This is a genomic window from Streptomyces sp. NPDC047917 (assembly GCF_043204345.1).
GTDB lineage: Bacteria > Actinomycetota > Actinomycetes > Streptomycetales > Streptomycetaceae > Streptomyces > Streptomyces sanglieri.
In genome coordinates, this window is the sequence record NZ_JBIDCA010000015.1 from 114206 (window position 1) to 227394 (window position 113189).

A 113189-nucleotide genomic window follows, 5' to 3' on the forward strand; every position below is an offset into this window, starting at 1 on the left:
CGACGGGAAGCGCCGCGACGGGCGTGGGGCCGCGCCCGCACCGCCGTCGCCCGCCCCTTCAGCAACGTCACCTTCACGGGCGTCACCTTCACGAGCATCGCCGTCGCGGGTGTCGCCGCCACCGGCGTCGGCATCGCTGGCGCCGGCATCACGTGCGTCGCCGTCGCCGTCGCCCGCGCCGCCGTCGCCCGCGCCGCCGTCACGGTTCGCGGTCCGATCCGGTGCGGTCGCGTCCGCCGCCTTCTCACCCGTACCGGGCTCGTCCGCCCGGGACGACGCCGCAGGCGTGCCGTCCGCATCGGCGGACGGGTCGGCCGGACTCGTACCAGCACCCATGGGGTTCCCTCCGGATCGGGTCGGCCGGCTCAGACGGCCGCGGCCGCGTTGCGCTCGGCCGCCTCGACCACGTTGACGAGGAGCTGGGCTCGGGTCATCGGGCCGACACCGCCCGGGTTCGGGGAGAGCCAGGCGGCGACCTCGGCCACGCCCGGGTGGACGTCCCCGACGATCTTGCCGTTCTCGTCCCGGCTGACGCCGACGTCGAGCACGGCGGCGCCCGGCTTCACGTCCTCGGGCTTGATGATGTGGGGCACCCCGGCCGCGGCGACGATGATGTCGGCCTGCTTGAGCTGGGCGGAGAGGTCACGCGTACCGGTGTGGCACTGCGTGACGGTGGCGTTCTCGGACTTACGTGTCAGCAGCAGCGGGATGGAGCGGCCGATGGTGACACCGCGGCCGACGACGACGACGTGCGCCCCGTTGATCTCCACGCCGTGGTGGCGGAGCAGCTGGACGACACCCTGCGGGGTGCAGGGCAGCGGCCCGGTCTCGTTCAGCACGAGGCGGCCGAGGTTCATCGGGTGGAGGCCGTCGGCGTCCTTGGCCGGGTCCATCAGCTCCAGGACGCGGTTGGTGTCGATCCCCTTGGGCAGGGGCAGCTGCACGATGTAACCCGTGCACTCGGGGTTGGCGTTGAGCTCCCGTACGACGTCCTCGATCTCCTCCTGGGTGGCGGTGTCGGGGAGTTCGCGCTGGATGGAGGCGATGCCCACCTGCGCGCAGTCGCGGTGCTTGCCGTTCACGTACCACCGGCTGCCCGGGTCGTCCCCGACGAGCAGGGTTCCCAGGCCAGGGGTGATGCCCTGTGCCTTGAGGGCCGCCACGCGGACGGTGAGATCGGACTTGATCGCGGCTGCGGTGGCCTTGCCATCGAGAATCTGGGCAGTCATGTCTCCATACTCGCGGATGACCCCGCCCGCATACCAATTCAGGCCGTGGGCGATGGCGCGATGTTGCACTTGCGCAACAACCAACGTCACGGCTGGACAAACTTACATTCCGCTTATAACGATTATGGCCGCAGTGCCGCAGAAGTACCGGGGGGCGGACCACTGACTCTTCTTTCCTCCGTGCGGCCGCATCGTCCCCGCACGCACGTTGGAGGAACGCCCAGATGAGTTTCGGCGACCCGAACCCCAATCCGAACAACCCGTACGGCCAGCAGCCGGGCCAGCCGCCGCAGGGCCAGCCCGGTTACGGCTACCCGCAGCAGGGCCAGCCCCCGCAGGGCCAGCCGGGCTACGGCTACCCGCAGCAGGGTCAGCCGGCGCCGGGTCAGCCGGGTTACGGCTACCCGCCCCAGCAGCCGGGCGGCACCCTCCAGGCCAACAACGGCTACATAAACGTGGCGGGTCTCGGCACCGTCGAACTCGCCACGATGGGGCGTCGCCTGGGCGCGCGTGCGCTGGACGGCGTCGCGTACGGCATCCTCTACGCGATCTTCTCGGCGATCGGCGTCGCGAGCCTGGTGGGCGCCTCGAAGTCCATCGACGACTGCAGCGGCAGCACGTACGGCACCGAGGCCTACAACCAGTGCATGAACGACGCGGCCAACGCCAGCGTCGGCATCCTCGCGGGCTTCTTCGGCTTCATCGCCGTGTTCGCGCTGATCGCGCTGCTCTACGAGTGGCTGATGGTCTCCATCTGGGGCGCCACGCTCGGCAAGATGGTCCTCAACGTCAAGGTCGTCAAGGAGAGCACCGGTCAGGCCCCCGGTCTGGGTGCGGGCTTCATCCGCTGGATCATCCCGATGGTCGGCTCGCTCTTCTGCGGTCTCGGCACGCTGCTGGTCTACCTCTCCCCCTTCTTCGACAACTCGGGCAAGCTCCAGGGCTGGCACGACCGCGCGGGCAGCACCATCGTCATCAAGACGAAGTGAGCACGCTGACGGTGTAACCACCCTCACCGCATCGCGAAGGCCGCCAATCCCCTGCTCATTCCAGGGAGTTGGCGGCCTTCCGTCCTACCCGGGCGGCCCGGGTGCGACTCGTATCAGTGGAAGAAGTGGCGCGTACCCGTGAGGTACATCGTCACGCCCGCCTTCTTCGCGGCCTCGACGACCAGCTCGTCACGGACCGAACCGCCGGGCTGGGCCACGGCCCTGATGCCCGCGGCGGTCAGGATCTCCAGCCCGTCCGGGAACGGGAAGAACGCGTCGGAGGCGGCGTACGCGCCGCGTGCCCGCTCCTCGCCCGCCCGCTCGACGGCCAGCTTCGCGGAGTCGACGCGGTTGACCTGGCCCATGCCGACGCCGACCGAGGCGCCGCCCTTGGCGAGCAGGATCGCGTTGGACTTGACCGCGCGGCAGGCCTTCCACGCGAAGGCGAGCTCCTTCAGCTCGTCCTCGGACAGGGCCTCGCCGGTGGCGAGGGTCCAGTTGGCCGGGTCGTCGCCGTCGGCCTGGAGGCGGTCGGTGACCTGGAGCAGCGCGCCGCCGTCGATCGGCTTGACCTCGACCTCGGCGGACGGGGCGTCGGGGCAGCGCAGCACCCGGATGTTCTTCTTGCGGGCCAGGACCTCGACCGCGCCGTCCTCGTACGCCGGGGCGACGATGACCTCGGTGAAGATCTCCGCGACCTGCTCGGCCATCTCGACGGTCACCGGGCGGTTGACGGCGATGACGCCGCCGAAGGCCGAGAGCGGGTCGCAGGCGTGCGCGTTGCGGTGCGCCTCGGCGACGTCGTCGGCGATCGCGATGCCGCACGGGTTGGCGTGCTTGATGATCGCGACGCACGGCTCGGCATGGTCGTACGCGGCCCGGCGCGCGGCGTCGGTGTCCGTGTAGTTGTTGTACGACATCTCCTTGCCGTGCAGCTGCTCCGCCTCGGCCAGGCCACCGGTGCCGGAGGTGTAGAGCGCGGCGGGCTGGTGCGGGTTCTCGCCGTACCGGAGCACGTTCTCGCGCTCGTACGTCGCGCCGAAGAAGTCGGGGAAGCCCGAGTCGTCGGCGGCGGCGTAGTCGTCGGCGAACCAGGAGGCGACGGCCACGTCGTACGCGGCGGTGTGCTGGAACGCCTCGGCGGCCAGCCGCTTGCGGGCGGTCAGGTCGAAGCCGCCTGCCTTGACCGCGGCGAGGACGTCGGCGTACCGCTCGGGGCTGGTGACCACGGCCACGGACGGGTGGTTCTTGGCGGCGGCGCGGACCATGGACGGGCCGCCGATGTCGATCTGCTCCACGCACTCGTCGGCCGAGGCGCCGGAGGCGACGGTCTCCTTGAACGGGTAGAGGTTCACGACCACCAGGTCGAACGGCTCCACGCCGAGCTCGGCGAGCTGCTCGCGGTGGGCGTCCAGACGGAGGTCGGCGAGGATGCCGGCGTGGACGCGGGGGTGCAGCGTCTTGACGCGGCCGTCGAGGCACTCGGGGAAGCCGGTGAGCTCCTCGACCTTGGTGACCGGCACCCCGGCGGCGGCGATCCTCCCGGCGGTGGAGCCGGTGGAGACCAGCTCCACACCGGCCTCGTGCAGACCGCGCGCGAGGTCTTCGAGCCCCGTCTTGTCGTAGACACTGACCAGGGCGCGGCGGATGGGCTTATTCACCGACATGACCGAGATGAACCTTTCGTCCCTCAATGCGATAGCCGTCACGGGCGAGCCGCCCCACGGCCTCGACGAGCAGCTTGCGCTCGACTTCCTTGATGCGTTCGTGGAGGGCCGCTTCGCCCTCCGCCGTGTCCTCTTCGGTCACCTCGACCACGCCCTGCGCGATGATCGGACCGGTGTCGACGCCGTCGTCGACGAAGTGGACGGTGCACCCGGTGACCTTCACGCCGTACGCGAGCGCGTCGCGCACTCCGTGGGCACCGGGAAAGCTGGGAAGCAGGGCGGGGTGGGTGTTGATGAACCGGCCGCCGAACCGGGCGAGGAACTCCTTGCCCACGATCTTCATGAATCCGGCGGACACCACGAGGTCGGGGTGGTGCCCGGCCGTCGCGGCGGCGAGTGCCGCGTCCCACTCCTCGCGGGTGGCGTGGTCCTTGACCCGGCACACGAAGGTCGGCAGCCCAGCACGCTCCGCCCGTTCCAGACCGACGATGCCGGGGCGGTCGGCGCCGACCGCGACGATCCGCGCGCCGAAGCCCTCGGGATCGTCACCGATGGCGTCGAGCAGGGCTTGAAGGTTCGTGCCCGAACCGGAGACCAGTACGACCAGGCGTGCGGGGGCGGCGGAAGGGGGCGGGGAGGCCACGGCTGGGCCCTTTCTCGCGGGGTGGTTCTCGCGTGGTGGAGCAGAGCGACGCTGATTTGTATGGTCGTACGAAAGAACTGAGCCCCTCGATACGGGGAACTCTACGAACCAGCCGACCGTCAGCAACGATACCGGCACCTCGGAGGGCCCCCACGGGACGGGGGTGGACGGCGGCCGGTCCGGCGCCGGGGAGCGACAGCGGGCCCGGGGGGCGGATATCGGCGGCCCCGGCCCCGCTCCCAGCTTTCGGCCGCTCCTGGCCGGGAGGTAGCGTCAGGGGACAGCGAACCGTCCGCAGGGCGGAAATGACGAGATGGGGAAGACGTTCACCACATGCCGGACCGACGCCACCGCACCGCCTTCCGCCAGCCGCTGCCCGAGCGGACCTCACTGCTGATGCGGGAACGCCAGTCCCCCACGGGCTCCTCTTCCTCCTCTTCTTCCTCCGGAGGTTCGTCCTCACCCGGAGGTTCTCCCTCTTCCTCTTCCGGGGGTTCTTCTTCCTCCTCCGGAGACTCCGGCACGTCCGGGTCGTCCGGCCGGACGGACGAGAACCCCTTCGCCGCTCCCCCCGAGAACCGGCCGGACCAGCCCTGGCAGCCCCGCCGCCCCTCGAACACCGGAAACGGCAACGGGAACGGCGACGGGAACGGCTCCTCCGAGGGCGGCTCCTCCGACGACCGGCCCGCCTGGGGCGGCCAGTGGAGCAGCCGGCAGCCCGGGCGCCAGAGCGGCGGCTTCGGCGGCCGCCCCGGGAGCCAGGGCGGTTCGAACGGCCAGGGCGGGCCCGAGGGCAGCCCCGGCGGGCTGCGCTGGGACCCGACCGACCCCGCCCAGCGCCGTGCGCGCTACGCGCTGCTCGGCGGCATGTGGGCCTTCTTCTTCGCCCTCTTCGACTTCCCCGAGATCGCCCTGCTGCTCGGCGCGCTCTCCGCGTACTGGGCGATCAGCGCGCTGCGGTCGAAGCCGAAGAGCGCGTCCGCCGCGGCGGACGGCGGCTCCGACCAGGCGGCTGCCGCTGCCCGGACGACCGGCGCCGCCGCTCCCGGGCGGGCTCCGGCGGCCGGCTCCGCAACGGGCGCGCCCGCCGCTCCGACCGGTGGCCGTCAGCAGACCACGGCCGCGGTGAGCGGCCTGGTGACGGCCCTGCTCGCGCTCTCGATCGTCGCGACGACGTACACGGTGCAGCTGGTCTACCGCGACTACTACACCTGCGTGAACGACGCCCTGACCAAGACCGGGCAGCTGTCCTGCAACGACCTGCTGCCGAAGCCGCTGGAGCCCTTCTTCGGGGTCAAGAACTAGAGCGGCCGCGCGCCTCGGGCGTTCAGCTGTTTCCGGACGGCCCGGCCCCCTCGGGCCGGGCCGTCCGCTCGTGCCAGGGGTCGGCCGGCAGGAAGTCGTACGGCTCGTAGTCCTCGTCCCGGTCCGGAACGGACGGCCGGGCGGCGGGCGGCGCCACGGGCTTCGATGCCGCTGCGGCGGAAGCGGGACGGGCGGCGGGAGCGCCTTCGGACACGGCGTCGGACTCGCTCCCCGGTACCGCCCCTGCCTCGTCGCCGCCGTCCGGGCGCCCGGACCACTGCCACCACCGCCGGTCACCGCCGTGCGACTCGCGCACCGGCTCCTCACGGGCGGCGGCCCGGCCCCGGGCGGCAGCGGAGGCGGGTGCGGAGACAGGTGCGGAGGCGGGAGCGGAGGCGGGAGCAGAGACGGGTGCGGAGGCGGAGACGGCCATCGATGCCGGGACCGGCTCCGGCCGCGGGTTCCCGGCCGCCTCCCCCGCGGTCTCCCCGTCCGTGGGGACGCCGGGCTCCCGCAGCCGCCAGGCCCTCAGCAGCAGCGCGCCGGGGACGCCGAGCAGCGCCGTCCACGCCAGGGCCGCCACACCCGTGAGCCACCACACCGGCCCGAACTCCGCCAGCGCCCGGGTGCCGAGCGGTCCCCCGGCGGCCGCCGCCAGCACCGCCGTACCGGCCCCGCACCCCACCGCCGCCAGCGCCGCCGCCAGCGCGGTCTCCCGCAGGCTCCAGGCGTCCTCCCGCGCGACGCCCGGCGGCGCGGCCCGCCGCACGGTGAACCAGGCGACCGTCGCCCCGGCCGCGACCGGCACCGCGGTGGCCGACCAGTTCAGGACCGTCCCCGGGCCCTCGGCGGGCATCGCGGCGAGCAGCGGGAAGCCGGGCAGCGCCGGGCGCCCCGAGAAGGCGAGCGGGGTGACGGTGGACGCCGTACCGAGGGCGAAGCCCGGCCCGAGCCCGTACGCCGCGCCCCACACCGCCGCGTTCGGCACCAGCGCCAGCGCGAGCAGGAAGACCGATACCCGGCCGGCCCAGTCGCCCGCGAGCCGGACGAACGACTCCTGGGCGGGGTGCGCGTGCCACATCAGCGCCACCGCGACGAGCAGCGCTCCGCCGCCGAGCAGCACCGCCACCCCGGCCGCCGCCGTCCGGCACACCGTCCCCGCGTGCTCCCTGAACCGGCCGCGCGCCAGCGCCTCGTGCAGGCCCACCGGCGCCCAGGACGGCGGCGGCCCGACCGGTCGCCCGGCCGCCGTCCAGACCCCGGCGGCTGCCGCGCCCACCACCACGAGGGCGGCCGGGAAGAGCAGCGACAGGGGGTTCGCGGACAGCGGACCGCCCCGCCCGTAGTACGCGACGACCGCCCCGACCAGCAGATATCCGGTGACGACCATGGCGAACGCCCCCGCCGCCGAGGGGGCCGGGCGCCCCTCCTCGGGCACCAGGGCGCCCCGCGCCGCACGGTGCACCAGCCACACCGGCACCACGGCGAGCAGCAGCGGAACGAGGCCCACCGGGGCGGGGGCCCCGCTGAGCGTGTCGGCCCTGATCAGCTCCGCGCCGTGGGCGAGCAGCCAGAGCCCGGCCGCCGCGTGGAGCGCGTCGCCGGGGCTGCTGTCGGAGGCGGGGGAGCTGATCCACAGCGCCAGGACGAGGACGGCGATCGAGCCCACTCCCAGCCCGGCCGCAACCGCTCCACGCAGAAGGGCGAACGCCGGCACGGCGGGCCGGCTCTGCTCGGCCGACAACAACGGGCTGCTTCCGGTCACTTGGGTCACCCGGCCATGCTCCCAACGACACGCTCCTATTCCGCGTAACAGGCGAATGGTCGCTGTGTCGCTCAATATACGTTTATGTACTTTTTCACCCGGTGCAGCCCCGTCGGGGGTCCTTCATGACGCAGAGTTCGACCGATACAGCCTCTGCGCACCCGCTCCCCTCCCCCAAGGAGCGACGCAGACTGCGTGAGGCGAAGTCACTGAGTGAAGAGCAGGTCGCGGCGGCGATGGGCGTCACGCGCGCCACGGTGCGGTCCTGGGAGACCGGTCGCACCACGCCCCGCGGGCGGAAACGCGAGGCGTACGCCAGGCTGATCAGCGGTGGCCGGCCCAGCCCGCAGGCCACTTCACCGAGCGCCCGGACCAAACCGGGCGCCCCGAACACCAGGCCGAAGGCCGCCGTCAAACGTGCGGCCCGACCGGCGGCGCCGAAGACGGTCGCGAGGCTCTCCAGGCCCGTGACGTCCACGAAGCCGCCGGCGCGTCCGCCGACCCCCGTCGAAGCCACCGGGAGCACCGCCATGGCCCCGAGCGAGCCCGGCACCACCCCCGATCCGCCCAGCACCTCCGCGACGCCCGAACGGACCGTCGCGGCAACCGCGGCCACCGCGGCCGAAACCGCCGGAATCACCGGAACCACCGGAACCACCGGAACGGCCGGAACCACCGGAACCGCTGGAACGGCCCCCGGCGGGCTCTCCCCCGACGAGGCATTCGATGCCTTGTACAAGCACTCCGCCGCCGCCCTGTTCCGCCAGACGTTCCTGCTGACCGGGCGCCGGGGCCTCTCCCGGGAGTCCGTCGCACGGGCCTTCGCGCTGGCCTGGGAGCGCTGGCCCGAGGTCGCGGTCGACCGGGATCCGGTGGGGTGGGTGCGGGCCGCCGCGTACGAGTACGCCATGTCGCCGTGGCACCGGCTGCGCCGCACCCACCGCCCGCTCGACCCGCCACCCGCCGATCCGGGACCGCGGGCGCTGCTCGACGCGCTGCTGGAGCTGCCGCCCTCGTACCGCCGCACCCTGCTGCTCTACGACGGCGTGGGCCTGGATCTGCCGGAGACCGCGGCGGAGACCGAGGCGAGCACCCCGGCGGCGGCGGGCAGGCTGACGAACGCGCGTGCCGCGGTCACCGAGCGGCTGCCCGAACTGGCGGAGGTCTCGTCGCCCGCCGAGCAGTCGGCGTTGCTGCACGAACGGCTCGGGGCGCTGGCTCTGGCCCAGCCGTCCGACTCGCTGCCCCCGCCCGACTCGATCCGCGCGGACAGCGAGCGCAGGGCCCAGCTGTGGACCCGGGCGGCCGTCTCGTTCACGGTGCTGATCATCGGGCTGACGCTGTTCACGCTGGGCACCGCCCCGACCCGGTACGAGACCCCGGAGTCACCCGCCCAGCAGGTCGACGGGGTGCCGCCGCGGGGCGGTCCGCAGAAGCTGACGCCGCAGGACCTCAAGTTGCAGAAGGAGCTCGACGGCGAGCTCGTACGGGGCCCGGCGCGGCTGGTCCCCGGCGTCGGCTGAGCCGCTCCGGAGCGGCGGCGGAGAAACCGGAACGGCGCGGGTCCGTACCCCTTGATCGGGTACGGACCCGCGCCGTCTGTGCGGTGCCGCGACACTGCGCACGGCGACAGTGCGCCGGCGTGGTGGAGCGATCAGGCGCCGAGGATCTCGCGGGCGAGCTTGGCGGTCTCGGTCGGCGTCTTGCCGACCTTGACGCCGGCGGCCTCAAGGGCCTCCTTCTTCGCCTGGGCGGTGCCGGAGGAGCCGGAGACGATGGCGCCGGCGTGGCCCATGGTCTTGCCCTCGGGGGCGGTGAAGCCCGCGACGTAACCGACGACCGGCTTGGTGACGTTGGCCTTGATGAAGTCGGCCGCACGCTCCTCGGCGTCGCCGCCGATCTCGCCGATCATCACGATCAGGTCGGTCTCGGGGTCGGCCTCGAACGCCGCGAGGGCGTCGATGTGCGTCGTACCGATGACCGGGTCGCCACCGATGCCGACGGCGGACGAGAAGCCGATGTCACGGAGCTCGTACATCATCTGGTAGGTCAGCGTGCCGGACTTGGACACGAGACCGATGCGGCCGGGCTTGGTGATGTCGCCCGGGATGATGCCGGCGTTGGACTGACCGGGGGTGATCAGGCCGGGGCAGTTCGGGCCGATGATCCGGGTCTTGTTGCCCTTCGAACCGGCGTACGCCCAGAAGGCGGCCGAGTCGTGGACGGCGATGCCCTCGGTGATGACGACCGCGAGGGGGATCTCGGCGTCGATCGCCTCGACGACGGCGGCCTTCGAGAAGGCCGGCGGCACGAAGAGGACGGACACGTTCGCGCCGGTCTTCTCCATCGCCTCGGCGACGGAGCCGAAGACCGGTACCTCGGTGCCGTCGAAGTCGACGGAGGTGCCGGCCTTGCGCGGGTTCACGCCGCCGACGATGTTGGTGCCGTCGGCGAGCATGAGCTTGGTGTGCTTCATGCCGGTGGCACCGGTCATCCCCTGGACGATGACCTTGCTGTCCTTGGTGAGGAAGATAGCCATGCTGTTGGAGTCCCTCGTCCCTTACTTCGCAGCCGCGGCGAGCTCGGCAGCCTTGTCGGCCGCGCCGTCCATGGTGTCCACACGCTGAACCAGCGGGTGGTTGGCGTCGGAAAGGATCTTGCGACCCAGCTCCGCGTTGTTGCCGTCGAGGCGCACGACCAGCGGCTTGTTGACTTCCTCGCCCTTGGACTTGAGCAGCGCGAGGGCCTGGACGATGCCGTTGGCGACCTCGTCGCACGCGGTGATGCCACCGAAGACGTTGACGAAGACGGACTTGACGTCCGGGTCGCCGAGGATGATCTCCAGGCCGTTCGCCATGACCTCGGCGGAGGCGCCGCCACCGATGTCGAGGAAGTTGGCGGGCTTCACGTTGCCGTGGTTCTCACCGGCGTACGCGACGACGTCCAGCGTCGACATGACCAGACCGGCACCGTTTCCGATGATGCCGACCTCGCCGTCGAGCTTGACGTAGTTGAGGTTCTTGGCCTTGGCGGCAGCCTCCAGCGGGTTGGCCGCGGCCTTGTCCTCAAGGGCCTCGTGCTCGGGCTGACGGAAGTCGGCGTTCTCGTCGAGAGACACCTTTCCGTCCAGCGCCAGGATGCGGCCGTCCTTGGTCTTCACCAGCGGGTTGACCTCGACGAGGAGGGCGTCCTCGGCGACGAAGGTGTCCCACAGGGTCACCAGGGCCTCGGCCACACCCTCGGCCACGTCGGCCGGGAACTTCGCCTGGGCCACGATCTCGCGGGCCTTGGCGATGTCGACCCCGTCGACGGCGTTGACCGGGACCTTCGCGAGGGCCTCGGGGGTCTTCTCCGCGACCTCCTCGATGTCCATGCCGCCCTGTACCGAGGCCATGGCCAGGAAGGTGCGGTTGGTGCGGTCGAGGAGGTACGAGACGTAGTACTCCGCCTCGATCTCCGGGGAGAGCTCGGCGATCATCACCTTGTGGACCGTGTGGCCCTTGATGTCCATGCCGAGGATGTCGGTCGCGCGGGCGACCGCCTCGTCGGGGGTGGCGGCCAGCTTGACGCCGCCGGCCTTGCCGCGGCCACCGACCTTCACCTGCGCCTTGACGACAGACTTGCCGCCCAGCCGCTCGGTCGCCTCGCGGGCTGCCTCAGGCGTGTCGATGACTTCACCGGCCAGCACCGGTACACCGTGCTTGGCGAAGAGGTCCCTCGCCTGGTACTCGAACAGGTCCACGCGCGTCCGTCCCTTAATCAATGGTCTCGCGGTTCGTTTTCTGCGTGGGCGTGCCGCGAGGGGCAACGTGACTGCTCTGTCACCAGGAAGGCGCACACGGTGACCCGGGGTACGCGGCATGTCCATCTCGCAGGTTATCCCCGAGCTCCGCAGGACCCTAAATCACAGATGTCACCTGAGCGGTGATTACGGTCACAGATCACGCCGGTGGCGGGTCGTGACGCCCCGAACGGGGCTGCGTGGTGCTGTGGCAGCAGGCCCGCGCCGCACCGCGCACCCCCGGATCACCGATGGGTCTCCACGTCCGGTACGGGCAGCGGCCGCTTCTCGACGGCCGCCGCCATCACCTCCGGGAAGAGGTCCGGGGTGCACGCGAAGGCCGGTGCGCCCAGGGCCGAAAGCGCCGCCGCGTGGTCGCGGTCGTAGGCGGGCGCCCCCTCGTCGGACAGTGCGAGCAGCGCCACGAACTGCACGCCGGAGGCCTTCATCGCGGCGACCCGCTTCAGCATCTCGTTGCGTATGCCGCCCTCGTAGAGGTCGCTGATGAGCACGACCACGGTGTCGGCGGGGCGGGTGATCCTCGACTGGCAGTAGGAGAGCGCGCGGTTGATGTCGGTGCCGCCGCCGAGCTGGGTGCCGAAGAGCACGTCCACGGGGTCGTCGAGCTGGTCGGTGAGGTCGACCACCGCCGTGTCGAAGACGACGAGCCTCGTCCGCAGGGTGCGCATGGACGCGAGCACCGCGCCGAAGACGGCGGCGTGGACGACGGAGGCGGCCATCGAACCCGACTGGTCGATGCAGAGGATGACGTCCTTCTTCACGGACCGGGCGGCCCGCCCGTAGCCGATGAGCCGCTCGGGGACGACGGTGCCGTACTCGGGGAGGTAGTTCTTGAGGTTGGCCCGGATGGTGCGGTCCCAGTCGATGTCGTGGTGACGGGGCCGGTCGATCTTCGCCGAGCGGTCCAGCGCGCCGGTGAGCGTGGCCCGGGTGCGGGCGGCGAGCCGCTTCTCCAGGTCGTCGACGACCTTGCGCACGACCGCTCTCGCGGTCTCCTTCGTCGTCTCGGGCATGGCCTTGTTGAGCGAGAGGAGCGTGCCCACGAGATGGACGTCGGCCTCGACCGCCTCCAGCATCTCCGGTTCGAGGAGGAGCGCGGAGAGCCCCAGCCGGTCGATCGCGTCGCGCTGCATGACCTGGACGACGGAACTGGGGAAGTACCTGCGGATGTCGCCGAGCCAGCGGGCCACGGAGGGGGCGGAGGCCCCGAGTCCGGCCGCTCGGCTGTTCCTGCCCAGGCCACCCTGCTTGCCTCCGTCGCCGTACAGCGCGGTCAGTGCGCCGTCCATCGCGGCGTCCCGGCCGGTGAGGGTGCGGCCGGTGCTCTCGGCGCTGTCCCCGCCCAGTACCAGCCGCCACCGCCGCAGCCGCTCGTCGTCCGCCGGGCCGGACGGAGGCGTGGTGCCGGTCGTTTTCGTGGTCATCGCGTTGCCCCCAGCGGTTCCTCGACGTTCGCGGCTCTTGCGGCCCGCCCGGACCGGGCGTCGCCGACCGGGCCCGGATCGTCGTGCAGTCCGAGCAGCAGGCGCAGCACCGGCTCGACCGCGTCGGCCCGGGCCTCGTCCAGCCCCGGGCCGAATCCGGGGGCCGGCGCCGCGGCCCCGGCGCCCGTACCGGTGGCGGCCGGTCCGCCGGCGGACGGGCCTCGCCGCACCAGCTCGCCCAGGGTGCGTCGTACGCCCGCCTCGAATGCGGAGAACGTGCGCCGCAGCAGTGGCAGCACATCGGTGAACTGGTCGGCGGGCACTCCGGTGAGCCAGGCGTCGACCAGGCCGAGGAGCCGCTCGTCGTGGACGAGCAGCATGCCGCCGCCGGCGGCTCCGCCGACGAATCCCTCGATCCACTCCGCGGCGTCGGCCGGGGGTGTGCCGGGCGAGAGGGCCAGGCCCATCAGCCGTGCCGCATCGTCCTCCGCCAGCTGTCCTTCGTCGAGCAGCAGGCGGGTCGCGCGCCCCCGGATGACTCCGGCGACCGTGTCCCGGGCGGCGAGCTTGTGCAGTACGGCCGCCCAGCGCCCGCGCAGCCCGTCCGTGTCCGTGTCTGTGCTCGTGCTCGTGCTCGTGTCCGTGCTCGTGCTCGTGCTCGTGCTCGTGTCTGTGCTCGTGTCCGTGCTCGTGTCCGTGTTCACGTTCGTGCTGGTGCCCGTGTTCGTGCCTGTACCCGCGTCCGCGTTCGTGCCTGTGCCTGTGACAGCGTCGGCGTCGGCGTTCGTATCCCTGCCCGCGTCGGCATCGGTGTCAGCATCGGTGTCGGTGTTCGCATCCCTGCCGGTGCCGGTGTTCGTATCCGTGTCCGTGTCGGTGTTCGCCGGTGCGGCACCGGCGAGGAGTCCGATCGCGGTGTGGACCCGGTCCACCCGGCCGCGCAGTTCGGCGGCGCCGTCGGCGTCGAGCCCGGTGCAGGCGGGCGGCAGTCCGACGCAGATCCGCTCGGCGAGCCCGGCCGCGACCCCGGCCAGCGCGGCGGTGTCCGTGGAGCGCACGTCGCCGTAGCGCAGGGTGCGGGCCAGCGCGGGCAGCGCGTCGGCGAGATGGCCGACGTCGGAGTCGAGCGCGGCGCGGTCGGCGAGGGCCCGCATCACCACGGGGAGCGCGTCGGGCAGTTCGGCCAGCAGACACTGCTCGGCGAGGGCCGTGACCTCGGCGAGCGCGGTCGCCGAGTCCGCCTGCGCCCCGGCCCTGGCGGTCGCCGCGGAGAGCACGGTGGTGCCCCAGGTCCCGGCCTCCGCGACCTGTACGTACAGCTCGGGCTCCCAGCGCAGCCGCCAGCTCTCCCGGAAGGTGCCGGTGCTCGCCCGCCCGGCGGCGGGCTCGCCCCAGCCGACGGCGAGGACACGCAGCCGGTGCAACAGCCTGCTGCGGGCCGCGTCGTTGTCCTTGCGCAGGTCGAGCTCCAGCTCCCGTTCCTGCGCCTCCGGTTTGAGCCGGAGCGTGCGCTGCTGACGGGTGAGATCGCGTTGCAGGGGTACGGCAGGGGCGGTGTCCGGGACCTCGCCGAGGGCATCGCCGACGATCAGCCGGTCCTGGACGAGCGCGAGTGGCACATCGGAGCCCTCGCACATCACGGCACGGATCGCGTCCGTCGTCTCGCCCAGCCCGGCGAGCGGGCGGCCGCGCATGGCGGCCAGGGTCCCGGCGAGCCGGACGGCCTCGATGACGTGGGCGGACGACACGAACCGGTCCTCGTCTCGCATGAGTCCGGCGACCTTGGTCATCCACCGCTCGATGGGGCGGTCCGGGGCGTCGAAGAGGTGTCCGTACCAGCCGGGCGAGTCGATGCCCGCGCCGTAACCACTGTGCCGGGCGAGCCGCCGGTGCGACCAGGGCACCCACGTCAGCTCGGCCTTGACCTTGGGCAGTCCCTTGAGCAGGGCGCGGTCGGCGGTGAGTGTGGTCCTCGTACCGAGCGCGGGCACGTGCCAGGCACCGCAGACGACCGCGATGTCGTCGCCGAACTCCTTTCCTGCCTTGCGCAGTTGGATGCGCATGTGGGCCTCGCGGACGGCGTCCCGGGGATGGCCACCGTCCCCGTACGCCTCGCGCAGGGCGGCCATGGCCTCGGCGAGGGCGGCGAACGGTGCCCGTGGGTCGACGACCTCGCCGTCCCGGGTGCGGTGTTCGACGACGTCCTCCCACCAGCGCTCCGGGTCGTCGTGGCCCGCCGTCCGGGCGAGCACACCGATGGGATCGACCGGGGCCCGCGCGAGCGAGCCCTCCGCCCCCTCCTCACCATCCGCTCCCCCGTCCCGGTCCCCGTCACTTTCCGCGCCCCCGTCGGCGTCCCCTTGTCCCATGGCCAGGGAGTTGGCTGCGGGCAGGTCGATGAACCGGACCGGAACACCGTGTTCGAGGGCCCAGCGGATCGCGATCCACTCGGGCGAGAACGCGGCCAGCGGCCAGAACGCCGCCTGTCCGGGGTCGTCGACGGCATGGGCGAGCAGCGCGACCGGGGGCCGCATCCGCTCGTCGGCCGCCAGCGGCAGCAGTGCGTCGGCCTCCGGCGGCCCTTCCACGAGCACGGCCCGCGGGCGGGCGGCGTCCAGCGCGGCGCGGACGGCGCGGGCCGAACCCGGGCCATGGTGCCGCACCCCCAGCAGCAGCGGCCCCGCAGGGCGTTCGGTCCGGGTCATGCGGATACCTCGCGGCAGGCGCGGTAGAAGTCCTTCCACCCGTCCCGCTCCCGGACCACCGTCTCCAGGTACTCCTGCCAGACCACCCGGTCGGCGGCGGGATCGCGGACGACCGCGCCGAGGATCCCCGCAGCCACGTCGCCGGGGCGCAGCACTCCGTCGCCGAAGTGGGCGGCCAGGGCCAGGCCGTTGGTGACGACGGAGATCGCCTCGGCCGTCGACAGCGTCCCCGAGGGGGACTTGAGCTTGGTGCGGCCGTCGGTGGTGACTCCGTCGCGCAGTTCACGGAAGACCGTGACGACGCGCCGGATCTCGGTCATGCCGTCCGGTGCGGCCGGGAGGTCGAGCGAGCGTCCGATCTGGTCGACGCGCCGGGACACGATGTCGACCTCGGCGTCGGGAGTGGCCGGGAGCGGGAGGACGACGGTGTTGAACCGGCGGCGCAGGGCGCTGGACAGCTCGTTGACCCCGCGGTCGCGGTCGTTGGCGGTGGCGATGACGTTGAATCCGCGGACCGCCTGGACCTCCTGCCCCAGCTCGGGAATGGGGAGCGTCTTCTCGGACAGGATCGTGATGAGCGAGTCCTGCACATCGGCGGGGATGCGCGTGAGCTCCTCGATCCGCGCCGTCGTGCCGTCGGACATGGCGCGCATGAGCGGGCTGGGCACCAGCGCGTCGCGGCTGGGCCCGTGCGCGAGCAGCTGCGCGTAGTTCCAGCCGTAGCGGACCGCCTCCTCCGGGGTGCCGGCCGTGCCCTGGACGAGCAGTGTCGAGTCGCCGCTGACGGCGGCCGCGAGGTGTTCCGACACCCAGGTCTTGGCGGTACCCGGAACGCCGAGGAGCAGCAGGGCCCGGTCGGTGGCGAGGGTGGTCACGGCGACCTCGACGAGTCGGCGCGGGCCCACGTACTTCGGTGTGATCACAGTGCCGTCCGGCAGGGCGCCACCGAGCAGGTAGGTGGCGACGGCCCACGGCGAGAGCTTCCAACGCGCGGGGCGCGGGCGGTCGTCGGCCGCGGCGAGGGCCTTCAGCTCATCGGCGAAGGCGTCCTCGGCATGCGGTCGCAGGGCCTGTACGTCGACGGCGGCAGTGGTTTCGGACACGGTCATGGATCCCCCTCCGGATCGGTCGACCCGATGTGGTTCCCACCGTGCACCACGCCACTGACAATCGGCTGCGGGGAGCGGGGCGGCGAGCCGGGCCGAGGCGGGTGCGTGACGACGAATCAGCAGGTCGGAGCGATTGTCAGTGGGGCGCCCTACCGTCGTTGCCATGCTGCTATCTCACGGGGGAGAACCCTTGCGCACCGCCGCTCCGGTGGCGCGCTGGACGGTGGAGCAGGTGCTGGCCCTCGCTCCCGACGACGCGTCACGCAGGGCGGGGAGCAGGCTCGGTTCGCCCGGTGAGTGGTCGGGTGGCGGGAGCGACGGGTCGGGTGCGGTGTGGGGACAGTGCAAGGGGAGCGGGAGCAAGCCGTACGTGACGGTGGTCGACATCACCGGACCCGCGTACAAGTGCAGTTGCCCGAGCCGGAAGTTCCCGTGCAAGCACGCGCTGGGACTGCTGCTGGTCTGGGCGTCGGGCGAATCGGCCCTGCCCGCGGGCGAGGTGCCCGACTGGGCCGGTGAGTGGCTGGAGGGCCGCCGCAGGCGTTCGGTGGAGCAGACGGAGAAGTACGCGGGGGCCGGCGGCGCCCCGTCCGCGGGCCCGGCCGACCCGGAGGCCGCCCGGCGGCGGGCCGAGCGCCGCGCCGGGCGGATCACCGGCGGCGCGCAGGAATTGGAGGAGCGACTGGCCGATCTGCTGCGCGGGGGGCTGGCAGCGGCCGATCAGCCGGGATACGGGCTCTGGGAGGAGACGGCGGCCCGCATGGTCGATGCCCAGGCACCCGGACTGGCGTCCCGGGTGCGGGAGTTGGGCTCCATACCGTCGTCCGGTCCGGGCTGGCCGGCCCGGCTGCTGGAGGAGTGCGCGCTGCTGCATCTGCTGGACAGCGCATGGCTGGGGATCGACCGGCTGCCGGAGCCACTGGCGACCACGGTCCGTACCCGGGTCGGGCTGACCTCCCCCGCCGAGGGCCCGCCGGTCCGTGACCACTGGCTGGTCCTCGCCCGGTACGACACCCCGGACGGCAAGATCGTCGCGCGCCGCATCTGGCTGTACGGGAGGGAGACGGGCCGCACGGCGCTGCTGCTCTCCTTCGGAGCGGCCGGGCGCTCCCCCGGCCCGGTACTGCCGGTCGGCATCACGATCGACGCCGAGATCACGGCCCATCCGGGCTCCGGCCGGCTGCGGGCGGAGCTGGGCCGGCAGTTCGGTGCGCCGCTGCCGACCGGTACGCCGCCACCGGGCGGCACGGCGGCGGAGGCGATCGGCGGTTACGGGGACGCCCTGCGGGAGGACCCCTGGCTGGACGCCTGGCCGGTGACCCTGCGCGACGTCATACCCGTGCCGTCCGGGGACGGCTGGCAGCTGGTGGACGCGGCGGGCGATGCGGCGCTGCCGGTCGCCCCGGCGGCTCTGTCCCGGCCCGGACTGTGGAAGCTCGTCGCGCTGTCCGGCGGCTCCCCGGTCACGGTCTTCGGCGAATGCGGCCACCGCGGCTTCGACCCGTTCGCGGCCTGGTCCACCGGGTCCGACGACGGCTCCGGAGCCGTGGGCTACTCCCGGGACGGGGACGACTCCCGGGACGGGGACGGGGGCAGGACGGGGGCCGAAGCCGGACGCGTCACCGCAACCGGGACCGGAGCCGGGACCGCAGCCACAGCCGACACCAGGGGCTTCGCCGCAGTCGGAACCGGAGCCGGAGCCGGAGCCGGATTCGCAGCCCGGAGCGACACCGGCTCCGGGCGGGCCGATGCGGTGTCCGGGATCGTGCCGCTCATCTGACGTTGACCCGAAGCCTGAAGGGGGATTCATGCAAGGGGGACCGATGCCTCGCACCATCACACCCGCGCCGTGGGAGGAGCTCGTCACCACGGCGCTGCTCGGCACCGACCGCCGCCCGACGGCGAGAGACGGCGGCGCCGCCGGACTGCTGGACGCGGCGGCGCTCCACACCGTACGGCGCAGGGCGGGGCTCCGGCCCGCCGCGCCCGCCACCCGGCCCGAACCGGCGCCCGCCGACCAACGGCCGCCGCTGCCCCCGGCCGCACGGCGCAGGCTCGCCCAACTACTGGCGGACCGGTCGGCATCGGCCGGCTCGGGCGGCCGTCGGGGCACGGCGCCCGATCTCACGGAGCTGATCCCGCAGTGGCTGGCCACCGCAAACCAGCAGGGCTTCCGGGCCCCGGCCGCGCTGCTGCCCGCCCTGCTCGACGCGGCCAGGGCCCGTACGGATCTGCGGCCGCAGGCCCTGGCCTTCGCCGGACCGCGCGGATTGTGGCTGGCGGGGCTGAACCCCGAGTGGAAGTTCGCGCTGCGCGGTTCGTCCGGCGGCTCGTCGCTGCCCGACCCGACGGATCCGGCAGCGGTCACCCTGCTGTGGGAGGAGGGATTGTTCGCCGAGCGGGTCGCCCTGCTCGGCGCGGTGCGGGCCCACGATCCCGTAGCGGCGCTCGCGCTGCTCGCGACCACCTGGACCACCGAGCGGGCCGAGGACCGGCTGATGTTCCTCGACTCGCTGCGCACCGGGCTGTCCTCGCTGGACGAACCCTTCCTGGAACAGGCGCTCTCCGACCGCAGCCGCAACGTCCGCTCGACCGCGGCCGAACTGCTCTCCGCGCTGCCGGAGTCGGCGCTCGCCGCCCGGATGGCGTCCCGCGCGCTGTCCTGCGTGAGCCCGGACCTCACCGGCGACGAAGCCTCGGTCGCCGTGGAGGCACCGCACGAATGCGATGCCGCGATGGAGCGGGACGGTGTGGCGGCGGTGCCGCCGTCGGGGCGGGGGGAACGGTCCTGGTGGCTCGGCCAGTTGGTGGAGGCTGCGCCGCTCGCCACCTGGCCGGCCCGGTTCGGCGGCCGCTCCGCACCGGAGATCGTCGGCCTTCCTGTCGCGGACGGCTGGGCCGAGGAGCTGCACGCGGCATGGTGCCGGGCGACGGTGCGGCAGCGTGACCCCGAGTGGGCCCGCGCGCTGCTCGGCACCCCCTCCCTGCCTCCGTCGAACGGCCCGGGTACGGCATCGCTCGCCGAACGCTCGAAGCTCCTCGGCATACTCCCGTCGGCCGAACGGGCCGGATGGGTGGCCGACTTCATAGCCGCGCACGGGCTGTCGGAGGCCTTCCAGCTCCTCGGGGTCTGCCCGACCCCCTGGGCCGGGCCGCTGGGCCGCGCGGTCGTCGACGCCCTGGACATCGCCCGGGACGCGGGCAGCTACCCCTGGAGCTTCAGCGGCGTGATGGGCCTCGCCGAGCGCTGTCTGAATCCGGCCGAGGCGGACCACCTGGAGGTCCTCACCACCACCCCGGACGAACCGGAGGACGCCTCACCGGGTGCGAACGGCTACTGGTCAGAGGCCTTCCAGCGGCTGGTCTCCACGTTGCGGTTGCGCGCGGCGATGGACTCGGAGCTGGCCCCCGGCAGCCCCGAAGAACCCTGACGGGACGGACGGCGGACACGAAGCCGACCACGGACGGGCCGGTACGGAGCGGGACGGAGCAGCTCGGAACAGGGCAGAAAGGGTCGGAACGGGCCAGGAAGGAGCAGGGCAGGACATGACAAGGCACTGCACCGCACTGCACTGCACGGGAGGGACAGCGCCCCGTCCCTCCCGGCGGGGTGGCGCGGGCAGGACGGGGACAGGGTCCGACAGGCGCGGGTCAGGCTTCCGCAGGGTGGCGGACGTTCGCGTTGACCCAGTCGACGATCGATGTCGTCGTGGCGCCCGGGGTGAAGATCTCCGCGACGCCCTGGTCCTTCAGCGGCGCGATGTCCGCCTCCGGGATGATGCCGCCGCCGAAGACCTTGATGTCCTCCGCCTCGCGCTCCTTCAGCAGCTCGATCACCTTGGCGAAGAGCGTGTTGTGAGCACCGGAGAGGATCGAGAGGCCGATCGCGTCGGCGTCCTCCTGGATCGCGGTGTCCACGATCTGCTCGGGCGTCTGGTGGAGCCCGGTGTAGATGACCTCCATGCCCGCGTCACGCAGTGCCCTGGCGATCACCTTGGCCCCGCGATCATGGCCGTCCAGGCCCGGCTTCGCCACCACCACACGGATCGGACCGGTCACACCCATCACTGCCTCCACATGCCTCTCCCGCGCCTGAAGGGCCGGGGATGTGAACGAACGTTATCTACAGCATCCCGCAAGCCGTCGTTTCGCGGTGGACGGGGAGGGGGAAATCACACGTGGGACATGTTCACCGGGCGACGTTCCCGTAATCACGCGGCACAGCTGCCGTGCGGGACCGGCCGCCAGGGGAGCTGCTACGAGGTCGCCGTACCACCGCGCCGCCAGCCGCGCGGCACGGTGGTACGGGCCACCCGGCCGAGCGGCCGGCCGCGCCTCCGTGACGGCACCCCATGAAAGGGCATCCGGGGCCGGAGCCGCCTTCCCCGCCTGCCGGAGCAGGAGGTCGGCCATGAAGGACCTGCCTTTTCTTCCCCCGCTGCTGCGCCGGCCCTGCCCGCGCCCTGCCGCGCTGCTGCCGACCGCCCTACTGCCGTCCGCCCTACTGCCGTCCGCACTGCTGCCGTCCGCACTGCTGCCGTCCGCACTGCTGCCGTCCGCCCTACTGCCGTCCGCACTGCTGAAGGCCACCGCACTGGAGCTGGCGGTGCTCGCCGGGCATGTGCTCCTGTATCCCACCGGCATGTACCCCACCAGCGCCTGCCCCACCGGCGTCACGGGGGAACGACGGGCCGCGCCCCGCCCGTCCGGCCGGACGTCCACCCCGCCCACCGCGCCACCCCCGCCCGCCGGCGCCACCGCCCCGGCCGGGATCCCCGCTTTCCCCGCCGAGGGCGGCGAACACCCCCCGGTCGTCCTGCTGCACGGCTTCATCGACAACCGTTCGGTCTTCGTCCTGCTGCGCCGTTCCCTCGCCCGGCACGGCTGGCACCATCTGGAATCGCTCAACTACTCACCGCTGACCTGCGACATCCGGACGGCGGCCGAGCTGCTGGGGCGGCATGTCGAGGAGATCTGCGCCCGCACCGGACACCGCGAGGTCGACATCGTCGGGCACAGCCTGGGCGGTCTGATCGCCCGCTACTACGTGCAGCGCCTCGGCGGTGACCAGCGGGTGCGCACTCTGATCACCCTCGGCACGCCCCACGGGGGCACGGCCGTCGCGCCGCTGGCGAGCGCGCACCCCATCGTGCGGCAGATGCGTACGGGATCCGCACCGATCGAGGAGCTGCGCAGGCCGGCGCCGGGCTGCCGAACCCGGTTCGTGAGCTTCTGGAGCGAGCTCGACCGGGTGATCGTCCCGGCCGAGGCGGCCTGCATCGACCATCCGGATCTCGACGCGCAGAACGTACGCGTCACCGGGATCGGCCATCTCGCGCTGCCGGTGCACCCGGCCGTCGCCGCCGCCGTCCGGCAGGCTCTGGAGTCCCGCGAGCCGACGGCCGAGGAGAGCGGAGCGGCAGGAGCCGCGTGAATCAGCGGGGCCGAGCGGACGGGCGGGGCCAAGCAAACCGGAGAGGCCGAACGGACCGCAGTGGCCAAGCAGACCAGTGAGGCCACACAGACCGGAGGGACCAAGCGGACCTGTGAGACCGAACGGACCGGTGGGGCCGAGCAAACCGGTGGGACCGAACGGACCGGTGGGCCTCCGGAGACCCCACAAATAGAACGGGTTTCGAACATAAGGCCAAGGCTGTGTGAGCAGTCCGTCGAAAGACGGCCGATTGCCCGTTTCCTGAGCCGCCCGTGCCCGCCGAAGATTGTCGGCGTCACGTACCGCCGGGTACAGTCGCGGCCACTGCTCCCCCTGGGATCCCCACGCCGGACCCCAGAGCACAGGTCCTGCTGCCGAGGCGAGAGAGAAGTTGGTGAACGACCAGCACCCCCACGCCGGGTACGCCGGATACGACAGTGATGCGACCGGCAGCTTCGACAGCGACCCGCTCTTCGGATCGCTCCCCGGTGGTCAAGACGGCGCATACGGCAGCGGCTACGGCGCCGGGCAGTCCGGGTACAGCGGCCAGTACGACTCCACCCAGTGGGACACCGGCGCACACCCGACCGCCTCGTACGACGCCTACGCCCCGTACACCGCACCGCCCCAGCAGCAGTACGAGGCGGCGCAGACGTACGAGACCACGGCCACCTGGACGCCCGTCGCCGACTACGGCACGGAAACGACCGCCACCGCCACGTTCGCCGGCATCCCTGCGCAGGGCGGCGCCCCGGACACCACGGGCCAGTGGGACACCGGCAACTGGCACACGAACGGCCAGTGGGCCGCCGGCGAATCGGCCGTCTACGACTCCGGCGCGTACGACGCCACCGCGTGGAACACCGGCGCCACGCCCGAGCACGACCAGCAAATCGCGCAAACCACGGAAACCGCACAGCTGTCCTACGAGGCACCGTCGGCACCCGAGGCGCACCAGGCACCCGACGCACATGAGTCCTACGCCGACCCGGCCACCTCGTACGACCCCTACGAGCCCTACCTCGCCAACAGCGCGGACGGCGCAGCGGACGACGCGCACGGCGCCACCGCCGCAGTCGCCGCCGATGCCATGGACATCGCGGACGCCGCACCCGGCCCGCACCGTCCTCTCGGCCGCTCCGCCACCCGCGGCGGTGGCGCCGGCCGCAGTCGGCGGCGTTCCCCCGCGAAGCGTTCCGCGCTCCTCACCGTGGCGATTCCCTCCGCCTGCGTGATGAGCGTGGCCGGCATCGCGGCGGCCTCTGTCGGCGGGCTGGGCGGCGAGGACAAGAAGGACGACGGCAAGACCACGATGGCGGCGTCCGACCCCGGCTCCGTCAAGGCGGGGGTGGCCAACAACAAGCTGGACACCCAGCTCGCCAACCTCAGCGCCGACGCGGAGAACTTCGCCGACCGCGCCAGCCGTACCCAGGAGCGGATCGATCTGCGGGAGCGGCAGGCCGCCGAGAAGAAGAAGCGCCTGGAAGAGGCCGCCCGCAAGGAGGCCCTGCGCCCCAAGTTCGTCATGCCGGTCAAGCAGCACGGCCTCAGCGCGTACTTCGGCCAGGCGGGCGTCAACTGGATGTCCGTGCACACGGGCATCGACTTCCCGGTCTTCGAGGGCACGCCCGTGATGGCCGCGACGGACGGCACCGTGCGCACCCAGCTGAACAGCGCCTACGGGAACATGGCCATCGTCACCATGGCCGACGGGACCGAGACCTGGTACTGCCACCTCAGCGGCACCAAGATCCGCTCGGGCCCGGTCAAGGCCGGTGACGTCATCGCGTACTCCGGAGACACCGGGAACTCGACCGGTCCGCACCTGCACTTCGAGGTCCGGCCCGGGGGCGGAGCGGCGATCAACCCGCTGCCCTGGCTCCGCAGCCACGGCGTCAACCCGACCTGACCCGAGCCCGGCCGATCCGACCCGGGACGGCCCGGAACAGGGGTCGGCGCGGAACAGGGGTCGGCCCGGAACGCGAGACAGCCTGGAACGGGAGACGGGCGGGGGCCGCGGCCTCCGCCCGTCTCCCCGTCCCTGCTACAGCTTCTCGACCGGCGCGTACCGCAGCAGCAGCTTCTTCGGGCGCTCGTCCCCGAAGTCGACCGTGGCCTTCGCCTGATCGCCGACGCCCTCGACCGCCGTGACCGTGCCGAGCCCGAACTGGTCGTGCGTGACCCGGTCCCCCACGACCAGCGTGATCGTCGGCTTGTCCGAGGTCCGCCGGGTCGCGAAGCCCGAGGGCCCGGAGCGCGCACGCGAGGCGGACAGCGACGAGGTGATCCCCGACGTCGGTCCGGCCGGTGCCGCCATCGGCCCCTTCCGCTTCCACTCCAGGTGCTGGTCCGGGATCTCCTCCAGGAACCGCGACGGCGGGTTGTACGAGGGCTGCCCCCACGCGCTGCGCATCGCCGCCCGGGTCAGGTAGAGCCGCTCGCGGGCCCGGGTGATACCGACGTAGGCGAGCCGCCGCTCCTCCTCCAGCTCCTTCACCTGTCCCAGCGCCCGCATGTGCGGGAAGACGCCGTCCTCCATGCCGGTCAGGAAGACGACCGGGAATTCGAGGCCCTTCGCGGTGTGCAGCGTCATCAGCGTGATGACGCCGGAGCCGTCCTCGTCCTCGTCGGGGATCTGGTCGGAGTCGGCGACGAGCGCGACCTTCTCCAGGAACTCCGCGAGCGTCCCCGTGCCCGTCCCCGCGCCGGTCCCGGCGGCCGCGTCCTCGCCGGTGCCGGCGGCCGCGTCCGCGCCGTCCTCGCCGGTGCCGGCGGCCGCGTCCGCGCCGTCCTCGCCGGCCGCGCCCTGCTCCTGCTCGAATTCGAGGGCCACGGCGGCCAGTTCCTGGAGGTTCTCGATCCGGGTCTCGTCCTGCGGGTCGGTGGACGCCTGGAGTTCGGCGAGGTAGCCGGTGCGCTCCAGGACGGCCTCCAGGACCACCGCGGGGCCCGCGCCCGACTCGACGATCGTGCGCAGCTCCTCCATCAGCGTGTTGAACCGCTTGACGGCGTTGGCCGACCGGGCCGCCATGCCGTACGCCTCGTCGACCCGGCGCAGCGCCTGCGGGAAGGTGATCTTCTCGCGCATGGACAGCGCGTCGATCATCGCCTCGGCGCGGTCGCCGATGCCGCGCTTGGGCACGTTGAGGATGCGGCGCAGCGGGACGGTGTCCTCGGGATTGGCGAGGACACGCAGGTAGGCCAGGATGTCCCGGACCTCCTTGCGCTCGTAGAAGCGCACGCCGCCGACGACCTTGTAGGGCAGGCCGACGCGGATGAAGATCTCCTCGAAGACGCGGGACTGCGCGTTCGTACGGTAGAAGATCGCGACGTCACCGGCCTTGGCGTCGCCCGCGTCGGTGAGCCGGTCGATCTCGTCGGCGACGAACTGCGCCTCGTCGTGCTCGGTGTCGGCGACATAGCCGGTGATCCGGGCGCCCGTGCCCGCGTTGGTCCAGAGGTTCTTGGGGCGGCGGCTCTCGTTGCGCTCGATGACCGCGTTGGCGGCGGACAGGATCGTCTGCGTGGAGCGGTAGTTCTGCTCCAGCAGGATCGTGGTCGCGTCGGGGTAGTCCTCCTCGAACTGGAGGATGTTGCGGATGGTCGCGCCGCGGAAGGCGTAGATCGACTGGTCCGCGTCACCCACGACGCACAGCTCGGCCGGGGCGTCGCCCTCGCCCGCCGGTCCGACCAGCTCGCGCACCAGGGTGTACTGGGCGTGGTTGGTGTCCTGGTACTCGTCGACCAGGACGTGCCGGAAGCGGCGGCGGTAGTGCTCGGCGACGTCCGGGAACGCCTGGAGCAGGTGGACCGTCGTCATGATGATGTCGTCGAAGTCCAGCGCGTTGGCCTCGCGCAGCCGGGACTGGTACATCGCGTAGGCCTGGGCGAGGGTCTTCTCGAAGCCGTCCGCGGCCTGGCCGGCGAAGGTCTCCTCGTCGATCAGCTCGTTCTTCAGATTGGAGACCTTGGCGGTGAACGACTTCGGCGGGAAGCGCTTCGGGTCCAGGTCGAGATCGCGGCAGACCAGGGCCATCAGCCGCTTGGAGTCGGCGGCGTCGTAGATCGAGAACGACGAGGTGAAGCCGAGCCGCTTCGACTCACGGCGCAGGATGCGTACGCACGCGCTGTGGAAGGTCATGACCCACATGGCGTTGGCGCGCGGGCCGACGAGCTGCTCGACGCGCTCCTTCATCTCGCCCGCGGCCTTGTTGGTGAAGGTGATCGCCAGGATCTGGCCGGGGTGCACCCCGCGCTCCGCCAGGAGGTGGGCGATCCGGTGGGTCAGCACCCGGGTCTTGCCCGAGCCGGCCCCGGCGACGATGAGCAGCGGGGAGCCCGCGTGGACGACGGCGGCGCGCTGCTCGGTGTTCAGCCCGTCGAGGAGCGCCGCCGAGTCGATGACGGGGCGGTGCGCGCCGTCGCGGTAGTAGGCGTCCCTGGGCGGCGGGGGCCCGTCGAACACGCCCGCGAAGAGGTCCTCCGGCACCGCTTCGGGTGCGGAGTCCTCGGGGGGCGGCGGGGGCTCTTCCTCCGAGTGCTGGAGGCCGGCCAGGAAGCTGTCGTCAAAGAGGCTGCTCATCGCTTGCCGAGTCTAGGCCGCCGCACCGACACCCGGAGGCCGCATGACCAACCGCACACGGCCGACGGCACACAGAGAGAGCGGACACCCACTCCGCGTAAGAGAATCCGGCCGCCGGGCCCCCGCCCCGGCAAGGTCACGAAAATGTATCGGGCATATCGAACATCAACCTTCACAGCGGCACCACGGGTTGGCTAGCGTGCTCGACCGGGCGGCCCGTACCCCCTTGAGGCGAACCACGCCGAGCGGGCGCCCCCGCCGAATCCGGCTGCCCCCGCGGGAGTTCGGAACCGGGGACCCAGACGCAGTACCGGGGTGAATCGATCCTTATCCCCCACTCGGACCGTAGGGCAGCCTTCCGTTCCGCCCGAACCCGACAGCTAACCCGGTAGGCGGTCCACGGAAGGAGATGCCGGCCTTGGCATCCCATCGCAAGCCGCGCACCCGGGTGCGCGCCACCGCACCGGCCGTCGGTCTCACCACGGCGGCCCTGGCGTCGGTGACCCTGCTCTCCACACAGAGCGCGGTGGCCGCGCCCGACCCGAAGCCCGGCGTCGAGGACGTACAGAAGAAGGTCGACGACCTCTACCGGCAGGCGGGCACCGCGACCCAGCGGTACAACCGGGCGAAGGAGGCCTCCACCGCCCAGCGCGCCAAGGTCGACGCCCTGCTGGACGATGTCGCCGAGCGTGCCGACAAGCTCAACGACGCCCGCAGGACGCTCGGCACCTATGCGGCCGCGCAGTACCGCAGCGGCTCCATAGCGCCGAGCGCCACGTTCTTCCTGGCCGACGACCCGCAGTCGTACTTCGACCAGAGCCAGCTGATGGACCGGATGACCAGCCGGCAGCAGCGGGCCATCACGGACTTCCGGACGCAGCAGGCCAAGGCGGCGAAGAAGCGTTCCGAGGCGGTGCGGAGCCTGGAGACGCTGACGACGACGCAGGCCACGCTGCGCACCAGCAAGCAGGACGTGCAGAAGAAGCTGGGTGAGGCGCGCACGCTGCTGTCGAAGCTGACCGCCGAGGAGAAGGCGCGGCTCGCGGAGATCGAGCGCAAGAAGGAGGCGGAGGCGAAGCGCAAGGCCCGGGAGCTGGCGAAGCAGCAGGCCGCCGCGAAGGCCGAGGCGGACCGCAAGGCCGAGGAGGCCGCGAAGGAGTCGGGGGGCGGCAGCGGTACGGGCACCGGGCCCGGGACCGGCTCGGACAGCGGCGCCACCACCAAGGCGGCGAAGGTTCTCGACTTCGCCAGGGCCCAGATCGGCAAGCCCTATGTCTGGGGCGCGACGGGCCCGGCGTCGTACGACTGCTCCGGGCTCACCCAGGCCGCGTGGAAGGCGGCGGGGGTCGACATCCCGCGCACCACGTGGGACCAGGTCAAGATCGGCACCCGGGTGGCCACGGCCGATCTGAAGCCGGGGGACCTCGTCTTCTTCTACGACGACATCAGCCACGTGGGCATCTACAAGGGCGACGGGATGATGATCCACGCCCCGAAGCCCGGGGCGAACGTCCGCGAGGAGTCGATCTACTACATGCCGATCTACGGCAGCGTGCGCCCGGCGTAGCGGGCGCCGACGCGTCGCGCCGCCGCACCGGGCGGCGCGGCGCGGTCGGGATCAGGTCCAGAGCGTGGCGATGAAGATGTTGAGGAGCGTCAGTCCGCCCACCGCCGCGAAGGCGCCCTTGCCGGCCTTCTCCTCGTCCCGCTTGATGTAGACCAGTGCGAGGACGACCACCAGGACCAGCAGCTTGACGCCGATCTTGATGTTGTTGACGTGGTTGCCGTCGGCCTGGTTGAGCCCGACCAGGGCGACACCGGTGACCAGCATGGTCAGCGCGCCGTGCAGCATCGCGGGGACGAACCGGGCCGTGCCCGCGCCCATCGCCTTCATCTGGGTCAGGAAACCGCCCAGCAGGGAGGCGATCCCGATGATGTGCAGGGCGACGAAGACATGAATGAGTACGTCCATGAGGCCGCAGCCTAGCCCCGGCCATATCACCCCTCGGCAGGCAGGTGTGCCTTCCTGGTCACTTCACTCGTGTCTGTACCAATTGCCTGACTCTGGTGCAATTTTTCCGATCGCTCGACGACAATGCCACGCCAAATTCAGGCAATAAGCGTCATTACGACTCCTGCCCGTGCCCCGGGATTAGCGTCGCTGGCAGTCGACCGGCTCACCTCCGCTCCGAAGCGGACGGCGCACCGGCCGCCCCGCCGAGAGTTCCGGCGGGCCCGCCGGTAGCCCCCGGCGGGCAGTCGTCAGGAAGGACGCACGCCCTCGTGGCAGCGCATCGAAAACCCAAGCAGCGCTTGTACACCGGCCCTGCTGCCCGCACCGCGGCGACCCTCGCCCTCACCGGGGCCGCCACCGCCGCCGTACTGCCCGGCCCGGCGCACGCCGATCCGCAGCGCACCCCCGCCCAGGTCAAGGCCGAGGTCGACCGGCTGTACCACGACGCGGAGGTCGCCACCGAGCGGTACAACGGCGCGAAGGAGAAGGCGGACGCCGCCGAGGACGCCCTCGACGACCTGCGCGACGAGGCAGCCCGCAGGACCGAGCGCCTCAACACCGCGCGCGACGCCCTGGGTTCGTTCGCCGCGGCGCAGTACCGCGCCGGCGGCCTCTCCACCTCCGTTCAGCTGGCGCTCTCCTCCGACCCGGACCAGTACCTGGAGCGGGCGTCGTACGCGGACCGGATCGGCGACCGCCAGGCCGCCGCGCTGGGCAAGGTCCGGCGGCAGGTCGCCCAGATCGCCACACTGCGCTCGCAGGCCAAGGACGAGCTGGCCGCGCTGACCTCCCGCCGGGCCGAGCTGAAGAAGCACCGGGCGACGATCACCGCCAAGCTCGCCGACGCGCGGCGGCTGCTCGACCGGCTGACCCCGCCCGAGCGCACCGCCTACGAGAACACCGATCACGGTTCGGCCACCGGCACGCCCCCGGCCGCCCGTGCCGGCCGGAGCACCGCGCGCGGCGCCGTCCGGGCACCGAACGCCCGCGCCGCCGACGCCGTCGCCTTCGCGTACGGGGCGCTCGGCAAGCCGTACGTCTGGGGCGCCACCGGCCCCTCCTCGTTCGACTGCTCCGGGCTCACCCAGGCCGCCTGGCGGGCCGCCGGAGTATCGCTCCCCCGGACCACGTACACCCAGATCAACGCCGGCCGGCGCGTCTCGCGCTCCGAACTCGCGCCGGGCGACCTGGTGTTCTTCTACTCCGGCATCAGCCATGTCGGGCTGTACATCGGCAACGGACAGATGATCCACGCCCCGCGCACCGGGTCACCGGTCCGGATCGCGCCGATCGACCAAATGCCCTTCGCCGGGGCCGCCCGGGTGGCATAGGCTCCCGTCTCCGATCCGGTGCGACCCGTCGGACAGACCCTTCGGATCAGCCCGTCGTCGGGATCAGCCCGTCGTCGGAACCCGCCATCGGAGCAACCGCCTTCGGGCCGGACCGTCCTCGGCCCGGCCCACCGTCGCCCAACCGGCCGGAGGACAACCCCGTATGCCCATGGACACCGATGTCCAGACCCATGCCCGTACGCTCGCCCTGCGTTCCCCGGACCACCTCCGGGTCGGGCCCTTCACGGTGCGCTACAACCCCGACTGGTCCATCAAGTACGCCAATTACGCGATACCCGACCAGGACGCGGAGCCGACGCCGGCCGATCTCGACGCGCTGGTCGCGGCGTTCCGCGAGCACGACCGGCTGCCCCGGCTGGAGTTCCTGCCCGGCTCGGCGCCCGCGGTCGAACCCGCGCTGCTCGCCGCCGGGTTCACCGTGGAGAACCGGGCCCCGGTCATGGCCTGTTCACCGGACGACCTGCTGACGCCGAAGCAGGTGGAGTCCCTCACGATCGCCGAACCGGCCACCGACGCGGAGTTCGACGCCGCCGCGCTCGTCCAGCACCACGGCTACGGCGGGACCGGTGAGCCCGAGGGCGGTGAGGCGGTCTGGCTGCGGACCGCGGCCGAGGGCGGCGGGGTCGCGGCCCTCGCCACCGTCGACGGCGTACCGGCGGGCGCGGGCGGCTGCTCGGTCCCCGTCGACGGCCTCACCGAACTGGCCGGTCTCGCCGTCGCCGACGCCTACCGCCGCCGCGGCATCGGCGCCGCGCTCTCCGCCCACCTCACCGCGACCGCCTTCGGGCGCGGCTGCCGGGTGGTGTGGCTGGAGCCGGGCGACGCCGATGTGGAGCGGATCTACGCGGGCATCGGCTACCGCAGGATCGGCGAGAAGCTGAACATCTCGCTCGACCCCGCCTGAGAGCGCCGGCCCGTCGGCTCGGAGCAGCCGCCGGCTCAGACCAGCCGTCGCGCGGTGGCCCACCGGGTCAGCTCGTGGCGGTTGGAGAGCTGGAGCTTGCGCAGCACCGCCGAGACGTGCGACTCGACGGTCTTCACCGAGATGAACAGCTGCTTGGCGATCTCCTTGTAGGCGTAGCCGCGGGCGATCAGCCGCAGCACCTCGCGCTCGCGCTGGGTGAGGCGGTCCAGGTCCTCGTCGACCGGCGGCGCGTCCGTGGAGGCGAAGGCGTCGAGGACGAAGCCGGCCAGCCGGGGCGAGAACACCGCGTCGCCGTCCTGGACCCGGAAGACCGAATCGACCAGGTCGGCGCCCGTGATGGTCTTGGTGACATAGCCGCGGGCGCCGCCGCGGATGACGCCGATGACGTCCTCGGCGGCGTCCGACACGGACAGCGCCAGGAACCGCACCGGGTTCTCGACGGCCCCCATCAGCGGGGCGCAGCGGCGCAGCACCTCGACGCCGCCGCCGACGGGCAGGTGCACGTCGAGCAGGACGACCTCGGGGCGGGTCGCCGTGATGACGGTGACCGCCTGGTCGACGTCGGCGGCCTCGCCGACCACCTCGACGCCGGTCTCCTCGGTGCGGCCGATCTCGGCCTGGACGCCGGTGCGGAACATCCGGTGGTCGTCGACGAGCACGACCCGTACCCGGCGCTCCGGGCCCCCGGTCGCCTCAGTGGTCTTGGTCATCGCTCGCCCTCTCCATCTCCAGCTCGACTTCCGTGCCCCCGCCGGGCACCGAACGCAGCCGCGCCGTGCCGCCGTTGCGCTGCATCCGGCCGATGATCGATTCTCGTACGCCCATTCTGTCCCCCGGTACGGAGTCCAGGTCGAATCCCGGACCCCGGTCGCGCACCGAGACGAAGACCGTGCGGCCCTCGACCTCGGCGTAGACCTGCACGGCGCCGCCCTCGCCACCGTACTTGGCGGCGTTGACCATCGCCTCGCGTGCGGCCTGCATCTGCGCGGCCAGCTTCTCGTCCAGCGGGCAGTCGCCCACGACGACCACCTCCAGCGGGACGCCGTGCTTGTCCTCGACCTCTGCGGCGGCGCGCTTGACCGCTTCGGCGAGGGTCGCGGGCTCGTCGTCCTCGTCCTTGCCGGTGCCCTCGGGGTTGTACAGCCAGTTGCGCAGTTCGCGTTCCTGGGCCCGGGCGAGCCTGCGGACCTCGCCGGAGTCCTCCGCGTTGCGCTGGATCAGGGTGAGGGTGTGCAGCACCGAGTCGTGGACGTGGGCGGCCACCTCGGCGCGCTCCTGGGCGCGGATGCGCATCAGGCGTTCCTCGGAGAGGTCCTGGGTCATGCGTACGAGGTAGGGGCCCGCCAGCAGCGCGATGCCGGTGAGGACGGCTATGGCCGCGGTCAGTACGTTCCCGAGCTGGGCGGCGGAGCCGCGTACCACCATGAAGACGGCCAGGCCCAGGCCGACCAGGGCGACCCCGGCGAGCCCCCGGACCAGGTGCAGGACCCGGCGGCGGCTGCCGACCTCCATCCAGCGGGCGCGCCGGGCGTTGTCGGCCTGCCGCCACACCAGTACGGAACCGGCACCGATCAGCAGGGTGGGCCAGATGTAGCGGTTGGCCCCGCTGCCCATGTCGACGTTGCCGACGAAGATCATGGCGCCGAAGACCAGCGCGATCAGGGCGAAGATCTGGCCCCGGTCGGGTTTGCGGAGCCGGCGGCTGCCGTCCGGGGCGGTCTCGAAGACCGAGCGGGGCGGCTCGACGCCGCCGACGCCGAGCGGGACGACGATCCAGAACACGGCGTAGAGCAGCGCGCCGAGGCCGTCCGCGAAGAACAGTCCGAGGAAGACGAACCGCACCCAGACGACGGGCAGCCCGAGATGTCCGGCGAGCCCGCGCGCGACGCCGCCCAGCAGCCGTCCGTCGGCGCTGCGGTAGAGCCTGCGCAGCGGCGGCTCCTCCGGGGCGGGGTTGCGGGAGCTGGCGGCTCGGGTCGTGGCGGCTGGCATGCCCCGATCGTCACATGTCCGTACGGGTGACGGCATCAGGGTCGGCCCCCGAATCGACCCTGAGAGCCCGGTACCGGGGTGGGCCCCAGGGGTGCGGCCGGCCAATATCAGGGATCGGCCAGGGTCGGCGCGGGTCCCGGACGGGCTCCGGGGCAGTCACCATGGAGCCATGACCGTTCCCCAGGACGCCTCCCCCGGTGTCGCTCCGCCCCCCGAACCGGCGCCGCTGCTGCGGCGCAGTCCGCAGCACAAGGTCGTGGCCGGGGTGTGCGGCGGGCTCGGGCGGTACTGCGACGTCGATCCGGTGATCTTCCGGATCGTGCTCGGTGTGCTGTCCGTGACCGGTGGCATCGGGCTGATCTTCTACGGCTTCGCCTGGCTGCTGGTTCCCGTGGACGGCGAGGAGGAGAACGAGGCGCGCAGGCTGCTGTCCGGCCGGGTGGAGGGGGCGTCGCTGATCGCGGTGCTGCTCGCGCTGATCGGCTGTGGTCTCTTCCTGTCGATGCTCGGCAACGGCGGCACGCTGGCGTTCTCCGCGATGCTGTCGCTCGCGGTCGTCGGCTTCGCCGTGTGGACGCAAGCCCGCAGGACCGCGGCGCCCGAGGACCCGCTGCATCCGGCGACCGCCCAGGCGGTGGCGGACGCGCCCCCCGAGGTGAAGGCGCCGCCGACGCCGGGCAGCCCGTCGTGGTGGCGGGACCCGATCGTCAAGGACGGCACCTCCGGTCCGGTGGGCGCCGGCTATCTGTGGGGTCCGGTCGATGCCGTGCTCCCGGGCCGGACGGAGCGCCCGGCGGGAGCGGCCCCGAACCCGCTGCGCCGCCCGCCCCGACGGGAGCCCGGCACCAGGGGCCCGACCTCGATCGGCGGTGTCGTCTTCCTGTTCGCGCTGATCGCGGGCGGTCTGGGGACCGGGTTGAGCTGGGAGTCGCAGCCGCTCGGTACGAGTCTGCAGTACGGCCTGGCCGGTGCACTCGCGGTGTTCGGCCTGGGCATGCTGGTCAGCGCGTTCCTGGGGCGGACCGGGTTCGGCACGGTCATGCTGTCGATGGTCACGGCCGTCCTGCTGGCGTGCGCCTCCGCGCTGCCCAAGGACATCTCCACGCAGTGGGTGCGCGAGGGGTGGCGCCCCGCATCGGTGGCCGCCGTCCAGCCGCACTACCAGCTGGGCACCGGGGTCGCCAGGCTGGACCTCACCGGGATCAGGGTCCCCCGGGGCGACACCCTCAGGACCGGGGTGGGTGTCGGGGCCGGCCGTGTGGTGGTGGTCGTGCCGAAGGAGGTGACGGTGAAGGTGGACGCGAGGTCGGGGTTCGGCGACATCACGCTGCCGGTCAGCCGGCCCGGCGAGGCCCCGGCCGCCGAGGAGCCGGCCGAGGTGGACATCAGAGCGTCGCAGAACGAGCACCGGACGCTGCCGCCGTCCCCGGGCAGCAGACCGGCGGGCACGGTCGAGCTCACTCTCGAAGTCGGTGTCGGACAGGTGGAGGTCACCCGTGCTGCGTCATGAGATCCGTCCGGGACGTGCGGTGGCGGGAGTCGTCATGCTCGCGCTGGCGGCGGGATACGCGGCGGACGCCGCGGGGGTCTGGGACGCCCCGTGGGTCTTCTTCTTCCCGCTGTTCTTCGGCGGCCTCTGGCTGGCCGCCACCGCGACCTGGGTGAACTACCGGATCCGTCGCCGCCGGGACGCCAGGAGGGCGTCCGCGGAGAATGCCGCGGCCCCGCCGAGCAGCAGCGGCAGCCAGGCCATGAGGTAGATCAGGTCGTTGCCGAAGTAGTACGGGGAGACCTGCCAGCTCACGGTCAGCCACAGGCTCAGCGAGATCAGTGCCCCGCCGAGCGCGGCGAGCCGTGCCCACAGCCCGACGAGGGTGCCGAGGCCGACGAGGAGTTCGCCGATGGCGATGGCGTACCCGAAGGCGCCGGGGCTCTTCAGCGCGAGGTCGACGAGGGCCGGGATCGCGGACGAGTCGCGGACCGCGTGCATGGTCTCGCCGATGGAACCGGCGCCGCTCGCCCTGAAGAAGCCGCTGTCCGTGAGCTTGTCGAGCCCGGCGTAGACGAACGTGACGCCGAGGAAGATCCGCAGGGGCAACAGGGCGTGCTCCCGCGCCAGGTCCCCGAGCCCCTTCGACTCCCCGAGACCGCGTACGTTCATCCCGTATCCCTGCATGTGGCTGCCCCACCTTCCGTAGACCCGTCACCTGACGATACGTAGGCGGGTGCCGGGCTGCTCAACCGGTGGGTCCTCCGGCCGGATTCCGCCGCCCGCCCGCGGGTCGCGGGGCCGGGGTTCGCAGGGGGCGTGGAGGTCGCAGGGGGGCCTGAGGGTCGCAGGGGGCCTGGGGGTCGCAGGGGGCGTGGAGGTCGCAGGGGGGCCTGAGGGGCGCAGGGGGCCTGGGGGTCGCAGGGGGCGTGGAGGTCGCAGGGGGGCCTGAGGGTCGCAGGGGGCCTGGGGTCAGTCCGTCACATCGATCTCGAAGCGGTTCGTCTCCACTCCGGCGGCGGTCACCACCTGCACCTGCACCAGCCCCGGTTCGACCTCCACCGGCACCGGCACGGTCAGCACGCCGTCCGTCGGGTTGGCGAAGCCGCCGGTGACCGGGATCAGCGGCACGTGCACATGGACCCGGCCGATCCGGACGACCAGCCGGGCCAGCCGCTCCGGAGTCCCGGCGCCGGGCGGCACGAAGCCCGCGCCGCGGATCTCGATGTCGTCGCCGGTGCGGACCGGCGCGTCCAGGTCCCCGGCCTCGCGGGCCCGGACCACCGAGAGGATCACCGGGCGCCCGCCCTCCGCGTACTTCCCGGCGAAGTAGGCGAGCGCCGAGACGGTGACCAGCAGCGCCAGGCCCCAGGGCAGGTCCGGCAGCTGTTCGGGCCGGCGGGCGAGGCGGACCGCGGCGAACAGCACGGCGACGGTGCTCACCAGCACGTACTGCACGTCCGTGAAGCTGCCCCGGCCCGAGTCGTCGGTGAGCAGGTCGGCGGCGCGCGGCCGGACGGCCCGAAGCTTCTGGAGCCGCCCGGACAGCGTGCGTACGGTCACCACCCGGCGTACGACGACGGCGACGGCGCAGACCAGCGCGAGCACGGTCACCACCCCGGCGCCCCGGGCCAGGTCCAGCCCCTCGATCAGCTCGTCCCGCTCGGCATGGCCGGAGGCGCCGGCCAGCTGGAGCGCCAGCACGAGGACGGAGAAGGCCGCGAGCAGCACCCAGGAGGCGGCGACCGCCCGGGAGGTGGAGAGCCGGTGGTCCTCGCCGATCAGCGGGGCGAGCAGGCCGCCCCGGGCGCGGTGGACATGGGCGGCACCGGTCAGCAGGCCCGCGGTGACGAGTCCGGCGACCAGCCCGGCCGTCCGGGCGTTGGTCCAGCCCGCTCCGATGGCGGTGACGGACTCGCCGATGACCAGCAGGGCGACGGCCGCCCACACCGCGATCAGGGTGCGCCGCCAGACCCGGTACAGCCAGGCCTCGCCCGCCTCCCGGCCCCGTTCGGCGACGGTCCTGGCGGACTGGGTCAGCTCGTCCGAGACCCACTGGCGGGTCGCCGAGGCGGACTGCGCGACCCCGGGCGGCAGCCCCTGCCCGGCGGCGAGTTCGTCCCGCTTGGCCAGGAACGCGCCCACCGCGCGCCGGTGGCCCTCGCGCGCCCCGTGCGGGCAGTCGCCGCACGTGCAGCCCCCGCCGTGCGTACTGCCCGCCCTCGCCTCGTCCAACGCCACTGGGAACGCCGCCCTTTCAAGCCCCGGTACAGCCAACTCGGCTGTGATTGCTGCGAATTGTGCCGTACAAAGGGGCTCGGGACCGCATCGGGGCGGTCCGTGGGCGCGGATCGCCGGAATGTGCGAAGGAATCGTCAGTAGGTGCGGCTGATCCGGCGCCAAAGCGGCTGGTAGTTGATCCAGGCCACCAGGTCGCTGCCCAGCTGTTCGCGGGTGGCGAGCGCGTCCGGGTGCTCGATCGGCACCGGCTTCCCGGCCGACCGCGCGGCCAGCTGCACCTGGCAGGAGCGCTCCAGGGCGATGAACCACCAGGCGGCCGCGTCCACCGAGTCACCGACGGTCAGCAGCCCGTGGTTGCGCAGCACGATCGCCTTGTGGCCGGCGAGCGCGGCGGCGATCCGGCGCCCCTCGTCCTCGTCCACGACGACCCCGGTGTAGGCGTCGTACAGCACGTGGTCCTCGTAGAAGGCACAGGATTCCTGGGTGATCGGCTCGATGAGCTCGCCGAGCGCGGACAGGGCCCGCCCGTGCAGGGAGTGGGTGTGGGCGACGGCGACGACGTCCGGGCGGGCCCGGTGCACCTGCGCGTGGACGGCGAACGCCGCCTGGTTGACGTGGTGGCGCCCTTCGACGACCTGGCCCTCGCCGTTGACCAGGATCAGTTCGTCCGGCGCCAGTCCGGCGAACGGGGCCCCGAAGGGGTTGACCCAGAAGCAGTCGGCGAATTCCGGGTCGCGTGCGGTGATGTGGCCGGAGACACCGTCCTCGTACCCCAGCTCACCGAACAGCCGGAGCGCCCCGGCCAGCCGTTCCTTGCGGTGCGCCCGCTCGTCGGCCACGGACTCGTGGACGGGCGGCAGCGCGAAGTGGAGCTGGTCCACGGGTATGGGTGTGGGCTCGGACATGGCGGCTCCTCGGGGCTCCCAGGGCGTACGGGATCGGAAGTTACCGCCGGTTGCCGCAAGTGGCCAGGGGTGCGGAGGGCCGGGCGCGGTGCCCTGCCGGTACGACGATGCCGCCGCTCGGCGGGCGAGCGGCGGCATCGGTGTGGACCCGGGGTCAGGCGGGGCCCGACGGGAGGGTCACTCCCACTCGATGGTGCCCGGCGGCTTGCTCGTCACGTCGAGCACGACGCGGTTGACGTCGGCCACCTCGTTGGTGATGCGGGTCGAGATCCGGGCGAGGGTCTCGTAGGGCAGGCGCGACCAGTCGGCCGTCATGGCGTCCTCGGAGGAGACGGGACGGAGCACGATGGGGTGGCCGTAGGTGCGGCCGTCGCCCTGGACGCCGACCGAGCGGACATCGGCGAGCAGGACCACCGGGCACTGCCAGATGTCACGGTCCAGGCCGGCCGCGGTCAGCTCCTCGCGGGCGATGGCGTCGGCCTCGCGGAGCAGGTCGAGCCGCTCCTTGGTGACCTCGCCGACGATCCGGATGCCGAGGCCGGGGCCGGGGAACGGCTGGCGCTGGACGATCTCCTCGGGCAGGCCGAGCTCCTGGCCGACCATCCGGACCTCGTCCTTGAACAGCTGGCGCAGCGGCTCGACGAGCGAGAACTCGATGTCCTCGGGGAGGCCGCCCACGTTGTGGTGCGACTTGATGTTGGCGGTGCCGGTCCCGCCGCCGGACTCGACGACGTCCGGGTAGAGCGTGCCCTGGACGAGGAAGGCGACTTCCTCGCCGTCCGCGGCGCCCTCGGCGATGATCTCGGCCTGGGCCTGCTCGAAGACCCGGATGAACTCGCGGCCGATGATCTTCCGCTTCTGCTCGGGGTCGGAGACCCCGGCCAGCGCGGTCAGGAACCGCTCCTCGGCGTCGACGACCTTCAGCTGGACGCCGGTGGCGGCCACGAAGTCCTTCTCGACCTGCTCGGTCTCGCCCTTGCGCATCAGACCGTGGTCGACGTACACGCAGGTCAGCTGGGATCCGATGGCCTTCTGCACGAGGGCCGCGGCGACCGCCGAGTCCACCCCGCCGGACAGGCCGCAGATGGCGCGCTTGGTGCCGACCTGCTCACGGATCAGCGCGATCTGCTCCTCGACCACATTGGTCGTGGTCCAGGTCGGCTCGATGCCGGCGCCGCGGTAGAGGAAGTGCTCCAGGACCTGCTGTCCGTGCGTGGAGTGCAGGACCTCGGGGTGGTACTGGACGCCGTAGAGCTTCTTCTCGTCGTTCTCGAAGGCGGCGACCGGTACGACGTCGGTGGACGCGGTGACGGTGAAGCCCTCGGGGGCGGCGGAGCAGGCGTCGCCGTGCGACATCCAGACCGACTGCTCGGCGGGCGTGCCCTCGAAGAGCGTGGAGCCGGTCTTGGAGACGGTGAGCGGGGTACGGCCGTACTCACGGGCACCGTTGTCGTCGACGGTGCCGCCGAGCGTGGTGGCCATCAGCTGGAAGCCGTAGCACATGCCGAAGACCGGGACTCCGGCCTCGAACAGCGCACGGTCGAGGGACGGGGCGTCCTCGGCGTACACCGAGGAGGGCCCGCCGGACAGGATGATCGCCCGGGGGTTCTTGGCCAGCATCTCGGCCACCGGCATGGTGGACGGGACGATCTCGCTGTAGACCCGGGCCTCACGGACGCGTCGGGCGATGAGCTGGGCGTACTGCGCGCCGAAGTCGACAACGAGGACCACGTCGGTGGTGGTGTCGGGGGCGGCGGGGGGTGCTGCTGGCACGGGCGGCCTTCCGGCGGTGAAAGGGGGTCTGTTTTGTCGATTCTACCGGGGTTGCGGAGTCCGCCGTCGTCCCGCCCGTGCGGGGGCGCGGGCTCCGCCGTCGTCCCGCCCGTGCGGGGCGCGGGGTCCGCCGTCCCCGGATACGGCGTCTCAGCATCCGGGCGCCCGGTTGGTCCGCCCGCGGCGGCCGGGCCATACTGGTTCCATGCTTCAGCACACGACCTTCGTCTTTACCTATGGCATCCGGCCCGCCGGCTGCCATGGTCGTGCTGCTTGATCCCACCGACAAGCAACGTTCCAGGCGCCCCGGGCCGAAAGGCCCGGGGCGCCTTGGCGTTACGGACCGGTCGGCCTCGGGGACCACACACCACGAGGAGTCACCACCATGACCAGCACCGCCCCCGCGAAGACCGCCCCGGCGAAGACCGGCGCTGAGAAGACCGCCGCCGAGAAGACCGGCGCGCACACCGAGGAGGCTGCCGCGCTGATCGACGACGCGCGGGCCCGGATCGACACCCTCGACGACCGGATCATCGGGCTCGTCCAGGAGCGGATGGCCGTCTCGGCGGTCATCCAGGAGGCCCGGATCACCTCCGGCGGCCGCCGGATCAGCCTCTCCCGCGAGATGGAGATCCTCGGCTCGTACCGGGACGCGCTGGGCAGGCGCGGCACCTCCCTCGCCATGACGCTGCTGGAGCTGTGCCGCGGCCGGGCGTGACACCCCGGGGGCCGGGGGTACTCCGGCGTATCCCAGTTCGGGCCGACTCTCACCCGTACGGCGCGTGACCGGGTCCGGCGCGGCTTCGTTGGTCCCGGTGTCCGTGCCAGCCAGGGGCGGCTCCGGAAAGAAACCACGTGTGGCTCCGCTGGTGCGTGTGGCGTACCTCAGGTACGCCGTGGGACCGCGCCCCGGCGTGCGTGACCGGTCGGCAGGGGACAGCAGCCCGGTCACTCCAGGAAACGGCCGGCTTCGGGGACGCCCGGGGCCGGCCGTTTCCGTTGGGATCCGGGTTGGCCCGGGTGGATCCGGGTGGATCCGGGTGAATCCGGCCGGGATCCGGGTGGAGTCCCCGTGGAGTCCGGTCGAAGCGGCCCGCGCGACGCGGGCCGTGTCCCGGCGCAGACGTGACGAGGACCCCGCCGGCCGGCTCCCGGTCCGCGGGGGCCCTTTCCCTGCTCCGGACCGCCCTCCGAGTGAGGGGCGTCACATGGATGTTCCATGAGCATCCGGACAACCATTGCGGCAGACCGCAGGTCAACCATGCGGAACCACCGGCCCCGGTCGTGCCGCCGCGCGACGGGCCCGTCCCGAAACCCGTATCGCCCATCGCGGTGCGCCGGACTCCTGAGGTCACCATGAAGCTTCGCCGAGCCCTGGCGCTCGCCGCCGCCGCGGCAGTCATGACCCCGGCCGCCGTCCTGGCCACCCCCGCCGCGTTCGCCGTGACGACGGACGGGACCGCTGCCGCCGATACCACCGCCTCGCCCTCGCCGAGCGGCTCCGGAACGCCGGAGACCGAGCCGGCCCCGGCCGCTTCCGGGTCCGCGTCCACGCCTGCCGAGGACTCCGCCGGGGAAACCGGGGAGCCCGGTCCTGCCGAGCCCCCCGGGGATGCCGAGGGCTCCGCTCCCGCGCCGGCCGAGACCCCCGGAGCGACCCCAGGCGGTCCGGCGAGCGGCTCGGCGAGCGCCTCGGCGTCCGCGTCCGCCTCCCCTTCGGAGTCCGAGGACCCGGAGGAGCCGGCGCGGTGCGCCCAGTCCGACCTGGACGTCTCCGTCGACGGCCTGCCCGGACGGATCGCCCGGGGCAGCGGCTGGCACACGTTCAGGATGAACGTCTACAACTCCTCGAAGTCCGCCGTGAAGGAGGTCGACTACTTCGCGGGCGCCTCCTCCGACAAGGAGGGCAACGACCTCTTCCGCTCGAAGCGGGTCAGCCTCCAGGCCCTCGATCCGGAGACCGGCACATGGGTGGAGCTCAGCGAGGACGGCCGCGCGGTCGGTTATGTCGGCCGGTCCGACGAGGTCCCCGCGGGCTACGAGGTCGACATCGCGCTGCGCGTCAATGTGCGGCCGACCGCCCCCGTCGGCGCCGGCTTCACGCTCGGTGCCGGTCTGTACGTGGGCGACAAGGACTGCGCCGGCGTCAGCGACATCGCGTACAGGTTCGAGATCGTGAAGTCCGGCGACAGCGGCTCGACGCCGCAGACCGGTGGCAGCGCCCCGGTCCCGGCCGCGAAGCCGGCCGACAACCCGGCGGGCAGGGTCTCCGGCAGCCTCGCGGAGACCGGTTCGTCCTCCGCGCTCCCGGTGTTCGCCACCGCGGGCGGCGCGGCCATGATGCTCGGCGCCGGCGCGATGTTCATCGTGCGGCGCCGCAGGAACGGTGATGCCGGCGCGTGACGCGTCCGGCTCGCCGTGACATGGAGGGGCTGCGCTCGGAGGGGGGTGCAGCCCCTTTCTGCCGTCCCGATCGGCTAGGACTCCCGCGGCTTCTTCGGCGGGACGGCCGGCATCCCGAGGAACGGCAGCTTCAGCGCGCCGAACGCCTCCTTCGGCACGGCCGGTGACCGCGGCTCGACGGCGGCCAGCCGCTCGTACGCCTCGCCCTGCACCGGACGCGGGTCCGCCTCGCCCTTGTTGGGCCACAGCGACATGGCGCGCTCGGCCTGTGCGGTGATGGTGAGCGACGGGTTGACGCCGAGGTTCGCGGAGACCGCCGAACCGTCGACCACCGAGATGCCAGGGTGTCCGTAGAGCCGGTGGTACGGGTCGATCACCCCGTCGTCGGCGGTGGCACCGATGGGGCAGCCGCCCAGGAAGTGCGCGGTGAGCGGGGTGCCCATCAGCTCGCCCACGTTCGAACCCGCGAAGCCGTTGATCTCCTCGGCGAGCAGTGTGGCGCTGCGCGTCGCCGCCTCGATCTGGGTCGGGTTGGGGGCGCCGTGCCCCTGCCGGGCGGTGAGCAGGCCCTTCCCCACGCCGCCCGGTTTGCGGTACGTCGTCAGGGAGTTGTCGAGCGACTGCATGACCAGCCCGATGATGGTCCGCTCCGACCAGCGGCGGTTGGAGAGCGACCGGGCCGCGAGCGTGGGGTGCTTGACCAGTTCGAGCAGCCACCTGCGCACCCGGTGCGCGCCGTACGGCACCTGGAGGACGGTCAGCGCGCCCATCGAGTTGGAGCCCTTGCCGTACCGGACCGGTTCGATGTGGGTGTTCTCGTCCGGGTGGATCGAGGAGGTGATGGCGACGCCCCGGGTGAAGTCGGCCCGCGCGGTCCCGTGCTTCTTCCGGTAGCGCCGGTCACTGGTCTGCGAGCCGACCAGGCCCTCGGAGTTGGTACGGGTCAGCTCACCGAGCCGGGACGAGATCCGGGGCAGCAGGCCGGTGTCCTTCATCCGGTGCAGCAGTGTCTGGGTGCCGTACGTGCCCGCGGCGACGACGACCTCGCGGGCGGTGAACGTGCGGCCCTTGCCCTTCTTCCGGTTGTCGGTGGGCAGGGTCTTGACCGCGTAGCCGCCCCGGGAGTCCTCGGTGACCGCGACGACCGAGGTCATCGGGTGGATGACCGCGCCCGCCCTCTGAGCGAGGTGGAGGTAGTTCTCGTTGAGGGTGTTCTTCGCGCCGTGGCGGCAGCCGGTCATGCATTCGCCGCACTCGGTGCATGCCTTGCGGGAGGGCCCCGCCCCGCCGAAGAACGGGTCCGGAATCTCGCCGCCCGGCCGGACCCTCGCCGTGCCGTCGCCGTCCTCGCCGTCCCCGAAGAAGACACCGACCGGCGCCATGTGGAACGTGTCGCCGATGCCCATGGCCTGCGCGGTCGCCTTCAGGTGGACGTCCGACGGGGTCATGGTCGGGTTCAGCCGGACCCCCAGCATCCGCTTGGCCTGGTCGTAGTACGGGCCCAGCTCCTCGCGCCAGTCGGTGATGTCCTTCCACTGCGGGTCGTCGAAGAACGGCGCGAGCGGCTCGTACAGGGTGTTGGCGTAGTTCAGCGAACCGCCACCGACTCCCGCGCCCGCCAGCACCATGACGTTGCCCAGCAGGTGGATGCGCTGGATGCCGTACAGACCGAGCGTCGGGGCCCACAGGAAGTTCTTCAGATCCCAGGAATTCCTGGGCAGTTCGGACCGGGTGAAGCGGCGGCCCGCCTCCAGCACCCCGACCCGGTACCCCTTCTCGGTCAGCCGCAGCGCCGACACCGCACCGCCGAAGCCCGAGCCGACCACGAGTACGTCGTAGTCGTAGGCGGCGTCGTCGTCGGTCCTCTCCGGGGCAACGGGCCGATTCTGGGCAGGGCTGTCCTGGGACATGGCTCTCCTCGGTGCGAAACGGGCGGAAAGTACTGCGGTACCGGGAGGTGCCGCGGCAGCCGGTGTCAGCGCAGGCGGAACGCCTTCATCGCCTTGAGGCTGACGCTCATGAACGCCGCGTACTTCTCGTCGTCCATCCCGAAGGACGGGGCGAGCGGGATCAGCCGCTGCTGGGCGACGGTCTGTGCCTCGGTGTACTTGAGGATGCCCTCGGAGCCGTGCCGGCGGCCGAGACCGGAGTCCTTCATGCCGCCCATCGGGGACTGCACGCTGCCGTACGCGGGGGCGTACCCCTCGTTGATGTTGACCGTGCCGGTGCGCAGCCGGGCGGCGACCCGGTGGCCGCGCCCGGAGTCCTTGGTCCAGACGCTGGAGTTCAGGCCGTACGGGGTGGCGTTGGCGAGGTCCACGACCTCGTCCTCGTCGGTGAAGCGGTAGACGGAGACGACCGGGCCGAAGGTCTCCTCGCCGCACACCGCCATCGGTGCCTCGACGCCGTCGAGGATGGTCGGCTCGTAGAACAGCGGGCCGATGTCGGGTCGGGCGACGCCGCCCGCGACGAGCCTGGCGCCCTTCTCCACGGCCTCCGCGACATGCCGGGTGACGGTCTCCAGCTGGCGCTCGCCGACCAGGGAGCCCATGTCGGCGCCGTAGGCGAGCGAGTTGCCGAGCCGCATGGCCTTCGTACGGGCCGCGAAACGGGCCACGAAGTCGTCGGCGATCGACTCGTGGACGTACAGCCGCTCGATGGAGATGCAGAGCTGGCCGGCGGAGGAGAAGCAGGCGCGGACGGCGCCCGCGGCGGCCTTCTCCACGTCGGCGTCCTTCAGGACCAGCATGGCGTTCTTGCCGCCGAGCTCCAGCGAGACGCCGACGAGCCGGGCCGCCGCGCCCTGCGCGACCTCGCGGCCAGTGCGGGTGGAGCCGGTGAACGAGACGTAGTCGGCGTGCTTGACGACCTCGGGGCCGACGACCGGGCCCTCGCCGAGGACGATCTGGAAGACCTCGGCGGGCAGTCCGGCCTCGATCAGCAGGTCACGGGCCCACAGCGCGGTCAGCGCGGTCTCCGTGTCGGGCTTCATCACGACGGCGTTGCCGGAGACGAACGCAGGCAGCGCGTCGCCCACGGACAGCTCGAACGGGTAGTTCCACGGCGCGATCTGGCCGATGACGCCACGCGGCTGGCGCAGCTCGGTGACCTTGGTGAGGGTCGGTACGACCCCGGTGTGCCGCTTCGGCTTCAGGTACGCGCCGGCCTTGCGCCCGTAGTGGCGGGCCGCGACGGCGACGGCCTGCACCTCCTCGTGGGCGTGCAGCCGGGCCTTGCCGGTCTCCAGCTGGATGAGGTCGAGCACCTCGGCCTGGCGGCTGAGCACCAGGTCGTGGAAGCGGAGCAGTACGGCGGCCCTGGCGCGGACGGGGGTCGCGGCCCAGGCGGGCTGGGCGGCGCGGGCCCGCTCGAAGGCGCCCGCCACGTCCTCGGGGGTGGACTCCGGCAGGTCGGCCAGCTTCTCCCCGGTGAAGGGGGTGTGGTTGGCCGTACGGCCCGAGCCGGCCACGCCCCGGGTCAGCTGGGCGACCACCTCGGGTGTCACCACATCGGCGGCGGTGCGTACGCCCGCGGGGGCGGCGGCCACCGGGTTGGTGCCGACCGGGGCTGCGGAGGTGGATGTGGAGGCCTGCGAGTCCGTCATGAGGGCGAGAGTACGTCCAGCCGCACACTTTGGGTACCCGTGGGTAACGGGTTTTCACAGTCCCCACAAACGAGCCAGCGATCACTGGCAACAAAGCCCCTGATCAGGAGCCCTGCCGTCCCGGCGGGGTCCGGCAGGGCCCCGGCCGGCTCAGCCGGAGCTGTTTGGCGGACGCCATCCGCGCAGCATCGTGTCGAACTGTGCCCGGGTCGTGTCCCAGTCCTCCGCCGGGCCCGTCATGTACAGCGCGTACTCGGGACCGCCGTCCTCGCCGAAGTACATCTGGTCGATGGCGTGGCGCGGACCCGGATGGTCCTTGGTCTCGGTCCAGGTGAACTCCCAGAGCGAACCCGGCCGGTCCCGGTACGTGTTGGAGTGCAGGGTCTTGCGCTCGTAGCCGGGCAGCCGTTTGGCGAGCTGGGGCTCCAGGCTCGTCACCATGTGCATGTACGGGTTCTCGAAGTCGGGCGCCGGGTCGATGCTGATCCGGATGTAGTGCACGCCGTTGTCCGGGGTGTAGTCGATCTGGTTGCCGTCCGCCCGGCGCTCCCAGCCCTCGGGCACGGTCAGGCTGAAGCCCTCGGGGTCGTCCACCCGCTTCCAGCCGTCGGGCACGTCCTTCACCGGCTTGTCGGGCTTGGCCGAGGGCGAGGGCGAGGTGGACCGGGAGGTGGAGGTGGGGGGCTTCTCGGGGGCGACGCCCGCGTGGGTGCCCTTGTCGCCGCCCCGGGTGGTGTCGTCCGACCCGTCCCCCAGCTTCATCGCGGCGAGTCCCGCGCCGCCGCCGACCAGCGCCGCGGCCGCGATGACCAGGACCACGGTGCGCCAGCGGCTGCGGCTGCGGCGGGGCGCCGGGGCCGGGGCCGGGGCCGGTGCGGGGGGCATCGGGTGGGGCAGTTGGGTGGTTCCGGGCGCGGCGGGGCCGTCCGGGGCCAGCGAGCGCAGGACCTCGTCGGGAACGCTCTGCGTCGGCACGAACGCCTGGGCGGCCACGGGCGCGCGGCCCTCCATGGCGTCCAGCAGCATCCGTTCGGTCTCCGCGGCCGACGGGCGCTCGTCCGGCTCCTTGCGGAGCAGCGCGGTGATGACGGGGGCCAGCGGGCCCGCCCGTCCGGGCGGCGGGGGCTCATCGGCGACGACGGCCTGCATGGTGGAGATCGGGGACGTGCGGCGGAACGGCGAGCGGCCCTCGACCGCGGTGTAGAGCGTCGCGCCGAGCGACCACAGGTCGGAGGCCGGTCCCGGGTCGCCGCCGCGTACCCGCTCGGGCGCCAGGTAGTCGATGGAGCCGACCAGTTCACCGGTCCTGGTGATGGTCGAGTCGCCCTCGATGGCCGCGATCCCGAAGTCGGTGAGCAGCACCTGGCCGTCCTTGGCGAGGAGCACGTTGCCGGGCTTCACGTCACGGTGCAGGACCCCCGCCGCGTGGGCGGCGCGCAGGGCGCTCAGCACGTGGAGGCCGATCCTGGCGGCCTCGCGCGGCTCGATCTCGCCGGATTCCTTGGCGGCGTCGGCGAGGGAGGGGCCGTCGACGTACTGCATGACGATCCAGGGCCGGTTGTCGTACTCGATCACGTCGTGCACGGTGACCACGCCCGGATGGGTGATCCGGGCGGCCGCGCGGGCCTCCTTCTGTGTGCGGGCGTGCAGCACGATCCGGTCCGCCTCCGCGACGTACAGACCGGCGGTCAACTCCTTGACCGCGACCGTGCGGTGCAGCACCTCGTCGTGGGCGCGCCAGACCTTGCCCATGCCGCCGCGCCCGAGAACCTCGCCCAGCCGGTACCTGCCGGCCAGCACCAGTCCCGCGTCCGTGCCCTGTGATCGATCCACGTAATCCCCGCCCCGTTCCTCAGGTGCCAGATTACGGAGGGGATGCACGGCCACGGAACCTCGCACCGCTCACGAGACCGCACTGTGATGCTTGTCGCTCCGGCTTCGCCCGGGAGTTGTACGGAGAGGGTTCAGTGCGTCACGCGATAGGAGGCGACGGCTTGTTCGTAGATGTCCGACACCTTGTCGCGTCGGTTCTCCGGGCCGATGACCTGGATGACGTGGTAGCGGCCCTCGACGATCATCACCAGATTGCGGGCGTACACCTCGCGTCCCGACGCGTCCTGCCAGGTGAACTGCCCCTCCGCCATGGCCTGTCGCCCGACGTCGATCCGGCGCAGCCCGCTCGACCCCGACCAGCTGGAGTCGCGGAACGGCTGCAACTCCAGCTCCTTGCCCGCCTGGTAGGCCAGCGGGTCGTCGCCGTTGGCCTTGACGGTGTCGCGGCCCGGGACGATCAGCAGGCTGAAGCCGTCGCTGCCGTAGCGGATCTGACGGTCCGCGTTGGCGGGGCTGCGCTGCCAGCCCTTGGCCACACCGACTTCGAAGCCCTCCTTGTCCTTGCGCAGGGTGTAGCCGGGGGCGAGCGCGACCGCGGAGCGGCTGGTCTGCGGCTGCTGGGAGGTGGGCGACCCGGAGGAGTCCTGACCGCCGGAGTCCCCCGTGCCGGGGTCCGGCGAGCCGGAGGCCGAGGACGCCGGGCCCGTGGAGCCGCTGCCCGGTTCGTCGTCCGACCCGGGCATGAACATCACGGCGTACGCGACGGCCGCGGCGAGGGCCAGCAGGATCAGCACCAGGAGCAGCCGTCCGAGCCGCCGCGGTGCCCGTCCTCCGCCCTCATGGGGGCGGGGCGGGGTGCGCAGCACCTTGGGGCCCTTGGGCTCACGCGGCGGCCTGGGGGGCCGCTCCGCCCTGGGCCGGTCGAACCTGTCCGGCCCGTCGAGCGCGCCCGGCCTGTCGAGCCCGTCCTGCCGGCCGTATCCGTCCTGCCGGTCTGGGGCGGTCCGCGGGTCGGGGCTGTCCTGACGGCCGGACCTGCTCTGCCGGTCGGGCTTGCTCTTGGTGTGGCGGTGGCGGCCGTGGGTCGCGTTGCGCCCGCGGCGCCTGCGGACCAGCTCGCCGCGACGGCGCACGATGGGGAGCCGTGCGGTGTCGGCGGACGGCAGGGGTACGACGTCCAGACCGGCCTCGGGCTCGGGCGCCGAGCGCACCAGGGAGCGCAGCCAGCCGCTCAGCTCCTCGAAGTCCGGCCGCTCGGTGGGGTCCTGACGCAGCAGGGACTCGACGACGGGGCGCAGCGGACCGCACTCCTCGGCGAAGGCGGGCGGCTCCCCGCACACCATCTGGACGAGCTCGGCCGCGTTCTCCTCGGGGTAGGGGGCGTGGCCCTGGACGGCGCGGTAGAGCAGCGCCCCCAGCGCCCAGAGGTCGGTGGCGGGTCCGATCGGCGGCGCCAGGCGCCAGTTCTCGTGGACGGGGCCGGCCTGCTCGGGCGCCCAGCGCTCGGTGACCGCTCCGACCACGGCGATCCGGGTCTGCCGGGCGCGCTCGGCGGCCAGCGGGGTGGCGGGGCCCCGGTAGACGGAGTCCGTACGGCCGCTCCCGGCCACCTCGTCCCAGCCGCCCGGCTGCTGCGGCGGGGCCGTCCGGTGCGCGGGCAGTGCCGGGGAGTCGCCGTGGCGCCGGGCGTCGGCGCGCAGGGCGTCCTCGCCGGAGCCCCCGGCGGGAACGGGGCGGCCGGAACCGGGACCGTCGCTCCAGGACCCGGTGAGGTGCAGCCGCCGAGGGGGCGGGTAGCCGTCGTCGTCTTCGTCGATGTCGTGGGGGCCGGGTGCGTACGGGTCGTCGGCGTACCGGTCCTTGCTGTACGGGTCGTCGGTGGCGCGGCCCCGGGGGGCGGCGGGCCCGGAACGGCTGTCGTCCGGGTCCGACGGACCGTCCGGGTCCGGCAAGTCCGGCAGGCCCGTGTCCTGCGGCCGTGCGGAGCGCTGGACCGGCAGGCTTCCGGTGTCCCCCGCGTCGCCCGCCTCGGCACGCCGCCGGTCCTCGCTGACGCGTGCGGCGGCTCGGGCGCCCTCACGGTAGGCGACGATCGCTCCGGCGCGCCCGGCCCGCGACTGCGCGGCATCTCCCGTGCCGCCGCGGGGGACGTCGCCGGCGCGGGAAGCGTCGTCGGCACGGTCGCTCTCGTCGTACGGATCGCCGTCGCCGTGCGAGGCGTCACCGTGCGAGGCGTCGCTGTCGCACGAGGCGTCGCTGTGCGAGGCGTCGCCGTACGGGTCGCTGTCGTACGAGGCATCGCCATACGGGGCGTCACCGTGCGAGGCGTCACCGTGCGAGGCGTCGCTGTCGTACGAGGCGTCGCCGTGCGAGGCGTCGCCGTACGGGTCGCTGTCGTACGAGGCATCGCCGTCATCGGTGGGCGGGGCGCCGGCCGGTCGACCCGTCTCGATGGCCGCCGGGCCGCGTGAGGCCGGGACCTCGGACGGAAGGGGCGGAAGAGGCGGAAGGGGCGGCGCGAACACGCCCGCGGAGCCCGTACCGAGCGCCGGCCGGCCGAACCCGGCCTCGTGTCCGCCGTCCTCGTACCCGTGGTCACGCTCGATCTCGTACCCGCCGCGGCCCTCGTATCCGTAGCCGTCCTCGTCCCCGTTCTCGTCCTCGTCCTCGTCGAGCTGCGGTGTCGTCACATAGCCGCAGAGCGCCTCCTCGGCCGCCCCGGCCGCCAGGCCGGTCAGCACGACGCGGCCGTCGTCGCAGATCAGCACCGTGCGGACGGTGATGTTGCGGTGGGTCCAGCCGTGGGCGTGCAGTACTCGCAGCGCGGTCAGCACGTCGGAGCCGATCTCGGCGGCCCGGAAGGGGTTGAGCGGGCGTTCCGCGAGCAGGGAGGCGAGCGGGCGCGCCGCGACCAGTTCGCTCACGATCCAGAGCGATCCCGCCTCGGCGAACACGTCGAAGACCTGGTCGAGTCTGGGATGGTCGGGCACCTGGGCCGCTGCCTGCGCCGCTTCCACGGCGCGCCGGACCGCCGGGTCGGCGGGCATCCGCACGGCCCGTCCGGTGGCCCGCCGGAACTCCGGGGCCGGATCCTCGGCGTCGAGCACCTCGGCGTCCACCACCTCGGGCAACGGCACCTGCCGGACCAGGACTTCCTGTCCGCTATAGGTGTCGAACGCCCGGGTCTCGACCGATTCGTACGCATCGTCCGAGGGCAGCGGAAGGCGGTAGCGGTCGGCAAGTACCCGACCCGCATAGTCGTCCACGACGCCTCCCCAGAGCGCGCTGTCCCCCGGCCATGAAAGACCGCATCGATCCGTCAATCGCGGTCACCTACCGTGCAATTGACCCACCGTTCCGGCTGCGTACGGTCTTCAGGCTCTCACGATACGTGGCAAGCGCCGGCCACGCGGCCGGGTCGGCGCATCCCGGCCCCTTCCGCCCACGGATCGGGAGGCGCGCCGGAACATTCAGTCGATGGGCCGGAACGTTCAGTCGATGGGCGTGAACGTGTCGAACGCGGTCTTCCGCATCGTCCGGCACTCCGCGCCGTCCCACTCATCGGTCCCGCAGCTGATCATGATCGCGTAGCCGTGGTTGCCGTCCACCTTGAAGCCCCGGTTGATCACCCGGACCGGCCGGCCCTGCTGGGTGCGCTCGAACTGCCAGTCGGCGACGGTCGGGTAGCCGTTGTACTCGACCTTGTTTATGCCGAGGTGGTGGTAGCCGTTGCTGCTGGCCGCGACGGCGGCCTTCGCGGCGTTCCACGCCGCGGCGGCGTCACCGCCGGGCGAATCGGTGTAGTCGACCTGGATGCGGGGGAAGCCGCCGTCGACGTTGTAGATGGCGCCGGAGTTGATGCCCGACGGCTTGTCGAAGCGGAACTTCTCGGGCATGGCCATCGAGAAGTGGTAACGCTTGTTCGTGACCAGCTTGAATCCGGCGGGCAGGGCGTCCTCGGGCTTGTCGCCCTTCGAACCGCCCGACTCCTTGCCGGTCTTGTCCTTGCCCTTGCCCTCGTCCTGTCCCTGGCCCTGGCCCTGGCTGCCGTTCTGGTCCTGGTCCTTGCCCTTGCCGCTGCCGTTGCCGCTGTCGGTGTCCGCCGAGCCGCCGGTCGCCGTCGATGCCCCGGCCGAGGTGGACTTGTCGCCGCTGCCGCCGCCCTTGCCCGGGTCGTTCTCGTCGCCTCCGCCGAGCGTGAGCGCGAGGACCGTGCCGAGCACGGCGAGCACAATCACCGCCGCGATGATCGCCAGGGTGCGGCGCGGCACCACGTCCGTGATGGACGCGCGGGGCGGAGTGGCCGGGGACGTGGCCGGGCGGGGCGGCGGGGCGGCGACGGAGGCCGTGGCGGTTGCGGTGGACGCGGGCTTGGCCGGCTTGGCGGGGGTGCCCGTTCCGGCCGTCGAGGGGGCGGCCGACGGGGGCGCCGAGGGCGGGGGCGGCGTGGTGGTCGCCGCTGCCGCGACCGCCGGTGCCGCCTTCGCGTTCCGTACCGAGCGCAGTGCGCCGCGCAGCCGGTCCCGGGTGCCCTCGCCCTGCTCCGCGGGCTTGGGCGTCTTCTTGGCGCGGGGTTCGTCGACCTTCCCGGGCAGTGCCATGACCTGGGTGGCGTCGGCGGGCGGCACCACCACCGGGTCCGGCTTCTCGGGAGCGTGGATCACGTCGTTGAGCAGGGCGCGGGCGCCCACCTCGTCGAGCCGCTGCTCGGGGTCCTTGGCGAGCAGGCCGTATATGACCTCCTCCAGCGGACCGGCGTTCTTCGGCGGGTCGAGCGGCTCGGTCATCACCGCGGTCAGGGTGGCGATGGCCGAGCCCTTGTCGTACGGCGGGGAACCCTCGGTGCTGGCGTACAGCAGTCCGCCCAGCGACCAGAGGTCGGCGGGCGGCCCCGGCTTGTGGCCGCGGGCGCGCTCGGGCGAGATGTACGAGGGGGCGCCGACGAGCATGCCCGTGGAGGTGACCGAGGGGTCGCCCTCGACCTGGGCGATGCCGAAGTCGGTGAGCACGACCCGGCCGTCCTCGGCGATCAGCACGTTGGACGGCTTCACATCGCGGTGCAGGATGCCCTCGCGGTGCGCCGAGCGCAGCACGTCGAGGATGGCGAGGCCGACCTCGGCGGCGCGCCTCGGCGTCAGCACGCCGTCCTCACGCACCGCTTCGGCGAGGGACTTGCCCTCGATGAGTTCCATCACGATCCACGGCCGGTCGTCCTCGTCGACCACGTCGTAGACCGTCACCGCGCCGTTGTTGCGGATCCTCGCGATCGCCTTCGCCTCGCGCAGCGTGCGCGTGATGAGGCGGCGCTTCTCGTCCTCGTCGATGGCCGAGGGGAACCGCAGTTCCTTGACCGCGACCGTGCGGCCCAGCGTCTCGTCGACGGCACGCCAGACCGTGCCCATACCGCCCCGGCCGAGCACCTCCCCGAGCCGGTAACGCCCCGCGAGGAGACGCCCCTCCTTGTCCCGTTGGGGCTCCCGTGCCTGCTCCGCCTCCGACATGCGTCCCCTCTGCGATCAACCCGCCCTGGCAGAGCGTTCATTGTCCCTCACCCCGGCGCCGGTCATGGTGCCGGGTCCGCGGGCCCGTCATGATGTGCCCCGAGGAAGGGATCCCCCGCCATGCCGATACTCAGGGCACTGTTCGCCGCTCCGTTGCTGCTGGCGCTGCTCGGCCTGGCGACAGTGCCCCTGCCCAGCGAACCACACCTCACCCCCGCTGCCACCTACCTCCCCCGGCTCGTCGCCGAGGGCCGGGCGCCGGCGGCGGCGCTGCTGGCTCACCGCTCCTCCACCGCACCGTACGACACCTTCCGCTCGACGGGCCCCGGTATCCGACGGGCGGACCGGTTCCGGGCGGGCAGCATCACCAAGACGTTCGTCGCCACGGTCGTGCTCCAACTCGCCCGGGAACGACGGCTGCACCTGACCGACAAGGTCGAGCGGCTGCTGCCGGGGCTGGTGCGCGGCAACGGCAATGACGGCCGCCGCATCACCCTGCGCGCCCTGCTCAGCCACACCAGCGGCCTCTACGACTACACCGGCGATCCATCCGCCCACCCCCTCTCCCCCGCCGCGGCGGTCCGCGTCGCCCTGGCCCACCGCCCGACGAACGCCCCCGGCCGCTACGCCTACTCCAATACCAATTACGCCGTACTCGGACTCGTCGTTCAACGGGTCACCGGACACAGCTACGCCACCGAGATCCGCAACCGCCTCATCACCCCCCTCCGCCTCAAGGGCACTTCCCTCCCGGGCTCGGAGACCTCCCTGCCCGCCCCGCACGGCCGTGCCTACACCCGCGATCCGGCCGGCGGCACCCTGCGCGACGTCACCGCGCTGGACCCCCGCACGGCGGGCCCGGCAGGCGAGCTGATCTCCACGCTCGACGACCTGAACCGCTTCTACGCGGCCCTGCTGGGCGGCCGTCTCCTCGCGCCCGCCCAGCTGGCGGTCCTGCTGGACACCGAGGCCACGCAGGGCGTCTACGGCCTGGGCATCTATCCGCAGAAGCTCTCCTGCGGCGCCACCGTCTGGGGGCACAACGGCCATATCGCGGGCAGTTACGTCCGTACCGCCGCTACGCTCGACGGCCGGCACACCCTGACGTACCGCGTCGACACGGACACCCTGGCCGACGCGGACACCCTCGAAGCCGCACTGCTCGAAGCGGAGTTCTGCCCCGCGGCCCCCGGGGAAAGGACCTAGATCGGCACGATGTCCGGGGCCCCGAGCCGCGCCGCGTCCGCCGTGAGGTCGTCCGGCTGGCGCTGCGACTCCCGCTCCGCCTGCACCCGCTTCTCGTAGTGCTCGACCTCCCGGTCGATCTGGCCCTCGTCCCAGCCCAGCACCGGCGCCATCAGCTCCGCGCAGAGCCGGGCACTGCGCGTGCCCCGGTCGAAGGTCTCGATGGAGATCCGGGTCCGGCGGGTCAGCACGTCGTCGAGGTGGCGGGCCCCCTCGTGCGAGGCGGCGTAGACGATCTCGGCCTTCAGGTAGTCGTCCGCCGAGGGCAGCGGCTCGCCCAGCACCGGATCGGCGAGGATCAGTTCGAGCAGCTGCTCGGTCGCCGAGCCGTACCGGTTGAGCAGGTGCTCCACCCGGGCGACATGGAGCCCGGATCTGGCCGCGATCCTCGCCCTGGCGTTCCACATCGCCGGATAGCCCTCCGCCCCCAGCAGCGGGATCTCCTCGGTGACGCAGGCCGCCACCCGCTGGTCGAGGCCGTGCACCGCCTCGTCCACGGCGTCCTTGGCCATCACCCGGTACGTCGTGTACTTGCCGCCCGCCACGACCACGAGGCCCGGCAGCGGGTGCGCCACCGTGTGCTCGCGCGAGAGCTTGCTGGTCGCGTCGGACTCGCCGGCCAGCAGCGGGCGCAGCCCGGCGTAGACACCCTGGACGTCGTCCCGGCTCAGCGGCGTGGCCAGGACCGAATTGACGTGTTCGAGCAGGTAGTCGATGTCGGCGCTGGACGCCGCCGGGTGCGCCTTGTCGAGATCCCAGTCGGTGTCGGTGGTCCCGATGATCCAGTGCCGTCCCCACGGGATGACGAAGAGGACGGACTTCTCGGTCCGCAGGATCAGGCCGGTCGAGGAGTGGATGCGGTCCTTGGGGACGACCAGGTGAATGCCCTTGGAAGCCCGGACGTGGAACTGTCCGCGCTCCCCGATCAGCGACTGGGTGTCGTCCGTCCAGACCCCGGTCGCGTTGACCACCTGCTTGGCCCTGACCTCGTACTCGCCGCCCGCCTCGACGTCCTCCACCCGGGCGCCGACGACCCGCTCGCCCTCCCGGAGGAAGCCGATCACCCGCGCACGGTTGGCCACATGCGCCCCGTAACCGGCGGCGGTGCGCACCAGGGTCGCCACATAGCGGGCGTCGTCCATCTGCGCGTCGTAGTACTGCAACGCCCCGACCAGGGCGTCCTTCCGAAGCGCCGGGGCGACGCGCAGCGCCTGACGGCGGGAGAGATGGCGGTGCACGGGCAGCCCGCGGCCGTGGCCCGAGGACACCGACATCGCGTCGTAGAGCGCCACGCCCGAACCGGCGTAGAGCCGCTCCCAGCCCTTGTGCTGCAACGGGTAGAGGAACGGCACCGGCTTCACCAGATGCGGGGCCAGTCGTTCCAGGAGCAGTCCGCGCTCCTTCAGCGCCTCGCGGACGAGCGCGAAGTCGAGCATCTCCAGATACCGCAGCCCGCCGTGGATCAGCTTGCTCGACCTGCTCGATGTGCCGGACGCCCAGTCGCGGGCCTCGACCAGGCCGGTCGAGAGCCCTCTCGTCGCCGCGTCCAGCGCCGTACCGGCGCCGACCACGCCCGCCCCCACGACCAGCACGTCCAGTTCGCGCTCGGCCATCGCGGCCAGCGCCTCGGCGCGCTCCGCAGGTCCCAGTGTCGCTGTCCTCACTGCTGCCTCCCGGGTAGATCGGGGTGGTCCGGCACGGGAATCGACCCGGCCCGGCGGGCGGTGCGGCCCGTGCCCACCTCTCGATTCTGTCCGTCGTCCACGACTTCGGCCACCGCCTGTGGACAACACCAGGACGACAGGAGCCCGCAATGCGACATATAGGTCATATTTAAGCCTAGTGTGACATTGCGCTGTCCACAGCGGTTGCGCTTTCTCCCCTCATGGTCATAGTCCGACCGGGAAGGACGGCCCATCCACATGCCCGCAGACCTCGCAGTCATCGGACTCGGCCACCTCGGCCTGCCCCTAGCCCAGGCCGCCGTGGCCGCGGGCGTCCAGACCGTCGGCTACGACACCGACCCACGCGCCTGTACGGAACTCTCCGCGGGCCGCACCCCCGTCGAGGGATCGCTCACCGCCTCGGAGATCCGCCGGATGCTCTCGGGGGGCTTCCGGCCCACCACCAACCCGGCCGAGCTGGGCCGGGTCCGTACCGCGGTGATCTGCGCGCCCACCCCCCTGGGCGCCGACCGCACCATCGACCTCACCGCCGTCGGCGACGCGGCCCGCGCGCTCGCCGCCCGGCTGCGCCCGCACACCACCGTGCTGCTGGAATCGGCCGTGCCGCCCGGCACCACCGAGAACTACCTGCTGCCGCTGCTCGAAGAGGGCTCGGGACTGCGCGCCGGCCGCGACTTCCACCTGGCCTGCTCCCCCAGCCGCCTCGACCCCGGCAACCGGACCCACGTCCACTCCAACACCCCCAAGGTCATCGGCGGTCTCACCCCCGCCTGCACCGAGTCCGCCGCCGCCTTCTACGGCCGGCTCACCGACAAGGTCGTCCGGGCGCGCGGGCCGCGCGAGGCCGAGATGACCAAGGTCCTGGAGACCAACTTCCGGCATGTCAACATCGCCCTGGTCAATGAGATGGCGGTGCTCTGCCACGACCTCGGCGTCGACCTGTGGGACGTCATCCGCTGCGCCGAGACCAAGCCCTTCGGCTTCCAGCCGTTCCGCCCCGGGCCGGGCGTCGGCGGCCACGGCGCCCCCGTCGACCCCGGCTACCTCCCGTACAACAGCCGCACCCCCGGCCACCCCCTGCGGATGGTCTCGCTCGCCCAGGAGATCAACGACCGGATGCCGCAGTACGTGATCCAGCGCTGCGCCACCTTGTTGAACGAGCACGGCAAGTCCGTCCGCGGCGCCCGGGTGCTGCTGCTCGGGGTCACCTACAAGCCCGACCTCGCCGACCAGGAGCGCTCCCCCGCCCGGGAGATCGCCACCCGGCTGATGGACATGGGTGCCCAGATCGGCTATCACGACCCGCACGTCCTGGACTGGCGGGTGCGCGAACTCCCGGTTCCGCGCGCCGACTCGCTGTACGAGGCGGCGTCCAGCGCCGACCTCACGGTGCTGCTCCAGCACCACCGGACGTACGACCTCCAGGGCCTCGCCGTGAAGGCACAGCTCCTCCTGGACACCCGGGGCGCGACCCCGGCGGGGGCCGCACACCGGCTGTAGCACCTCTCCCCCGGGATTTCGGTAGGAGATGTCACAGGCTGCTGCTAGCCTGCGGCGTCACTTCTCGCACAATCGTGCGCATCCGTCCCAGGGGGATTACCACCATGAGCCAGCCCGTGCCGCCGCCGAACCAGCCGCACGACGCCCAGTCCGGCGGCAACCCGTTCGCGGGCCAGCAGCCCGGCAACCCCACCGGCAACCCCTTCGCCGGCCAGCAGCCCGGTGACCCGAGCGGCAACCCCTTCGCCGGCCAGCAGCCCGGCATGCCGTTCGCCCCGCCGGCTCCGGCACGCAACAACCTCGGCCTCGGCCTGGCCGCCGGCTTCGTCGCGGCCGTCGTCGCCGCGGCCATCTACGGCGCCATCATCGGCGCCACCAAGCACGAGATAGGCTACGCGGCCGTGGGTGTCGGCTTCATCGTCGGCTTCGCGGCGGGCAAGGTCGGCGGCCGCAACCCCGTGCTGCCGGTCGTCAGCGCCGTGCTCTCGCTGGTCGCCGTCTACTTCGGCCAGCTGCTCGGCGAGGCGATGATCGCCGCCAAGGAGCTCCCGGTCACCGTCTCCGAGCTCTTCTTCGACCACTTCAGCCTGCTGAACGAGGCGTGGAAGGCCGACTCGGACTTCATCTCGTACGTCTTCTTCGCCGTCGCGGCGGTCGCCGCGTTCTCCGGCGCCAAGAAGGCCGCCGACTAGGCCGTCGGCCAGTCGCGGAAACACACAGGAGGGCCCGGACCGCAGCGCGGTCCGGGCCCTCCTGTCATGTCCGTGACGCTCAGCGGCGGTGCTGCGAGTCCGCCACCGTGACCTCGACGCGCTGGAACTCCTTGAGGTCGCTGTAGCCCGTCGTCGCCATCGCCCGGCGCAGCGCGCCGAAGATGTTCATCGAGCCGTCGGGGGTGTGCGAAGGACCGGTCAGGACCTCCTCGGTGGTGCCGACCGAGCCCAGGTCCACCAGCTTGCCGCGCGGCACGTCCTCGTGGACCGCCTCCATGCCCCAGTGCCGGCCACGGCCCGGCGCGTCCGTCGCACGGGCCAGCGGGGAGCCCATCATCACGGCGTCCGCACCGCAGGCGATGGCCTTCGGCAGGTCGCCGGACCAGCCGACGCCGCCGTCCGCGATCACGTGCACGTACCGGCCGCCGGACTCGTCCATGTAGTCACGGCGGGCGCCGGCCACATCGGCGACCGCGGTCGCCATCGGGACCTGGATGCCGAAGACGTTGCGCGTGGTGTGCGCGGCGCCGCCGCCGAAGCCGACGAGGACACCGGCCGCGCCGGTACGCATCAGGTGCAGGGCGGCGGTGTACGTGGCGCAGCCGCCGACGATCACCGGGACGTCCAGCTCGTAGATGAACTGCTTGAGGTTGAGCGGCTCGGCCGCTCCCGAGACGTGCTCGGCGGAGACCGTCGTACCGCGGATGACGAAGATGTCCACGCCGGCGTCGACGACGGCCTTGGAGAACTGCGCGGTGCGCTGCGGGGAGAGCGCGGCGGCGGTGACGACACCGGAGTCGCGCACCTCCTTGATGCGCTGCCCGATCAGCTCCTCCTGGATCGGCGCGGCGTAGATCTCCTGGAGGCGGCGGGTCGCCGACTCGACGGGCATCTCGGCGATCTCGTCGAGCAGCGGCTGCGGGTCGGCGTGCCGGGTCCACAGCCCTTCCAGGTTGAGGACGCCCAGGCCGCCGAGCTCGCCGATCCGGATGGCGTGCTGCGGGGAGACCACGGAGTCCATGGGAGCGGCCAGGAACGGCAGCTCGAATCGGTAGGCGTCGATCTGCCAGGCGATCGAGACCTCCTTCGGGTCACGGGTACGGCGGCTCGGAACGACGGCGATGTCGTCGAATGCGTACGCCCGGCGGCCGCGCTTGCCGCGCCCGATCTCGATCTCAGTCACGTGTGTGGCCTTTCCCTCTGCGTTTCAGCGCCTTCCAGTATCCCCGACATATGCGCCAGGGGCGGCCCCGGGAGTCCCGGGACCGCCCCTGGCCCTGTCGGCGGCTACTTGCTGCGGCTGTAGTTCGGTGCCTCGACCGTCATCTGGATGTCGTGCGGGTGGCTCTCCTTGAGCCCCGCGGACGTGATGCGGACGAAGCGGCCCTTGGTCTCCATCTCGTCGATGGAGGCGGCGCCCACGTAGCCCATGGTCTGCCGGAGCCCGCCGACGAGCTGGTGCAGCACGTTGCCCAGCGGGCCTCGGTAGGGCACCTGGCCCTCGATGCCCTCGGGCACGAGCTTGTCGTCCGAGGCCACGTCGGCCTGGAAGTAGCGGTCCTTGGAGTACGAGCGGCCCTGGCCGCGGGACTGCATCGCCCCGAGGGAACCCATGCCGCGGTACGACTTGAACTGCTTGCCGTTGATGAAGAGGAGCTCGCCGGGAGACTCCTCGCAGCCCGCGAGAAGGCTGCCCAGCATGACCGTGTCGGCACCGGCGGCGAGCGCCTTGCCGATGTCGCCGGAGTACTGCAGACCGCCGTCACCGATGACCGGGACCCCGGCCGCACGGGCGGCGAGAGCGGCCTCGTAGATCGCGGTGACCTGCGGGACGCCGATGCCGGCGACCACACGCGTGGTGCAGATGGAGCCGGGGCCCACGCCGACCTTCACGCCGTCGACACCGGCGTCGATCAGGGCCTGCGCGCCGTCACGCGTCGCGACGTTGCCGCCGATGACGTCGACGCCGACGCTGGACTTGATCTTCGCCATCCAGTTGAGCGCGTTGCTGTTGTGTCCGTGCGAGGTGTCGACGATGAGGAAGTCCACGCCCGCGCCGGCCAGCGCCTGGGCGCGCTCCAGGGCCTCCGGGCTGGCGCCGACCGCCGCGCCGACGAGGAGCCGGCCCTCGGCGTCCTTCGCCGCGTTCGGGTACTGCTCGGCCTTCACGAAGTCCTTGACCGTGATGAGGCCCTTGAGGACGCCCGCGTCGTCGACCAGCGGAAGCTTCTCGATCTTGTGGCGGCGCAGCAGCTCCATGGCGTCGACGCCGGAGATGCCGACCCTGCCGGTCACGAGCGGCATCGGCGTCATGACCTCGCGCACCTGACGGCTGCGGTCGGACTCGAACGCCATGTCGCGGTTGGTGACGATGCCCAGCAGCTTGCCCGCCGGGTCGGTCACCGGGACGCCGCTGATGCGGAACTTGGCACACAGCGCGTCGGCCTCGGCCAGCGTCGCGTCCGGGTGCACGGTGATCGGATCGGTCACCATGCCGGACTCGGAGCGCTTCACGAGGTCGACCTGGTTGACCTGGTCCTCGATCGACAGGTTGCGGTGCAGCACACCGACGCCACCCTGCCGCGCCATGGCGATGGCCATGCGGGACTCGGTCACCTTGTCCATCGCCGCGGAGAGCAGCGGGATGTTCACGCGCACGTTGCGGGAGATACGGGACGAGGTGTCGACCGCGTTCGGCAGCACCTCTGATGCGCCGGGCAGCAGCAGCACGTCGTCGTATGTCAGCCCGAGCGTCGCGAATTTCTCGGGCACTCCGTCGACGTTTGCAGTCATGACACCTTCCCCAAATGGCCTTGATCGGTGCGGATGTCCATGCTAACGGCCTCCGGGGGTGTCTCATTCCACGAGCAAGATCACCCAGAGGTTCTGTAGCTTCGTACGGAAACCCCGTACCGGACCCCGCTCGCGGCCGCGACCGCCTCCGCTCACTGCTCCGCGAGGGCCCGCAGCCTGCTCAGGGCCCGGTGCTGGGCGACCCGGACGGCGCCCGGCGACATGCCCAGCAGCTGTCCGGTCTCCTCGGCGGTGAGCCCGACGGCGACCCGCAGGACCAGCAGCTCGCGCTGGTTCTCCGGAAGGTTGGCGAGGAGCTTCTTCGCCCAGGCGGCATCGCTGCTGAGCAGGGCGCGCTCCTCGGGTCCGAGCGAATCGTCCGGCCGCTCGGGCATCTCGTCGGACGGCACGGCCGTCGATCCCGGGTGCCGCATGGCGGCGCGCTGGAGATCGGCGACCTTGTGGCCCGCGATGGCGAAGACGAAGGCCTCGAAGGGCCTGCCCGTGTCCTTGTAACGCGGCAGCGCCATCAGCACCGCGACACAGACCTCCTGCGCCAGGTCCTCCACGAAGTGGCGGGCATCACCCGGCAGGCGGCTCAGCCGGGACCTGCAGTAGCGCAGCGCGAGGGGGTGTACATGGGCCAGCAGATCATGGGTGGCCTGCGCGTCGCCCTCGACGGCACGGTGCACCAGGGCACCGATCGCCGTCGTCTCGTCGTCGCGCATCGGACCATGGTGCCTCGGAGCCGCGTCATCCGTGCTACCGCGTCCGTAGTTGTGCACCGAAGCGTTATGAGCGGGTGCGCCGGAAGTCATGTCCTGCGCCCTCCCCTTCCGCTCGACCGAATCGTTCCCGAGGAACTCCACATCTCAAGGATGCGGCATCGGCCGGGAAGCGTCACATACCGTCGGCGCGACGGGCTCCGCCGGTGGGGCGGAGCCTGCCTTGCGCATGTCGGTCACGTCGCCCCGTCCGCCGCTGCGCGGACGGGGAGTCGATCACCGCCGGCCACTGCCGGCCCTCAGCGGACCAGGCCCCAGCGGAAACCGAGCGCGACGGCGTGCGCCCGGTCCGAGGCTCCGAGCTTCTTGAACAGACGCCTGGCGTGCGTCTTCACCGTGTCCTCGGAGAGGAACAGCTCACGGCCGATCTCGGCGTTCGAACGGCCGTGGCTCATTCCTTCGAGCACCTGGATCTCACGCGCGGTGAGCGTCGGCGCCGCACCCATCTCGGCCGACCGCAGCCGGCGCGGGGCGAGCCGCCACGTCGGATCGGCCAGCGCCTGGGTGACGGTGGCGCGCAGCTCCGCGCGGGAGGCGTCCTTGTGCAGGTAGCCGCGGGCACCGGCGGCGACCGCGAGCGCGACACCGTCCAGGTCCTCGGCGACGGTCAGCATGATGATCCTGGCGCCGGGGTCGGCGGAGAGCAGCCGCCGGACCGTCTCCACACCCCCGAGACCGGGCATGCGTACGTCCATCAGAATCAGATCCGAACGGTCGGCGCCCCAGCGGCGAAGGACTTCCTCGCCGTTGGCCGCCGTCGTCACCCGCTCCACGCCGGGCACGGTCGCGACCGCGCGACGAAGCGCTTCTCGGGCAAGCGGGGAGTCGTCGCAGACGAGGACGGATGTCATGACCGTCCTCCGAAGCCGATGCGCGTCACCTTGAGCCTCCAGGCTGTTACAAGTCGTCACCTGTGCGGTTGACACTCTCGGACACCTGCCCGATCGCTTTTTCCGTCAACCGCCTCCGCCCTCTCAACGACGGTCACTCGAAAGAGTTACGGGTCGGGGAACCGGGTTCGGCACTCTACGTGAGGGGGCGCACACGGAGGAGAACGACGCGGATCATCCAATCATCAACCGAAACTTCACATGAAGGTATGCCCCATTTAGCGGGTTTTCTTCCCTTTTGCTGGTGTCTGTGGATAGATTCGCAATCAGTCATATTTACATCTACTTACACCGTAGATGTACGGTCGTGGGCACGGTCGATGACGGACGACAACGACGTTTCCGACTCAGCATGGTTTCGAGGGGACAAGCAATGGCAGATTTCTCCCGCCTACCCGGACCCAACGCCGATCTGTGGGACTGGCAACTGCTGGCGGCCTGCCGAGGGGTCGACAGCTCACTGTTCTTCCACCCGGAGGGTGAGCGCGGCGCGGCCCGGAGCGCCCGCGAGAACTCGGCGAAAGAGGTCTGCATGCGGTGCCCGGTACGCGCCGAGTGCGCGGCGCACGCCCTGGCGGTGCGAGAGCCCTACGGAGTGTGGGGCGGACTGACCGAGGACGAGCGCGAGGAGCTCATGGGACGCGCCCGCAGCCGGCTGATCGCGGCCGCGGCGCCGTCGGGTGTGCCGTCCCCGTCCGGGCACGGCTGATCCCGGCGCCTCGCACAGCAACAACAGAAACGTTTCCGCATTGAGGGTGGTACGACCCCGGCCGCACACATCACGGTTGTACGTACCCGGCCGCGCACCTCGCGGGTGGTGGTACGAACCGGGGCGCGCGCATCGCGGTTGTACGTACCCGGCCGCGCACATTTTGCACGAACCCGGCCGCGCCGAGGGGCCGGGTCACAGGCAGGCCCTCAGCGGGTGGCCGCCAGTGACAGCCGGTCCAGGGTGGCCGCCACCGCCGGGACCTGAGCCAGGTCCGGCAGGGTCAGCGCGACGATCTCGCGCTCGATGGCCGGCTCCACCGTCACGGTGCGTGCCCCCTTGGGTCGCACCGACTCGATCGCCAGCTCCGGCAGCACGGCCACCCCGAGTCCGGCACCGACCAGGCCGACCACCGCCGGGTAGTCGTCGGTGGCGAAGTCGATCCGGGGGGTGAAGCCCGACGCCTCGCAGACCTCCACGAGCTGGCGGCGGCAGCGCGGGCAGCCCGCGATCCAGGACTCCTCGGCCAGCTCGGCGATGCCCACCGAGACGGAGCTCGACAGCCGGTGCCCCTCAGGGACCAGCCCGATCAGCCGGTCGGTGAGCAGCGGGCGCACCACCAGGTCGTCCCATTCGGCGCCGGAGCTGCCGTAACGGAACGCCAGCGCGATGTCGCAGTCGCCCTCGCGCAGCATCTCGACGGAGCGCGGCGGTTCGGCCTCCACCAGCGAGACCCGGGTGCCGGGGTGGGCCGCGCGCAGCGCGGCGAGGGCGCCGGGGACCAGGGTGGAGCTGCCGCTGGGGAACGAGACGAGCCGGACCCGGCCGGCCCGCAGCCCGGCGATGGCGGCGACCTCCTCCTCGGCGGCGGTCAGACCGGCGAGGATGCCGGAGGCGTGACGGACCAGGGCCTCACCGGCCTGGGTGAGCCGCATCTCGCGGCCGGTGCGGATCAGCAGCGTGGTGCCCGCCGAAGCCTCCAGGGCCTTCATCTGCTGGCTGACCGCGGGCTGGGTGCAGCCCAGTTCGCGGGCGGCGGCGGAGAACGAGCCGGTGGCGGCCACGGCGCGCAGGACACGGAGATGACGGGCTTCGATCACCCTTCAACCATAAGCGACTCTTGGATCGGTTGCGCATTATTGCCGCACATCTTTGAGGGTGGAGTGGTTAGCGTTCTCGGTATGACGTCCATGGAACCGACCGGGCCGATGCGGCTGCTCACCGTGAACACGGGGCGCCCGAAGGCCGTCCCCTACACCGACGCCCCCGAGGGCGTGACCGGTATCGACAAACGGCCTGCCGAGGGGCCGGTGCATGTCACCGATCCCGGGCCCAAGGGCGTCGGCGGCAGCGGTCTGGCCGGGGACTCGGTGTGCGATCTGCGCCATCACGGCGGCTCCGACCAGGCGGTGTACGCCTTCGCCCGCGAGGAGCTCGACGCGTGGGAGCGGGAGCTCGGCCGGCCGCTGGCCAATGGCGCGTTCGGGGAGAACCTGACGACCCGTGGGGTCGATGTCAGCGGTGCGAGGATCGGTGAACGCTGGCGGATCGGTGCCGATCTGGTGCTGGAGGTGACGTCGGGCCGCATCCCGTGCCGTACGTTCGCCGGTCGCCTCGGCGAGGAACGCTGGGTCAGGAGGTTCACCCGTGCGGCGGCTCCGGGCGCCTATCTGCGGGTGATCGAGCCGGGCACGGTCCGGGCCGGGGATCCGGTCGGGATCGTGTACCGCCCGGACCACGACGTCACCGTGCGGATGGAGTTCCTGGCCGCCACCACGCGGCGGGACCTGCTGCCGGAGCTGCTCGTGGCCGGGGACGCGCTGCATCCCGAGACACTGCGGGCCGCCCTGAAGTACGCCGGAAAGCCGGCGGTGGACGGCTGATCGCCGCGTGCCCGACAGGCACTAACGTGCCGCGTATGACGACTGCACTGATTACGGGCGCGACCGCGGGGATCGGTGCCGCCTTCGCGCGGCGGCTCGCGGCGGACGGGCACAACCTGGTGCTGGTGGCACGCGACACCGAGCGGCTGCGCGAGCAGGCGACGGAGCTGCACGACCGGCACGGCATCGAGGCCGAGGTACTGAGGGCCGATCTGTCCGAGGACGAGGGGATCGCCTCGGTCGAGGACCGGTTGACGGACCGTCGGCACCCGGTGGACCTGCTGGTCAACAATGCCGGGTTCGGCAACAAGGGCCACTATCTGGACGTGCCCATGGCCGATGAGCTGAAGATGCTGAAGGTGCACTGCGAGGCGGTGCTGCGGCTGACCTCGGCTGCGGCGGCCGGAATGCGGGAGCGCGGCCGGGGCGGTGTGGTCAACGTGGCCTCGGTGGCCGCGTTCGTGCCGCGCGGGACGTACGGCGCGTCCAAGGCGTGGGTCGTGCAGTTCACCCAGGGCGCGGCGAAGGACATGGCCGGTACGGGTGTCCGGCTGATGGCGCTGTGCCCCGGGTTCGTACGGACGGAGTTCCACCAGCGGGCCGGGATGGGGACCGGCAACATCCCGGGCTGGATGTGGCTCGACGCGGACAAGCTGGTGGCGACGGCGCTGGCGGACCTGGCGCGCGGCAAGTCGGTCTCGGTCCCGGATCCCCGGTACAAGGCGCTGATGGGGGTCGTGAAGGTGACACCGCGCGGCCTGCTCGGAGGGATGACCTCCAAGACAGGCCGCAAGTACGGTCCTCAGTGAGCGGTCGGTTACCGCACTCCGCGGGCCGCGTAGGCGCCGATGTTGGGAGCGCCGGGCCTGATCCGGTTGCCGAAGTAGTCCTTGCCGCCGTTGTTCTCGATGACGGCTCCGGCGGCGAGGGCGGGGGAGCCGGCGCCGAGCCGGAAGTCGGCCCGGAGCTTCGGGTCCGCCGTGATGCCGCCGGGGTTCGGGCGGGTCATGTCGATGCCGTAGAAGGCGTTGTGGTCGAAGGAGAGCCCGGGGGTCGGGTTCTTGAAGGCGTAGCCGCCGGTGCCCTCGCTCACGAAGACGTTGTTGCGGATGGCCAGTTCGTGCTGGGTGGTGGCGGGGCTGCCGGCGTCGTCCTGGACGAGGTAGCCGGGGATCTGCTCCTTGTTGTGGAAGGTGTTGTTGTAGATCTCGGTGCCCAGGATCGGGCCCCAGCAGTTCTGGACGAGGCGGGCGCCGTCGTTGCTGCTGACGTTGTACCGGGCGACCGTGCCGATGGTCTTGGCGCCGCTGTACGGGCAGATCAGCAGGAAGCCGCCCTTGTTGTCGTGGCTGTAGTTGTACTGGAAGACGGTGTTCTGGGAGGCGCCGTCGGCGTCGAAGGACATTCCGTCGTGGGTGTTGCCGCCGCCGGAGACCTCGTTGTACTCGACGGTGGTGTCGTCGGTGTTGAAGGTCCAGATGCCCGCGTTGGCGGAGGGCGAGCGGAGCTGGAAGCCGTCGACCCGGTTGTGGTCGACCCGGGCACCGCTGGTGGTGTCGAGCTTCATCCCGTCGCCGGCCAGGGACTTCAGCGTGTTGTGGTGGATGCGGACGCCGGTGCTGGGCGTCCACTCCCCCGGGTAGACGTTCGGGTCCTGCTGCTGGCCGACCAGATCGCGCTTGGAGAAGGTCGACTTGAAGTAGATGCCCTCGCGGTCGACGTCCTCGATGCGGTTGTTGCCGATGTCCAGGCCGTCGTACCAGCTGGCCTTCGCCGTGCCCTCGACGGCGATGTGGATCGCGCTGGAGCCGGAGACCGTCTTGTAGTCGCCGCCGCGCACATCGTGGATGTAGAGGCCGGAGATGTCGAAGCCGCGGGCGACGCCGTAGTCGGTGAGGCGGAGGCGGACGCCGTTGCGCTCGCTGCCGGGGTTGTCGGCGTTGGTGATCTCCAGTGCCTTGAGGTGCACGTACTGGGTGTTGGCGAGCAGGACGACGTCGTGGGCGCCCGCGCCGTCGAGCCTGGCGCGGGCCGGGCCGTTGCCGTAGTCGGCGATGGTGAACGGGGCGCGGGCGGAGCCGGTGCCGGTGGGGGCGAGGGTGCCGGTGCAGGTGACGCCGCGCTTGAACAGGAGCCGGTCGCCGGGGCCGTAGGTGTGCGCGTTGGCCTCGGCGAGCGAGGTCCAGGGGTGCCGCTTGCCGCCGGTGGCACCGGCCGGGTCCGCGGCGCAGTCGACGTGGAAGGTGCGGCCGGCCGGCGCGGCCTGCGCGGCGGTCTGGCTCGCGACGGTCAGGCCGCCTGCGGCGGTCAGGGCCGCGAGCGCCGCAGCGGTGACGCGATGTCTCACAATTCCTCCGTACGAACAGTCAGGATCGGGCGAACAGTCGGCGTCGGGACGGGGACGAGTCCGCATCGCCGGGAATCCTGGACTTGGATTGATCGAACGTCAATGGATTGCGTTTGAATGATCGAAACTCCCATCGTTCGATCACGTTGGTCTAGGGTCGGAAGACGGGCCCCGGCGCCGGCCGGACCGGGGGCCGGGGCCACCACACTGCGAGGGGACTGCTGCCGTGCGCGAAAGTGCTGCTGAACGTCATGACCGCCTGCTCGGGCTGGTACGGGAACGGGGTTCGGCCCGGGTCTCGGACCTGGCCTCGCTGCTGGGGGTCTCGCCCGTCACGGCGCGCCGGGACGTGGAGGAGCTGGCCGGCCGCGGCCTGCTCGACCGGGTCCACGGTTCGGTGTCCTGGCCGCAGGACGCCGCCCCGGGCGCCGCCGGCCCCGGGGCCGGCGGCAGCGGACTGGTCCTCGGCATGCTCGCGCCCTCGTCGACCTACTACTTCGCCGAGGTCATCCGCGGTGCCCACGAGGCCGCCGCGAAGGCCGGGGCCAGGCTGATACTGCGGATCTCCGACTACCGGCCGCAGGAGGACCAGGCCCGCACCGAGGGCCTGCTCTCCGCGGGCGCCGAGGGGCTGCTGATCGCACCCGGCTGGCAGGACCCGGGCGACCCCGCCGCGTTCGGCGACTGGATCACCTCACTGCCCGTGCCGACCGTCCTGCTGGAGCGCAGGCCCACCGCGGGCTCCCCGCTGGACGGCCTGGACCGGGTCTGCTCGGACCACGCGCACGGCGTGCTGCTGGCGGTACGCCACCTGGTGGACCTCGGACACGGGGCACCGCTGCTGATGGCCCGCGCGGACTCCCCGACCGCCGTCGCGGTGCGGTCCGGGTACCGGGAGGCGCTGGCCGTGCTCGGGTTGCGCGCACCGCAGGACGTGATCGATTCCGTACCGGCCGAACTCGCCCCGGACGCCTTCGAGGAGGCCGTGCAGGCGCTGCGCGAGGCGGTGCTTTCGGGGGTGGCCACGGCGGCCCTGATCCACAACGACGTGGACGCGATCCAGGTGGTGCAGCGCCTGGCCGAACTGGGCGTGCGGGTGCCGCAGGACCTGGCCCTGATCGCCTACGACGACGAGGTGGCGGCACTCGCGGACACCCCGCTCACCGCGGTGGCGCCGCCCAAGCGCGAGGTGGGCCGGCACGCCACGGAGCTGCTGGTGGAACGGCTGGGGCAGAGCGAGGGCGCTCCCCGGCGCCATCTGACGCTGCTGCCGCAGCTGAGGGTCAGGGAATCGTGCGGGGCGCACCCCTCCTAGGTGTTTCCGCCGCTTCCGTGCCCGATTCCGCAGGGTATCCCACGTACGTCCGTTCATAACTAATCTGATCTTTTTTCGATCAATCGATCTTTCGCTCTTGACTTCGGTCACGACTGGTCCAAGGATCACGGCCAACGCCAATGTCGCCGCCAGTTCAGGAGCCTCGCTGTGAGCCGCAGTCCGAGCAGAACGTCCCTCGCCGTTGTCGGCACCGCCACCGCCCTCGCCCTTCTCACGGCCTGTGGCGGCGGCGACGACGACTCCGCAGCCGCCGGAACCGACGGCAAGCCCGTCAGCATCACCTTCTGGGGCTGGGCCAAGGGGTCCAAGGAGGTCGTTGACGCGTTCAACGCCTCGCACAAGAACATCAAGGTGGTGTACGAGGAGATCCCGTCCGGCAACGCGGGCGGCTACGCCAAGATCTCCAACGCGGTCAAGGCCGGCAACGCGCCCGACCTGGTCTCCATCGAGTACCCGCAGCTTCCGGAGTACGTCAGCCAGGGCGCGCTCCAGGACATCGGCGAGTACTTCACCGAGGACATCCGCAAGAAGCTGCTGCCGCAGGCGGTCGAACTGACGACGCTCGGCGGCAAGAACTGGGCCGTTCCGTTCGACGCCTCGCCGCAGTCCTTCTACTACCGCAAGGACCTGTTCGAGAAGTACGGCGTCGAGGTCCCCAAGACCTGGGACGAGTTCCGCAAGGCCGCAGAGAAGGTCAAGAAGGCCGACAAGAAGGCCCGCATCGGCACCTTCTTCCCCGACGACCCGACCACGTTCCAGGCGATGGCCTGGCAGGCCGGCGCCCAGTGGTACAAGCCCGAGGGCGACACCTGGAAGGTCAGCACCGCCGACGCGGCCACCAACAAGGTCGCCGACTACTGGCAGGGTCTGCTCGACGACGACCTGATCCGCGCCAACGCCTCGTTCAGCCCCGAGTGGACCAACTCCCTCAAGAACGGCGGCACGGTCGGTTACCTCGGCGCCGCCTGGGGCGCGGGCGTCCTCAAGGGCACGCTGCCCGAGCAGAGCGGCAAGTGGGCCGTCGCCCCGATGCCCAGCTGGGACGGCAAGCCCGCCAGCGGCATGCTCGGCGGCTCCACCTTCGCGGTGACCAAGACCAGCAAGAAGGCGAAGGCCGCGGTCGAGTTCGCCACCTGGATGTCGACCACCGAGGACGGCATCAAGGCCCGCATCGAGTCCGGCACTTCGAGCGCCTTCCCGGCCGCTTCGGCACTGCGCCCGGTCGCCAAGAAGGCCTTCGACGCCGGCTTCTACGGCGGCGAGGACATCTACCAGGTCTTCGAGGGCGCCGCGACGTCGATCGGCCCGAACTGGAACTGGGGCCCGACCACCGGCACCACGAACACCACCATGAAGGACCAGTTCGGCAAGGTCGCCAGCGGTGGCACCACCATCAAGGACGCCGTGAAGGCCGGGCACGACGCCACGGTCGCCGAGCTGAAGAAGCGCGGGCTGAAGGTCGAGGACGCAGGCTGATGAAGCGCGCCCGGACGACCAGAGCCGCCGCCATCCTGCTGGGGCCCTTCTTCGTACTGTTCACCGTGGCCATGCTGCTGCCGATCGGTTACGCGGTCTGGCTCAGCCTGTTCACCGAGAAGCAGTCCGGCCTGGGCTTCGGCGGCACCGAGACCGTCTTCAGCGGACTCGACAACTACACGGCGGCCCTGGGCGACCGGGCGTTCCGCGAGGGCTTCGGCGTACTCCTCGGATACTGCCTGTTCTACATTCCGCTGCTGCTCATCGGAGCCCTCGCCCTCGCCCTGCTGCTGGACTCCACGCTGGCCCGCGCCCGCCGGTTCTTCCAGCTCGCGCTCTTCCTGCCGCACGCCGTGCCCGGCATCATCGCCGCGCTGATCTGGGTGTACCTCTACACGCCGCAGCTCAGCCCGGTGGTCAGCGCCATGGAGTCGGGCGGGATCGGCTTCGACTTCTTCTCCCCCGAAGGCGCCCTTCCCTCCATCGTCAACATCGCCCTGTGGGAGTGGCTCGGCTACAACATGGTGATCTTCTATGCCGCGTTGCAGGCGATCGACCGCTCCGTGCTCGAAGCGGCGACGGTCGACGGGGCCGGAGCCTGGCGCGTCGCGCTCAGCATCAAGGTTCCGCTGATCCGCGCCTCCGTCGTGATGGTCGCGCTGTTCACGGTCATCGGCTCGCTCCAGCTGTTCACCGAGCCGCTGATCCTCAACAAGGGGACCGGCTCCGCCGTCACCTCCACCTGGACGCCGAACATGTACGCGTACACCGCGGCCTTCGAACGCAACGACTACGGTCTCGCCGCGGCCGCCTCCATCCTGCTGGCGCTCACGGCCGCGCTGCTGTCCTTCGTCGTCACCCGCTTCACCGGCCGGAAGGGCAAGAAAGCATGAACTCCCCCGCCTCCCGCAGCCGCTGGATGTCGAAGACCGCCGTCAACGGCTTTCTCGTGCTCGCCGTCGTCTACATGCTCTTCCCCCTCGTCTGGCTGGTCACCGCCGCAACGAAGGACACCGGCGGTCTGCTCGCGGGCAACGCCTTCTCCTTCGAGGGCTTCAACCTCGGTGAGAACCTGTCGAACCTGGCCTCCTACGGCGACGGCATCTACTTCCGCTGGTACCTCAACAGCCTCATGTACGCGGGCGGCGGGGCGATCGTCTGCTCGCTGATCTGCGTCGCCGCGGGATACGCCTTCGACAAGTACGAGTTCCGGGGCAAGGAGAAGCTGTTCGGCCTCGTGCTGATGGGCGTACTGGTGCCCACCACGGCGCTCGCCCTGCCGATGTATCTCCTGGCCTCCAAGACCGGCCTGGTCAACACCTACTGGTCCGTGCTGATCCCGGTGCTGGTCAACCCGTTCGGCGTGTATCTCGCCCGAGTGTTCAGCACCGGCTACATACCGAACGAGGCCCTGGAGGCCGCCCGTATCGACGGGGCCGGCGAGCTGCGCGTCTTCTGGTCCATCGGACTGCGCATGGTCATGCCGGGCTTCGTGACGGTCTTCCTCTTCCAGTTCACCGCGATCTGGAACAACTTCTTCCTCCCCCTCGTGATGCTCTCGGACCGCAAGCTCTTCCCGCTGAGCCTCGGTCTGTACTCCTGGAACACCAACACCCACGGCGAGCCGAGCTTCTACCCGCTCGTCGTCACCGGGTCGCTCCTCGCCGTCATCCCCCTGATCGTCGCCTTCGTCTCGCTGCAGCGGCACTGGAAGGCCGGACTGACCGCCGGCAGCGTCAAGTGACCTCACCGCGAGCCCTGAGGAGTACGAGTTCCACCATGCCCCACGCCACTGACAACCGGCCGACGGCCCTGCTCGCGATGGGGCCCGGCATCGCCGACCGCCTCCTCGCCGACCGCCACCGCACCCGGCTGGCCGCCCTCACCCGTACCGACCCGGCCTTCGTCGCCCACGACCTGGCCGACCCGACGCCCGAGGTGGCCGCCGCGCTCGCCGAGGCCGAGGTGCTGTTCACCTGCTGGGGCGCGACACCGCTCACCGCCGAAGTACTGGCCGCCGCGCCCCGGCTGCGGGCCGTGGTGCACGCCGCGGGTTCCGTGAAGCACCACATCACCGAAGCCTGCTGGGAACGCGGCATCACCGTCACATCGGCTGCCGGGGCCAACGCCCTGCCGGTCGCCGAATTCACCCTCGCCGCGATCCTGTTCGCCGGCAAGCGGATACTGCGCTCCGCGGACCGCTACCGCGAGCTGCGCGCCGACCACGACTGGCTCGCGGAACTCGACGGGACCGGCAACTACCGCCGTACCGTCGGCATCGTCGGCGCCTCCCGGATCGGCCGGCGCGTGATCGAGCTGCTGCGCCCGTTCGACCTGGACGTGCTGCTGTACGACCCGTACGTGGACGACGCGGAGGCGGCCCGGCTCGGCGTACGGCTCACCTCCCTCGACGAGCTGTGCGCGAGCAGCTCCGTCGTCTCGGTGCACGCGCCCCAGCTGCCGGAGACCCACCACCTGATCGGCGCGGCGCAGCTGGCCGCGATGGCGCCCGGGACGACGCTGATCAACACGGCGCGCGGTTCGCTGATCGACGAGGACGCGCTGCTGCCCGAGCTGACGGCCGGGCGTCTCCAGGCGGTCCTGGACGTGACGGACCCCGAACTGCCGCCCGCCGATTCGCCGTTGTACACCCTGCCGAACGTGCTGCTCACCCCGCACGTCGCGGGTTCGCTGGGCGACGAGCTGCACCGGATGGCGGACCAGGCGCTGGACGAGCTGGAGCGGTTCGCGTCCGGCCTGCCCTTCGCGGACCCGGTGCACTCCGGAAGCCTGAGCCACTCGGCCTGAAGCACGCTCCGGAACGCCGGAAGGCCCCCTGTCCCACCGCCGAGCGGTGGGACAGGGGGCCTTCTTCGACTGCCGGCCTTCCGAGGGCCAGGAGCCCTCAGCGGCTACGCGTCAGTGCGAGTGACCGTGGCCGCCGTGGCCGGCCTCGGCCTCTTCCTCGGCCGGCTTCTCGACGACCAGGGTCTCGGTCGTGAGCAGCAGCGACGCGATGGACGCGGCGTTCTCCAGCGCGGAGCGGGTGACCTTGACCGGGTCGATGACGCCGGCCTTCACCAGGTCGCCGTACTCGCCGGTCGCGGCGTTGAAGCCCTGGCCCTTGTCGAGCTCGGAGACCTTCGAGGTGATGACGTAGCCCTCAAGGCCGGCGTTCTCGGCGATCCAGCGCAGCGGCTCGACGGCGGCGCGGCGCACGACCGCGACACCGGTGGCCTCGTCGCCGGTCTTGTCGAGGTTGCCCTCAAGGACCTTGACGGCGTGGACCAGAGCGGAGCCACCACCGGAGACGATGCCCTCCTCGACCGCGGCGCGGGTCGCGGAGATGGCGTCCTCCAGACGGTGCTTCTTCTCCTTGAGCTCCACCTCGGTGGCGGCACCGACGCGGATCACGCACACGCCGCCGGCCAGCTTCGCGAGGCGCTCCTGGAGCTTCTCGCGGTCCCAGTCGGAGTCGGTGGCGTCGATCTCGGCCTTGATCTGGTTGACCCGGCCCTTGACGTCGCCGGGCTCGCCGCCGCCGTCCACGATCGTGGTGTCGTCCTTGGAGACGGTGACGCGGCGGGCGGTGCCCAGCACGTCCAGACCGGCCTGGTCGAGCTTGAGGCCGACCTCCTCGGCGATGACGGTCGCACCGGTGAGGGTGGCGATGTCGCCGAGCATGGCCTTGCGGCGGTCACCGAAGCCCGGGGCCTTCACCGCGACGGCGTTGAAGGTGCCACGGATCTTGTTGACGACGAGGGTCGACAGCGCCTCGCCCTCGACGTCCTCGGCGATGATCAGCAGCGGCTTGGAGCCACCGGCCTGGATGACCTTCTCCAGCAGCGGGAGCAGCTCCTGGATCGAGCCGATCTTGCCCTGGTGGATCAGGATGTACGGGTCGTCGAGGACGGCCTCCATACGCTCCTGGTCGGTCACCATGTACGGGGACAGGTAGCCCTTGTCGAAGGCCATGCCCTCGGTGAAGTCGAGGTCCAGACCGAAGGTGTTGGACTCCTCGACGGTGATGACACCGTCCTTGCCGACCTTGTCCATCGCGTCCGCGATGAGCTCGCCGACCTGCGGGTCCTGCGCGGAGAGCGCGGCCACGGCGGCGATGTCGGTCTTGTCGTCGATCGGCCGGGCGGTCGCGAGGAGCTCCTCGGACACGGCCTTGACCGCGGCGTCGATGCCCTTCTTCAGGGCGGCCGGGGAAGCACCGGCGGCGACGTTGCGCAGACCCTCGCGGACGAGCGCCTGGGCCAGCACGGTCGCGGTGGTCGTACCGTCACCCGCGACGTCGTTGGTCTTGGTCGCCACCTCCTTCACCAGCTGGGCGCCGAGGTTCTCGTACGGGTCGTCGAGCTCGACCTCGCGCGCGATGGTGACACCGTCGTTGGTGATGGTGGGAGCGCCGAACTTCTTGTCGATGACGACGTTGCGGCCCTTGGGGCCGATCGTCACCTTGACCGTGTCGGCAAGCTTGTTGACGCCGCGCTCAAGGGCGCGACGGGCGTCCTCGTCGAACTTCAGGATCTTCGCCATGGGAGCTGAGCTTTCCTCTCGAACGAACTGCGCCCCCGACCGCCCGGCTGGTTATTCGCAGGGGGCCAGGGGCGCAGAACAGAAGCAAACGTGGGTGAATTACTTCTCGATGATCGCGAGCACGTCGCGAGCCGAGAGGACGAGGTACTCCTCGCCGTTGTACTTCACCTCGGTGCCGCCGTACTTGCTGTACAGCACGACGTCGCCGGTCTTGACGTCGAGCGGAAGGCGCTCGCCGTTCTCGAAGCGGCCCGGGCCCACGGCCAGGACGACGCCCTCCTGGGGCTTCTCCTTGGCGGTGTCCGGAATGACCAGGCCGGAGGCCGTGGTCTGCTCGGCGTCGAGCGGCTGGACCACAATGCGGTCCTCGAGCGGCTTGATCGCAACCTTGGTGCTGGCGGTCGACACGATCCGGTCTCCCCCTTCGGAGATCTCACGGGGTAACAGTCTTGGGTGGCGACCAGGTCGATCCGTCGTCGCGGGTGCCGGACCTGCCAGTCGCGCAGTACTGCTGGCACTCTCCAGTGGTGAGTGCCAGCACCGAGACTATGACCGGGATTAGCACTCGGTCAAGCGGAGTGCCAATTCGGACGGTCGTGGCGTCACCGCCGGGGCGCGGTCCGGACAACAGTCCGGACAACACGGGGGCAACGTACGGGCGGGCCGGACCGTTCCGCACGGCCGCGCGGGCGGGCCCGCCGCCGGCGTCGGCGACGGATGGTTCACCTTCTGCGCGGCCTTGCGGCCCAGCCGTTCGATCGGATCCACCGACTGCGCGCAGCCGGTGGTGGTGAGGAGCGCACCGGCCACCAGCAGTCCGGCCAGCAGCCGGTGCGCCCTTCTCATACGTAGTCCTCCAGCCGGGCCACGGCGTAACCCCGGTCCGTGACGGTCTTCATGACGGCCCGGACCAGGTCGGTCATGCTGCCGTCCCATTCACCGCGGCCCCGGAAGTGGGTGAGGATGATGTCGCCCGGGTGCAGGTCCTCGTCCTCCTCGCGCCACTCCATGTGGTCCGGGAACGCCTCGGCGTTCCAGAGGGGCACGGCCCTGATCCCGCAGGACTTCGCGATGCGGAGGGTGTCCCCGTTGTAGTTGCCGTACGGCGGGCGGAAGAGGGCGGGCCGCTTGCCGAACCGCTTCTCGATGATCTCCTGCTCTCCGCAGATCTCGCGCTCCTGCCCGGCGTAGGAGAGTCCGGGCAGGTAGGGGTGGTTGAGCGTGTGGTTGTTGATGCCGACGCCCAGCCGCTGCGCCTCTCCGAAGTACCCGTAGTTGTCGCTCACCTCGTAGTCGCTGAGGAACGCGCTGTACGGGATGTCCAGCTCGTCCATCATCCGCAACAGCTCGGGGTCCTTCTCGGAGCCGTCGTCCATCGTCAGGAAGACGACCCGGTCCTTGGTCGGGACGGTGGTGAAGACCGGCGGCAGCGAGTCGTCGCCACCCTTCACCTCGAACCCCTCGCGGGTGGTGAGGCGCGGCTTCACGGCGGGGGGCCGCGGTGCGACCAGCGGCGTCTTGTCCAGCCCCCACTTCTTGGCGAGCGTCGCCCGTACGGCGGGGCTGAGCTGCGCGTTCTCATGGGTTCCACCGGGTGCCCGGTCCCGGCCCGCGCGCCGCCCGGGACCGCCCGGGTGCCCGGCGCCGGGGTTGACGCCAGGACTCACGGTGGGGATCAGCTCCGGGTTCGAGCCCGGGTTCCCGGCCAGCGGCCGGTCCCGGTGCTCGGTGTCACCCGGCTGCCCGCCGGACCCGGAGGCGCAGCCCGAGCCGACCGCGGCGACCAGGAGTGCGGCCAGTACGGCACGGGCGGGCCGGTGCACGCCGGAGCCCCGGCCGCGCCCGGACCGGGGCATGACCGACCCATGCCACTTCATGGTGTTTTTTTCGTTTTGTCGTACAAGCTGCATGGCGCCGCATACTGCCAGCCCGGGAACGGCCGCCCGGTCCGACACCGCCGCCCGGCCCGGCGGTCTACCCGGCTGGCTCACAATGGGGCAGGTGAACGCTCTCGCCCCGAACGACCCGCCCGCCGACGACCGGTCCGACGCCCCCGGCCCTCCCCCGGGCCCGGGCGAGGGAGACCCCATTGCCGCCTTCCACGCCCTGCGCACCCCCGAGGGCGCCGGGCTGCTGGCCGAACTGCGGTCGTACGACCCCTCCCGGGAACTCGCCACCGCCACCCGGCTGCGCCGCTCCCACCCGGCCCCGCTGGTCTCGGCGGCGCTGGGGCAGGCGCGGCTGCGGCAGCGGGCGGTGGCGAAGTTCGGCGCCGAGGACGCGCACCGGATGTTCTTCACGCCGAACGGCGTCGAGCAGGCGACCCGCACGTCGGTGGCCACCCATCGCGCGCGGCGGTTCGCGGCGGGCGGGGTGCGGAGCCTCGCCGACCTGTGCTGCGGGATCGGGGGCGACGCGATCGCGCTCGCGCGGGAGGGCGTGTCCGTCCTCGCCGTCGACCGCGACCCGCTGACCGCCGAGGTGGCCCGCGCCAACGCCGCCGCGCTGGGCCTGGACGGTCTGATCGAGGTGCGGTGCGCCGATGTCGCCGACATCGACACCTCGCCGTACGACGCGGTCTTCGTCGACCCGGCCCGGCGCGGCGGCAGGGGCCGGATCTTCGACCCCGAGGCGTACTCCCCGCCGCTCTCCTGGGCGACCGGTGCCGCGCTCGCGGCACCCCGCGCGGCCCTGAAGATCGCCCCGGGCATCCCGCACGAGGCGATCCCGGCGCAGGCCGAGGCCGAGTGGATCTCGGACGGCGGCGACGTGAAGGAGGCGGTGCTCTGGTTCGGCGAGGGCTTCGCGGCCGGTTCGTTCCGCGCCACCGTGCTCCCGGCCGGGGCCGGCCTGTGGGCCGCGGCCCCGCTGCCCGCACCGCCGGTCGGCCCGGTCGGCCGCTATCTGTACGAGCCGGACGGCGCCGTCATCCGCGCCCATCTGGTCGCCGACCTCGTGGCCCGGTGCGACGGCCGGCTGATCGACGGGACGATCGCGTACATCACCGGCGACGAGCGGTACGAGTCCCCGTACACCTCCGGGTACGAGATCACCGACCAGCTGCCCTTCAACATGAAGAAACTGAAGGCGCTGCTGCGCGAGCGGAAGGTGGGCGTACTGACCGTCAAGAAGCGCGGCTCGGCGGTCGAACCGGAGGAGCTGCGCCGCAGGATGAAGCTCCAGGGGCCCAACTCCGCGACGGTCTTCCTGACCCGGGTGGCCGGCGCACCGACGATGCTGATCGGCCACCCGCTCGCCGGCCCGGCCTGACCGGCGGGCCTCAGGCGCGGTCGGTCAGGTCCGGGGCGTACACCTGTGAAAGCGGCTCAGGACCCACGTACTGCTGGCAGTTGCACTGCCCGGACTCGAAACGGACCGGCTTCTTGGCCTCGTCCCAGGCCGTCGGCACCTCGACCCGCTCGTGGCACTTGCCCTGCTTGTCGTGCTTGGCGAGGTGGTGCGTACAGCCGCAGACGGGCTCCGGCGGCTGGTTGGCCGATTCCAGGGCCAGCCGCTCCTGCCGGGCCGCCTCGATCAGTTCCAGCTTGCGGGTGTGCCGATTGCGCAGCGCCGTACGGACGTTGTCGACGGCCCATCCGAAGCCGCCCGTCCAGAAGATGATGAGCACCCACCAGTACCACTCCATGTCGGCCTCCCCCTGTTCCCCCTGTGCGACTCACCTGTCCCGTCAGGATAGGTCCGCGCTCAGCGGTGGGCACCGCCCCCGACGGAGATCAGCGGCTCCGGAGCGGGCGCTCCGATCAGCACCCGCCGCACCCAGCGGCGGTGGGCGAACGCCTTGACGACGCCGATCAGTCCGACGAGCCAGGCGACCAGCCCGAGCCCCATGGTCAGGGCGACCAGGCTGTAGCTGTCCCTCTCCGCGGTGGCGGCCGCCGGGACGGCGAAGCAGGTGACCAGCCCGACCGCGCACAGCACGAAGGACATCACCAGCCAGGCGGTGCCGGCGCCCGGCATCCGCAGCGCCGCGTCGCGTGCCGGATCGCGGTCCAACGCGCCCCAGGCGTCGAGCAGTCGGCGGATCCTGCGGTCGCGGCGCAGGCCGACGACGACAAGGACGACCGCCGGCACCATGCAGCCGACGCCCATGGCGGCGATGATCACGCCTATTCCGGCGCTGATGATGTCGTACGACTCCTCGAAGGTCATGATCGCGGTGCCCACCAGGAGCCAGCCGAGCGCGCAGATCGAGCCCCACAGCCACAGCATCGCCAGCCGTCCCGGCGCGACATGGGCCCGCACCAACTCCCCGAGCACCGCGGCCCGGTCGGTGAGCATGGCTTCCCGGTCGGGCCAGGAACGTATTTCCACGGGCGGTGGTGGCGGCGGCAGTTGCGCTCGTCGAGACATGTGCATGACCCTACCGACCCCGCGCGGGGCCGGTTTCAGGCGTTGCGCAGTGCCTCGATGTCCAGCTTCCGCATGCCCATCATCGCCTTCATGGCCCGCTCCGCCCTGGCCGGGTCCGGGTCGGACAGCGCCTCGTCGAAGCCGCGGGGCACGAGCTGCCAGGACAGGCCGTACTTGTCCTTGAGCCAGCCGCACCGCCCCTCCTCGCCCTCGGCGGTGAACTCGGCCCACAGGGTGTCCAGCTCCTCCTGCGTGGCGCAGTCCACGGAGAGCGAGATCGCCTCGGTGAAGGGGAACTGCGGGCCGCCGTTGAGCGCGACGTACTCCTGGCCGGCCAGCCGGAACTGGACGGTCATCACCGATCCCGTCCGTCCCGGCGCCGCGTCGTTGTAGTAGGTCGTCCTGAGCACCTTCGAATCGCCGCCGAAGAGGGACACGTAGTAGTTCGCGGCTTCCTCCGCCCGGGTGTCGAACCAGAGGAAGGTGGTGATCTTCTGCATGGTCTGCTCCTGTCGGGTGGCGCGGAGGCTGTGGAAGGTAGACCCGTGCGGTGACCGGAACTCATCGGCCGTCGCGGGCCGGCTGCCCGGCGCGCTCCAGGAGCATCGCCCGTTCCCGTTCGTTGCGGGCCAGTCCGGCCGCCCGCAGGAACTCCGCCCGGGCCTCGTCCATGCGCCCCGACCTGGCCAGCAGGTCCCCGCGCACGCTGGGCAGCAGGTGGTAGTCCCTGAGCGCCGGTTCGCCGGTCAGGGCGTCGACCAGAGCGAGGCCGGCGGCCGGGCCGCGCGCCATCGAGACGGCCACGGCCCGGTTCAGCTCGACCACCGGGGACGGCGCGATCGCGGCGAGGCGGTCGTAGAGGGCGGCGATGGTGGCCCAGTCGGTGTCCCGGTACGTCACGGCGCGCGCGTGACAGACGGCGATCGCGGCCTGCACGGTGTACGGGCCGAGCCCGGCTCCCTCCTCGGTCGCCGCCACGGCCCGCTCCAGGGCCGCGACCCCGCGCCGGATCAGCAGGCGGTCCCAGCGGGCCCGGTTCTGGTCGGCGAGCAGCACCGGCGCACCGTCCGGCCCGGTCCTGGCGACGGTGCGCGAGGCCTGGAGCTCCAGCAGCGCCGCCAGGCCGTGGACCTCGGGCTCCCGCTCCATCAGCCCGGCCAGCACCCGGGCCAGCCGCAGCGCGTCCTCGCAGAGCGCCGGGCGCAGCCAGTCGTCGCCCGCGGTGGCCGCGTAGCCCTCGTTGAAGATCAGGTAGATGACTTCGAGCACGGAACCGAGGCGGGCGGCGCGCTCCGGCCCGGTGGGCACCTCGAAGGGGACGCCCTCGCGGCCCAGGGTCCGTTTCGCCCGGACGATGCGCTGGGCGACGGTCGGTTCCGGGGCCAGGAAGGCGCGGGCGATCTCCTCGGTGGTGAGGCCGCCGAGCAGCCGCAGGGTGAGGGCGATCCGGGCCTCGGTGGAGAGCACCGGGTGGCAGGCGGTGAAGATCAGCCGGAGCAGATCGTCGTCGATGTCGTCCGTTCCGGCGGGCTCGGGCGGCGGCACGTCCGCCAGGAACCGCCCCACCTCGGCGAGCTTGCGCGCGTACGTCTCCCTGCGGCGTACGAGGTCGATCGCGCGGTGCCGGGCGGTGGCCATGAGCCAGGCGCCCGGCCGGTCCGGGACACCTGACTCCGGCCACTGTTCCAGTGCGGCCACCAGGGCGTCCTGTGCGAGTTCCTCGGCGATGCCGACGTCCCGCACGATGCGGGTGACACCTGCGACGATCCGCGCCGACTCGATCCTGAAGACCGCTTCGACCGCCGCTTTTGGGCTTGCTGCCGTCATGATCACTCATCACAGCAGCCGTGCCGGGGCGGGGCAAGCGGGCCGGTCAGGGGCCCGTGGTGGCCTCGTCGATCCGGCGGACCTCGGAGGTGACGGTCCAGCTCTCCGGGTGGACCCGCAGGAAGCGCCGGGTCCATTCCAGGGCCTCCGCCATGTCCTTGGCCTGGAGGATGGCGTAGCCGCCGACGACTTCCTTGGTCTCGGTGAAGGGCCCGTCGGTCTGGCTGAGCTTCCCGCCTGACCAGGTGACCCTGGAACCCTGCGAGGTCGGGGTGAGCCCGGCCGTCTCCAGCATGACGCCGGCCTTGGTGATCTCCTCGAAGAGCGCACCCATCCGGGCCTCGAACCCGGGGTCGGGCTCGTCGTAGGGGTTCTGCTCGTCGATGCGGATCAGCGACATGAAGCGCGGCATGGTGACTCCTCGGTCGGGAGGGCGGGGGCTCTCCCCGTCTCTCACCCTTGCGTCGAACGGGCCCGGGCCGGATCGACAGCTCCCTGGAAATTCTTCTGAGAATCTTCCCGACCGGCCACCGGACCGGCATCCGCAGCAACATCCGGGGCGGCATCCGCGGCTGCCTCGGCGGTGGACTCGGCGCCCCGCGCCGAGGTCTTCGGAAGCAGCAGCAGGGCCGCGGCCGCGGCTACCACGAGCAGTCCGGCACAGACCCAGAACGCCGCCGAGTACCCGGCCGCCAGGTCGGCCGGGCGGTGCCCGTCGCCGGTGACCCGGGCGGCGACGGTGACCAGCATCGCGAGCCCCAGCGAGCCGCCCACCTGGCGGGCGCTGTTCAGCAGCCCGGAGGCCATGCCCGTCTCGTCGGGCGCCACATCGGTCGTGGCCGCCGTGCCGAGCGGTACGAAGCACATCCCGACGCCGACGCTGCAGACCAGCGACGGGCCGAGGATCGAGTACAGGAAGCTGCCGTCGGCCTGGGCGGTCGCGGCGAATCCGGCGAGGCCGAGCGCGGCCAGGACGCCGCCGAGCGCCAGCAGCCGTCCGGTGCCGAACGTCGCGACCGTGCGGGTGGCGATGACCGAGCCGGTCACCACGCCCGCCGTGAACGGCAGGAAGGAGACACCGGCGGCGGTCGGCCCGTAGCCGAGCACCTGCTGCATGTAGAGCGAGACGAAGTAGAACGAGGCGAACTGCCCGGAGCTGAGCAGCAGGCAGAACAGATTCGCGGCCAGGACCGGCCGCCCCTTCAGCAGCCCGGGGCGGAGCAGCGGGGTGCTGGTGCGCAGTTCGACGGCGACGAAGGCGATCAGCAGCAGTACGGCGGCGCCGAGGGTGCCCAGGGTCCGGGCGGATCCCCAGGCGTCGGTCGAGGTGCGGACCAGCCCGAGGACCAGCAGCGTCGTACCGGTGGTGGCCAGCAGCGCTCCCGCGACGTCGAGCCGGCCGCCGGTCCGGCCCCGGTCGCCCGGCAGTCCGGCGCGCACGGCGCCCACCAGCGCGAAGGCCACGATCGGCACGTTCACCAGCATCACCGCGCGCCAGCCCGCCGCGTCGGTGAGCATCCCGCCCGCGAGCACGCCGACCGCGCCGCCCGCCGCGCCCGCCATGCCCCACATCCCCAGGGCCCGGGAGCGGGCCGGCCCGGCCGGGAAGGCCAGGGCGATCAGCGCGAAGGCGACCGGGGCGAGCGCGGCGGCCCCGACCCCCTGCACCGCCCGCGCCGCGATCAGCGTGCCGGGCGAACCGGCCAGCCCGCCGACCAGGCTCGCCACGCCGAAGAGCACCAGGCCCACCATCAGGACCCGGCGGCTGCCGAGCAGATCGGCGAGCCGTCCACCGAGCATCAGCAGCCCGCCGAAGGCCAGCGCGTAGGCGTTCACCACCCAGAGCAGCCCCTGGGGCGTGAAGCCCAGATCGCTGCGCATGTCCGGCAGCGCGACGTTCACCACCGACATGTCCAACGCCACCATGAACTGCACGGCGAGAGCCACCACCAGCAGCCAACGCGTGTGCCGTGACTGTTCGTCCACGACTTTCCCTTCCTCCGCGGTCATCCGGTCGACAATTATTGTACGCATATAGAAATTAGCCACGGGAGAGCCCCGGAAGGCACGGGTACGGCGGCACGGGAGACAATGCCCAGGTGTCAGGGACAGAGAAGAAGCAGGCACCGGCTGCGAACCGGGCTCCTGCCAAACGATCCGTGGGGCGGCCGCGCAGGCTCGACCCGGAGGCGATGGTCTCCATCGCGCGCCGCATCATCGAGGAAGAGGGCGTGGACGCCCTGAGCATGCGGCGGGTGGCGAAGGAGCTCGGCTCCACGCCGATGGCGCTCTACCACTACGTGCAGGACAAGGACGAGCTGCTGATGCTCACCCTGTCGGGCACTGCGGCCGCCTTCCCCCGCCCCGAACTGCCCGAGGACCCGCGCGAGCGGCTGCTGGCCGTGGCCGTGCACATGCACGGCATCCTGGAGCGGGTCCCGTGGGTGCTGGACATCCTGGCGCTGGGCGAGCTGACCGACAAGAACGCGCTGTGGATGGTCGAGGAGATCATCGACTCGGCGCTCGCCTGCGGCCTCTCCCCGGCCCAGGCGGTACGCGCGTACCGGACGATCTGGAGTTACGTCTACGGCGACCTGATATTCCGCCGCGCCGCCGAACGCCGCGCGCAGACCCCGCCGAGCAGGCGCTTCTTCCCCGAGATGGTGACCGATCAGGACACGGCGGCGCTGCCCCGGCTCGCCGCGATCAAGGACGACTGGCGCGCGTACGCCGCCGACTACGACGTGACGGACGAACTCGACGCGATCATCCGGGGCCTGCTGGGCCGGGGGTCCGGCACCGGCTGAGGGACCGGTCGGCCCCCGGCAGGCCGGAGGTCCTCCAGCGGTCAGCCCCCGGCGGGTCCGGAGTCCCCCAGCGACTCGAAGCGCCAGCGGTGCACCGGACGGGTGATCAGCCCGGCGTCCGGCTCGGGGAGTTCGGGCAGCTCGTCACCGTAGGCGCCCTCCCACCAGGTGATGACCAGGACCCGGTCCTGCGGGGCGCGCAGCAGCTCGCGGCGGAGCGGCTCGCGGGCCAGCTCCGCCGAACGGGCCCGGGCCCACTCCAGGAGTTCGGCGCCCCGGCCGGTCACGGCACGGGCCTCCCACATCAGCGCGACGGTCGTACCGCTCATGAGTAGAGGTTGTCCTTGCTGATCTCGTGCACGTGGTCGTGGTCGTGGGTGTGCGCGTGGGCGCCCGGTACGTGGGTGTCGGTGACCGGCAGCGAGGAGTCCGCGGACAGCTCCAGGTCCGAGGCCGGCCGGTTGCGGGCGACCATCTCCGCGCCCAGCGCCGCGACCATCGCGCCGTTGTCGGTGCACAGCCCGGGGCGCGGCACCCGCAGCCGGATGCCGGCCCGCTCGCACCGCTCCTCGGCCAGCGCCCGCAGCCGCGAGTTGGCGGCGACCCCGCCGCCGATCATCAGGTGGTCGACGCCCTCGTCCTTGCAGGCCCGGACGGCCTTGCGGGTGAGCACGTCGACCACGGCCTCCTGGAAGGACGCCGCCACGTCCCGTACCGGCACCTCCTCGCCCGCCGCGCGCCTGGCCTCGATCCAGCGGGCCACCGAGGTCTTCAGTCCCGAGAAGGAGAAGTCGTAGGCGGCATCGCGCGAACCGGTGAGTCCGCGCGGGAACGCGATCGCGGCCGGGTCGCCCTCCTTCGCCAGCCGGTCGATGACCGGGCCGCCGGGGAAGCCCAGGTCCAGCACCCGGGCGATCTTGTCGAAGGCCTCGCCGGCCGCGTCGTCGATGGTCGCGCCGAGCGGCCGCACGTCGTTGGTGATGTCCGGCGCGAGCAGCAGCGAGGAGTGGCCGCCACTGACCAGCAGCGCCATCGTCGGCTCGGGCAGCGGGCCGTGCTCCAGCTGGTCCACGCAGATGTGCGAGGCGAGGTGGTTCACCCCGTAGAGCGGCTTGTTCAGCGCGTACGCGTACGCCTTCGCCGCCGACACGCCGACCAGCAGCGCGCCCGCGAGGCCGGGGCCCGCGGTGACGGAGATGCCGTCGAGGTCGCGGGCGCTGATCCCGGCGTCCTTCAGTGCGCGCTCGATGGTGGGGACCATCGCCTCCAGATGGGCGCGGGAGGCGATCTCCGGGACGACTCCGCCGAAGCGGGCGTGGGTGTCGACGCTGGACGCGACGGCGTCGGCGAGCAGGGTGGTGCCCCGGACGATGCCGACGCCGGTCTCGTCGCAGGAGGTCTCGATGCCGAGTACGAGCGGTTCGTCAGCCATCAGTCAGTCTCTGTTCCCTGTACGTGCTCTCGCACGTGTTCCTGTACGTGGAGGCGCATGACGAGTGCGTCGATGTTGCCCGGCTGGTAGTAGCCGCGCCGGAAGCCGATCGGTTCGAAGCCGAAGCGTTCGTACAGCTTCTGGGCCCGGGTGTTGTCGACGCGGACTTCGAGGAGCACCTCGGCGCACTCGAAGGCCGTGGCGTGCTTCAGCAGGTCGGTCAGGAGCACCGAGCCGAGGCCGCCGCCCCAGTGGCCGCGGGTGACCCCGATCGTCTGTACGTCGGCGAGGTCGCCGGCCGCGGCGAGGCCCGCGTAGCCGACGATCCGGCCGGTGACGGGGTCCTCGGCGACGACATAGCGGCGGGTGGCCCGGGGGCCGCGGGAGTGCGCCAGCTCGGACCAGAACATGCCGGCCGACCAGGCGTCGTCCGGGAACAGCTCGTGTTCGAGCTCCAGCACCGGATCGATGTCCCACCAGCGCATCTCGCGCAGAACGGCAGTCGTGCTCGTCACTTCGGGGTGACCACCTTGTAGTTCTTCGGCACCTGGGCGTCGGGCCGGCGGAGGTAGAGCGGCTGCGGCGGCAGCAGCTCCGCGCCCGCGGCGAGCCGCTCGGCGGCGAGGGCCGCCAGCGCGCCGGCGCTGACGTGCTCGGGCTCCCGGGCGTCCGGGAACGCCTCGGGGTAGAGCACCGCGCCCGCCCCGACTACGGGCAGCCCGGCGAGCTGTTCGGCGATGTCGGCGGGCCGGTCGACGGCGGGCCCGGTGACCCGGGTGCGCGGGTCGTCGTATCTCGCCCAGTAGACCTCCTTGCGGCGGGCGTCCGTCGCGACGGCGAACGGGCCCTCCAGCCCGGCCCGGCCCGCGGCGTACGCGAGACCGTCCAGGGTGCACAGCCCGTGCACCGGCACGGAGAGGGCGGAGCCGAAGGTCGCGGCGGTGACCAGACCGACCCGGAGCCCGGTGTACGGTCCGGGGCCGACGCCGACGACCACGTCCGTCACGGCGTCGAGTCTCACCCCGGCCTCGGCCAGGACCCGGTCGACGGCGGGCAGCAGCAGCTCCCCGTGCCTTCGGGCGTCGACCTGACCGGACTCGGCGACGACAAAGGTCCCGTCGTGCAGGGCGACGGTGACGGCGGGGGTGGCGGTATCCACGGCGAGCAAGAGCACGCAAACAGCCTACGGCTCCGCCGACGGGGGTACGGCGCCCCGTACGGCGTCCCGGCCCGACCGGCCCCGGCTGCTACCGTCACCGTGCACACGGCGGGTACGACGTACACGCTAAACGCTTGTACGACATGCGGAAGCGAAAGGGGCGCGCACGGTGTCTAGGGGCAGCTCGGGAATCGTGGCCGGGCTCACTGCGGCGGCGCTCGTCGCCGTCGGCGTCCTGGCCTTCCAGGCATCGGCGAACGCTCCCGACAACCTCGCGGCCCCCAGGCCGAAGGCTTCCGCCACCGCCACCGAGCATGCGAAGCCGAAGGAGAAGTCGCGCCCGGCCGCACTCCCCAAGGGCTCCGGCGCCGGGAAGCGGGTCGTGTACGCGCTGGAGGACCGCCGCGTGTGGCTCGTCGACGCGGACGGGAAGGCGGACCGGACCTTCGAGGTCATGCCGAGCGCGCTGAATCCGCTCCCCGGCACCTACAAGGTGAACACCCCGCGCTCGGGAGCCCCCACCAAGGGCTCGGACGGCGTGATGATCGAGCACGTGGTCCGGTTCGCGATGGTGGACAACGTGGCCGTCGGGTTCAGCGCGGCGGTGGACGGCTCCATGGAGAGCCCGGACCCGACGCTGAAGACGGGTGGCGTGCGGATGTCCCGGGCCGACGGGGACGCCATGTGGGACTTCGCGATGGTGGGCACGAAGGTGGTCGTCCTCCCGTAGGACGCCCCGCCCGGCGGCTCACCCGGCCTGCCGGGTCACCCCGCCCGTCGTTCGGGACCGGCCCCCGGACCGGCTACCGGAGCGGCGGCCGGGGCTTCGTCGTCCCGGTCCGCGGACGGTGGCGGCGTGGAGACCGCCGTGGCCGCGGCACAGGCCGCCAGCAGGTCTCTCATCGATGGCGGCGGCGGCACTTCACGTTCGGCGGACGTCGTCATGGATGCCTCCTGAGGCTCCGGTGGAAGGCGTGGTTAGGCAGGCCTAACCCGCTCTCGTCATCCATGTGACCACGCCCGTGCCGCCCGGCGCAACAATTTGCCGACAGCCTGTCGGAATCCGGCCCCGCCCGGATCCGCCGGACACGGCCCGGGGTCTTCCGTCCGGATCAGGCCGGATCAGGGAGCGGGGCGCGGTGTCGCGCGTCGCAGGGCGGAGGAGGAAGCCGACGCGGGACCTCGGTGACCGACGACGACGCGGCGCGGCGCAGCACGACGCGGCACGGCGCGGCACGGCACGACGCGGCACGGCACCGGGTCACGCGAGCCCGGCTCGCTCCGGACGGGAGGCCCTAGAACTCGCGCAGCCCCGCCCAGCGCGCGCCGATCCCGATCAGCGTCACCTCGCGCCGCTCGTCGTCCGTGTCGCCGACCGCGCGGTCGATCACCACCTGGAGCCGGTCCTCGGACAGCTCCTCGACCTTGCCGTCGCCCCACTCCACGACCACCACCGACTCCGGCAGCGACACATCGAGGTCCAGGTCCTCCATCTCGTCCAGCCCGCCGCCCAGGCGGTACGCGTCCACGTGGACCAGGGCCGGGCCGCCGGTCAGCGAGGGGTGGACACGGGCGATCACGAAGGTGGGGGAGGTGACCGCGCCGCGCACGCCGAGGCCCTCGCCGAGGCCCCGGGTCAGCGTCGTCTTCCCAGCGCCCAGCTCACCGGTGAGCATCACGAGGTCGCCGGGGAGCAGGATCCCGGCGAGCCGGCGGCCGAGCGCCTGCATCTGTTCGGGGGACTCGACGGCCAGGTTCAGGGTGACGGCGTCGGACGCGGCGCCCTCGGCGAGCTCAGTCGCCGGGCTGTTGTGCGGTGCTTCCATGTCCGCCAACGTTAGCCGTTGCCGGCACGGCACCGACGCGTACCAGCAGGTCCGCCAGCCGGTCCGTGACCGTCTCGGGGTGCTCCAGCATCACCAGGTGGCCGCCGTCCGGGACGATGACCAGCTCCGCGTCCGGGAGCTGGTCCGCGATGGTCTCGCTGTGCGAGCTGGGCGTCACCAGGTCCTTGTCGCCCGCCAGGATCAGCACCGGGGCGTCCCGGAAGGCGGGCAGCGCGCCGCTCTTGTCGTGCTCGGTGAAGGCCGGGTAGAACTCGGCGACCACATCGATCGGGGTGGACTCGATGAGCCGCTCGGCGAACCGCTCGACCGCCGGATCGACGTCCCGCGAACCGAACGAGTACCGCTTGATCAGCCCGGCGAACAGATCGGCGGTCGCCCGGCGGCCCCGCTCCACCAGCTCGGCCTGGGAGCCGAGCGCCCTGAGCACCCCGGGCAGCACCCGGCGCACCGCGTTCACGCCCGCGACCGGCAGCCCGAAGTCGACCTCGCCGAGCTTCCCGCTCGATGTGCCGACGAAGGCGACGGCGGCGACCCGGTCCCGGATCAGCGCGGGGAACTGGTCGGCCAGCGCCATCATCGTCATGCCGCCCATCGAGTGCCCCACGAGCACCAGCCGCCCCTCGGGGGCGGCCGCTTCGATCACGGCCATCAGATCGCGGCCGAGCTGGTCGATGCCGACGGGGACGCCCTGCGCCTGGGCCCGGCCCCGCTCGGAGCGGCCGTGGCTGCGCTGGTCCCAGTGGACGGTGCGGACCAGGCCGCGCAGCGCCGCCCGCTGGAAGTGCCAGGAGTCCTGGCTGAGGCAGTAGCCGTGGCTGAAGACGACGGTGACCGGGACGGGGGCCTTGCGGCCGAAGAGCCTGCGGCGACGGGTGCCGGTGCCCGTGGCGGTACCGGAGCCGGTCCCGCTGCCGCCGTCGACGGTGCCCGTGCCGCCGTCCGGTTCGACCTCGTCGACCTCGTAGTACAGCTCGGTGCCGTCGTCCGCCGCGGCCCGGCCCGGCAGCCCGCGCAGCGAGCCGTACGGCCCGGTGGCGTCCAGCGCCAGCCTGGCCCGCCTGCGCATGCCCCGGCCGACGGTGAGCCGCTCGACCGCGACACCGGCCGCCGCCCCCGCCGCGATCACGCCTATGGCGGCGCCGGCGAAACCTGCCCGGCGCCAGCCGACCGCCGCAGCAGCCGTCGTCACAGCGTCCCCCGCACCGATCTCGCTCACCGTGCCGCGCTCCTCGTCGGTCGTATCCGTCAGGTCAGGGCCGGTCCGTTCCGGTCGTGATCCGATCGTGCCTGGTCAGCGGCGCTCGATCGGTCAGGACTCGGCCGGGGTGGCGTGCAGATGCAGGCGCGGTACGCGGGTGCCGATCCGGGTGACGATCTCGTACGCGATCGTGTCGGCGGCCTGCGCCCAGTCCTCGGCGGTCGGCTCGCCCCGGTCCCCCGGGCCGAAGAGCACCGCCTCGCTGCCCACCTCGATCGGGTCGCCGCCGAGATCGACGACGAACTGGTCCATGGCCACCCGGCCGGCGATCCGCCGGACGACGCCGCCGACCAGGACCGGCGCCCGGCCGGAGGCGTGGCGCGGGATGCCGTCCGCGTAGCCGACCGGCACCAGGCCCAGGGTGGTCTCGGCGGAGGTCGTGTAGTGGTGTCCGTAGCTGATCCCGTGACCGGCCGGCACCTGCTTGACCAGGGCGACCGACGCGACGAGCCGCATGACCGGGCGGAGCCCGAAGTCGGCCGGGGTGCCCAGCTCGGGGCTGGGCGAGATGCCGTACATCGCGATCCCGGTCCGCACCAGGTCGAAGTGGGCCTCGGGGATCGTCAGCGTCGCCGGGGAGTTCGCCATGTGGCGCACCTCGGGCTCGACGCCGGCCTTCTCGGCGTGCTCCACCATGTCCCGGAACACGGCCAGCTGGGCGGCGATGGAGGGGTGGCCGGGCTCGTCGGCACAGGCGAAGTGGGACCACAGGCCGGTGATCCGGACGGTGCCCTCGGCCTCGGCGGCACGGGCGGCGGCGACCAGCTCCGGCCAGTCGGCGGGCTGGCAGCCGTTGCGCCCAAGGCCGGTGTCGGCCTTGAGCTGGATCCGGGCCGGGACGCCCGCCTCCGCGGCCGCGGCGACGACCTCGCGCAGCGCCCACATCCCGCTCACCGACACATCGATGTCGGCCTCGATCGCCTCGCGCCAGGGGCCGCCCGGGGTCCACAGCCAGCACATCACCCGGCCGCCGAGTCCGGCGGCCCGCAGGGCGAGCGCCTCCTGCGGGGTCGCGGTGCCCAGCCAGGTCGCCCCGGCCTCCAGCGCGGCGCGGGCGCAGGGCACCGCCCCGTGCCCGTACGCGTCGGACTTGACGACGGCCATGAGTTGCGCACCCGCCGCCCGCGCGCGCAGCACACGCACGTTGGCGCGCAGCGCGTCGAGGTCGATCTCGGCACGGGCTCTCAAGGACGCTGTCTCGTTCATCGCGCCCAGTCTCTCAGAGGCGCCCGGCAGGGCCCTCGGGCGGCAGGTCACCCGGCCGTCCCTCAGTGATCGCGCAGCTCGTGTTCCAGATGGTCGACGATGACCGGGACATGGCTGTGGGGTACGTCCTTGACCGCCGTGATCAGCGTCACCGGGCCGCCCTCCCGGACGAGTTCGACCAGTTCCCGCACGGCCGCCGTGTGGGCGGGGTCGGTCAGTTCGGCGCGGTAGCGGTCGACGAACTCGTCGTAGCGGGTGGCGGTGCGGTCCTCGTGGTACCAGTCACGGAGCTCGTTCGACGGGGTGATGTCCTTGAGCCACTTGTCGATCGCGGCCTTCTCCTTGGACTCGCCGCGCGGCCAGAGCCGGTCGACCAGGACGCGGGTGCCGTCGGCTTCCTCCTTCGGCTCGTACACCCGGCGTACGCGTACGTCGCTGCTGCTGCCCACGGTCGGCCCTCCTGTCGGCTGCGGTCGGTGCTGACTGCGCCCAGGATCACTCAGGCCCGTACGTCCCGCCACGCCGCACCGATCGCCTCCGCGACGTCCTGCGCGGCGACGGGCGAGCCGTCGGAGGCGTGCCGGGCGGCGAGTCCGTGCAGATGGGCACCGGCCGACGCGGCGTCGCGCGGGGCGAGGCCCGCGGCGAGCAGGGAGCCGGTCAGCCCGGACAGGACGTCGCCGCTGCCTGCCGTGGCCAGCCAGGAGGTGCCGGTCGGATTGGCCCGTACGGGGGTGTCCGGGTCGTCGGTGGCGATCAGGGTCGTCGACCCCTTGAGCAGCACGGTGGCCCGGTAGCGGGCGGCCAGCTCCCGTACGGCGGCGAGCCGCCCCGCCTCGACCTCCTCGCGCGGGACGCCGAGCAGCGCGGCGGCCTCACCGGCGTGCGGGGTCAGGACGGTCGGCGCGGTGCGCTCGCGCAGGGCGCCGGCGTCCAGCAGCCGCAGCCCGTCCGCGTCCACGAGCACCGGGACCTCCGCCGCCAGCACGTCGCGGACCGCCTCGGCGGCCTGAGCGCCGTCACCGAGTCCGGGCCCGACGACCCACGCCTGCACCCGCCCCGCCTTCGACGGCGGCCCCGCGTGGACCAGCGTCTCCGGATGGCGGGCGATCACCGCGCCGGCGCCCGGACCGACATACCGCACGGCCCCCGCGCCGCCCCGCAGCGCCCCGGAGACGGCCAGCACCGCCGCCCCCGGGTAGCGCGCGGACCCGGCGACGATGCCGACGACCCCGCGCCGGTACTTGTCGCTCTCCGCTCCGGGGACCGGCAGCAGCGCGGCGACGTCCGCGTACTGGAGCACCTCCAGCTCGGGCACGGCGGGAAGCTCGGGTCCGAGGCCGATGTCGACGAGGTGCAGGGCGCCCGCCCGTTCGGCGGCCGGGTCGATGAGCAGGCCCGGCTTGTACGTGCCGAAGGTGACGGTCGCGTCGGCGCGCACCGCCTCGCCGAGCACCTCGCCGGTGCCGGCCTCGACCCCGCTGGGCAGGTCGACGGCGATCAGCGGCGCGCCGGTCGCCGCGAGGGCCCGCACCAGCTCGGCGGCGTCCGGCCGCAGCCCGCCGCGGCCGCCGATGCCGGTGATCCCGTCCACGACGAGGTCGATGTGGCCGCCCCAGGCATCCGCGCTCCGCGCCCCCTCCGCGCCCTCCACGATCCGCCCGCCGGCCGCGAGCAGGGCCGCCAGGCCGCCCGCGTGGGCGCGGCCGGGCGCGGTGAGCACGGCGCGCACTCCGGCGCCGCGACGGGCGAGCCGGGCGCCCGCGTACAGCGCGTCCCCCCCGTTGTCGCCGCTGCCGACGAGGAGGACGACCCGTGAGCCGTAGACCCGGCCGCGCCGCCTCAGCACGTCGGCGCAGGCAGCCGCGAGTCCGGCGGCGGCGCGCTGCATCAGCGCGCCCTCGGGGAGCCGGGCCATCAGGGCCCGTTCGGCGGCCCGTACGGTCTGGACGCTGTAGGCGCTACGCATGTGCTCAACCCTCCGCGATCACCACGGCCGACGCCACCCCCGCGTCATGGCTGAGCGACACGTGCCAGTGCCGTACGCCCAGCTCGGCGGCGCGGGCGGCGACGGTGCCGGCGACCCGCAGCCGGGGTTGCCCGCTGTCCTCGACGTACACCTCGGCGTCCGTCCAGAGCAGTCCGCCGGGCGCGCCGAGCGCCTTCGCGAGGGCCTCCTTCGCGGCGAACCTGGCGGCGAGCGAGGCGATGCCCCGCCGCTCGCCGCTGGGCAGCAGCAACTCCCGTTCCACGAAGAGCCGTTCGGCCATCTGCGGCGTACGCTCCAGCGCCGCGTCGAACCGTTCGATCTCGGCCACGTCGATCCCGACCCCGATGATCACGCGCGTCCCCTCATCCCTCGCTACTCCACGGTCACGGACTTCGCCAGATTGCGCGGCTGGTCCACATCGTTGCCGCGGGCCGTGGCCAGTTCGCAGGCGAAGACCTGGAGCGGCACCGTCGACACCAGCGGCTGGAGCAGCGTAGGCGTAATGGGAATCCGGATCAGGTGGTCGGCGTACGGGACGACCGCCTCGTCGCCCTCTTCGGCGATGACGACGGTACGGGCGCCGCGGGCCCTGATCTCCTGGATGTTCGACACGATCTTGTCGTGCAGCAGCGACCGGCCGCGCGGCGACGGGACCACCACGACGACCGGGACGCCGTCCTCGATGAGCGCGATCGGGCCGTGCTTGAGCTCACCGGCGGCGAAGCCCTCGGCGTGCATGTACGCGAGCTCCTTCAGCTTCAACGCGCCTTCCAGGGCCACGGGGTAGCCGACGTGGCGGCCCAGGAAGAGCACGGTGTCGTGACCGGCGAGGGAGCGGGCGAGTTCGCGCACCGGCTCCATCGTCTCCAGGACCTGTTCGACCGCGCCGGAGATCTCGGAGAGCTGACGGATGACGGTGCGGATCTCGTCTCCCCACTTCGTGCCCCGGATCTGCCCGAGGTACAGGGCGACGAGGTAGCAGGCGACCAGTTGGGTGAGGAAGGCCTTGGTGGAGGCGACGGCGACCTCGGGCCCCGCGTGCGTGTAGAGCACGGCGTCGGACTCCCGGGGGATGGTGGAGCCGTTCGTGTTGCAGATGGCGAGGACCTTCGCGCCCTGTTCGCGGGCGTGCCGCAGGGCCATCAGGGTGTCCATCGTCTCGCCGGACTGCGAGATCGCGACGACCAGAGTGCGGTGGTCGAGGATCGGGTCGCGGTAGCGGAACTCGCTGGCCAGTTCGGTCTCGCAGGGGATGCGGGTCCAGTGCTCGATGGCGTACTTGGCGATCATCCCTGAGTGGAACGCGGTGCCGCAGGCGACGATGACGACCTTGTCCACCTCCCGCAGCTCGTGCGGCGGGATGCGGACCTCGTCGAGGCGGAGCGAGCCCGCGCCGTCGATCCGTCCGAGGAGGGTGTCGGCGACGGCCTTCGGCTGCTCGGCGATCTCCTTGAGCATGAAGTAGTCGTGGCCGCCCTTCTCGGCGGCGGAGACGTCCCAGTCCACGTGGTACTTGCGGACCTCGGCGGGCCGTCCGTCGAAGTCGGTGACGGTGACGCCCTCCCGCCGCAGCTCGACCACCTGGTCCTGGCCCAGTTCGATCGCGGAGCGGGTGTACGCGATGAACGCGGCGACGTCGGAGGCCAGGAACGACTCGCCCTCCCCCACCCCCACCACGAGCGGTGAGTTGCGCCGGGCCCCGACCACCGTGCCGGGCGCGTCCGCGTGCACGGCGACGAGGGTGAAGGCGCCCTCCAGCCGGCGGCAGACCTGCCGCATCGCCTCCGCCGGGTCGGCGCAGGAGGAGAACGCCTCGGCGAGCAGATGGGCGACGACCTCGGTGTCGGTCTCGGAGGCCAGGTCGTGGCCGCGCTCGGCGAGTTCGGCGCGCAGCGCGGCGAAGTTCTCGATGATCCCGTTGTGCACGACGGCGACCCGGCCCGCGTTGTCCAGGTGCGGGTGGGCGTTGACGTCGGTGGGGGCGCCGTGGGTGGCCCAGCGGGTGTGCCCGATCCCGGTGGTACCGGCCGGCAGCGGTGTCTCGACCAGCGCCTTCTCCAGATTGACGAGCTTGCCGGCCCGCTTCGTCGCGGCCAGGCCGCCGTCCGCGAGGACCGCGATGCCCGCCGAGTCGTAACCCCGGTACTCAAGGCGCTTGAGCCCCGCGACGACGACGTCCTGCGCCGACTGCCCACCGACGTAACCGACGATTCCGCACATACCGTTCCCTTCGTGGTCACTCCCCCTTCTTCTCCGCATCGTCGCAGAAGGCGAACAGGGCGGCAGGGAGGACGGCGTGGTGCGGGCGGCGGGGCCCGGAGCCCGGCCGCCCGATGGGGCCCGCAGGCCCCGTCTCCGGTCGCACGTCCCCGTCCGGGGCGTGCCCCTGTGCCGTACGGGCCCACCGCCGGATCCGGGCACACGCACCGCTCACCCACGCACCGCCCCGCCCACCCACGCACCGCTCCGCCTACCCTGTGAACCTTTCCGGCCCCTGCGGGGAACAAGGGGTGACCCGCCCGCCAGACGAGCCCCAGGAGCCGATGTGACCGGACCGCCGGCCAGCCCCGACGACGATGCCGAGGTCATCGCGCAGTCGCTGGAGGAACCCGAGATCTTCGCCGGGCTCTACGACCGTCACGCCCCGGACATCCACCGCTATGCCGCCCGCCGCCTCGGGGAGGGCGCGGCGGACGACATCACGGCGGACACCTTCCTCATCGCCTTCCGCACCCGGCGCCGCTTCGACCGCTCCCGGCGCAGCGCCCGCCCCTGGCTGTACGGGATCGCGGCGAACCTCATCGGCAAGCACCGGCGCAGCGAGGAGCGCGGGCTGCGGGCCCTGGCCCGTACCGGGCAGGACCCGGTGGCCGCGTCCTGGAGCGACCGTTGCGACGACCGGATCGCCGCCCGGGCACCGCTGGCGGCGGCGCTCGCCGCGCTCTCCCCCGGCGACCGCCATGTACTGCTGCTCGTCGCCTGGGCCGATCTCGGCTACCAGGAGGTCGCCCAGGCACTGGGCATCCCGCTCGGCACCGTACGGTCCCGGCTCAATCGCGCCCGCCGCAGGGTCCGCGCGGCCCTCAGCACCGACCCCTCGTTCACTCCCGACGCCATGGAGCTGAGCCCGTCATGGACGAAATGACCGAGCTGCGCGGGCTCCGCGCCGACGCACCCGTTCCGGACCGCGGGACACTCGCCCCCGGCCGGCGGCGGCTCACCGAGGCCGCGGCCTCGGGCCGCCGGGCCGGCCGGCTGCGGGCCGGCCGGCGGCTCGCCGTGGTCGGCGCGGCCGCGGCGATCACCGTCGCGGCGGTGCTCGGCACCCGGCTCGGGGACGCCGCCGCGCCCTCCCGCTCCGCCCCCGCGTCGACCACCAAGACCCTGCGGCTGGACAGCCCGGCCGAGGTGCTGAACCGGGCCGCCGACGCACTGGAGAAGCAGCCGGCCGGGCCTGAGCCGCGCGACGACCAGTGGATCTACACCAGGACCGCGCAGGTGGCCTCGCAGGGCAACGGGAACGGCTCGTCCCTCGGCCCCGTCACGTACGACACCGACTGGGTGCCGTACGACAACGCGGCCGCGGCCGCGGAGGGCAAGGACTCCGACTACCGCACCGCCCGCGAGGTCCACCGGGCCGCGAACGCGCTGCCCGACGACCCGGCGCGGCTGCTGGCGAAGCTCCGCTCCCTCTACCCGACCGGCCACACGGCCGGGGACCCGCCCGAGCGCGAGGCGCAGCACAGCTTCCGCGCGATCGGGTTGATGGCCGAGGCGTACCCGATCGCCCCGGCCGCACTCGCCCGGATCTACCGGGCCCTGGCCACCGTCCCCGGTGTGCGCGTCACCGGCCACCTGGTGAAGGACGCGGCCGGCCGCGAGGCCATCGCCATCACCCGGAAGGAGGACGACCGGCGCGAACAGCGGGAGATCCTGCTCGACCCGCACGACTTCGGCTACCTCGGGACGCGCGCCGTGGTCACCGAGGACCACACGTACAAGCTCGCCGCCCGCGGGGCCGGGGGTCCGGTGTTCAGGTTCGAGAAGGGGCAGATCCTGACGAGCGACGCCCGGGTCGAGGCCGCCGTCGTCGACGCCGAGGGCGAGAAGCCCTGATCCCTGCGGGGCCGTGAACCGGGTCCGGTGCCCGCCGCTGGGGAGCGGACACCGGACCCTCCGACGGCGGCGCACGGCCCCGGGCGCGTCATGACGTCGCCGCGGGCCGGCGCCGGTTCCGCCCCACCCCACGTGACCGAGCCCACCCCCCACTGCGGCAGAACTCCCGCGACAATGAACCCGTGATCACTTCGCCGCCACGGAGCACCCACCGACGCGCCGAGCACGCGGCGACGCCGTACGTCGACCTGTCCCGCGCCGAGTGGAGCGCGCTGCGCGACAAGACTCCGCTGCCGCTGACCGCCGACGAGGTGGAGCGGCTGCGCGGGCTCGGGGACGTCATCGACCTCGACGAGGTGCGGGACGTCTACCTGCCGCTCTCCCGGCTCCTCAACCTCTACGTCCAGGCCACCTCGGGCCTGCGCGGCGCCCTGAACACCTTCCTCGGGGACGCGGGCAACGGCCACGGCGCGCAGCGCGGCACGCCGTTCGTCATAGGCGTCGCGGGCAGTGTCGCGGTCGGCAAGTCCACCACCGCGCGCATCCTCCAGGCCCTGCTGGCCCGCTGGCCCGAGCATCCGCGCGTCGAGCTGGTGACCACGGACGGGTTCCTGCTGCCGATGAAGGAGCTCCGGGCCCGCGGGCTGATGTCGCGCAAGGGGTTCCCCGAGTCGTACGACCGGCGCGCCCTGACCCGGTTCGTCGCCGACATCAAGGCCGGCAAGGACGAGGTGACCGCACCCGTCTACTCACACCTGATCTACGACATCGTGCCGGACCAGCGGCTCGCCGTGCGCCGCCCCGACATCCTGATCGTCGAGGGGCTGAACGTGCTCCAGCCCGCGCTGCCCGGCAGCGACGGCCGGACCAGGGTCGGTCTCGCCGACTACTTCGACTTCAGTGTGTACGTGGACGCGCGCACCGAGGACATCGAGACCTGGTACCTCAACCGCTTCCGCAAGCTGCGCGACACCGCGTTCCAGGACCCGTCCTCGTACTTCCGCAAGTACACCCAGGTCTCCGAGGAGGAGGCCATGGAGTACGCGGCGACGATGTGGCGGACCATCAACAAGCCCAATCTGGTGGAGAACGTCGCACCCACCCGGGGCCGTGCCACCCTGGTGCTGCGCAAGGGCCCGGACCACAAGGTCCAGCGGCTGTCCCTGCGCAAGCTCTGAGCCTGCGAGCCCTCCGGGAGTCACCACGTGCTGCATCTGCGCCTGATCGTCCCCGCCGACCGTACGGACGAGGTGCTGCACCTGGTGGACAACACCCTCGGCACGACACATCTCGTCGTGCTGACCGGGGCCGCCCGCGACCCGGCGGGCGACATGATCCTGTGCGACGTGGCCCGTGAGGCGGGCGACGGGCTGATCTCCGCGCTGCGCCGCCTCGGGATCGACAAGTCCGGTTCGATCACCGTCGAGAACATGGACCTGACGCTCTCCGCGCACGCCGACCGGGCCGAGGAGGCCGCGCCGGGCGAGGGCGCGGACGCGGTGCTGTGGGAGGAGCTGACGGAGGCGACCCACGAGGAGTCGACGTTCAGCGTCACGTATGTGGCGTTCCTCACCGTCGCGACGATGCTCGCCGCCTGCGGTGTGATGCTCGACAACGCGATCCTGATCGTGGGCGCGATGGCGGTCGGCCCGGAGTTCGGCCCGCTGGCCGGGATCTCCACGGCCCTGGTGCAGCGCGCGCCGCGGTTGGCGCTGCGTTCCCTGTACGCGCTGATCGGCGGCTTCGCCGCGGCGATGGTGCTGACGGCCGGGTTCGCCTGGCTGATGGACGCCTCCGGGCTGTTCACCCGGTCGATGATCGAGGCCGACCGCCCCAACACGGCGTTCATCTGGAAGCCGGACGCGATGTCGTTCGTGGTGGCGTTCCTGGCCGGGATCGCCGGGACGCTCTCGCTCACCTCGTCGAAGTCCGGGGCGCTGATCGGCGTCGCCATCTCGGTGACGACCGTGCCGGCCGCGGCCAACGCGGCGGTGGCGTTCAGCTACAGCGACTACCACCAGATGTCCGGCTCCACGTCCCAGCTGCTGGCGAACCTGGGCGGAATCGTGGTCGCGGGAACGCTGACCCTGCTGGTCCAGAAGGCCCTGTGGGCCGCCCACCGCCGCCGGACGGCCCTCGCCACGGGCCCGTCCGGCGGTTGAGCGGATCCGGAGCGGGCGGGCCGGGCCCGGTCCGAACGAGAGACCCCGGGGTCTCTCGTTCGGGTCACGCCGGATCGGGGAGCGGGGTCCGCACGAGAGGCCCCGAGGGCTGTCCCGCAATTCCTGGCGGGACAGCCCTCAGCCCAGCGCGGACTTCACCACATCGGCCAGCCGCTCGGCGATCGCCCGGGCCTGCTCGATGTCGGCCGCCTCGACCATGACCCGCACCAGGGGCTCGGTGCCCGACTTGCGCAGCAGTACGCGTCCGGTGGAGCCCAGCTCGGCCTCGGCCTCGGCCACGGCCGCGGCGATCTCCGGGGAGGTGGCGACCCGGGACTTGTCGACGTCACGGACGTTGATCAGCAGCTGCGGCAGCCGCTGCATGACCCCGGCCAGATCGGCGAGCGTACGGCCGGTGGCGGCGACCCGGGCCGCCAGCAGCAGGCCGGTCAGCGTGCCGTCGCCGGTCGTGGCGTGGTCCAGGACGATGACGTGGCCGGACTGCTCGCCGCCCAGCGCGTAGCCCTCGGCCTTCATCGACTCCAGTACGTAGCGGTCGCCGACGGCGGTCTGGACGAGCTGGATGCCCTCCCGCTCCATCGCGATCTTGAAGCCGAGGTTGGACATGACGGTGCCGACCACGGTGTCCTTGCGCAGCTGTCCGGCCTCGCGCATGGCGAGGGCCAGGACGGCCAGGATCTGGTCGCCGTCGACCTCCTCGCCGTTGGCGTCCACGGCCAGGCAGCGGTCGGCGTCGCCGTCGTGCGCGATGCCGAAGTGGGCGCCGTGCTCGACGACGGCGGCCTTCAGCGGCTCCAGGTGGGTGGAACCGCAGCCGTCGTTGATGTTCAGGCCATTCGGGTCCGCGCCGATCGTGACGACCTCGGCGCCGGCCCGCGCGAACGCCTCGGGCGAGACCCGGGAAGCCGCGCCGTGCGCCTCGTCGAGCACGACCTTCAGCCCGTCGAGCCGGTTCGGCAGGACCGCGACGAGATGGGCCACGTAACGGTCGAAGCCCTCCGCGTACTCGGTGACGCGCCCGACACCGGCACCGGTGGGGCGCTCCCACGGCTCGCCGGAGCGGTGCTGCTGGTAGATCGACTCGATGCGGTCCTCCAGCTCGTCGGAGAGCTTGTGACCGCCGCGCGCGATGAACTTGACACCGTTGTCCGGCATCGAGTTGTGGCTCGCGGAGAGCATCACACCGAGGTCGGCGCCCAGCGCACCGGTGAGATACGCCACCGCCGGGGTGGGCAGCACACCGACCCGCAGGACATCCACGCCGGCGCTGGCGAGACCGGCCACGACGGCGGCCTCCAGGAACTCTCCGGACGCGCGTGGGTCACGGCCCACCACGGCTGTCGGCCGGGCCCCGTCGAGGGTGCTCCCCTCGGCGAGAACATGCGCCGCCGCGACCGAGAGACCGAGCGCCAGCTCGGCCGTCAGATCCGCATTGGCGACACCGCGCACACCGTCCGTGCCGAAGAGTCGTCCCACTGGTGTCCTCCGAAGATGCTCCGAAACCGCACAACCAAATCAACCAAAGCAAAGCAACACCGCGACAGGATGCGCGGAACACCGCGCACCGACCGCCGGGCAACACCAAGCCGTCACAAACAAGCCTATGAACGTCTTATGCCGTTATACGCCCGAGGGTGCCGATAAACGAACGCCCCGGCAGCACGAGAAGTGCCGCCGGGGCGAACGTGTAAAGCAGATGAGCAGGCGGTTTAGCGCTTGCTGTACTGCGGGGCCTTGCGGGCCTTCTTGAGACCGGCCTTCTTGCGCTCGACCGCACGGTCGTCACGGGAGAGGAAGCCGGCCTTCTTCAGCGGGGCGCGGTTGTTGTCCACGTCCGCCTCGTTCAGCGCGCGGGCCACGCCGAGACGCAGGGCGCCGGCCTGACCCGAGACGCCGCCACCCGAGATGCGGGCGATGACGTCGTAGCGGTTGTCGAGCTCAAGCACCTTGAAGGGCTCGTTGACTTCCTGCTGGTGCACCTTGTTGGGGAAGTAGTCCTCAAGGGTGCGACCGTTGATCTTCCACTTGCCGGTGCCCGGAACGATCCGGACGCGGGCGATGGCGTTCTTCCGACGGCCAAGGCCGGCGGCGGGCTGCGGGTCGCCGAAGCGGGACGCCAGCGACTCGCTGGTGTACTCGCCCTCGACGGGAACCTCGGACTCGAAGGTGGTCACCTCGGCGAAGACCTCTTCGCCCTCGGTGCCCTCGATGGGGTTCTCAACAGTGGTCTCGGCCACGATTCTCCTCAGATCTTTCTTTTGGTCTTAGGGGGAGGCCGGAACTACTGCGCGACCTGGGTGATCTCGAACGGGACCGGCTGCTGCGCAGCGTGCGGGTGCTGGTCGCCCGCGTAGACCTTGAGCTTCGAGAGCATCTGACGGCCCAGGCTGTTCTTGGGGATCATGCCCTTGATGGCCTTCTCGACGGCCTTCTCGGGGCTCTTGGCGAGCAGCTCGTCGTAACGGACGGAGCGCAGACCACCCGGGAACCCGGAGTGGCGGTACGCCATCTTCTGGGTCTTCTTGTTGCCGGAGAGGTGAACCTTCTCGGCGTTGATGATGATGACGAAGTCGCCCATGTCCATGTGGGGGGCGTAGATCGCCTTGTGCTTGCCGCGGAGGAGGTTCGCAGCCGTGGTGGCAAGACGGCCCAGGACGATGTCCTGCGCGTCAATGATGTGCCACTGGCGCGTCACATCGCCGGGCTTGGGGCTGTACGTACGCACTTCGTAGCCTTCGCTTCTTCAGTGGATGGGGTCCAGACACATGGCACCTCTGAAGCGATCATGCAGCTGGGGCTCACAATGCCGGGGACGCTGCCCGTATGCGAGCCACTGGTAACTGCTCCAGAGAACCTACGTAAGGGCCCTACGCGTGAGAACGACGAAGCCAATACGCATAACAATCGACGAGACTACCCGCCCCGCCCCGGACGGGTCAAAACGCGTGGCCCCCGGGCGGGCGGCGGTGGGGTTCCCCGGCCCGGCCGGCCCCGCGGCCGGGGGTCTCGTCCGCAATCGCCGGACGGGCCGGCCGGTGCGGGTCCCCCGGCCGTGCGGCGGCCGCGTCACCGGGCCCGTTCCACCCGCCGCTCGTCCCACACCGGCTCCGCCGTCTCCCGAACGACCCCGTCGGAGCCGAACACCAGGTAGCGGTCGAAGGACTTCGCGAACCAGCGGTCGTGGGTGACCGCCAGCACCGTTCCCTCGTAGACCTCAAGACCGTCCTGGAGGGCCTCCGCCGACTCCAGGTCCAGGTTGTCCGTCGGCTCGTCGAGCAGCAGCGCGGTCGTGCCGGCCAGCTCCAGGAGGAGGATCTGGAACCGTGCCTGCTGGCCGCCGGACAGCTTCTCGAAGGGCTGGTCGCCCTGCCGTTCCAGCTCGTAGCGGCGCAGCACGGACATCGCCCCGCCGCGGTCCTTGGCGTGCTCGGTCCACAGGATCTCGACGAGGGTGTGCCCGAGCAGCTCGGGGTGGGCGTGGGTCTGCGCGAAGTGGCCGGGTACGACCCGGGCCCCGAGCTTCCACTCCCCGGTGTGCGCGACCTGCTCGCCCGCGAGGAGCCGCAGGAAGTGCGACTTGCCCGAGCCGTTCGAGCCGAGGACGGCGACCCGCTCCCCGTAGAAGACCTCCAGGTCGAACGGCTTCATCAGGCCGGACAGCTCAAGGTTCTTGCAGGTCACCGCGCGCACCCCGGTCCGGCCGCCGCGCAGCCGCATCTTGATGTCCTGCTCGCGCGGCGGCTCCGGCGGCGGGCCCGCGTCCTCGAACTTCTTGAAGCGGGTCTGCATCGCCCGGTAGCGGGACGCCATGTCGGGGCTGATCGCCGCCTGCTGCCGCAGCCGGTGGACCAGCGCCTTCAGCCGGGCGTGCTCCTCCTCCCAGCGCCGCAGCAGCTCCTCGAACCGGGCGAACCGGTCCTTGCGCGCCTGGTGGTACGTGTCGAAGCCGGCGCCGTGCACCCACACGTCGCTGCCCGCCGGGCTCGGCTCCACGCTGACGATCTTCTCGGCGGCCCTGGAGAGCAGCTCACGGTCGTGCGAGACGAACAGGACCGTCTTGCGGGTCTCCTTGAGCCGGTCCTCCAGCCATCGCTTGCCGGGCACGTCGAGATAGTTGTCCGGCTCGTCGAGCAGCAGCACCTCGTCGGGCCCGCGCAGCAGCGCCTCCAGCACCAGCCGCTTCTGCTCACCGCCGGACAGTGTGCGCACCTCGCGCCACTGCGCCTTCTCGTACGGGACGCCGAGCGCGGCCATGGTGCACATGTCCCAGACGGTCTCGGCCTCGTACCCGCGCGCCTCCGCCCAGTCGCTCAGGGCCTGCGCGTACTTCATCTGCGCGGCCTCGTCGTCGACGGTGAGGATCAGTTCCTCGGCCCGGTCGACCGCGACGGCCGCCTCCCTGATGCGCGGCTGGGAAACGGAGACGAGCAGATCCCGGACCGTGCGTTCGTCCCGCACCGAGCCCACGAACTGCTGCATCACGCCGAGCCCGCCGCTCACCGAGACGGAGCCGCCGTGCGGCTGGAGGTCCCCGGCGAGCAGCCTGAGCAGCGTCGTCTTGCCGGCCCCGTTGGCCCCCACCAGGGCGACCACGGCCCCGTCCGCCACCCGGAACGAAGCATCGCCGAGCAGCACCCGCCCGTCCGGTAGGTAGTACTCCAGGTGGCCCGCTTCAAGATGTCCCATACACAGCATTGTCACGGCCCGCGAAGCCCTGGCCCAACCGGTTTACGTCTCCTCTAGGATCGCGGCATGAGCTTTGGGCAAGGGGAGCCCTCCTGGGGGCCCGGGGGCGCACAGACTCCGGACTGGGCAGCGCTGGCCGACGAGTCCGCCGCGCGCAAGCGGCGCAAGAGGTGGCTGCTGATCGGCGGCGGCGTGCTCGCCACCGCGGCGATCGGCGCGATCGTGGCCACCGCCGTCATCTCGGCCAACAAGAACAGCAGTCCCACCGGCTCCGGCAAGAACGCCGGCGAGCTGCCCGCGCCGAGCGACCTGCCGAGCGAGACCGCCGAGCCCGAACCGTCCTTCTCCTCGGTGGCGCCGCCGCCCCCGCCGAACCCGAAGGACTACATCTCCGACGCGAAGAAGGACCGGGCGCCGATCACCGTCGACACCTTCTTCCCCGGCAAGAAGCTGACGATGGGCGACCGCGTCTACGCCAAGGGCGCGACGCAGCAGACGAAGCACTGCGCCGCGACCACGAAGGGCGCGCTCGGCACGGTCCTGGTGAACAACGGCTGCGACCAGGTGATCCGGGCCACCTACAGCAAGGACGGCGTCGCCGTCACCGTCGGCCTCGCGGTCTTCCCGACGGAGGCACAGGCCAAGAAGGCGGCCCGGCAGGCGAGCGGCAGCATCGCCACGCTGAGCGGCTCGGGCGTGCCGGCCTTCTGCCCCGCCGGTTCGGTCTGCCGCCGCACCGCCAACTCCTACGGCCGCTACGCCTACTTCGCCATCAGCGGGTTCACCAACGGCAAGAGCGTCACCACGGCCGACAAGAACGCCTACACCACCGGCAACGACCTGACGAACTTCACGTTCCGGCAGATCCACCGCCGCGGCGAACTCCAGGCCTCGGCCGCCGCCACCGCCCCCACCGCCTGATCCGGGCCGGGGCTCCCGTCCGCCTTCCGTTCCTCCTCGCCCTTCCCCCGTACCGCGCCACGGCGGCCGCCGGCGCCGGACCGGGCCGCGGCCGCCGACGCCCCGGACACCGCACACCGCACCGGGGCCCCGCGGTGACGTCGTCGACGCCTGAGAACTCACCTGTGTAGGGTCTGCGGGTCCGATGTGACGGACTTGTGTGCGGCTGAAAGCGTGGGGTGGGATGGCGGTCAAGGTCACGGTGGTGGTCCCGACGTACAACTCGGGAAGCCACATCGAAGCACTGGTCGATTCGTTGCTGCGGCAGACGCTGCCCGCGGACGAGTTCGAGGTGCTCTTCGTCGACGACGGTTCGACCGACGACACCCCCGCGCGGCTGGAGGCCCTGGTCGGCGAGCACGACCACTTCCGGATGACCCGCATCCCGAACTCGGGGTGGCCGGGCAGGCCCCGCAACGTCGGCGTCGATCAGGCCGAGGGCGAGTACGTGCAGTTCGCCGACCACGACGACCGCTTGGCACCCGAAGCGCTTGAGCGGCTCTGCGCCATGGGGCGGCGCAACGGTTCCGACATCGTCATCGGGAAGGTCGCGAGCAACTTCCGCAGCCGCGGGGTTCCCTACGGCCTGATGAGCCGGACCCGTGAGTCCTGCACCGTCTGGAACGCGCCGCTGATCGACAGCCTGACGCCGCACAAGATGTTCCGCACCGCGTTCCTGCGCGAGCACGGCATCGTGCACCCGGAAGGCCCCTGGATCCTGGAGGACCAGCTCTTCATGGTCCGCTCCTACCTCAAGGCGTCCGTCGTCTCGGTGGTGGGCGACTACGTCACGTACTCGTACTGGGCGCGCGAGGACGAGGAGAACGCCGGCACCGCGCTCATGGACCCGCGCTGGTACTACGGAAATCTGCGCCAGATCATGGCGACCGTGGTCGCGGGCACCGGGCCGGGGGCCGATCGCGACCGCCTTCTCCGCCGTTTCTACCGGGTGGAGATGCTGTCCCGGCTCGGCGTACCGGCGCGTGGCGCTCTCATGGACCCCCGGTTCGACGGCGACCCGTTCGAGGCGGTACGCGAACTGGCCGAGGAATTCGTCACCGACGGAATGCACGACGGCCTGGCCCCGCTCCTGCGGGTCCGTTCCACGCTGCTGCGGCAGAACCGGCCCGGAGAACTGGAGGAGTTCACCCTCCGCCAGACGGACCTCAGGGCCCGGTGCACAGCAGAGTCCGCGACCTGGAACCGCGATCGGCTCAAGGTCGCGTTCACCGCGCGCTTCGAGGAGAGACCCGACGGCTCGGGGCTCGTCCTCTCCCGCGACGGCGACCGGCACTTCCTCGCGCCGTATCTCACGGACGGCATCGTCGACGAACCCATCGACGTGACACGCGAGTTGAAGACCTTCAAGGTCGATGTTCTGCTGCGCCACACGGAGACCGCACATGTGTGGGTCCTCCCGCACCGGACGTCCCTCGTCCTTGAGGAAGAACGCGGCGCCGACGGCAGCACGCTCGTACGCCCCCTCGTCACCGGGACCGTGACGATCGACCCGCAGCAGGCGGCGGGTGGCGGACCGCTCGGGGAGGGCCGGTGGCAGGTCCAGGTCCGGCTGTCCGGAGCCGGCCTCGACCGGTACGCGGAACTCGGCGAGGCCACCCCGGCCGCCGGCCTCCAGGTCCCCGCCCCGCAGATCCTCGCCGGCCACCGGATCACCCCCGCCCACACCGGCACCGGTCTCACCCTCGTCGTACGCGCCACCGACGACACCCCCGCGCTCCGCCCGCCCAGGGTCAGCGTCGTCGTCCCCACCCACGAGGCCACGCCGGAGTCGCTCCGGGAAACGCTCGACTCGCTCGCCGCCCAGACGCTGCCCGCCCACGAGATCGACGTCGTCCTCGTCGGCGACGGCGACGGAGAGGTGCTCCCGCCGAGCGACGCCGCGTCCCGCAACACCGGAATCGACGCGGCCACCGGCCAGTACGTGCTGTTCATGGAGCCCGGCGACCGTCTCGCCCCCGAGGCGCTGCGGCGGATGTACGACTACGGAGTGGAGCACGACTCCGACATCGTCGTCGGCAAGCTCGCCGGCAAGGACCGTGCCCTGCCGCGCGAACTCTTCGTACGGGACCGGCCCCGGGCGACGCTCGCCAAGGACCCCCTCGCCGACAGCCTCACCGCCAACAAGCTGTTCGACCGGGCCTTCCTCACCGAGCACGCCCTCCGTTTCCCGGAGGACCGGCATCCGCTGTCCGAGCAGCTGTTCACCGCACAGGCGTATCTGCGGGCGGGCCACGCCTCCGTGCTCGGCGGCCAGGTCTGCTACCACTACGGCCCGAAGCGGCCCGCCGTCCCCGTACCGGCCGCCGAGTTCTACGCGGCGCTGCCCGCACTCCTGGAGACAGCCGACACCCTGGCAGGTTCCGGAGCGGCACGCGACCGGCTGCACCGGCGCTGGCTGCGCGTCGAGGTGCTCGACCGGATCGGCGGCAAACAGTTCCTGGCACTGGACGAGGAGGCCCGCACCGAGATCCTCCACGAGATCCGCGAGGCACTGAGCGGCCGGGTGTCCGAGACCGCGGTGGCGGGCCTTCCGGTCTCCCGGCGCGTGGCCGTCGGCCTGATCGAGGACGAGGACCAGGACTCCCTGGCGCGGCTCGTCGAGTGGGAGAACTCCATCGCCTGCCGCCCCACCCTCACCGGGCTGTCGTGGCAGGACGACGGCACGATGCACATCGCCTTCGACGCCCTGCTGCACGCCGCCGACGGCCCGGTCGGAGTCACCACCGACGACGGCGACGACGGGGACCGGCACGTCCTCGCCCCGACGGGCCTCCCCCGGCCCCTCCTCGACCGCTTCGCGGCCGAACCGCTCACCGGCGGCGCCTCCCCGGACAAGGCATCCGTGGTCCTGGTCCTGCGGGAGCGCAGCAGCGGCGCCGAGTACCGCATGGTCACGGAGAGCACCGTCGTACGCGGCGACGGGGGCCTGAAGGTGACCGGCTCCACCGGACTGGATCCCGCCCGCGCGGTCGCCGGTGCACCGCTCGGCCGGGGCGTCTGGGACCTGTCCGTACGCCTCAACGCGCTCGGCTGGACCAAGTCCGCGCGCCTCGGCAGGGTACGCGCGCCCGAGGTCCCCGCCCAGCTCACCGCCGTGGCGCACCCCACCGAGCGGACTCTCCGCATCACCCCGTACTGGACCGATCCGCACCGCGACCTGTCGCTGCGCGTCGAAGTCCCCGAACCGCCGAAGCCGGCCGCCGCCGCGCCCCGGCCCCGCAGGCCGCGCCTGCTCAGCCGGGTCGCCCGGATCGTACGCAAACGCTGACGGCCCGGCCCGCGGCCCTCAGCAGCATCCGCCCCCGGGAAGCGTCCGCACATTGCGCGCTTCCCGGGCACGGGCGGCCAGCAACTCATCGGCGGGGTAGGCCACTTCCTCCAGCGTCAGTCCGTGCGGACGCACCACGTGCACGCCGGGGTCACGGACGCGGGCCGCGAGCACCTGGGCGGGCCACTCGGCGGGGCGGCGCCCGTCGCCCACGAAGAGCGCGGCGCCGATCAGCGCGCGGACCATGTTGTGGCAGAACGCGTCCGCCTGCACGGTCGCCGTCATGATGCCGCTCGCCCCGTCGCGGACCCAACTCAGCTTCTGCAGCGTACGGATGGTCGTCGCGCCCTCACGCTTCTTGCAGTACGCGGCGAAGTCGTGCTCGCCGGTCATCCGGGCGGCCGCCTCGTTCATCGCGTCCACGTCCAACGGCCGGTCGTGCCACAGCACATGACCGCGCAACAGCGGATCCACCCCGCCGGGACGGTCGGCGACACGGTAGGCGTAGCGGCGCCACAGCGCCGAGAACCGGGCGTTGAAGCCCTCCGGGGCCGGCGCGATCCGCCAGATCCGCACGTCCGGCGCCATCCGTCCGGCCATCCGCCGCAGCAGCTTGTCGCCGTGCTCGGCCCACACCTCGTCGGGCAGGTCGACGTGCGCGACCTGGCCCCGGGCGTGCACCCCGGCATCGGTCCGGCCGGCGACGGTCAGGTCGTACGTCCGCGAGGAACGCGTCACGGTCCGCAGCGCGTCCTCGATCTCACCCTGGACGGTCCGCCTGGCGGTCTGCTTCGCCCAGCCCGAGAAGTCCTTGCCGTCGTACGCCAGGTCCAGCCGCACCCGTACGAAGCCGGGCTCCACCTCGTCACTCACCCATGGGTCCTTTTCTACCGGTGCACGCGGCACACGCGGGTACATGCGGAACGGGCCCGCACCGCCCCGAAGGGTGGTGCGGGCCCGTCCAGTGGTCTCAGAACGCTCAGGCGTCCTTCGACTCGGCGTCGTCGGCCGGCTTGGCGTCCTCGACGGCCTCGGCCGGAGCCTCGTCCTTGAGGGCGTCTTCCTTGACCGCGCGCTTCGTCGCGGCCTCGGCCTCACCGGTGGCCTGCTGGGCCACGGTCAGCGCCTCGACCAGCTCGATGACCGCCATCGGGGCGTTGTCGCCACGACGGTTGCCGATCTTGGTGATGCGGGTGTAACCACCGGGGCGGTTCTCGTACCGCGGGGCGATCTCGGTGAAGAGCGTGTGGACGACGCCCTTGTCCGTGATCGACTGCAGCACCAGGCGACGGTTGTGGATGTCGCCCTTCTTCGCCTTGGTGATGAAACGCTCGGCGACCGGACGCAGGCGGCGGGCCTTGGCCTCGGTCGTGGTGATGCGGCCGTGCTCGAACAGCGACTTCGCGAGGTTGTTGAGAAGAAGCTTCTCGTGCGCAGCGCTGCCGCCCAGACGGGCACCCTTGGCGGGCTGAGGCATGGTTTTTCTCCTTGTGTGCTGCACCGGCCGTATCAGGTACCGGTGTCAGTTCCCACCCGGCGGATGCCGAGCGGAAGTGTGTGTGAGGACAAAGCCCTCGCCCGGACCGGGGCACCCACACGGGTACCCCGGCCGGGAGGCGTACTAGTACTGCTCGGTCTCCACGAAACCGGCGTCCGCGTCGTCGTCGGCGCCGAAGGCGTCGGCGGCGGCGGTCGGGTCGAAGCCGGGAGGCGAGTCCTTCAGCGCGAGGCCCATACCGGCCAGCTTCGCCTTGACCTCGTCGATCGACTTCGCACCGAAGTTGCGGATGTCGAGCAGGTCGGCCTCGGAACGAGCCACGAGCTCACCCACGGAGTGGATGCCCTCGCGCTTGAGGCAGTTGTACGAACGGACCGTGAGCTCCAGCTCCTCGATCGGCAGCGCCAGATCGGCGGCGAGCGCGGCGTCCGTCGGGGACGGGCCCATGTCGATGCCCTCGGCGTCGATGTTGAGCTCGCGCGCCAGACCGAACAGCTCGACCAGGGTCTTGCCGGCCGAAGCCATGGCGTCACGGGGACGCATGGCCTGCTTGGTCTCGACGTCGACGATCAGCTTGTCGAAGTCGGTGCGCTGCTCGACACGGGTCGCCTCGACCTTGTACGTGACCTTGAGCACCGGCGAGTAGATGGAGTCGACCGGGATACGGCCGATCTCCTGGCCCGCCTGCTTGTTCTGGACGGCGGAGACATAGCCGCGACCGCGCTCGACGGTCAGCTCCATCTCCAGCTTGCCCTTGCCGTTGAGCGTGGCCAGGACCAGGTCCGGGTTGTGCACCTCGACACCGGCCGGCGGGGCGATGTCGGCAGCGGTGACCAGGCCGGGACCCTGCTTGCGCAGGTACATCACGACCGGCTCGTCGTGCTCCGAGGAGACGACCAGCTGCTTGATGTTGAGGATGAGGTCGGTGACGTCCTCCTTGACGCCCGGCACGGTGGTGAACTCGTGCAGGACACCGTCGATCCGGATGCTGGTGACAGCGGCACCGGGGATCGAGGAGAGGAGCGTACGGCGAAGAGAGTTGCCGAGGGTGTAACCGAAGCCCGGCTCCAGCGGCTCGATGACGAACCGGGAGCGGAACTCGTCAACGACCTCTTCGGTCAGCGACGGACGCTGAGCGATAAGCATGTTGCGTTCCTTCAGTCGTGGGCGCCCACTATTTGACGCCCCCAGATACTGACAAGGGTACGGGCGGCACGACCCCGAAGGGGCCGTACCGCCCGGACCCACGGGCTACTGCCTGGAGCAGAGCCCGAAGAAATCAGACGCGGCGACGCTTGGGCGGGCGGCATCCGTTGTGCGGGGTGGGGGTGACGTCCTGGATCGAACCGACCTCCAGGCCGGTGGCCTGGAGCGAACGGATCGCGGTCTCGCGGCCGGAGCCCGGACCCTTGACGAAGACGTCAACCTTGCGCATGCCGTGCTCCTGCGCGCGGCGGGCGGCCGACTCGGCGGCCATCTGCGCGGCGAAGGGGGTGGACTTGCGCGAACCCTTGAAGCCGACGTGGCCGGCGGAGGCCCAGGAGATCACGTTGCCCGAGGGGTCCGTGATCGAGACGATGGTGTTGTTGAACGTGCTCTTGATGTGCGCGTGGCCGTGAGCGACGTTCTTCTTTTCCTTGCGACGCACCTTCTTGGCTGCGCCCTGACGACCCTTGGGGGGCATGTCTTGACTCCAGATGGAGAGGGGAGGTGATCGGTCCTACAGCGAAGACCGCTGGTTGCTGCGGATGACCGGTGGCCCGGCCGCCCGCAGTGCGTCCGCTGAGGACTACTTCTTGCCCGGCTTCTTCTTGCCGGCGATCGCGCGACGCGGGCCCTTGCGGGTACGAGCGTTCGTGCTGGTGCGCTGGCCGTGGACCGGCAGGCCGCGGCGGTGACGGATGCCCTGGTAGCAGCCGATCTCGATCTTGCGGCGGATGTCGCCCTGGATCTCGCGGCGAAGGTCACCCTCGGTGCGGAGGTTGGCGTCCACGTACTCGCGGATCTTGACCAGGTCCTCTTCGGCCAGGTCACGAACGCGGGTGTTGGGGTTCACGCCGGTGGTGGCGAGGATCTCCTTGGACCGGGTGCGCCCGATACCGAAGACATAGGTGAGGGCAACCTCCACGCGCTTTTCGCGCGGGATGTCAACACCTGAAACGCGTGCCATTCAATGGCTCCAGTTGTTAATTCGGGGGTCTTCCGCAGTGCCGCTCCCGACCGCCGACCTCTCATGACGAGAGGTGGTACGCCCGGGTCCCCGGCCCCCGCCGGAGGTGTCGTCAGCCGAAGCTTGGACGGACTCTGCGTATGTACGTTTTACGTGCGTCGCGCGAAGTACTGCGAGATGCAGGGGGTCGTGCGTCAGCCCTGGCGCTGCTTGTGGCGCAGGTTGTCGCAGATGACCATGACCCGACCGTGACGGCGGATCACCTTGCACTTGTCGCAGATCTTCTTGACGCTCGGCTTGACCTTCATGGGATGTCAGGTTCTCCGGGTCAGTGCCGTCACCGCGCAGGAGCGAGGTGGAGGCAAGATCTACTTGTAGCGGTAGACGATCCGGCCACGCGTCAGGTCGTACGGGGAGAGCTCCACGACGACCCGGTCATCCGGAAGGATTCGGATGTAGTGCATCCGCATCTTGCCGCTGATGTGCGCGAGGACCTTGTGACCGTTCTGGAGTTCCACCTTGAACATGGCGTTCGGGAGGGACTCGATCACGGTGCCCTCAATTTCGATGGCACCTTGCTTCTTGGCCACGCTTCGCCTTTCGAATCGGCTACCTTGATCGACTTTCGGCACAGCATGCGGACACACTGATGCACGAGAGCCGACGAGTCAGTCTACGTCAGCGGACCCCAAAAGACGAATCCGTCAAGTTTGCCCACCGGAGGAGATCCTTAGACCTCGACAAGCGGGTCAAATCCCCCGGGCTCCGTCAGCCCAGAGGATCGGGCGCCGCCTCGATCCCGTACTGCGCCAGCTTCTCCCTGCCGCAGTCGGGGGCGGTCAGGACCAGGGGGCCCTGCTCGGTGAGGGCGATCGAGTGCTCCCAGTGGGAGGACCAGGTGCCGTCCGTGGTGATGACCGTCCAGTCGTCCTGGAGCACCTCGGTCTGCGCCGTACCGAGCGAGACCATCGGCTCGATCGCCAGGCAGACGCCGGGGACCAGCTTGATGCCCTTGCCGCGCTTGCGGGCGACGTAGTTCAGCAGGTGCGGGTCCATGTGCATCTCGGTGCCGATGCCGTGGCCGCCGTAGTCCTCGATGATCCCGTACTTGCCGGTGGCGGGACGGGGCTGGCGGCGGATGTAGGACTCGATCGCCTTCGAGATGTCGACCAGGCGGTTGTTCACCTTCATCGCGGCGATGCCGGCCCACATGGACTCCTCGGTCACCCGGGAGAGCTCGACCAGCTCCGGTGCGTGACCGGTGCCGACGAAGGCCGTGTACGCGGCGTCGCCGTGCCAGCCGTCGACGATCGCGCCGGCGTCGATGGAGATGATGTCGCCGTCCTTGAGGACCGTCTTCTCGTCCGGGATGCCATGGACGACGACCTCGTTGACCGAGGTGCAGATGGTCGCGGGGAACCCGCCGTAACCGAGGAAGTTCGACTTCGCGCCGTGGTCGGCGATCACCTTGCGGGCGACCTGGTCCAGGTCCAGCGTGGTGGCGCCGGGCACCGCCGCCTCGCGGGTGGCCGCGTGAATGGCAGCGACCACCAGCCCCGCCTCGCGCATCTTCGCGATCTGCTCGGGGGTCTTGATCTGCACCATTGCGCGGCGCCTCTCTGCATCGGACTGCATCGAACGGTGATGTCTGCGGCGTACTCACACAACGATACGGCGCAAACAGTCGGGCGCGGCGCCCCAGGACGCCCCGGCCGCCAGCACAAGAACAGAGGGGGTGTGCACACAGCCCGATTCGGCCGTTTGGGGCGACCAAGGCCGCGCGGGCACAAAGGGGTC

Annotated in this window: 96 protein-coding genes and 1 riboswitch (1 of these 97 cut by a window edge); of the genes, 33 read left to right on the forward strand and 63 right to left on the reverse strand. The window is 71.8% G+C overall.

What is annotated here, in order from left to right; all coding sequences use genetic code 11:
• Both ACGF8B_RS33095 and ACGF8B_RS33100 read right to left on the reverse strand, forming a co-directional pair.
• On the reverse strand, positions 1 to 336 hold the start of the coding sequence (locus tag ACGF8B_RS33095; protein WP_392745792.1) for a DUF3017 domain-containing protein. 375 nt of this gene lie to the left of the window's left edge; 336 of the gene's 711 nt are visible here — the first part of the coding sequence; its start codon is at positions 334 to 336; the stop codon falls past the left edge of the window.
• A 29-nt stretch (positions 337 to 365) separates the two neighbouring features.
• Positions 366 to 1229: a bifunctional methylenetetrahydrofolate dehydrogenase/methenyltetrahydrofolate cyclohydrolase gene (locus tag ACGF8B_RS33100; protein WP_124716850.1), complete on the reverse strand. Its 864-nt coding sequence runs from the start codon at positions 1227 to 1229 to the stop codon at positions 366 to 368.
• A gap of 224 nt (positions 1230 to 1453) precedes the next feature.
• Between ACGF8B_RS33100 and ACGF8B_RS33105 the strand changes: the two genes are divergently transcribed.
• On the forward strand, positions 1454 to 2218 hold the full coding sequence (locus ACGF8B_RS33105; protein ID WP_392745794.1) for an RDD family protein: 765 nt from the start codon (positions 1454 to 1456) through the stop codon (positions 2216 to 2218).
• A gap of 113 nt (positions 2219 to 2331) precedes the next feature.
• On the opposite strand, the gene purH is transcribed toward ACGF8B_RS33105, so the two are convergent.
• Positions 2332 to 3885, reverse strand: a complete 1554-nt coding sequence (gene purH / locus ACGF8B_RS33110; RefSeq protein ID WP_342281985.1) for a bifunctional phosphoribosylaminoimidazolecarboxamide formyltransferase/IMP cyclohydrolase — start codon at positions 3883 to 3885, stop codon at positions 2332 to 2334.
• Positions 3872 to 4528, reverse strand: coding sequence for a phosphoribosylglycinamide formyltransferase (gene purN, locus ACGF8B_RS33115; RefSeq protein ID WP_392745796.1), 657 nt, complete (start codon positions 4526 to 4528; stop codon positions 3872 to 3874). Before purN ends, purH begins: the two co-directional genes overlap by 14 nt.
• 333 nt (positions 4529 to 4861) lie before the next feature.
• On the opposite strand from purN, the gene ACGF8B_RS33120 reads away from it, so the two are divergent.
• Positions 4862 to 5833, forward strand: a complete 972-nt coding sequence (locus ACGF8B_RS33120; RefSeq protein ID WP_392745798.1) for a hypothetical protein — start codon at positions 4862 to 4864, stop codon at positions 5831 to 5833.
• A 22-nt stretch (positions 5834 to 5855) separates the two neighbouring features.
• Here ACGF8B_RS33120 and ACGF8B_RS33125 read toward each other — a convergent pair whose 3' ends face one another.
• A complete protein-coding gene (locus tag ACGF8B_RS33125; RefSeq protein ID WP_392745941.1) occupies positions 5856 to 7598 on the reverse strand; it encodes a DUF6350 family protein in 1743 nt (580 codons plus the stop codon).
• Positions 7599 to 8128: 530 nt separating this feature from the next.
• Between ACGF8B_RS33125 and ACGF8B_RS33130 the strand changes: the two genes are divergently transcribed.
• A complete protein-coding gene (locus ACGF8B_RS33130; RefSeq protein ID WP_392745948.1) occupies positions 8129 to 9121 on the forward strand; it encodes a DNA-directed RNA polymerase sigma-70 factor in 993 nt (330 codons plus the stop codon).
• A gap of 131 nt (positions 9122 to 9252) precedes the next feature.
• On the opposite strand, the gene sucD is transcribed toward ACGF8B_RS33130, so the two are convergent.
• The 5 genes from sucD to ACGF8B_RS33155 all read right to left on the reverse strand — a co-directional run bounded on the left by sucD (position 9253) and on the right by ACGF8B_RS33155 (position 16638).
• The gene (sucD, locus tag ACGF8B_RS33135) at positions 9253 to 10137 is read right to left on the reverse strand and encodes a succinate--CoA ligase subunit alpha (protein ID WP_342281981.1); all 885 of its coding nucleotides are present in this window, start codon (positions 10135 to 10137) and stop codon (positions 9253 to 9255) included.
• A gap of 21 nt (positions 10138 to 10158) precedes the next feature.
• On the reverse strand, positions 10159 to 11340 hold the full coding sequence (sucC, locus tag ACGF8B_RS33140) for an ADP-forming succinate--CoA ligase subunit beta (RefSeq protein ID WP_392745800.1): 1182 nt from the start codon (positions 11338 to 11340) through the stop codon (positions 10159 to 10161).
• A gap of 284 nt (positions 11341 to 11624) precedes the next feature.
• Positions 11625 to 12824 (reverse strand): VWA domain-containing protein, encoded by a 1200-nt coding sequence (locus ACGF8B_RS33145; protein ID WP_392745801.1) that lies wholly within the window; start codon positions 12822 to 12824, stop codon positions 11625 to 11627.
• Positions 12821 to 15529 (reverse strand): DUF5682 family protein, encoded by a 2709-nt coding sequence (locus ACGF8B_RS33150; protein ID WP_392745803.1) that lies wholly within the window; start codon positions 15527 to 15529, stop codon positions 12821 to 12823. Before ACGF8B_RS33150 ends, ACGF8B_RS33145 begins: the two co-directional genes overlap by 4 nt.
• Entirely contained in the window at positions 15526 to 16638 is a 1113-nt protein-coding gene (locus tag ACGF8B_RS33155) for an AAA family ATPase (protein ID WP_392745804.1), read from the reverse strand. Before ACGF8B_RS33155 ends, ACGF8B_RS33150 begins: the two co-directional genes overlap by 4 nt.
• A 163-nt stretch (positions 16639 to 16801) precedes the next feature.
• On the opposite strand from ACGF8B_RS33155, the gene ACGF8B_RS33160 reads away from it, so the two are divergent.
• Positions 16802 to 18418 carry an SWIM zinc finger family protein gene (locus tag ACGF8B_RS33160; RefSeq protein ID WP_392745806.1) on the forward strand — a complete coding sequence of 539 codons (1617 nt, stop codon included), beginning with the start codon at positions 16802 to 16804 and terminating at the stop codon, positions 18416 to 18418.
• Between the two features lie 43 nt (positions 18419 to 18461).
• Positions 18462 to 20069 carry a DUF5691 domain-containing protein gene (locus tag ACGF8B_RS33165; protein WP_392745807.1) on the forward strand — a complete coding sequence of 536 codons (1608 nt, stop codon included), beginning with the start codon at positions 18462 to 18464 and terminating at the stop codon, positions 20067 to 20069.
• Positions 20070 to 20289: 220 nt separating this feature from the next.
• On the opposite strand, the gene ACGF8B_RS33170 is transcribed toward ACGF8B_RS33165, so the two are convergent.
• Positions 20290 to 20703 carry a cobalamin B12-binding domain-containing protein gene (locus tag ACGF8B_RS33170; protein ID WP_124716864.1) on the reverse strand — a complete coding sequence of 138 codons (414 nt, stop codon included), beginning with the start codon at positions 20701 to 20703 and terminating at the stop codon, positions 20290 to 20292.
• Between the two features lie 346 nt (positions 20704 to 21049).
• Between ACGF8B_RS33170 and ACGF8B_RS33175 the strand changes: the two genes are divergently transcribed.
• Together ACGF8B_RS33175 and ACGF8B_RS33180 are read left to right on the forward strand one after the other, a co-directional pair.
• The gene (locus ACGF8B_RS33175; RefSeq protein WP_392745808.1) at positions 21050 to 22072 is read left to right on the forward strand and encodes an esterase/lipase family protein; all 1023 of its coding nucleotides are present in this window, start codon (positions 21050 to 21052) and stop codon (positions 22070 to 22072) included.
• 394 nt (positions 22073 to 22466) lie between these two features.
• Positions 22467 to 23981, forward strand: a complete 1515-nt coding sequence (locus tag ACGF8B_RS33180; protein ID WP_392745810.1) for a M23 family metallopeptidase — start codon at positions 22467 to 22469, stop codon at positions 23979 to 23981.
• A 135-nt stretch (positions 23982 to 24116) separates the two neighbouring features.
• Here ACGF8B_RS33180 and ACGF8B_RS33185 read toward each other — a convergent pair whose 3' ends face one another.
• On the reverse strand, positions 24117 to 26654 hold the full coding sequence (locus ACGF8B_RS33185; RefSeq protein ID WP_392745812.1) for an ATP-dependent DNA helicase: 2538 nt from the start codon (positions 26652 to 26654) through the stop codon (positions 24117 to 24119).
• A 246-nt stretch (positions 26655 to 26900) separates the two neighbouring features.
• Positions 26901 to 27065: riboswitch (cyclic di-AMP (ydaO/yuaA leader) on the forward strand.
• Here ACGF8B_RS33185 and ACGF8B_RS33190 point away from each other — a divergent pair.
• Positions 27064 to 28221, forward strand: a complete 1158-nt coding sequence (locus tag ACGF8B_RS33190) for an NlpC/P60 family protein (protein WP_392745814.1) — start codon at positions 27064 to 27066, stop codon at positions 28219 to 28221. It overlaps the preceding riboswitch by 2 nt.
• Positions 28222 to 28272: 51 nt before the next feature.
• On the opposite strand, the gene ACGF8B_RS33195 is transcribed toward ACGF8B_RS33190, so the two are convergent.
• Positions 28273 to 28626 (reverse strand): hypothetical protein, encoded by a 354-nt coding sequence (locus ACGF8B_RS33195; RefSeq protein ID WP_392745816.1) that lies wholly within the window; start codon positions 28624 to 28626, stop codon positions 28273 to 28275.
• Positions 28627 to 28937: 311 nt separating this feature from the next.
• Here ACGF8B_RS33195 and ACGF8B_RS33200 point away from each other — a divergent pair, with 311 nt between their 5' ends.
• Positions 28938 to 29999, forward strand: coding sequence for an NlpC/P60 family protein (locus tag ACGF8B_RS33200; protein ID WP_392745817.1), 1062 nt, complete (start codon positions 28938 to 28940; stop codon positions 29997 to 29999).
• A gap of 163 nt (positions 30000 to 30162) precedes the next feature.
• Positions 30163 to 30924, forward strand: a complete 762-nt coding sequence (locus ACGF8B_RS33205) for a GNAT family N-acetyltransferase (protein WP_392745819.1) — start codon at positions 30163 to 30165, stop codon at positions 30922 to 30924.
• A 35-nt stretch (positions 30925 to 30959) separates the two neighbouring features.
• Here the strand turns inward: ACGF8B_RS33205 and ACGF8B_RS33210 are convergent, their stop codons facing one another.
• Both ACGF8B_RS33210 and ACGF8B_RS33215 read right to left on the reverse strand, forming a co-directional pair.
• Positions 30960 to 31655 (reverse strand): LuxR C-terminal-related transcriptional regulator, encoded by a 696-nt coding sequence (locus ACGF8B_RS33210; protein WP_392745820.1) that lies wholly within the window; start codon positions 31653 to 31655, stop codon positions 30960 to 30962.
• A complete protein-coding gene (locus ACGF8B_RS33215) occupies positions 31639 to 32937 on the reverse strand; it encodes a PspC domain-containing protein (protein WP_392745821.1) in 1299 nt (432 codons plus the stop codon). The genes ACGF8B_RS33210 and ACGF8B_RS33215 overlap by 17 nt, the downstream gene beginning before the upstream one ends.
• Before the next feature lie 169 nt (positions 32938 to 33106).
• On the opposite strand from ACGF8B_RS33215, the gene ACGF8B_RS33220 reads away from it, so the two are divergent.
• Positions 33107 to 34447 carry a PspC domain-containing protein gene (locus ACGF8B_RS33220; RefSeq protein WP_392745822.1) on the forward strand — a complete coding sequence of 447 codons (1341 nt, stop codon included), beginning with the start codon at positions 33107 to 33109 and terminating at the stop codon, positions 34445 to 34447.
• Positions 34448 to 34603: 156 nt separating this feature from the next.
• Here ACGF8B_RS33220 and ACGF8B_RS33225 read toward each other — a convergent pair whose 3' ends face one another.
• The 4 genes from ACGF8B_RS33225 to guaA form a co-directional block, all read right to left on the reverse strand.
• On the reverse strand, positions 34604 to 35113 hold the full coding sequence (locus tag ACGF8B_RS33225) for a DoxX family protein (protein ID WP_342285368.1): 510 nt from the start codon (positions 35111 to 35113) through the stop codon (positions 34604 to 34606).
• A 285-nt stretch (positions 35114 to 35398) separates the two neighbouring features.
• Positions 35399 to 36667: a hypothetical protein gene (locus ACGF8B_RS33230; protein WP_392745824.1), complete on the reverse strand. Its 1269-nt coding sequence runs from the start codon at positions 36665 to 36667 to the stop codon at positions 35399 to 35401.
• Positions 36668 to 36801: 134 nt separating this feature from the next.
• A complete protein-coding gene (locus ACGF8B_RS33235; RefSeq protein ID WP_392745826.1) occupies positions 36802 to 37572 on the reverse strand; it encodes a class II aldolase/adducin family protein in 771 nt (256 codons plus the stop codon).
• Between the two features lie 177 nt (positions 37573 to 37749).
• Complete coding sequence (gene guaA / locus ACGF8B_RS33240) at positions 37750 to 39345, reverse strand: glutamine-hydrolyzing GMP synthase (RefSeq protein WP_392745828.1); 1596 nt, start codon at positions 39343 to 39345, stop codon at positions 37750 to 37752.
• A 385-nt stretch (positions 39346 to 39730) separates the two neighbouring features.
• Here guaA and ACGF8B_RS33245 point away from each other — a divergent pair, with 385 nt between their 5' ends.
• Positions 39731 to 40063 (forward strand): chorismate mutase, encoded by a 333-nt coding sequence (locus ACGF8B_RS33245; protein WP_392745830.1) that lies wholly within the window; start codon positions 39731 to 39733, stop codon positions 40061 to 40063.
• Positions 40064 to 40701: 638 nt separating this feature from the next.
• On the forward strand, positions 40702 to 41748 hold the full coding sequence (locus ACGF8B_RS33250; RefSeq protein ID WP_392745831.1) for an LAETG motif-containing sortase-dependent surface protein: 1047 nt from the start codon (positions 40702 to 40704) through the stop codon (positions 41746 to 41748).
• A 74-nt stretch (positions 41749 to 41822) separates the two neighbouring features.
• On the opposite strand, the gene ACGF8B_RS33255 is transcribed toward ACGF8B_RS33250, so the two are convergent.
• The 5 genes from ACGF8B_RS33255 to ACGF8B_RS33275 all read right to left on the reverse strand — a co-directional run bounded on the left by ACGF8B_RS33255 (position 41823) and on the right by ACGF8B_RS33275 (position 52686).
• Positions 41823 to 43658, reverse strand: coding sequence for a GMC oxidoreductase (locus ACGF8B_RS33255; RefSeq protein ID WP_392745832.1), 1836 nt, complete (start codon positions 43656 to 43658; stop codon positions 41823 to 41825).
• Between the two features lie 65 nt (positions 43659 to 43723).
• Positions 43724 to 45352, reverse strand: coding sequence for a succinic semialdehyde dehydrogenase (locus ACGF8B_RS33260; RefSeq protein ID WP_392745834.1), 1629 nt, complete (start codon positions 45350 to 45352; stop codon positions 43724 to 43726).
• Positions 45353 to 45502: 150 nt separating this feature from the next.
• The gene (locus ACGF8B_RS33265) at positions 45503 to 47185 is read right to left on the reverse strand and encodes a protein kinase (RefSeq protein ID WP_392745836.1); all 1683 of its coding nucleotides are present in this window, start codon (positions 47183 to 47185) and stop codon (positions 45503 to 45505) included.
• Between the two features lie 131 nt (positions 47186 to 47316).
• Complete coding sequence (locus ACGF8B_RS33270) at positions 47317 to 50451, reverse strand: protein kinase (RefSeq protein ID WP_392745837.1); 3135 nt, start codon at positions 50449 to 50451, stop codon at positions 47317 to 47319.
• Between the two features lie 225 nt (positions 50452 to 50676).
• Complete coding sequence (locus ACGF8B_RS33275) at positions 50677 to 52686, reverse strand: serine/threonine-protein kinase (protein WP_392745839.1); 2010 nt, start codon at positions 52684 to 52686, stop codon at positions 50677 to 50679.
• A gap of 120 nt (positions 52687 to 52806) precedes the next feature.
• Here ACGF8B_RS33275 and ACGF8B_RS33280 point away from each other — a divergent pair, with 120 nt between their 5' ends.
• Positions 52807 to 53892 (forward strand): serine hydrolase domain-containing protein, encoded by a 1086-nt coding sequence (locus ACGF8B_RS33280; RefSeq protein WP_392745841.1) that lies wholly within the window; start codon positions 52807 to 52809, stop codon positions 53890 to 53892.
• On the opposite strand, the gene ACGF8B_RS33285 is transcribed toward ACGF8B_RS33280, so the two are convergent.
• Positions 53889 to 55595: a glycerol-3-phosphate dehydrogenase/oxidase gene (locus ACGF8B_RS33285; RefSeq protein WP_259932493.1), complete on the reverse strand. Its 1707-nt coding sequence runs from the start codon at positions 55593 to 55595 to the stop codon at positions 53889 to 53891. The genes ACGF8B_RS33280 and ACGF8B_RS33285 overlap by 4 nt on opposite strands.
• Before the next feature lie 258 nt (positions 55596 to 55853).
• On the opposite strand from ACGF8B_RS33285, the gene ACGF8B_RS33290 reads away from it, so the two are divergent.
• Both ACGF8B_RS33290 and ACGF8B_RS33295 read left to right on the forward strand, forming a co-directional pair.
• Positions 55854 to 57116: a nucleotide sugar dehydrogenase gene (locus ACGF8B_RS33290; protein WP_392745843.1), complete on the forward strand. Its 1263-nt coding sequence runs from the start codon at positions 55854 to 55856 to the stop codon at positions 57114 to 57116.
• A gap of 104 nt (positions 57117 to 57220) precedes the next feature.
• The gene (locus tag ACGF8B_RS33295) at positions 57221 to 57808 is read left to right on the forward strand and encodes a hypothetical protein (protein WP_392745845.1); all 588 of its coding nucleotides are present in this window, start codon (positions 57221 to 57223) and stop codon (positions 57806 to 57808) included.
• A 79-nt stretch (positions 57809 to 57887) separates the two neighbouring features.
• Here ACGF8B_RS33295 and ACGF8B_RS33300 read toward each other — a convergent pair whose 3' ends face one another.
• From ACGF8B_RS33300 to ACGF8B_RS33315, 4 genes are all read right to left on the reverse strand, one after another.
• Positions 57888 to 59012, reverse strand: coding sequence for a GuaB3 family IMP dehydrogenase-related protein (locus ACGF8B_RS33300; RefSeq protein ID WP_003966886.1), 1125 nt, complete (start codon positions 59010 to 59012; stop codon positions 57888 to 57890).
• Between the two features lie 104 nt (positions 59013 to 59116).
• On the reverse strand, positions 59117 to 60622 hold the full coding sequence (guaB, locus tag ACGF8B_RS33305) for an IMP dehydrogenase (RefSeq protein ID WP_392745847.1): 1506 nt from the start codon (positions 60620 to 60622) through the stop codon (positions 59117 to 59119).
• A gap of 152 nt (positions 60623 to 60774) precedes the next feature.
• Positions 60775 to 61350, reverse strand: coding sequence for a sigma-70 family RNA polymerase sigma factor (locus ACGF8B_RS33310; protein WP_259932496.1), 576 nt, complete (start codon positions 61348 to 61350; stop codon positions 60775 to 60777).
• A 296-nt stretch (positions 61351 to 61646) separates the two neighbouring features.
• Positions 61647 to 62258, reverse strand: a complete 612-nt coding sequence (locus ACGF8B_RS33315; RefSeq protein WP_003948568.1) for a response regulator transcription factor — start codon at positions 62256 to 62258, stop codon at positions 61647 to 61649.
• Between the two features lie 412 nt (positions 62259 to 62670).
• On the opposite strand from ACGF8B_RS33315, the gene ACGF8B_RS33320 reads away from it, so the two are divergent.
• Positions 62671 to 63006, forward strand: coding sequence for a WhiB family transcriptional regulator (locus ACGF8B_RS33320; protein WP_124716892.1), 336 nt, complete (start codon positions 62671 to 62673; stop codon positions 63004 to 63006).
• Positions 63007 to 63215: 209 nt separating this feature from the next.
• On the opposite strand, the gene ACGF8B_RS33325 is transcribed toward ACGF8B_RS33320, so the two are convergent.
• The gene (locus ACGF8B_RS33325) at positions 63216 to 64106 is read right to left on the reverse strand and encodes a LysR family transcriptional regulator (RefSeq protein WP_392745848.1); all 891 of its coding nucleotides are present in this window, start codon (positions 64104 to 64106) and stop codon (positions 63216 to 63218) included.
• Between the two features lie 108 nt (positions 64107 to 64214).
• Between ACGF8B_RS33325 and ACGF8B_RS33330 the strand changes: the two genes are divergently transcribed.
• Positions 64215 to 64889 carry an MOSC domain-containing protein gene (locus tag ACGF8B_RS33330; protein WP_392745943.1) on the forward strand — a complete coding sequence of 225 codons (675 nt, stop codon included), beginning with the start codon at positions 64215 to 64217 and terminating at the stop codon, positions 64887 to 64889.
• 35 nt (positions 64890 to 64924) lie between these two features.
• Positions 64925 to 65698: an SDR family oxidoreductase gene (locus ACGF8B_RS33335; RefSeq protein WP_317865825.1), complete on the forward strand. Its 774-nt coding sequence runs from the start codon at positions 64925 to 64927 to the stop codon at positions 65696 to 65698.
• Positions 65699 to 65706: 8 nt separating this feature from the next.
• Here the strand turns inward: ACGF8B_RS33335 and ACGF8B_RS33340 are convergent, their stop codons facing one another.
• Positions 65707 to 67236 (reverse strand): right-handed parallel beta-helix repeat-containing protein, encoded by a 1530-nt coding sequence (locus ACGF8B_RS33340; RefSeq protein ID WP_392745851.1) that lies wholly within the window; start codon positions 67234 to 67236, stop codon positions 65707 to 65709.
• A 226-nt stretch (positions 67237 to 67462) separates the two neighbouring features.
• Between ACGF8B_RS33340 and ACGF8B_RS33345 the strand changes: the two genes are divergently transcribed.
• The 5 genes from ACGF8B_RS33345 to ACGF8B_RS33365 all read left to right on the forward strand — a co-directional run bounded on the left by ACGF8B_RS33345 (position 67463) and on the right by ACGF8B_RS33365 (position 72856).
• On the forward strand, positions 67463 to 68551 hold the full coding sequence (locus ACGF8B_RS33345) for a LacI family DNA-binding transcriptional regulator (RefSeq protein ID WP_392745852.1): 1089 nt from the start codon (positions 67463 to 67465) through the stop codon (positions 68549 to 68551).
• A 168-nt stretch (positions 68552 to 68719) separates the two neighbouring features.
• A complete protein-coding gene (locus ACGF8B_RS33350; protein ID WP_392745854.1) occupies positions 68720 to 70048 on the forward strand; it encodes an ABC transporter substrate-binding protein in 1329 nt (442 codons plus the stop codon).
• Positions 70048 to 70941, forward strand: coding sequence for a carbohydrate ABC transporter permease (locus ACGF8B_RS33355; RefSeq protein ID WP_385202631.1), 894 nt, complete (start codon positions 70048 to 70050; stop codon positions 70939 to 70941). Before ACGF8B_RS33350 ends, ACGF8B_RS33355 begins: the two co-directional genes overlap by 1 nt.
• On the forward strand, positions 70938 to 71792 hold the full coding sequence (locus tag ACGF8B_RS33360) for a carbohydrate ABC transporter permease (protein WP_124716899.1): 855 nt from the start codon (positions 70938 to 70940) through the stop codon (positions 71790 to 71792). The genes ACGF8B_RS33355 and ACGF8B_RS33360 overlap by 4 nt, the downstream gene beginning before the upstream one ends.
• A gap of 35 nt (positions 71793 to 71827) precedes the next feature.
• Positions 71828 to 72856, forward strand: a complete 1029-nt coding sequence (locus ACGF8B_RS33365) for a hydroxyacid dehydrogenase (protein ID WP_392745855.1) — start codon at positions 71828 to 71830, stop codon at positions 72854 to 72856.
• 111 nt (positions 72857 to 72967) lie between these two features.
• Here the strand turns inward: ACGF8B_RS33365 and groL are convergent, their stop codons facing one another.
• From groL to ACGF8B_RS33380, 3 genes are all read right to left on the reverse strand, one after another.
• A complete protein-coding gene (groL, locus tag ACGF8B_RS33370) occupies positions 72968 to 74593 on the reverse strand; it encodes a chaperonin GroEL (protein WP_124716901.1) in 1626 nt (541 codons plus the stop codon).
• 99 nt (positions 74594 to 74692) lie between these two features.
• Positions 74693 to 75001, reverse strand: a complete 309-nt coding sequence (gene groES / locus ACGF8B_RS33375; protein ID WP_093540722.1) for a co-chaperone GroES — start codon at positions 74999 to 75001, stop codon at positions 74693 to 74695.
• Positions 75002 to 75435: 434 nt separating this feature from the next.
• Entirely contained in the window at positions 75436 to 76503 is a 1068-nt protein-coding gene (locus tag ACGF8B_RS33380; RefSeq protein ID WP_392745856.1) for a polysaccharide deacetylase family protein, read from the reverse strand.
• Between the two features lie 82 nt (positions 76504 to 76585).
• Between ACGF8B_RS33380 and ACGF8B_RS33385 the strand changes: the two genes are divergently transcribed.
• Positions 76586 to 77863, forward strand: a complete 1278-nt coding sequence (locus ACGF8B_RS33385; RefSeq protein WP_392745858.1) for a methyltransferase domain-containing protein — start codon at positions 76586 to 76588, stop codon at positions 77861 to 77863.
• Between the two features lie 10 nt (positions 77864 to 77873).
• On the opposite strand, the gene ACGF8B_RS33390 is transcribed toward ACGF8B_RS33385, so the two are convergent.
• The 6 genes from ACGF8B_RS33390 to ACGF8B_RS33415 form a co-directional block, all read right to left on the reverse strand.
• Positions 77874 to 78239: a hypothetical protein gene (locus tag ACGF8B_RS33390; protein ID WP_384758835.1), complete on the reverse strand. Its 366-nt coding sequence runs from the start codon at positions 78237 to 78239 to the stop codon at positions 77874 to 77876.
• A 59-nt stretch (positions 78240 to 78298) separates the two neighbouring features.
• Positions 78299 to 78964, reverse strand: coding sequence for a hypothetical protein (locus tag ACGF8B_RS33395; RefSeq protein WP_392745859.1), 666 nt, complete (start codon positions 78962 to 78964; stop codon positions 78299 to 78301).
• Positions 78965 to 78999: 35 nt separating this feature from the next.
• Entirely contained in the window at positions 79000 to 79464 is a 465-nt protein-coding gene (locus tag ACGF8B_RS33400) for a VOC family protein (RefSeq protein ID WP_392745861.1), read from the reverse strand.
• A 61-nt stretch (positions 79465 to 79525) separates the two neighbouring features.
• Positions 79526 to 80791: an RNA polymerase sigma factor gene (locus tag ACGF8B_RS33405; protein ID WP_392745862.1), complete on the reverse strand. Its 1266-nt coding sequence runs from the start codon at positions 80789 to 80791 to the stop codon at positions 79526 to 79528.
• A gap of 46 nt (positions 80792 to 80837) precedes the next feature.
• Entirely contained in the window at positions 80838 to 81203 is a 366-nt protein-coding gene (locus ACGF8B_RS33410; RefSeq protein ID WP_392745864.1) for a YciI family protein, read from the reverse strand.
• A 41-nt stretch (positions 81204 to 81244) separates the two neighbouring features.
• Entirely contained in the window at positions 81245 to 82801 is a 1557-nt protein-coding gene (locus ACGF8B_RS33415; RefSeq protein WP_392745865.1) for an MFS transporter, read from the reverse strand.
• Between the two features lie 89 nt (positions 82802 to 82890).
• On the opposite strand from ACGF8B_RS33415, the gene ACGF8B_RS33420 reads away from it, so the two are divergent.
• A complete protein-coding gene (locus ACGF8B_RS33420) occupies positions 82891 to 83598 on the forward strand; it encodes a TetR/AcrR family transcriptional regulator (RefSeq protein WP_392745866.1) in 708 nt (235 codons plus the stop codon).
• A 41-nt stretch (positions 83599 to 83639) separates the two neighbouring features.
• Here the strand turns inward: ACGF8B_RS33420 and ACGF8B_RS33425 are convergent, their stop codons facing one another.
• From ACGF8B_RS33425 to tsaB, 4 genes are read right to left on the reverse strand one after another with little or no spacing between them, the layout of a single operon-like run.
• Positions 83640 to 83927 (reverse strand): hypothetical protein, encoded by a 288-nt coding sequence (locus tag ACGF8B_RS33425; protein WP_392745868.1) that lies wholly within the window; start codon positions 83925 to 83927, stop codon positions 83640 to 83642.
• Entirely contained in the window at positions 83924 to 85030 is a 1107-nt protein-coding gene (tsaD, locus tag ACGF8B_RS33430) for a tRNA (adenosine(37)-N6)-threonylcarbamoyltransferase complex transferase subunit TsaD (protein WP_392745869.1), read from the reverse strand. The genes ACGF8B_RS33425 and tsaD overlap by 4 nt, the downstream gene beginning before the upstream one ends.
• A complete protein-coding gene (rimI, locus tag ACGF8B_RS33435) occupies positions 85030 to 85545 on the reverse strand; it encodes a ribosomal protein S18-alanine N-acetyltransferase (RefSeq protein WP_392745870.1) in 516 nt (171 codons plus the stop codon). The genes tsaD and rimI overlap by 1 nt, the downstream gene beginning before the upstream one ends.
• Positions 85542 to 86204: a tRNA (adenosine(37)-N6)-threonylcarbamoyltransferase complex dimerization subunit type 1 TsaB gene (gene tsaB / locus ACGF8B_RS33440; protein WP_392745871.1), complete on the reverse strand. Its 663-nt coding sequence runs from the start codon at positions 86202 to 86204 to the stop codon at positions 85542 to 85544. Before tsaB ends, rimI begins: the two co-directional genes overlap by 4 nt.
• A gap of 178 nt (positions 86205 to 86382) precedes the next feature.
• On the opposite strand from tsaB, the gene ACGF8B_RS33445 reads away from it, so the two are divergent.
• Positions 86383 to 86919, forward strand: coding sequence for a hypothetical protein (locus ACGF8B_RS33445; protein WP_392745944.1), 537 nt, complete (start codon positions 86383 to 86385; stop codon positions 86917 to 86919).
• A gap of 565 nt (positions 86920 to 87484) precedes the next feature.
• Here ACGF8B_RS33445 and tsaE read toward each other — a convergent pair.
• The 7 genes from tsaE to glmS all read right to left on the reverse strand — a co-directional run bounded on the left by tsaE (position 87485) and on the right by glmS (position 94710).
• Positions 87485 to 88015 (reverse strand): tRNA (adenosine(37)-N6)-threonylcarbamoyltransferase complex ATPase subunit type 1 TsaE, encoded by a 531-nt coding sequence (gene tsaE / locus ACGF8B_RS33450; RefSeq protein ID WP_342282380.1) that lies wholly within the window; start codon positions 88013 to 88015, stop codon positions 87485 to 87487.
• Positions 87984 to 89252, reverse strand: coding sequence for an alpha/beta fold hydrolase (locus ACGF8B_RS33455; RefSeq protein ID WP_392745873.1), 1269 nt, complete (start codon positions 89250 to 89252; stop codon positions 87984 to 87986). Before ACGF8B_RS33455 ends, tsaE begins: the two co-directional genes overlap by 32 nt.
• A gap of 93 nt (positions 89253 to 89345) precedes the next feature.
• Positions 89346 to 90500 (reverse strand): alanine racemase, encoded by a 1155-nt coding sequence (gene alr, locus ACGF8B_RS33460; protein ID WP_392745875.1) that lies wholly within the window; start codon positions 90498 to 90500, stop codon positions 89346 to 89348.
• A gap of 62 nt (positions 90501 to 90562) precedes the next feature.
• Entirely contained in the window at positions 90563 to 90949 is a 387-nt protein-coding gene (locus ACGF8B_RS33465; RefSeq protein ID WP_392745877.1) for a DUF488 domain-containing protein, read from the reverse strand.
• Between the two features lie 50 nt (positions 90950 to 90999).
• Positions 91000 to 92469, reverse strand: a complete 1470-nt coding sequence (locus tag ACGF8B_RS33470) for an NAD(P)H-hydrate dehydratase (RefSeq protein WP_392745878.1) — start codon at positions 92467 to 92469, stop codon at positions 91000 to 91002.
• Positions 92470 to 92473: 4 nt separating this feature from the next.
• The gene (locus ACGF8B_RS33475; protein ID WP_392745879.1) at positions 92474 to 92842 is read right to left on the reverse strand and encodes a holo-ACP synthase; all 369 of its coding nucleotides are present in this window, start codon (positions 92840 to 92842) and stop codon (positions 92474 to 92476) included.
• Positions 92843 to 92862: 20 nt separating this feature from the next.
• Positions 92863 to 94710 carry a glutamine--fructose-6-phosphate transaminase (isomerizing) gene (gene glmS, locus ACGF8B_RS33480; protein WP_392745880.1) on the reverse strand — a complete coding sequence of 616 codons (1848 nt, stop codon included), beginning with the start codon at positions 94708 to 94710 and terminating at the stop codon, positions 92863 to 92865.
• A 325-nt stretch (positions 94711 to 95035) separates the two neighbouring features.
• On the opposite strand from glmS, the gene ACGF8B_RS33485 reads away from it, so the two are divergent.
• The 4 genes from ACGF8B_RS33485 (at position 95036) to ACGF8B_RS33500 (ending at position 98768) form a co-directional block, all read left to right on the forward strand.
• The gene (locus ACGF8B_RS33485) at positions 95036 to 95635 is read left to right on the forward strand and encodes an RNA polymerase sigma factor (protein WP_342282387.1); all 600 of its coding nucleotides are present in this window, start codon (positions 95036 to 95038) and stop codon (positions 95633 to 95635) included.
• Complete coding sequence (locus ACGF8B_RS33490) at positions 95623 to 96606, forward strand: CU044_5270 family protein (RefSeq protein WP_392745882.1); 984 nt, start codon at positions 95623 to 95625, stop codon at positions 96604 to 96606. The genes ACGF8B_RS33485 and ACGF8B_RS33490 overlap by 13 nt, the downstream gene beginning before the upstream one ends.
• A 182-nt stretch (positions 96607 to 96788) precedes the next feature.
• Positions 96789 to 97784: a type I pantothenate kinase gene (gene coaA, locus ACGF8B_RS33495; protein ID WP_392745883.1), complete on the forward strand. Its 996-nt coding sequence runs from the start codon at positions 96789 to 96791 to the stop codon at positions 97782 to 97784.
• Positions 97785 to 97811: 27 nt separating this feature from the next.
• On the forward strand, positions 97812 to 98768 hold the full coding sequence (locus ACGF8B_RS33500; protein ID WP_392745885.1) for a DUF389 domain-containing protein: 957 nt from the start codon (positions 97812 to 97814) through the stop codon (positions 98766 to 98768).
• Between the two features lie 138 nt (positions 98769 to 98906).
• Here ACGF8B_RS33500 and glmM read toward each other — a convergent pair whose 3' ends face one another.
• From glmM to ACGF8B_RS33520, 4 genes are all read right to left on the reverse strand, one after another.
• The gene (gene glmM, locus ACGF8B_RS33505) at positions 98907 to 100265 is read right to left on the reverse strand and encodes a phosphoglucosamine mutase (RefSeq protein WP_392745887.1); all 1359 of its coding nucleotides are present in this window, start codon (positions 100263 to 100265) and stop codon (positions 98907 to 98909) included.
• Positions 100266 to 100498: 233 nt separating this feature from the next.
• Positions 100499 to 101026, reverse strand: coding sequence for a 30S ribosomal protein S9 (gene rpsI, locus ACGF8B_RS33510; RefSeq protein ID WP_030979658.1), 528 nt, complete (start codon positions 101024 to 101026; stop codon positions 100499 to 100501).
• A gap of 44 nt (positions 101027 to 101070) precedes the next feature.
• Positions 101071 to 101514 (reverse strand): 50S ribosomal protein L13, encoded by a 444-nt coding sequence (gene rplM / locus ACGF8B_RS33515; protein ID WP_072486702.1) that lies wholly within the window; start codon positions 101512 to 101514, stop codon positions 101071 to 101073.
• 341 nt (positions 101515 to 101855) lie between these two features.
• Entirely contained in the window at positions 101856 to 103484 is a 1629-nt protein-coding gene (locus tag ACGF8B_RS33520) for an ABC-F family ATP-binding cassette domain-containing protein (RefSeq protein ID WP_392745945.1), read from the reverse strand.
• A gap of 57 nt (positions 103485 to 103541) precedes the next feature.
• On the opposite strand from ACGF8B_RS33520, the gene ACGF8B_RS33525 reads away from it, so the two are divergent.
• Together ACGF8B_RS33525 and ACGF8B_RS33530 are read left to right on the forward strand one after the other, a co-directional pair.
• Positions 103542 to 104396: a hypothetical protein gene (locus ACGF8B_RS33525; RefSeq protein ID WP_392745889.1), complete on the forward strand. Its 855-nt coding sequence runs from the start codon at positions 103542 to 103544 to the stop codon at positions 104394 to 104396.
• A 223-nt stretch (positions 104397 to 104619) separates the two neighbouring features.
• Positions 104620 to 107724, forward strand: a complete 3105-nt coding sequence (locus tag ACGF8B_RS33530; protein ID WP_392745890.1) for a glycosyltransferase family 2 protein — start codon at positions 104620 to 104622, stop codon at positions 107722 to 107724.
• 18 nt (positions 107725 to 107742) lie between these two features.
• On the opposite strand, the gene truA is transcribed toward ACGF8B_RS33530, so the two are convergent.
• The 8 genes from truA to map all read right to left on the reverse strand — a co-directional run bounded on the left by truA (position 107743) and on the right by map (position 112997).
• Positions 107743 to 108597, reverse strand: coding sequence for a tRNA pseudouridine(38-40) synthase TruA (gene truA / locus ACGF8B_RS33535; protein ID WP_392745892.1), 855 nt, complete (start codon positions 108595 to 108597; stop codon positions 107743 to 107745).
• A 106-nt stretch (positions 108598 to 108703) separates the two neighbouring features.
• Complete coding sequence (rplQ, locus tag ACGF8B_RS33540) at positions 108704 to 109201, reverse strand: 50S ribosomal protein L17 (RefSeq protein ID WP_392745894.1); 498 nt, start codon at positions 109199 to 109201, stop codon at positions 108704 to 108706.
• Between the two features lie 144 nt (positions 109202 to 109345).
• On the reverse strand, positions 109346 to 110368 hold the full coding sequence (locus ACGF8B_RS33545; RefSeq protein ID WP_024755423.1) for a DNA-directed RNA polymerase subunit alpha: 1023 nt from the start codon (positions 110366 to 110368) through the stop codon (positions 109346 to 109348).
• Between the two features lie 133 nt (positions 110369 to 110501).
• Positions 110502 to 110906, reverse strand: a complete 405-nt coding sequence (gene rpsK / locus ACGF8B_RS33550) for a 30S ribosomal protein S11 (RefSeq protein WP_003956432.1) — start codon at positions 110904 to 110906, stop codon at positions 110502 to 110504.
• Positions 110907 to 111011: 105 nt separating this feature from the next.
• Complete coding sequence (rpsM, locus tag ACGF8B_RS33555) at positions 111012 to 111392, reverse strand: 30S ribosomal protein S13 (RefSeq protein WP_014047799.1); 381 nt, start codon at positions 111390 to 111392, stop codon at positions 111012 to 111014.
• 194 nt (positions 111393 to 111586) lie between these two features.
• Entirely contained in the window at positions 111587 to 111700 is a 114-nt protein-coding gene (gene rpmJ, locus ACGF8B_RS33560) for a 50S ribosomal protein L36 (protein WP_003956441.1), read from the reverse strand.
• Positions 111701 to 111760: 60 nt separating this feature from the next.
• Positions 111761 to 111982 carry a translation initiation factor IF-1 gene (infA, locus tag ACGF8B_RS33565; RefSeq protein ID WP_003956442.1) on the reverse strand — a complete coding sequence of 74 codons (222 nt, stop codon included), beginning with the start codon at positions 111980 to 111982 and terminating at the stop codon, positions 111761 to 111763.
• 178 nt (positions 111983 to 112160) lie between these two features.
• Positions 112161 to 112997, reverse strand: a complete 837-nt coding sequence (gene map, locus ACGF8B_RS33570; RefSeq protein WP_266913322.1) for a type I methionyl aminopeptidase — start codon at positions 112995 to 112997, stop codon at positions 112161 to 112163.
• Between the last annotated feature and the right edge of the window lie 192 nt (positions 112998 to 113189).

Coding starts and splice junctions, on each gene's coding strand:
- ACGF8B_RS33275 (WP_392745839.1), bottom strand. CDS start 52,686: ATGTCGGAGGCGGAGCAGGCACGGGAGCCCCAACGGGACAAGGAGGGG.
- rplQ (WP_392745894.1), bottom strand. CDS start 109,201: ATGCCTCAGCCCGCCAAGGGTGCCCGTCTGGGCGGCAGCGCTGCGCAC.
- ACGF8B_RS33250 (WP_392745831.1), top strand. CDS start 40,702: ATGAAGCTTCGCCGAGCCCTGGCGCTCGCCGCCGCCGCGGCAGTCATG.
- ACGF8B_RS33220 (WP_392745822.1), top strand. CDS start 33,107: ATGACCGTTCCCCAGGACGCCTCCCCCGGTGTCGCTCCGCCCCCCGAA.
- ACGF8B_RS33235 (WP_392745826.1), bottom strand. CDS start 37,572: ATGTCCGAGCCCACACCCATACCCGTGGACCAGCTCCACTTCGCGCTG.
- sucD (WP_342281981.1), bottom strand. CDS start 10,137: ATGGCTATCTTCCTCACCAAGGACAGCAAGGTCATCGTCCAGGGGATG.
- ACGF8B_RS33280 (WP_392745841.1), top strand. CDS start 52,807: ATGCCGATACTCAGGGCACTGTTCGCCGCTCCGTTGCTGCTGGCGCTG.
- map (WP_266913322.1), bottom strand. CDS start 112,997: ATGGTGCAGATCAAGACCCCCGAGCAGATCGCGAAGATGCGCGAGGCG.
- glmS (WP_392745880.1), bottom strand. CDS start 94,710: ATGTGCGGAATCGTCGGTTACGTCGGTGGGCAGTCGGCGCAGGACGTC.
- ACGF8B_RS33335 (WP_317865825.1), top strand. CDS start 64,925: ATGACGACTGCACTGATTACGGGCGCGACCGCGGGGATCGGTGCCGCC.
- ACGF8B_RS33315 (WP_003948568.1), bottom strand. CDS start 62,258: ATGACATCCGTCCTCGTCTGCGACGACTCCCCGCTTGCCCGAGAAGCG.
- ACGF8B_RS33355 (WP_385202631.1), top strand. CDS start 70,048: ATGAAGCGCGCCCGGACGACCAGAGCCGCCGCCATCCTGCTGGGGCCC.
- ACGF8B_RS33255 (WP_392745832.1), bottom strand. CDS start 43,658: ATGTCCCAGGACAGCCCTGCCCAGAATCGGCCCGTTGCCCCGGAGAGG.
- ACGF8B_RS33545 (WP_024755423.1), bottom strand. CDS start 110,368: ATGCTTATCGCTCAGCGTCCGTCGCTGACCGAAGAGGTCGTTGACGAG.
- ACGF8B_RS33400 (WP_392745861.1), bottom strand. CDS start 79,464: ATGCAGAAGATCACCACCTTCCTCTGGTTCGACACCCGGGCGGAGGAA.
- ACGF8B_RS33100 (WP_124716850.1), bottom strand. CDS start 1,229: ATGACTGCCCAGATTCTCGATGGCAAGGCCACCGCAGCCGCGATCAAG.
- ACGF8B_RS33105 (WP_392745794.1), top strand. CDS start 1,454: ATGAGTTTCGGCGACCCGAACCCCAATCCGAACAACCCGTACGGCCAG.
- ACGF8B_RS33225 (WP_342285368.1), bottom strand. CDS start 35,113: ATGCAGGGATACGGGATGAACGTACGCGGTCTCGGGGAGTCGAAGGGG.
- ACGF8B_RS33205 (WP_392745819.1), top strand. CDS start 30,163: ATGCCCATGGACACCGATGTCCAGACCCATGCCCGTACGCTCGCCCTG.
- ACGF8B_RS33170 (WP_124716864.1), bottom strand. CDS start 20,703: ATGGGTGTGACCGGTCCGATCCGTGTGGTGGTGGCGAAGCCGGGCCTG.
- ACGF8B_RS33360 (WP_124716899.1), top strand. CDS start 70,938: ATGAACTCCCCCGCCTCCCGCAGCCGCTGGATGTCGAAGACCGCCGTC.
- alr (WP_392745875.1), bottom strand. CDS start 90,500: ATGAACGAGACAGCGTCCTTGAGAGCCCGTGCCGAGATCGACCTCGAC.
- ACGF8B_RS33525 (WP_392745889.1), top strand. CDS start 103,542: ATGAGCTTTGGGCAAGGGGAGCCCTCCTGGGGGCCCGGGGGCGCACAG.
- ACGF8B_RS33210 (WP_392745820.1), bottom strand. CDS start 31,655: ATGACCAAGACCACTGAGGCGACCGGGGGCCCGGAGCGCCGGGTACGG.
- rpsM (WP_014047799.1), bottom strand. CDS start 111,392: ATGGCACGCGTTTCAGGTGTTGACATCCCGCGCGAAAAGCGCGTGGAG.
- rpsK (WP_003956432.1), bottom strand. CDS start 110,906: ATGCCCCCCAAGGGTCGTCAGGGCGCAGCCAAGAAGGTGCGTCGCAAG.
- ACGF8B_RS33145 (WP_392745801.1), bottom strand. CDS start 12,824: ATGACCACGAAAACGACCGGCACCACGCCTCCGTCCGGCCCGGCGGAC.
- ACGF8B_RS33410 (WP_392745864.1), bottom strand. CDS start 81,203: ATGCCGCGCTTCATGTCGCTGATCCGCATCGACGAGCAGAACCCCTAC.
- ACGF8B_RS33130 (WP_392745948.1), top strand. CDS start 8,129: ATGGCCCCGAGCGAGCCCGGCACCACCCCCGATCCGCCCAGCACCTCC.
- ACGF8B_RS33415 (WP_392745865.1), bottom strand. CDS start 82,801: ATGACCGCGGAGGAAGGGAAAGTCGTGGACGAACAGTCACGGCACACG.
- ACGF8B_RS33165 (WP_392745807.1), top strand. CDS start 18,462: ATGCCTCGCACCATCACACCCGCGCCGTGGGAGGAGCTCGTCACCACG.
- ACGF8B_RS33185 (WP_392745812.1), bottom strand. CDS start 26,654: ATGAGCAGCCTCTTTGACGACAGCTTCCTGGCCGGCCTCCAGCACTCG.
- ACGF8B_RS33175 (WP_392745808.1), top strand. CDS start 21,050: ATGAAGGACCTGCCTTTTCTTCCCCCGCTGCTGCGCCGGCCCTGCCCG.
- ACGF8B_RS33385 (WP_392745858.1), top strand. CDS start 76,586: ATGGGGCAGGTGAACGCTCTCGCCCCGAACGACCCGCCCGCCGACGAC.
- ACGF8B_RS33150 (WP_392745803.1), bottom strand. CDS start 15,529: ATGACCCGGACCGAACGCCCTGCGGGGCCGCTGCTGCTGGGGGTGCGG.
- ACGF8B_RS33245 (WP_392745830.1), top strand. CDS start 39,731: ATGACCAGCACCGCCCCCGCGAAGACCGCCCCGGCGAAGACCGGCGCT.
- groL (WP_124716901.1), bottom strand. CDS start 74,593: ATGGCGAAGATCCTGAAGTTCGACGAGGACGCCCGTCGCGCCCTTGAG.
- ACGF8B_RS33260 (WP_392745834.1), bottom strand. CDS start 45,352: ATGACGGACTCGCAGGCCTCCACATCCACCTCCGCAGCCCCGGTCGGC.
- ACGF8B_RS33530 (WP_392745890.1), top strand. CDS start 104,620: ATGGCGGTCAAGGTCACGGTGGTGGTCCCGACGTACAACTCGGGAAGC.
- guaB (WP_392745847.1), bottom strand. CDS start 60,622: ATGACTGCAAACGTCGACGGAGTGCCCGAGAAATTCGCGACGCTCGGG.
- ACGF8B_RS33295 (WP_392745845.1), top strand. CDS start 57,221: ATGAGCCAGCCCGTGCCGCCGCCGAACCAGCCGCACGACGCCCAGTCC.
- ACGF8B_RS33120 (WP_392745798.1), top strand. CDS start 4,862: ATGCCGGACCGACGCCACCGCACCGCCTTCCGCCAGCCGCTGCCCGAG.
- rpmJ (WP_003956441.1), bottom strand. CDS start 111,700: ATGAAGGTCAAGCCGAGCGTCAAGAAGATCTGCGACAAGTGCAAGGTG.
- purH (WP_342281985.1), bottom strand. CDS start 3,885: ATGTCGGTGAATAAGCCCATCCGCCGCGCCCTGGTCAGTGTCTACGAC.
- ACGF8B_RS33470 (WP_392745878.1), bottom strand. CDS start 92,469: ATGCGTAGCGCCTACAGCGTCCAGACCGTACGGGCCGCCGAACGGGCC.
- ACGF8B_RS33330 (WP_392745943.1), top strand. CDS start 64,215: ATGCGGCTGCTCACCGTGAACACGGGGCGCCCGAAGGCCGTCCCCTAC.
- ACGF8B_RS33490 (WP_392745882.1), top strand. CDS start 95,623: ATGGACGAAATGACCGAGCTGCGCGGGCTCCGCGCCGACGCACCCGTT.
- ACGF8B_RS33380 (WP_392745856.1), bottom strand. CDS start 76,503: ATGCAGCTTGTACGACAAAACGAAAAAAACACCATGAAGTGGCATGGG.
- tsaD (WP_392745869.1), bottom strand. CDS start 85,030: ATGGCTGACGAACCGCTCGTACTCGGCATCGAGACCTCCTGCGACGAG.
- ACGF8B_RS33425 (WP_392745868.1), bottom strand. CDS start 83,927: ATGAGCGGTACGACCGTCGCGCTGATGTGGGAGGCCCGTGCCGTGACC.
- ACGF8B_RS33190 (WP_392745814.1), top strand. CDS start 27,064: ATGCCGGCCTTGGCATCCCATCGCAAGCCGCGCACCCGGGTGCGCGCC.
- ACGF8B_RS33155 (WP_392745804.1), bottom strand. CDS start 16,638: ATGACCGTGTCCGAAACCACTGCCGCCGTCGACGTACAGGCCCTGCGA.
- ACGF8B_RS33405 (WP_392745862.1), bottom strand. CDS start 80,791: ATGACGGCAGCAAGCCCAAAAGCGGCGGTCGAAGCGGTCTTCAGGATC.
- ACGF8B_RS33395 (WP_392745859.1), bottom strand. CDS start 78,964: ATGTCTCGACGAGCGCAACTGCCGCCGCCACCACCGCCCGTGGAAATA.
- ACGF8B_RS33320 (WP_124716892.1), top strand. CDS start 62,671: ATGGCAGATTTCTCCCGCCTACCCGGACCCAACGCCGATCTGTGGGAC.
- tsaE (WP_342282380.1), bottom strand. CDS start 88,015: ATGGAAGCACCGCACAACAGCCCGGCGACTGAGCTCGCCGAGGGCGCC.
- ACGF8B_RS33160 (WP_392745806.1), top strand. CDS start 16,802: ATGCTGCTATCTCACGGGGGAGAACCCTTGCGCACCGCCGCTCCGGTG.
- ACGF8B_RS33195 (WP_392745816.1), bottom strand. CDS start 28,626: ATGGACGTACTCATTCATGTCTTCGTCGCCCTGCACATCATCGGGATC.
- ACGF8B_RS33290 (WP_392745843.1), top strand. CDS start 55,854: ATGCCCGCAGACCTCGCAGTCATCGGACTCGGCCACCTCGGCCTGCCC.
- ACGF8B_RS33215 (WP_392745821.1), bottom strand. CDS start 32,937: ATGCCAGCCGCCACGACCCGAGCCGCCAGCTCCCGCAACCCCGCCCCG.
- ACGF8B_RS33310 (WP_259932496.1), bottom strand. CDS start 61,350: ATGCGCGACGACGAGACGACGGCGATCGGTGCCCTGGTGCACCGTGCC.
- ACGF8B_RS33520 (WP_392745945.1), bottom strand. CDS start 103,484: ATGCTGTGTATGGGACATCTTGAAGCGGGCCACCTGGAGTACTACCTA.
- ACGF8B_RS33365 (WP_392745855.1), top strand. CDS start 71,828: ATGCCCCACGCCACTGACAACCGGCCGACGGCCCTGCTCGCGATGGGG.
- ACGF8B_RS33390 (WP_384758835.1), bottom strand. CDS start 78,239: ATGGAGTGGTACTGGTGGGTGCTCATCATCTTCTGGACGGGCGGCTTC.